Raw genomic sequence first — 115,343 nt, forward strand, 5'->3', positions numbered from 1 at the left:
ACACCCGCCAGTGGCTCGGGCGCAAGTCGTCGCGCCGGCTCCATTCGGCCAGCCGCTGCTGGTACTGCCAGGCACTGCGCCGGGCGACGCGGCCGAAGAGGAAAAAGTACAGCACGATGCCATAGAGCAACGGACTGAGCAGGCGGCGGCCGAGGACTTTGGCGGCGAACGCGGTGAATTTCATCAGCAGGAAACTGCCGCGCTCTTCGCGGTCGGCCCAGTGCTTCTTGTCGACTTCTTCGCTCATGGTTTCCACCGCCGCCAGAGGATCACCGGCCAACGCAGCAACATGCCGAAGAACAGCCGCGTGTGCATGCTGGAAATCAGCGCGTTGTCGTGGAACAGGCGAAAGTGCGATACACCGTCCAGCGGGTAATGCACGCTGGTCTGCAGCCAGCGCATCGGCTGATTGCGCCAGGCCAGACGCACGAGGATGTCCGAATCGAAATCCATGCGTTTGCCGACTTTCGCCGAGTCGATCACCGCCAGAGTCGGCGCCAGCGGATAAACACGGAAGCCGCACATCGAATCGCGAATCTGCAACGACAGGGTGTTGATCCACACCATCACGTGGGTCAGGTAGCGCGCGTACAAACGCCCTTTCGGCACGCTCTCGTCGAACAGCGGATAGCCGCAGATCATCGCCTCGGGATGGGCGCGGGATTCGCCGACGAAGCGCGCGACGTCGTGCAAATCGTGCTGGCCGTCGGCATCGACCTGCAAAGCATGGCTGTAACCCAGACGCGAGGCTTCACGCAGACCGGTCATCACCGCGCCGCCCTTGCCCTGATTGGCTGTGAGACGCACCAGGAAAACCCTGTCGCGCTCGGCCAGGGCGTCGAGCACCCGTGCGCAGGACGGCTCGCTGGCATCGTCCACCAGAATGCACGGCAGACCTTGTGCGAGCAGGGCATCGACCACGGTGGTGATTGCGGTTTCGTGGTTGTACACCGGGATTACGGCGCAGGGGTTATGCATGGGCAGGCCCCAGGAGAATGCGCCCGCTGGAACACGTCGCCGTGTCATTGCGATAAGCAAAATACAACTTGCCGCGCTCGGCATCGAAACGCAGATGCAGCTGGATTTCATCACCCGGGCGCACCAGTTGCTGGAATTTCAGCACTTCCATTCCGGCAAACGCGCCGTCCAGCTTCAACAACTGCCGCCCCAGATTCAGCGCCCACTCCACCTGCACCACACCGGGCAACACCGGTGCCTTGGGAAAGTGTCCGCTGAAGTAGGCCAGATCCGGCGGCACGCTGAGTTGCAGGCTCCATTCGCCGTCGCTTGCGCTCTGCTCCAGCACTTCGGGGGCTTTCGGCCGTGCGGCCAGCAGCAGCGCTTCGACGTCGGCTTGCGCCAGTTTGCCCTGGCTGTTCAACGGCATTTGCCGCAGCAGGCGCCAGCGCCGGGGCAGGGCGAGGGCTTCGCAATGTTGGCTCAGATGTTTGCGCAGGGTTTCGGTCAGGCCACGGCGGCCATGCTCGCGCAGGGCGAACAGGCCCGATTCGCTGAGCACCAGCAGCGCACCGAGCGAGGCGCGGTTTTCCTGAACCACACCGAGGCGCGCCTCGGCGACCCAGTCATGGGCTGCCAAGGCCTGCTCGAGCATCGGCAGCGAGATGCGTTTTTCTTCCAGTTTGACGATGCGGTCCAGTCGCCCCAGCAGTTCAAAACGACCATCGGCGGCGATGCGCGCGGCGTCAGCGCTGTGTTCGACATGGCCGGCAGGCAGATAAGGCGAAGAAATAAGCAGGGCGCCGTCGCTGTCCTGGCTCAGTTCGACGCCAGCAAACGGTTGCCACAACGACTCGCCCTGACGCCAGGCGATACCGCCGGTTTCCGAGCTGCCGAGGATTTCCGTCGGCCATTGCTGTAAGCGCTGGTGCAGGCTTTGCGCCGCTTCCGGCGGCAACGCGCCCCCGGAGGAAAACACCCGGCGCACCGCGCTCATGGCCGGCCAGTCGAGGTTGTCGCCCATGCGCTTGAGCAGCGCCGGGCTCGCAACCCAGGCGAAGGCCGGGTATTCGCGGCTGGCGCGCTGCAAGTCTTCGGAGAACGCCAGTTGCCGGCGCACCAACGGGCGCCCGGCGCACAAGGGCCACAACACGCGAAACAGCAGGCCATAGATGTGTTGCGTGGCGACACTGCCGATGATGCAGGCTTCACCGAGGTCTGCGCCCCATAACAGCTCCAGCGCTTCGACCTCGTTGGCCAATTGGCGCAGGGTCTTGTCGATGCGCTTGGGTTCGCCGCTGGAGCCGGAAGTGCACAGGCTCAGGCGGCATTGATCGAGATCCAGTTCTGCACCGGGCAGGCCGGGCTCAGTGAAGTCGTGCAACTGGGCGTCGCCGGGTTGATCGGTCAGCCATAGATCGACTTCCTGCGACCAGCGCTGACGCGTCTGCGCTTGCAGATCCGCCGGCAGCAACACGCTGACGCCGGCACGCCAGGCACCGAGCAGGGCGATGGCAAGGTCGGCGGCATCTTCCAGATGCACGGCCAGCCTTTTCACGCCTCGGCTTTGCAGACCCGCGGCGACGCTCAGGGCCTGCGCTCGCAGTTGCGTGTGATCGAGTGCCGGCGCCTGGCAGATCGCCCGTGCCGGCAGTGCCTTGAGCAACAGCTGCTCAAGTTTTATCCAATTCATGTACGGCCTCTTACCCGTTGTCGTATCAGCCATTCAATGGCAAACATCAGGCCGATCAATCCATAGGAGATCAGGCCGGTGTACAACATCCACCAATCCAGCGGCGCCCACAGGGTGAGGAGGGCGGCGCACAAACCGTTGCAGAAGAAAAACACGCTCCAGGCCAGCGTGACCTTGCGCGTATAGCGAATGGCAACCTGCGGCAGTTCCGGCTCGCGCAAGCGCGCCAGACGCTCGACCATTGGCGGGCCGTATTTCAGGCTGGCGCCGAACAGCACCAGCATGAATGCGCTGATCAGCACCGGGTACCAGCGCAGCAGCTGCGGGCTGTCGAACACCGCCAGCAGCAGGCAGAACACCATCGCCACGCACGCCATCCACAGGCTGCCGGGCTTGCGTTCGCCGGTCAGGGCGCGCGCCAGCCACAGGCTGCCCAGCAGCAGTGCAAATTGCCACGGGGCGAAATGCTCCATGCCGAAATACACCGCAAAGGGGTACAGCAGACCGGCCAGCAGCAGGCCCAGGCCGATCAGTCGGCTCATGCGGCCGGTTGAACCAGACGGAACACCGCCTCGACCACGTCTCCGACGGTGCGCACCGATTTGAATTCTTCGGCGGCGATTTTCTTGCCGGTCTGGCGTTTGATGTGATCGATCAGGTCAACCGCATCGATGCTGTCGATTTCAAGATCCTGATACAGATTGGCGTCCATGCTTACGCGGGCCGGATCCAGCTCGAACAGCTCGACCAGGGCATCGCGCAGGGTGTTGAAAATATCGTCACGAGTTTGCATGGTCCGGTCTCAAGCTGCCTGTTTTGCCGTGACGAATGCCGCAAGGCTGGCCACGTTGGTGAAATGGTTGCGGGTGTCTTTGGCATCGGCGTCGATCTTGATGCCGTATTTTTTCTGGATCGCCAGGCCCAGTTCCAGCGCGTCCACGGAGTCCAGGCCGAGGCCTTCGCCGAACAATGTCTGCTCGTCGCCGATGTCCTCGGGGCTGATGTCTTCGAGACCCAAGGCGTCGATGATCAGCAGTTTGATGTCACGCACCAGGCTAGCGGTGTTCTGATCGCTCATCTGCGGCGAGCTCCTTAATGAAATAGTCATGCAAATAATCGTTGAGCTTGCGCGAGGCCTGCGGTGCGGGGCCTTGCGCGGCGAAGGTCTGTGGGTCTATATCGGCCCCCACGCGAAAACTGAAGTGCACGCGGCGATGGGGGATGCGATACCACGGCTCGGCTTTGGTCAGGGTGGTCGGGCTGACCTTGATGATCACCGGGGTAACGATTTTCGCACCGCGCAGGGCAATTGCCGCCGCCCCCCGATGAAAGGCCGGCGCCTGCCCCGGCTGGGTGCGCGTACCTTCGGGGAAAATTATCAGGGTCTGGCCGTCCTGCAATGACTGCGCGGCGGCGTCGAGCATGTCCATGCTGCCGTCGTTGCTGATGTACTCGGTGCGGCGCAGCGGGCCACGGGTGAACGGGTTTTCCCAGAGGGTTTTTTTCACCACGCAATTGGCGTGGCGCACCAGACCGATGAGAAACACCACATCGATCAGCGACGGGTGGTTGGCGATGATCATCTGCCCCGGCCGGCCGAGGCGTTCGGCACCCTCGATGTTGTAAGTGAGCACGCCGGTGCGGGCCATGAAACGCACGAAAAACCAGAACAAGCGACTGACCGTACGCCGCGCGCGCAGGCGATGGACCAGCGCGTCACCGGGCAGGCAGCCGAGCAGCGGAAATACCAGCAGGCGCAGACACAGCCCGCCGAGCCCGAACAAGGCGAAGCTCGCAGCAGTGGCCAGCAGGCGCCAGTAGTAGGCGTCGCGGTGTTTGGCGGTCACGGGTTGCGATGCCAGGTCCATACACGATTTTTCCACGCATGTTGGCAGTCAGGTTGCTGGCCGAGCAGGGTTCGCAGCAGGTTGAGCGCGTGCGGCCAGTGCGCCTTGGACCGGGTTTCGGTGCTGCTGTTCAGGGTCAGCCGCCAGTCGGTACCGGGCGTGAGCAATAAACCCAGCGCGTAAGGGAACGGCACGTCATCGACCCACTGCGAGTACGCCTCGGGCGGTTGCTCTTCGGTGATCACCAGCAGCACGGCCGGGGCGCCTTCATCAAGCAGTGCCGCTGCTTCGAGCATGCCGTGTTCAAGGCCGTCGCCAGCAGCGGCGAGGGCGGTCATTTCGCTGGTTTCACCGCGCATGATCGACCACAAACCGATGATCGCGTTATGTACTGAAAGGCTGAATTGGGTCGGCGACAACGGCTGTTCGGTGGCCAGATCGCGGAGGATTTCAAACGTGCGTGGGGTTTCGCCGTGCCGCGAGACGAACACCAGTGGCAGATGGTCCCGGCCTTCGGCCAGCGGCCAGCCAACGCTGAAGGCCATCCGCGCCAGGCGGCTGAGGCGACGGCGTTGCATGGCCGGCAGAAACGACACATCGGGCGCGGCATCACTGCTCTGCAGCACGACCGGTTGTCGGCTCCAGGCCTGCCAGGCGTCCACGCTGTCGAGCCCCGGGGCCCACGCGCGCCATTGGGCGATGTTGAAGTTGATCACGGACATTCATCCCGCCCCTGCGGGCTTTCGTTGACGCGTTGAGTCGCCAGCGCCGCAGCAGGCTTGGCTTGGCGCAGGGCGCCGGGTGGCGCGCATTATCCCGGTGCGACGGGTGTGTAGCAAATGTTGGTTACATTTTGCCCAACAAAATGTACCGAGCGGTTCGCTGCATGGCTATCACTTGGCCATTATCCAGATTTGACGCGGCGTGTCTGTCAGGTGTCTCTGGGATGGCTGGCGGTTTTTTCCATGCCTGGGCGTCGATTTTTACACCGGACGACGTAGTCCATGTCCGTGAAGGTAGCGAAGCGCGGTCACCGCCAACTACACTCGGTCATTCTTTGATACACGGAGGTTTGGTCATGCGGCGCGTGGTGTTCAATCAGAAAGGTGGCGTGGGCAAATCCAGCATCGCCTGCAATCTGGCGGCGGTCAGCGCCAGCGAGGGTTATCGCACGTTGTTGGTCGACCTCGATGCCCAGGCCAATTCCACTCAGTATCTGACCGGGCTCACCGGTGACGATATCCCGATGGGCATCGCCGATTTCTTCAAACAGACGCTGTCGTCCGGGCCGTTCTCGAAAAAGAATCAGGCGGACATCTACGAAACCCCGTTCGATAACCTGCACATCATTACTGCCACCGCCGAGCTGGCCGACCTGCAGCCCAAGCTCGAGGCGAAACACAAGATCAACAAGCTGCGCAAGTTGCTCGACGAATTGTCCGAGGACTACGACCGAATCTATCTCGACACCCCGCCTGCGTTGAATTTCTACGCGGTATCGGCGCTGATTGCTGCGGATCGGGTATTGATCCCCTTTGACTGCGACAGCTTTTCACGTCAGGCGCTGTACGGCCTGATCGCCGAGATCGAAGAGTTGAAGGATGACCACAACGAAGGGTTGGAAGTCGAAGGCATTGTGGTCAATCAGTTTCAGGCGCGGGCCAGCCTGCCACAGCAGATGCTCGATGAGCTGATTGCCGAAGGCTTGCCGGTATTGCCGGTGTACCTGAGCAGTTCGGTGCGTATGCGCGAGTCGCACCAGGCCAGCATGCCGCTGATCCACCTCGATCCACGGCACAAGCTGACCCAGCAGTTTGTGGAACTGCACAATCTGCTGGAAGACCACTGATTCCCCACTCACACGCAAATCCTGTGGGAGCGAGCCTGCTCGCGAAGAGGCCGGCACATTCAACATCGGCGCTGAATGATCGACCGCCTTCGCGAGCAGGCTCGCTCCCACAGGGTGGTCTGTGTTGGGTCAGATGCCTTGGCTACGCAGCCACGCCATCAACTGCGGCAATGGCAACGCACCGCTCTGTCGCGCCACTTCCCTGCCGTTTTTAAACAGAATCAGACTCGGAATCGAGCGAATCCCCAACTGCGCCGACAACTGCTGGTTCGCCTCGCTGTCGAGCTTGGCCAGCCGGCACTTGCCTGCCAGCTGCGCCGCAGCCTGTTCGAACACCGGCGCGAACGACTTGCACGGCCCGCACCAGTCCGCCCAGACATCCACCAGTAACGGCAGATCGCCCTTTATCTGACTGGCGTAATCGCCTTGTTTGAGTTCGAAGGGTTTGCTCAACAGCACCGCAGACTTGCAGCGCCCGCATTTGGGCTGGTCAGCCAGGCGCTCGGCGGGGATGCGGTTGAGGCCGTTGCAGGTGGGGCAGGGGATGAGGAGTGGGGTGGTCATGAGCGGAATCCAAAAGAGAGCTGATGACAGGTAGGTGGAGATGTTTGCTCATATTTTCAATCGTGCACCATTCGAGGTTAGACCTAGGCTGAGATTTACCGGACGCACCGTCGGTCTGTCTGCTTCTATCGCACATTGCGATAATCGCGCCCTTCGATTAATTTCCCATAGCAGAATGCGATAAGGATGTTGCATGCATGTGTTTAGCGAAAAACCCATCAGAGAGGCCAAGGAAAAATGGCCACAATCCGCGAGCGCACTGGCGCAGTGGTTTCGACTGGCAAAGAGAAGCTGTCCCAAGGACTTCTCGGCGATGAAATCGATATTTCCTGCGATCGACAAGGTGGGCCAGTTTCATGTCTTTGACCTGGGCGGCAACAAGCTGCGACTGATAGCTTTCGTCAGTTATCGATCGCAGAGGTTGTACATAAAATATGTTCTGGATCATCGCGAATATGATCGGGGCAAATGGAAGGAAGGGAAGATATGAGCATTTTGATCAAGACAGTGGCCGAGCACTGGGAATATGTCGCTCCGCTGGTTCGAAAGCCGAAGAGCGAAGAGGATTATGACGCCTTGGTGCGGGCGGTCGATGAGATACTCGAACTAACCGGGGAAGATGAGTCGCATCCATTGATGAGCCTTTTGGACATCATCGGTGACTGGATCGAGGAATGGGATCGCACCCATCATCCGATGGCTGAAGCGAGCGGTGAAGAAGTGCTCGGCTATATGATGCGCGAACACGGCCTCACTCAGAGCGACCTTCCTGGCGTGGGTACTCAATCCGTCGTGTCAGAAATTTTGAGCGGGAAACGAAAGCTCAACCTGCGCCAGATCCGCTGGCTCGCTGAACGTTTCAATGTACCGATCGAAGTGTTTATCTGAGTCGACTCACGACGAACAACTGATCTCCAAATGCTTTCCCCACTCCGGCGGTCGCTCGGCGTAACTTTCCATTCCCGGCTGCTCATCGAACGGTCTGCTCAGCACCGCATGCAGTCGGCGTACCTCGGCATAATCCCCTTGTTCCGCCGCATCAATAGCCTGTTGCGCCAGATAATTGCGCAGGATGTACAGCGGATTGACGGCATGCATCCGTGCGCGGCGTTGTGCCTGATCGGCATTGCCGTCGCGGCCGACCCGGGCGACGTAGCGTTCGCCCCATGCATCGAAACCTTTGATATCGACAAAATCGTCGCGCAGGCGGGCGATGGCCTGTTCGGCTGACTCTTCACCGAGGCGGCGGAAGAACAGCGTGTAGTCGACGCCGCTGTTCTGCATCAGTTGCAGCAGGTTTTCCAGCAGTTGCTGATCGTCGTCCTCGGCGGTGGTGAAGCCGAAGCGGCGGCGCATCAGGTCGAGGTAGTGCGCCTGGAACAGCGGCAGGTACAAGCCGAGGGTTTCGCGCAGGGCCTCGACGCTGATGAACGGCGTCAGTGCCTGGGCGAGCGCGCTGAGGTTCCACTGGCCCACCGGCACCTGATTGCTGAACGAGTAGCGGCCCTGATCATCGGAGTGATTGCAGATGAAATTTGCGTCGAAATCGTCGAGGAAGGCGAACGGGCCGAAGTCGAAGGTGATGCCGAGGATCGACATGTTGTCGGTATTCATTACGCCGTGGCAGAAGCCATAAGCCTGCCACTTGGCGATCAGCTCGGCGTTGCGTTCGACGATTTCGCGAAACATCGCCAGATACGGTTCCGGTTGCTCCAGGCATTCGGGGAAGTGCATCGCCAGCACATGCTCGCCAAGCTGTTTCTGCTGCTCGGGGCGCTTGGTGTAGTAGAAGTATTCGAAATGGCCGAAGCGGATATGGCTCGGCGCCAGACGCAGCACCATCGCCGCGCGTTCCTGCTTTTCCCGCCAGACCGGCGTGTCGGAGCCAATCACACAGGCGGCCCGCGAAGACGGGATGTTCAGCGCAAACAGCGCCTCGGAAGCGAGAAACTCGCGAATAGATGAGCGCAGCACCGCGCGGCCATCGCCCATGCGCGAAAAGGGCGTTTGCCCGGCGCCCTTGAGGTGCAGGTCCCAGTGCTCACCAGCATTGTTGTACACCTCGCCCAGCAGCAGGCCGCGCCCGTCACCCAGTTGCGGGGTATAGCCGCCGAACTGATGGCCGGAATACACCATCGCCCGTGGCTCGGCGTCGGCCCACAGCTTGTGGCCGCCGAACAGCTGCGCGAATTCTTCGGTGTCGGCGCTGGCCGTATCGAGATCAAGCAAGGCCAGAGCGGCCGGGCTGGCGACCACCAGACGCGGATTGTCGATCGGCTCGGGCAGCACGTGCGCGGAGAACGCGTCGCCCAGGCGGGCGAAGCGGTTGTCGAAAGTCAGTTCGTCGAGGGCTTTCACGGGCCGGCTCCAGCAGAATGTCCGAGCATTCTGCTGGGACCATGTCGGTTAGTCGAGTTTGCTCGGTGGCGGTTCCGGCAACGGTTTCTGCCCGTCGACGATCGGCACGATGGTTTTGTTCTCGGGTTCCACAGGCACCATCTTGTATTCCTGGCCGTGCAGGTTCTTCAGGTAAACCTCCATCTGCCGGAACGAGATGTTGATGTGCTGCTTCTTGAACTCGCGATTGATGAAGCGGTTGACCTCATCCAGCACCGGGTTGCGGTCACCGAGATCGCGCACATGCATGCGCAGTTCGTGGTCGAGGGTGCTTTCGCCGAAGTTGAGGAAGTACACGTGTGGCTCCGGTTCTTTGAGCACACGCGGGTTCTCCCGGGCCGCTTTGAGCAGCAGTTCCTTGACCAGATCCAGATCCGAGCCGTAGTCGACGCCCAGTTTCAACGTGACGCGGGTGATGGTGTCGGTCAGCGACCAGTTGATCAGTTGCCCGGTGATGAACGTCTTGTTCGGGACAATGATGTCCTTGCGGTCAAAGTCGGTGATGGTGGTGGCGCGGATGCGGATCTTGCTCACCGTGCCCGACAGGTTGCCGATGGTGATGGTGTCACCGATCCGCACCGGGCGTTCGAAGAGGATCATGATGCCGGAGATGAAGTTGGCGAAGATCTCCTGCATACCGAAACCGAGGCCTACCGACAGCGCCGCCACCAGCCACTGCAACTTGTCCCAGCTGACGCCGAGGGTCGACAGGGTGGTGACGAAACCAACGCCGGCAATCACGTAGGACAGCAGCGTGGTTGTCGCATAAGCGCTGCCCTGTGCCAGATTGAGTTTGGACAGCACGAACACTTCGAGCAGGCCGGGCAAGTTGCGCGCCAGCGCGAAGGTGATGCCGATGATGATCAGCGCGCCGAGCATGTCGCCGATGCTGATCGGCACCATGCTCATGTTGGCGCCGGTGCCGCTGGTGTATTCGTAGAGGGTGATGTTGTCCAGATACGAGAACACCGAAATCAGGTCCGACCAGACCCAGTACAGCGCCGCAATGAAGCCGCCGAGCAGGGCCAGGCGGATCAGGCGCAGGGACTGCTCGTTGACCTTTTCAATGTCCAGCGTCGGCTCTTCGATCACCGCTTCGCCGTCGCCGGCCTCTTTTGCCGCCTGCCGTTTGGCCAGTGCGCGCTGATAAGCCAGACGCCGCGCGGCAACGCTCAAGCCACGCACGAAGGTCGCCTCGATCACCAGCCAGAACATCAGCAGGTACAGGGTGTTGATCAAGCGGTCGCTGAGTTTCAGCGCGGTGTAGTAGTAGCCGAAGCACACCGCGACAAACAGGGCGATCGGCAGCAGGGTGAACATCACCCCGACGGCTTTGCGGAACAGCGAAGCGTTCTGGTGCGTCGGGCTGCTGATCAGCAGGCGACTGAGCAGCCACGCCATCAAGGCGTAGCAGGTCAGCACCACCGGCATGCCGAGCACGTCATCGGCCAGCGCCGCCGGTTGCAGCTCGGCGACGGCTACCACGGCGACCAGCGCCATTACTACCAGGCCGAGTCGACGCACCCAGCCCTGAAGGAACTCGACCTGCGGTTTTTCCCAGCGGAAGTGCAATTCCGCCACGCCACCCGGCGCAAGAATCCGGTATGCGGTGTAGAACACCAGCCAGGCCTGGCCCATCTGCAACAGCGCCGCGCCCATGTTGGCGTTCTGCCCGCGCGCGTCGATCTGCAGGGCCAGGCCGCACAGCGCCAGACCCAGCGCCACCGGCATCGCCAGCAGGATGTTGATCAGAATCGCCTGCGGCGTGTGCCACTGGCTGTCGCGCTTGAAGTGGCCGATGTCCTGGTGAACCTTGTTGAGTCGTCCGTACAGGGCCTTGCGGCGCCACAACAGGGCGCCGATCAGCAGCGCCAGTGGCAGGAACAGCAATGGCCGCTGGGTCAGGCCGTCAGCCAGTTCGCTCAGGCTCGACGCCCACGGCAGGGTGTTGAACTGCCGCTCCAGGCGCTCGGGCACACCGCGCATCCATTCCACATCCAGCGGTTTGTTGCTGGGGATCCAGAACATCTGTTCGTCGAGGGTCGCGCGCAGGCTTTGCGCGGTGCTCAGCAATTGTTTCTGGTTAAGCTGCAGGGTGATCGATTCGTTGAGCATCGCGCTCAACTCGCGGTTCAGCCGCTCGAGCAGATCAGCGCGGGTGTTGGCCAGATCGAGCAGGCTCTTGCGCAGTTGCGGGGTGACCTGCTCCGGCGGCTGCGTGGCCAGCAAATTGTCGACGTAGGTCGCCGGATTGCTCAGTAGCTCCCGCTGTTGGCTGACATCGAACTGATACAGGCGAATATCGGCAATCTGGTCGGCGAGGTCGCGGTCGACCTTCAAGTGCGGCAGCGCCTGCTTCTGTTTGTAGAGGATTTTCGACAGCAGCAGGCTGCCCTTGAGCACGTTGATTTGCTCGTCCAGCGCCGAATCGCTCTGGGTCAGGGTGTCGAGTTGCTGTTTGGTCTGCAGGTTCTGCTGCGTGACTTCGTTGAGACGGTCGGTGCTCTTGAGCAAATAGTCGGAAAGCTTGAGGTTGGTCGCGCTCTCGCTCGCCAGCAAGCTGCTGCCGCCGGCCTTCTGCGCTTCGATCGATTGCTGGGTAACGGTTTCCTGCGACTGCGCCAGACGCTTCTGGTTGATCAGGGTTTGCAGTTCCTGGATCTCGCGGTCGAGGCGGTCGGATTTCTCCGAAAGCAAGTCGTGCTGGGCATTGCCGAGATCCTGCAACTGGGTGTTGCCGGCCAGTTCCTGGCGGCGCAGCGGAATCAGCGCATTGAGTGCGGCCAGTTCGGCGTTCAACTGGTCGCGCTGTTCGGCGGTGACCGTTTTGCCGGTGTCCTTGCCGGATTTGAGGATGGTGTTGATCTGCTGGATGCGCGTCTGGCTGGCGGAAATCTCCGCCTGAGCGCGCTCGGGGCGAGTCTGCGCGGTGATGATCAGGCTGTTGGCTTCGGCCAGGGCTTTTTGCAGATCGCTCTGCTGGGTCGAGCGATCGGTAAGGATCTGCTCCAGTTGCTGGATCGACTCCTTCGGAAAACGCTGCGCGACCGGCACCGGTGCGGTGGCCTTTAGGCGGCTGAGTTCGCGGGTGTTTTCAATCGTCTGCTTCGGCGCGTTGGCCAGCTGACGCTTGAGATCGATCAGCTTCTGCTCGTAATCACGCTGGTTGTTCAGTTGATTGAGGGTGTTCTGCAGGATGGTCTGCAGGGTCTTCTTGTCGGCGTCCGGCAGTTTGCTGTCGGCCAGCTTGTCGAGGCTGGCCTGCACGGCATCGCTGGACGGTGGTTCGGCAGCATGCAGCGGGCCGACGACGAGACTGAGGCCCAGCAGGGCCGCGGCGAAAAAGGAGCGCAGGGTAGGCATAGAGACCGGTCAAGCAAGTGAGAGTGGGAGCAGTTTAGAGGAAGAGTCCGGGGCCCGGGCGACTTCCTTCGGGGAATCTGACGCCCACTTTGCCGATCTTGTTCCCGTCCATGACCGCCACCGTCCAGTGGGTGTTGTTCCACTCCACCTGGTCGCCGACGATGGGAGCACCCCCGACTTTTTGCGCAATGAACGCACCCAGGGTCATGTCCGGATCGATGCCTTCGGCCGGCAAGCCATACAGCGCTGCAACCGCTTTAAGCTGGGCGTCTCCTTCGAGCACGAAGTCGCCGAAGAAACGCAGATCGAGGCCGCGTTGCGGTGCCTGGCTGAACAGTTTGCCGAGGGCCGGCAAGTTGTGTTCATGGCCAATAACACACAGCAAATCATCGACTTCCAGCACCGTACTACCCGACGGATGGAGCAGTTGCTGGCCACGAAACAGCGCCGCGATGCGTGTGCCTTCGGGCATTTTCAGCTCACGCAGGGGCGAACCGATGCACCATTTCTCCGCGCCGAGCTTGTAAACGAACAGCTCCCACTCGCTGGTGACGTGCACTTCCAGTGCCGCCCGGGAAATCGGCGCGGGCTCTGGCGGAACGGTCACCTTGAGCAATTTGGCCACCCACGGCAGGCTCGTGCCCTGCACCAGCAGTGACACCAACACGATGAAGAACGCCAGATTGAAGTAGAGCTGCGCTTGCGGCAGCCCGGCCATCAGCGGGAACACTGCGAGAATGATCGGCACCGCGCCGCGCAGGCCGACCCAGGAAATAAAGGCTTTTTCCCGACCGTGGAAGGCCTTGAACGGCAGCAGGCCGACCATCACCGACAGCGGCCGCGCGAACAGAATCATCCACAGCGCCAGACCGAGGGCGGGCAGGGCGATCGGCAGCAGATCGTGGGGCGTGACCAGCAGGCCCAGCACCAGGAACATGCCGATCTGCGCCAGCCAGGCCATGCCGTCGAGCATGTGCAGAATGCCGTGGCGGCTGCGCACCGGGCGGTTGCCGATCACCAGGCCGCACAGGTAGACGGCGAGGAAGCCGCTACCATGCAAGGCGTTGGTCAGCGCGAACACCACCAGACCGCCAGCAATGATGAGGATCGGATAGAGCCCGGCGGCGAGATTGATGCGGTTGACCAGTTGCAGCATCACCCAGCCGCCGCCCAGACCGATCACGCCACCGATGCCGAACTCGCGGATCAGGTGGGTCAGCAGGCTCCAGTGCAGGCCGGTTTCGCCGCTGGCGAGCATGTCGATCAGGGTCACGGTGAGAAACACCGCCATCGGGTCGTTGCTGCCGGATTCGATTTCCAGACTGGCGCTGACCCGTTCGTTGAGGCCTTTACCGCCGAGCAACGAGAACACCGCAGCGGCGTCGGTCGAGCCGACGATGGCGCCGATCAGCAGGCCCTGAATCAGATTGAGGTCGAACAGCCACGCTGCGGCCATGCCGGTCAGCCCAGTGGTGATCAACACCCCGACCGTGGCCAGCGACAGCGCCGGCCATAACGCCACGCGGAAACTCGATACCCGCGTACGCAAGCCGCCGTCGAGCAGGATCACTGCCAGAGCGAGGTTGCCGACCAGATAGGCCGTCGGGTAGTTATCGAAAATGATCCCGCCACCATCGACCCCGGCGGCCATGCCGACCGCGAGAATGATGACCAGAATCGGAATGCCGAGACGTGAAGAAAGAGAACTGACAAGAATGCTTGCGCCTACCAGCAACGCGCCGATCAAGAACAGGCTGTTGATGGTCGTCGCATTCAAAGGCAGTACTCCAGAAGCGTAAAGACGAGGCACAAACTGACCATGCAGTCTGCGTGCCAGCGATTCTAACCTGTTGAAATGTGATGCTGTCAAAAAGCTTTTCTGCAGAATCACCCTGAAAATGCGGCGAGTGATGACTGTGGCGAGGGGATTCATCCCCGTTCGGCGGCGCAGCCGTCGTAAAACCGCTGTACGCGGATCCTTAAAGGGAACCGCATACGCTGTTTTTGGGGCGGCTTCGCCACCCAACGGGGATAAATCCCCTCACCACAGGGGAAGCTCCAGCGAGGTGTTACAGGCTGAACCGCCCAACCATGTTGTTCAAACCCAGCGCCAAGCGCGACAGCTCATTGCTCGCTGCGCTGGTCTGATTCGCGCCGGTCGCCGATTGCACCGACAGATCGCGGATGTTGACCAGATTGCGATCGACTTCCCGCGCCACCTGCGCCTGCTCTTCGGCTGCGCTGGCGATGACCAGGTTGCGCTCGTTGATTTCGACGATGGCGCTGTTGATCGTGTCCAGCGACATCCCGGCGCCACGGGCAATATTCAAGGTCGATTCGGCGCGCTCGGTGCTGTTGCGCATCGAATCCACGGCGTGTTCGGTGCCGCTCTGGATGCTGCCGATCATCCGTTCGATCTCGCTGGTCGACTGCTGGGTGCGATGGGCCAGGGCGCGCACTTCGTCCGCCACCACGGCAAAACCACGACCGGCCTCACCGGCACGGGCCGCTTCGATTGCTGCGTTCAATGCCAGCAGGTTGGTCTGATCGGCGAGGCCACGAATCACGTCGAGCACCTTGCCGATGTCGCGGGATTCATTGGCCAGGTCGCCGATCAGCGACGCGGTGCTCTGCACGTCGGCGCTCATGCGTTCGATGGCGCTGACGGTTTCCTGCACCAGATCACGGCCGTCGCCCGCCGAAGTGGTGGCGTTTTTCGAGGCTTCCGAAGTGCTGACCGCGTTGCGCGCGACTTCTTCGACGGCGCTGGTCATCTCATTGACCGCAGTGGCGGCCTGCTCGATTTCGTTGTTCTGCTGGGTCAGGCCGCGAGCACTTTCATCGGTGACGCTGTTCAGCTCTTCTGCGGCAGACGCAAGCTGTGTGGCCGAACCGGAGATGCGCTGCAGGGTATCGCGCAGCTTCGATTGCATCTTCGCCATCGCCGCCAGCAAGCGCCCGGCTTCATCTTCGCCATCGACATGGATCGGCTGGGTCAGGTTGCCTTCGGCGATGGTTTCCGCCGCCTCCAGTGCCTTGGAAATCGGCTTGGTAATGCTCACGGTCAGCAACCAGGCGAACAGCAGGGTCAGGCCGCTGGCGATCACCAGCAAGGTCACCACCAGGTTGAACGACAGCGAATACTGATCCTTCGCGCCCTGATCAGTCTCGGCAATCTGCTGGGTGTTGATCTCCAGCAAGCGCGCCAGCGCGGTGTTCACCGCTTCCGAATTGTTCAGCAAATCGCTGTTGAGCATTTGCCGCAGTTCGTCGATCTGATTGTTGCGCGAGAAGGTTTTCATGCGCTCTTCGAGCTGACGGTACTGCGCCAGCAGCTGCACGTACTGCTCGTACGCCGCGCGCTCCTCGGGGCTGGAGATCAGCGGCTCATAGGCGCGTTGCGCATCCGCGATCTGGCGGTTGCGCATGTCGAACAGTTCGATGGTTTTCTGCTGCACGTCGGGTTCGCGGTTGATCAGCAGGCGGTAAGAGAGCACGCGCAGGCGCAGGGTCAGTTGGGTGAATTCGTCCAGAGCCTTGATCGACGGCACGCTGGCGGTAGCGATGTCTTCGCCGGCCGCGCGGATCTTGCTCATCTGGTTCAGCGCAAACACGCCGAGGATCAACATCAGGCCGCCGATCAGGGCGAAGCCGGTGAACGCCCGTGGGGCGATATTCATATTGCGAAGGGACATGGGCGGATACCGAAAAGGGCCGCATCCATGCGGGCTGAGACTGCTGTATGGGTGACTTATCGGTCATACGACTAAAGTCTTGAGGTGGTGTGCGTATTTGTCGCAGACAGGCTTGAGCGACGAAGTGCAGGAACCAGATCGACCAATCACAGTCTTTTAAACTCGCGAGAACGCTTGCCCGCCAGGAAAATCAAGGCCTTGCGCCGGTTTAACCCTGGCATCCGTGGTGACTTTTCTTTATCGTACGCGCCCTTTGAAAAACGCTTGGAAGATCAAAATGTTGGAAGCATCCCTCAGCCAATTGGAACAGCTCGTCAGCGACCTGGTGCAACAGAACCAGACCCTGCTGCAGACCAACCAGACCCTGTCCACGGAACTGGCCCAGGCCAAGGATGAAAACGAAAACCTGCAACTGAACCTGATGGAGCAGGAAGAAAAACACGGCGCCACCGCCGCGCGCATTCAGGCGCTGGTTGATCGCGTCAATGCCGGTCCTGTCAGCGCATGAACCACGGCACAGCAGGGGTAAAAGTCATCTCCATTCTCGGCGAGGACTATTCGATCAAGGCACCGGCCGGGGAAGAACAGACCCTGCTGGACGCGGCGATGATGCTCAAGGCAGCGCTGGAAGACACCAAGCGCAAATACCCGACGCTGATCGGCGACCGTTTGCTGGTGCTCGCGGCGATGAATCTGTGCTCGCAGCAGATCGAAATGAAAAAGCAGCACAAAGAAGAACTCGAGCGTTATCAAGAGCAAGTCAGCGCCACGGTCGAGACGATTGCCAAGACCATCAGTCAGGGCTGATGAAGTTGCGCACAACCAAGGAATAGATTGTCGGTTGGGATGTATACAATCGGCACGGCTGTTGCAGTGTTTCGGCCACTTATTCCTTGGGGGTGCTCCATGCAGTGGTGGCGACGCAGTATTCAGTGGCAGTTGATTCTCGGCATGGGCGCGGCCCTGCTGATCAGCATCGTGATTGTGGTTGGCATTTATACCCTGGTGGTCAACCGCCTCGCCCAGAGCTACCTGGTCGAGCAAGCGCTGCCGTCGAGTATCGAAGCGACGCGCAACGATATCGAACGCATCCTCGTACAACCGCTCACCGCCGCCAAGGACATCGCCAGCAACACCATGGTGCGTGACTGGCTGGCGACAGGCGAGGACAGCAGCAAAACTGCGCTCTTCGCGCAGTATCTGGAAGGCATCCGCGCCGAACACAAGGCCTTCACTGCGCTGATCATCGGCACCGAATCCAATCACTACATCACCGAAAAAGGCCTGGACCGCACCCTCAGTCGCGCCAAACCGGCCGACGCCTGGTTCTATTCCTTTCTCGACAGCAATCAGCCGCGTACCCTCAATATCGACAACGACGGCGCGACAGGCGAGCTGGCCCTGTTCATCGATTTGAAGGTCGAGCAGGCCGGCAAAGTCGTCGGTGTCGCCGGGCTTGGGCTGAGCATGAAAGAGCTGTCGGAGCTGATCCACAATTTCAGTTTCGGTGAACGCGGCAAGGTTTATCTGGTGCGTTCCGACGGTTTGATTCAGGTCCATCCTGAGGCGCAGTTCAGCGGTAAACGCACCTTGACCGAGCAGATCGGTGCCAATGCGGCGCAAGCGCTGATGGGGCACAAGGTGGCGGTCAACAGTAGCTTCCAGCGCGAGGGTGAAGACTTCCTCGCCTTCAGCCTGCCGCTGCGCGATCTCGGCTGGACGCTGGTGGCCGAAGTGCCGCAGTCGCAGATCTACGCTGAAGCACGGAAAGCGATGTGGATGAGTGGCGGCATCGGTCTGGTGGTGGCGTTGGTCTGCCTGGCGTTGGTGGTGTGGCTGGCCCAGGGGCTGGTGCGACCGATTCGACAAGTAACACGGGCGCTGGTGGCCATCGGTAGCGGTGGTGGAGATTTGACTCACCGGTTAGATTCCAGCCGTGCCGATGAGCTGGGCGACCTCGCGCGCGGCTTCAACCGTTTCCTCGACAGCCAGCGCGCAATGATCGGTGAAGTGCTGACCACCAGCGAGCGCTTGCGCACGGCCGTAGGGCAAGTGGCGACGGTGGTGGACAACACCGCCGAGCGTTCCGGCCGGCAGCAGGAAATGACCGACATGGTAGCCACCGCCGTCCACGAAATGGGCCTGACCGTGCAGGAAATCGCGCAGAACGCCGGCAACGCCGCGCTTGCCTCGCAAACCGCGCGCGATGAGGCGTTGCAGGCACGGGAAGTGGTCGGTGGCTCGATCCGTCATATCGAAAGCATGTCCAATGAGATCGGCGTGGCGGCAGGGGCGGTGGGTGAGCTGGCGCAGCAAGTGGCGTCGATCGATTCGGTGCTGGCGGTGATTCGTGGCGTTTCCGAACAGACCAATCTGCTCGCGCTCAACGCCGCCATCGAAGCCGCCCGAGCTGGCGACATGGGCCGTGGCTTCGCGGTGGTCGCCGATGAAGTGCGCACCCTCGCGCGCCGAACCCAGGCCTCGACCGACGAGATTCAACTGATGATCGGCAGCCTCAAACAAGGCGCGGAAAACGCCGTGTCTTCGATGCGCACCGGTCAGGCCGCGACCGGCACCGGGGTTGAATCGAGCCAGCGTACCGGCGCGTCGCTGACGGCGATCACCGGCCAGGTCGAGCGCATCAGCGATATGAACCATCAGGTGGCGACGGCAACCGAAGAGCAATCGGCGGTGACTGAGGAGATCAACCACAACGTGCAGGGGATTTCCGATCTGGCGCGCGCGACGGCGGGGGAGGTTCGTGCGTGTCGTGAGGATTGTCAGATGTTGCAGCGGCTGGCGGATGATCTGGCGCGGCAGATGGGTGGGTTCAAGTTGAGTTGAAGCTGTATCGCTTGGGCTGACGCCTTCGCGAGCAGGCTCGCTCCCACATTGGATTCGGCATGTTCACGCATCCTGTGAACACCACGTGTCCTGTGGGAGCGAGCCTGCTCGCGAATGGTTTCAGTCGCAAAACAACTTGCAGATCAGAACCACTCCTCCCGCATCCCCAGACACGTATCATCCCGCGCCTCCAGCAAGTCCAGCTCATGCTGGCAACCCGGCACTTCCCATGTCAGGAAATACCGCGCCGCCTGCAACTTGCCCTTATAGAAGTCGACATCCGCCGAATTGCCTTTGGCCAGGCCTTCCTCGGCGCGGATCGCCTGCTCCAGCCAGCGCCAGCCGATCACTGCGTGACCGAACACTTTCAGGTACAGCGCCGAGTTCGCCAGGCTGCTGTTGACCTTGCCTTGGGCCAGATCGGTGAGCAGGCCGATGGTCACGGTTTGCAAGCGGGCCACGAGTTTTTCCAGCGGTTCGCGCAGGGTGGTCAACGAATCGTATGCAGTGGCACGTTCGGCCGTGTTGGCGATCAATCGAATCAGCTGCTTGAGACCGGCGCCACCGTTCTGCGCCAGTTTGCGCCCGAGCAAATCCAGCGACTGGATGCCGTGGGTGCCTTCGTGGATCGGGTTCAGGCGGTTGTCGCGGTAGTACTGCTCCACCGGATATTCACGGGTGTAGCCGTGGCCGCCAAGAATCTGGATCGCCAGTTCGTTGGCTTTGAGGCAGAACTCCGAAGGCCAGGATTTGACGATCGGCGTCAGCAGGTCCAACAGCTCATGAGCCTGTTTGCGTTCGGCTTCGGTTTCCAGCGTGGTGGTGTCATCGAACAAACGCGCGGCATACAGGCCGAGGTCAAACGCACCTTCGACGTAGGATTTCTGCGTCAGCAGCATGCGTCTGACGTCCGCGTGCTGAATGATCGCCACCGGCGCCGTGGTCGGATCCTTGCTGTCCGGCACCCGGCCCTGCGGCCGCTCACGCGCATATTCCAGCGAATACAGGTAACCGGCATAGCCGAGCATGACCGCGCCCATACCGACGCCGATCCGCGCTTCGTTCATCATCTGGAACATGTAGCTCAAGCCATGGTGTGGCTTGCCTACCAGATATCCGACGCACTCGCCGTTATCGCCGAAGTTCAGCGCCGTTGATGTGGTGCCGCGCCAGCCCATCTTGTGGAACAAGCCGGCGAGCAGCACGTCGTTGCGCTGGCCGAGGCTGCCGTCGTCGTTGACCAGAAACTTCGGCACGATAAACAGCGAAATACCTTTCACCCCCGGCGGGGCGTCGGGCAGTTTGGCGAGCACCATGTGCACGATGTTTTCCGACAGCGGATGATCGCCGCCGGAAATGAAAATCTTGTTGCCCTTCAGGCGATAGGTGCCGTCGGATGCAGGTTCGGCGCGGGTACGAATGTCCGACAGTGACGAACCGGCATGCGGCTCGGTCAGGGCCATGGTGCCGAAGAAACGTCCGTCGATCATAGGTTGCAGGAAGCGCTGTTTCTGCTTTTCGCTGCCAAAGCTCTCGATCAGGTTGGCCGCGCCCATAGTCAGGAACGGGTATGAGGTCGACGCTGCGTTGGCGGACTGAAAGTGCGCGAAGCAGGCTTGCGACAGCAGGGTCGGTAATTGCATGCCGCCCGCTTCAAAACTGCGTGCGGCGTTGAGGAAGCCGGCCTCGAGAAAGGCATCCACCGCCGGTTTCACTTCGGGAATCAGAATGGCCTGGCCATCTTCATAGCGCGGCTCGTTTTCATCGCCCTTGCGGTTGTGCGGGGCGAAATACTTTTCGGCGATGTTGCGCGCGGTGCCGATGGCGGCGTCGAAGGTCTCGCGATTGTGCTCGGCAAAGCGCTCGCGCCGGGTCAGGCCCTCGGCATCGAGGACTTCGTACAGCTCGAAAGCCAGATTGCGGGAACTGAGCAGCGTCTCGGACATGGCGGCCTACCTGGAAATTGGGGTTGGGCCGAGTCTAGGCGTGCTGATAAAGACTGAACAGGATGATTGATAAGCGTGATGTTGGAGCCGCGCGCGGACTTAACAGGCGCCGAAAACAACTGTGGGAGCTGGCTTGCCAGCGATGGCGGCAGTTCAGTCAACATTGATGGTTGACTGAAAAATCGCTATCGCTGGCAAGCCAGCTCCCACAGGGATTGTTGCTATGCCGGACACCTATGCAGGTGCCCGGTTTATCGGGTTTAACCGATCGTCATCAAGCTGGCATTACCCCCCGCCGCAGCGGTGTTGACGCTCAATGCCCGTTCGATCACCAGACGCTCCAGCGCAATGTTGGTCTCGCCCTGGGACAGGCCCTGAACGCCAACGATTGCACCGCCACGCTGGGCGATCTGCTGGCAGACGCCGCGCAACTGGTCGGAGTGGCCGTGATGCAGCACGGCATCGAACACCACTTCGTCCTTGTTCCAGTCGGCAACGCGCTTGATCCGCGCCTGCACTTCCTTCGGCAGGCGGGCGAATAGCGCCTTGGTCAGTTCGGTTTCCGGCCACACCGCCGAACCGCCCACCGCCAGCACCGCCGCCAGTTGCGTCAGCAGATCACCTTCAACTTCCGCCAGGCACAGCACGTGTTCGCGCGGCAGGATCGCGTAGCTGTTTTTCTCGCCGGTCGGGCCAGCCAGCACCCGGGTGATGCCGCTCTGCGATTGCGCAGCGTACTGAACGCACAGGGTGCTCAGGTCAGCGAACTTGTTGTTGTCGGCCCAGGCTTTCAGGGCGTTCAACGATTGGCTCATGGCATCGCGCAAACGCACGTCCGGGGCGCTGATGGCGTCACCGCGAGCGAAGGATTGCTCGATTGCGTCGCTAGGGCGCGTCGACAGCAGGCGGTACAGATACAGCGGGCCGCCGGCTTTCGGGCCAGTACCCGAGAGGCCTTCGCCGCCGAATGGCTGCACGCCGACCACGGCACCGACGATGTTGCGGTTGACGTAGACGTTACCGGCGTTGACGTTGTCGATCACCTTGGCGATGGTCTCGTCGATGCGCGTGTGCACGCCCAGCGTCAGGCCGTAACCGGAGGCGTTGATCTGGCCGATCAGTTGGTCCAGCTCCTTGCGCTTGTAGCGCACCACGTGCAGTACCGGGCCGAAGATTTCGCGTTGCAGTTCGTCGAAGCTTTCCAATTCGATCAGGGTCGGCATGACGAAGGTGCCGCGCTTGACCTCTTCGCTGTCGGCAATCGCCACCTGGTAAACATTGCGACCTTTGTCGCGCATGCCCTGGATGTGCTTGTCGATGCCGGCCTTGGCTTCGGCGTCGATCACCGGGCCGATGTCCACGGACAGACGCTCGGGGTTGCCGAGACGGCTTTCGGCCATGGCACCTTTGAGCATTTCGATGACGCGATCGGCGGAATCTTCCTGCAGGCACAGCACGCGCAGTGCCGAGCAACGCTGACCGGCGCTGTCGAAGGCCGACGACACCACGTCGATTACCACTTGTTCAGTCAAAGCCGAGGAATCGACGATCATCGCGTTCTGGCCACCGGTTTCGGCGATCAGCGGAATCGGACGGCCCTGGCTGTCGAGACGGCCAGCGATATTGCGTTGCAGCAAGCGCGCGACTTCGGTGGAACCGGTGAACATCACGCCTTTGACGCGTTCGTCACCGACCAGACCGGCGCCGACGGTTTCACCTCGGCCCGGCAGCAGTTGCAGCACGCCTTCCGGGATGCCGGCTTCGAGCATCAGGCGCACGGCTTGAGCGGCGACCAGCGGAGTCTGCTCAGCCGGTTTGGCCAGTACCGGGTTACCGGCGGCCAATGCCGCAGCGACCTGGCCGCTGAAGATCGCCAGCGGGAAGTTCCACGGGCTGATGCACACCACCGGACCGAGTGGGCGGTGGGCGTCGTTGCTGAAATCGTTGCGCGCCTGCACTGCGTAATAACGCAGGAAGTCGACCGCTTCGCGGACTTCGGCGATGGCGTTGGCGTAGGTCTTGCCGGCTTCGCGAGCCAACAGGCCCATCAGCGGCTGGATCTCGCCTTCCATCAAGTCAGCGGCACGTTCCAGGATCGCAGCACGTTCGGCCGGCGGGGTGGCCTGCCAGATCGGCGCGGCGTTCAGCGCGCATTGAATGGCGTTGTCGACGTCTTCGACGGCAGCTTCTTGAACGTGACCGACCACATCGCGGTGATCGGACGGGTTCAGAACGGCAACCGGCGTTTCGTTGCTGGAGGCGCAACCGAGCATCGGCGCGGCTTTCCAGTCGTTGTGTGCAGTGGCGAGCAAAGCGCAGGACAGCGAGGCCAGACGATGTTCGTTAGCCATGTCGATGCCGCTGGAGTTGGCGCGCTCGGCACCGTACAGATCACGCGGCAGCGGAATGCGCGGGTGCGGCAGGCCGAAACCGCCTTCCACGGTGGCCATCTGCTCGATTTGCGCCACCGGATCGGCCACCAGTTCCTGAATCGAAATCGACTGGTCGGCGATGCGGTTGACGAACGAAGTGTTCGCGCCGTTTTCCAGCAAGCGACGTACGAGGTAAGCCAGCAGGGTTTCGTGAGTGCCGACCGGTGCGTACACGCGGCACGGACGGTTCAGCTTGCCCTCTGAAACCTTGCCTACAACCTGTTCGTAGAGCGGTTCGCCCATGCCGTGCAGGCACTGGAACTCGTACTGGCCCGGGTAATAGTTCTGACCGGCGATGTGGTAGATCGCCGACAGGGTGTGGGCGTTGTGCGTAGCGAATTGCGGGTAGATGACTTCCGGTACCGACAGCAGTTTGCGTGCGCAAGCAATGTAGGAAACGTCGGTGTACACCTTGCGGGTGTAGACCGGATAGCCTTCCAGACCCTCGACCTGGGCGCGCTTGATTTCGCTGTCCCAGTACGCACCTTTCACCAGGCGGATCATCAGGCGATGACGGCTGCGGCGAGCCAGATCGATCACGTAATCGATCACGTACGGGCAACGCTTCTGGTAAGCCTGGATAACGAAACCGATACCGTTCCAGCCAGTCAGCTGCGGCTCAAAGCACAGGCGCTCAAGCAGGTCCAGCGACAGCTCGAGGCGGTCGGCTTCTTCGGCGTCGATGTTCAGGCCGATGTCGTATTGCTTGGCCAGCAGGGTCAGCGACAGCAGGCGCGGGTACAGCTCGTCCATCACCCGCTCGTACTGCGCACGGCTGTAACGCGGGTGCAGCGCCGAGAGCTTGATGGAAATGCCCGGGCCTTCATAAATCCCACGGCCGTGGGACGCTTTGCCGATCGAATGGATCGCCTGTTCGTACGACGCCAGATATTTCTGCGCGTCGACTTCGGTGAGTGCCGCTTCACCGAGCATGTCGTAGGAATAGCGGAAGCCCTTGGCTTCGAACTTGCTCGCATTGGCCAGTGCTTCGGCGATGGTTTCACCGGTAACGAACTGCTCGCCCATCAGGCGCATGGCCATGTCGACGCCCTTGCGGATCATCGGCTCGCCGCTCTTGCCGATGATGCGGCTCAGCGACGAGGTCAGGCCGGCTTCGTTGTGGGTGGAGACCAGTTTGCCAGTCAGCAGCAGACCCCAGGTCGCAGCGTTGACGAACAGCGAAGGGCTGTTGCCCAGGTGCGGATGCCAGTTGCCGGTGCTGATCTTGTCGCGGATCAGCGCATCGCGGGTGCCTTTGTCCGGGATGCGCAGCAGCGCTTCGGCCAGGCACATCAGCGCCACGCCTTCCTGGGACGACAGGGAGAATTCCTGCAACAGACCCTGAACAATGCCCGCACGACCGCCGGCACTTTTCTGGTTACGCAGTTTTTCGGCGATGGTCGCGGCGAGTTTGTTGGTGGCTTCGGCCATTGGGGCTGGCAGGCGCGCCTGCTCGATCAGCATCGGCACCACTTCCGGCTCAGGGCGGCGGTAGGCAGCGGTGATCGAAGCACGCAGAACCGATTGCGGCAGGATGCTTTCAGCGAATTCGAGGAAGCATTGGTGAGCGTGATCGGTCTGCACTTCGCCTGCGTCATCGGCGTCTTTGGCGGTCAAACCGTTCAACTCGGTCAGGGTTGCACCACCCTCGAGTTTTTCCAGGTAATTGAAAATTGCCTGCTTGATCAGCCAGTGCGGCGTGCGATCAATCGAGGTTGCGGCAGCCTTCAGGCGCTCGCGGGTCGGGTCATCGAGTTTGACCCCAAGGGTGGTGGTAGCCATATTTTTATCCTCATGGTTGCCACAGTTGCGTGGCATCAGCTGGCCGCAAGATTAGCCGTGCGTTGAATGAGGTGCAACCGGGTGCAACCCTTTTTTTGCCGGAATAATACGCAGCTCGTCAGGAAATAATTTCTGGTACGAAAGTGCTGCTCCTGCTTGGTGCTTTTGCTTCTAGCAAAGAGCCATGACTGCGACAAAAGGGAGCAAAAACGGGGTGATCGTCGATTAATCCGACTGGGTGCAACTAATTCTCGCGAAACTGGTTGCACCTTATTTGCTTTGTTGCATAGCATTCGCCGCCAAGGTGCAACCGGGAATAACCCGGTGCACCGGCTGATGGCTTTCCTGGGGAAACATCAGTCTTAAATGCGCGGGATCCCGGATCGTCTGCCAAACGTCGTCGTTTGCGAGCGGTTCACCACCGCCGCTACATAAAAACAAAGCCAGGGCGTAACTCAATGAGCGTAAGCAATCCAACCCTGATCACGTTCGTGATCTACATCGCAGCAATGGTGCTGATCGGCTTGATGGCCTATCGCTCCACCAACAACCTTTCCGACTATATTCTCGGTGGTCGCAGCCTCGGCAGCGTCGTCACCGCGCTGTCTGCCGGTGCCTCCGACATGAGCGGCTGGTTGCTGATGGGCCTGCCGGGCGCCATCTACATGTCCGGTCTGTCCGAAAGCTGGATCGCCATCGGCCTGATCGTCGGTGCCTACCTGAACTGGCTGTTTGTCGCCGGCCGTCTGCGTGTGCAGACCGAGCACAACGGCGATGCCCTGACTCTGCCGGATTATTTTTCCAGCCGTTTCGAAGATAAAAGCGGCTTGCTGCGGATTATCTCGGCGATCGTGATTCTGGTGTTCTTTACCATCTACTGCGCTTCCGGCATCGTCGCTGGTGCCCGTCTGTTCGAAAGCACGTTCGGCATGACCTACGAAACGGCGCTGTGGGCCGGTGCTGCGGCGACGATTGCCTACACCTTCATCGGCGGTTTCCTCGCAGTGAGCTGGACCGACACCGTCCAAGCCACGCTGATGATCTTCGCGCTGATCCTTACGCCGATCATCGTCCTGCTGGCCACAGGCGGCGTTGACACCACGTTCCTCGCCATCGAAGCGCAAGATCCAAGCAACTTCGACATGCTCAAAGGCACAACCTTCATCGGCATCATCTCGCTGATGGGCTGGGGTCTGGGCTACTTCGGCCAGCCGCACATCCTCGCGCGTTTCATGGCGGCGGATTCGGTGAAGTCGATCGCCAAGGCGCGTCGCATTTCCATGGCCTGGATGATCCTGTGCCTGGGCGGCACCGTTGCGGTGGGCTTCTTCGGTATCGCTTACTTCTCGGCGCACCCGGAAGTAGCCGGTCCTGTGATCGAGAATCCGGAGCGCGTGTTCATCGAACTGGCGAAAATCCTCTTCAACCCATGGGTTGCCGGTGTACTGCTGTCGGCCATTCTGGCTGCGGTGATGAGCACCCTGAGCTGCCAGTTGCTGGTGTGCTCGAGCGCCCTGACCGAAGACTTCTATAAAGCCTTCCTGCGCAAATCCGCTTCGCAACTGGAGCTGGTCTGGGTCGGTCGTGCCATGGTGCTGCTGGTAGCCCTGATTGCTATCGCGCTGGCTGCCAACCCGGAAAACCGCGTACTGGGCCTGGTCTCCTACGCCTGGGCCGGTTTCGGTGCTGCATTCGGTCCGGTGGTGCTGATTTCGGTGGTCTGGAAAGACATGACCCGCAACGGCGCACTGGCCGGTATTCTGGTCGGCGCGATCACCGTGGTGGTCTGGAAGCATTTCGAACTGCTGGGTCTGTACGAAATCATTCCGGGCTTCATCTTCGCCAGCCTGGCCATCTACTTTGTCAGCAAGGCGGGTGAACCGACTCGCGGCATGGTTGAGCGTTTCGAGGCAGCGGAAAAAGACTTCCATCTGAACAAGTGATGGACTGAGCTTCGGCTCACATGAAAACGGCCCGTTTCCTAGAGGAAGCGGGCCGTTTTTTTGTGCCTGTGATTTCTCGAATTCTGTGGAAATCCATTGTGGGAGCGAGCCTGCTCGCGAATGCGATTGATCATTCAATGAATGTGTCGACTGACATGCCGCTTTCGCGAGCAGGCTCGCTCCCACAGGGTGGGTGGCAGGTTTGATTGAATTGTCTGTAGTCGAACGGCCGAATTAACAAGGTCCTTTCAGCAAACCACGTAGGGCAAATCTGAATTTCCCGTCACCTGCTCGGCACCCCTTGCCCCTCATGCAGAATCGCCCGCCCTCACACTGCAGAGAGACATCGGATGTTCGCGCCTGCCAATCAACCGCGTTTCACGTTGACCCTCGAAGGCGCCCGGCATGACCTCAAAGTCCTTGAGTTCACGGGCAGGGAAGCCATCAGCCAACCCTTTCGCTTCGAGCTGGAACTGGTCAGCGAGCGGCCGGACCTGGATCTGGAAAGCCTGCTGCATGGTCAGGCGTTTCTGAGTTTCGATGCTCAGGGTTGCGGTATTCATGGTCAGATTTATCAGGTCGGACAGGGTGATTCCGGGAAACGTCTGACACGCTATCACCTCAGCCTTGTCCCGCGTCTGACGTATCTGGGGCATCGCATCAACCAGCGTATTTTTCAGCATCAGAGCGTGCCGCAAATTGTCACGCAGATCCTCAAGGACCATTCGATCCTGCGCGATGCTTTTGAATTTCGCCTGGGCAGCGAATACCCGGAGCGCGAATACTGCGTGCAATACGCCGAAAGCGATCTGGCCTTTATCCAGCGCCTGTGTGCCGAAGTAGGCATTCATTACCACTTTCAACACAGCCCCGAAGGCCATTTGCTGGTGTTCGGCGACGACCAGACCGTATTCCCCAAGCTGCCCGCGCCGACGCTGTATTTGCCGGGCAGCGGCATGTCGGCGGGCGCGCCGGCGATTCAGCGTTTCAATGTGCGCGTGGAAACCCGCACCAGCGTCGTCACCCGGCGCGACTACAACTTCGAAAAACCACGGCTGTCTCTGGAAAGTCGCAGTGACGGCGAGCAGCGTCCGGTGCTGGAGGACTATCATTTTCCCGGCCAATTCAGTGATCGTGAAACCGGCAAACAGCTGACTCGGCGAGCGCTGGAACGGCACGTCGCCGATTACTGTCAGGCCGAGGGCAGCAGCGACGAATCCTCGCTGGTCTGCGGCCATTTCCTGCAACTCACCGAGCATCCGCGCAGCGACTGGAATGATCTGTGGTTGCTCACCTGTGTCGAGCATCGCGGCCGTCAGCCGCAGGTGCTGGAGGAATCGGTGACCAGCGATGGCGAATCCTTTCAGGGCTACCGCAATACTTTCGTCGCCACGCCGTGGGACGTGGTCTTTCGTCCGGCGCTGTGCCCGGAAAAACCGCGCATGTCGGGCTACCAACCTGCCGTGGTCACCGGCCCGAAAGATCTGGAAATCCATTGCGATGAATATGGACGGGTCAAAGTGCAACTGGCCTGGGATCGTGATGGCGAACTCAACGAGCACTCCAGTTGCTGGCTGCGCGTCGCGACCGGTTGGGCTCACGATCACTACGGCAGCGTGTTGATTCCGCGAGTCGGCATGGAAGTGCTGGTCGGCTTCATTGATGGCGATGCCGACAAACCGCTGGTCATGGGTTGTTTGCCGAATGCGGCGACCCCTGTGCCGCTGGATCTGCCGGCAGACAAGACCCGAAGCGTGTTCCGCAGCCAGAGCAGCCCCGGAGGTGGCGGTTATAACGAACTGCGCATCGAGGATAAAAAAGGCGCCGAGGAAATCTACCTGCGTGCCCAGCGCAACTGGACCCAGCATGTGCTCAACGACCAGCAGCTGCAGGTCGATAATCAGCGCAGTGTGGTGGTCACCGGCACCGCCCGGCATGAACTCAAGGCCGACGAACAGCGCATCACCCACGGCCAGCGCCAGACCGAAGTCAGGCAGGATGATCATTTGTCCGTGCTCGGCGACCGGCAGGTGCGGGTGAACAGCCAGGCCACCAGCGCCTCGGCGCAGATCCATATCAGCGCAGGCCAGCAAGTGGTCATTGATGGCGGCGCGAGCGCGACGATTCAGGCCGGCGGACAGTGGATCAACATCGGCCCCGGCGGAATTTTCAGCAGCGTGCCGATTGTTGTGGGTGGCGCGCCAATGGCGGCAACGAGTGCGGCACCGGTGGTGCCGGGCTTGCCAGAGAAACTGGTCGCTGCGCCGGCGGCGATTCTCACCGCCGCACAGATCATGAGTCTCAAAGGTGATGCGCCTTTCTGCGAAGAGTGTGAGCGTTGTAAGGATGGTGTCTGTGCAGCGTGAGGAATTGACACCCGAACAATGGCTGGCGCGGCAACCGCTGCATGCGTCGGAACAACTGTTCGCCATTTTCAGCCGCGCCAGCGATGCCGATGCTTTCAAAGCCTGGCAGGGCAGGGCGAATCCGGTCTGGGCCGAGACGATTTATGCCGAGTGGGACGCGGTGATGCCCTATGTGGGAATTGTCGCTGCGGACAGTGAGTTTTTACGTTGGGTGGCGGAAACAGAATCCCGGGATTGGGGATGGTTGGCGGTGTCTTCGGCGGATCTTGACGTGCTGGTCGAACATTTCCGCAGCCTGACTCAAGTGCTGATGCCGGACGGTAAAGCGGTGTTTTTCCGCTTTTGGGATGGTCGGTTTCTGCTGCCTCTTTTGCAGTCTGACGAGGTCATTCCCGCGCAATGGCTGCCAGTCGTTTCACGAGCCTTGATCAATGGCCAAGCCATTGAAATCGGGGGGCGTGCGCTGGTTTCGGGGCGGGTCTTTCCGTGGTGGAGCGTGCCGCAATCGCTGTTGGCGCAGACTGATGCAAGCGTACGCATCGCCAATGCTTTGCAATGGCTGAGCGAGGAGCAACCGGCCGTGTTCGAGGCGTTTCCCGAGGCTGTTTTGCGCTGCAAGGTCGGGCAGTTTTTAAAATTATCGATGTCGGAAGATTCGTCACGATCGGCGCTTCTGGAGTTTTTGCTGGCAGAGGCAGAGTGAAATTTCGGGGCAAACGCTTCGGACGTTTCCTTCGAATCGCGGCGGCTTTCATGAACTGGTGCGTGGTGAGTTGCAGGGATAGTCTTTTCGTTGTCACTGCGAGAGCGGTGGCAGGGTGAAGGATCCCCGCATTCATGACGTTACAGTTCGTTGGCTTTTTGCGGCACTTGGTTCAAGTCCGTAAGATCGTTCGCGGCGGCTGTGCGTGGGGCACGCTTCGGCGTGGCCGAGGTCCATGATTGCTCGGTTCCTACTCCTGCGCACAGCTGCCACCCTAACCCGTAGGAAGGTGTGATGGCGGCTCACGTTTATCAATCATGGGGCCCGGAAAATGACCAATATGCATACTGATTCACCCTACGAAAAAATCACGCCTCACCCCGACAACCGCTTCATGGCCCTTACCGGCAATTGCAGCGACATGCCCAGCCTGTTCGTCGACACCCATGTGCCTCTCGACATCCTCATGGACGCTGCCAACCACCGCATCCGCGCCGTGGTTCAGGTCCTGGAAAACATGTGCATGCGCGGCTCGATCGAATGCGACTCCGTGATCCTCAGCGACTTCGCCCTGCTGTGCGCCATCCCATTGCGCGATGGCTGTGATGTGCTCGATGTCATCGGCAAGCGCTTGCGCAGCTTGCCCGCCTGAAGATCGAAAGGCCGCAGCCTTCGGCAGAGTGAGCGCCTATCCCATGTGGGAGCCGCCGAAGGCTGCGATCTTTTGATTGATTGAAATCGGGGGGTCAGTCAGAGATGTAGGCATCTTGGGTTTTGATAAAGCGGTTGAACGCTTCGGAGTTGTAGATCTTCAGGCACGCAAGGAACACCACTTTTTCATTTGAGAGTTTGCTGCGTGACGGTGTCTGCTGGTAAGCCGCCGATATGTAGCTCAGTGTTTCTTTATAGGGATCGTGCAGCACTTGCAGCGTGTCTTCATCTTGCAGGATGGAATGTAGGCCGTTGCCCATGAATGAATAGGCATTGGCGGACAGCGCAATGTCTTTTTCCAGCGCTGAGCGTTCGTTGAATGGCTTCAGAATGCAGTGGCCCAGCCCGTAGTTCTTTAGTGTCTGGCGTGCCTGTTCAATGTGGGTTTCGTCGGCAAGGGCGAGGTATGGACTTAGAAGGCTGAGTGAACAGATGATGAGATACCGCATGAGTTTTTGACTTCCTGTCGTTCATGGTTAGCCAGTTTAACGCCATAAAAGCAAAGCCCCTCACCCTAGCCCTCTCCCAGAGGGAGAGGGGACTGACCGAGTTGTCTGGGTGATGTACGCCGACTTGCGACTTCAGTGGTGAACTTCGCTTGGCCAAGCCTGAGATCACGTGGATCATTCAGGTCGACGTAATTCGCAAGATCGCCACCGTCAGTCCCCTCTCCCTCCGGGAGAGGGCTAGGGTGAGGGCAGGCTTTTTGTCCGCTCGGCCGCCAACCCCTGACTTGCCGACCGGTAAAAGGTAAACTTTGCGGCCCTCGCAGGAGCAGCCATGAATTATCGTCACGCCTTCCATGCCGGCAATCACGCCGATGTGTTCAAACACCTGACCTTGACCCGCCTCATAGCCCTGATGTCGCGCAAGGAGCAGCCGTTTGCCTATCTCGACACGCACGCCGGCATTGGTCTGTATGACTTGCAGGGCGATCAGGCCAATCGCACCGGCGAGTACCTGGAAGGCATTGCGCGGTTGTGGGATCAGCCGGACCTGCCGGCGCTGACCGCTGATTACATGAAGGTGCTGCACGAGATGAACCCGGATGGCCAGTTGCGCTATTACCCGGGTTCGCCGGAGCTGGCACGGCGTCTGACGCGGCCGCAGGATCGGGTGATGCTCAACGAGAAGCACCCGGAAGATGGCGTGTTGCTCAAGGACAACATGGCCGGCGATCGTCGAGTGAAAGTGCATCTGGGCGAGGGCTGGCATGTGGCGCGGGCGATGTTGCCGGTGCAGGAAAAGCGCGCGGTGATGCTGATCGATCCGCCGTTCGAGCAACTCGACGAGATGCAGCGTTGCGCGGCGTCGATGAAAGAAGCCATCGGCCGCATGCGCCAGACTGTGGCTGCGATCTGGTATCCGGTGAAGGATCAGCGTGCACTGCGGCGTTTCTATCAGGACCTGGCAGGCACGGGTGCACCGAAGTTGCTGCGTGTGGAGCTGCTGGTGCATCCGCTGGACACGCCGAACAGCCTGAACGGTTCCGGGCTGGCGATCGCCAATCCGCCGTGGGGGCTGGAGGAAGAACTGCGGGAGCTGCTGCCGTGGTTGTCGAAGAAGCTTGGGCAGACCCAGGGTGGCTGGCAGATGGATTGGTTGATTGCCGAGAGTTGATCGCCGAGCGATCGTTCCCACGCTCCGCGTGGGAATGCCTCAATGGACGCTCTGCGTCCGCTGTCAGGACGCGGAGCGTCCCGGGCTGCGTTCCCACGCAGAGCGTGGGAACGATCAGTCGGGCTAGTTGCCCGCAAGGCTCGCAGGCATGCACACGCCGGTGCCGCCAATCCCGCAGTAACCTTCAGGGTTTTTCGCCAGATACTGCTGGTGATAGGCCTCTGCAAAGTACACGGGCGGGGCTTGGTCGATCTCGGTGCTGATTTCACCCAGACCGGCCTTGGCCAGTTCCGCCTGATACACGTCTTTGCTTTTCAGTGCCGCATCCAGTTGCTCTGGGGTGGTCGCATAGATCACCGAGCGGTACTGGGTGCCGATGTCGTTGCCCTGACGCATGCCCTGAGTCGGGTTGTGCAGTTCCCAGAACATCGCCAGCAGTTCTTCGTAACTGACTTGAGCCTTGTCATACACCACCAAGACCACTTCGGCGTGGCCGGTCAGGCCCGAGCAGACTTCTTCATAAGTCGGGTTTGGCGTGAAGCCACCGGCGTAACCGACCACGGTGCTGACCACGCCTTCGCGCTGCCAGAAACGTCGTTCCGCGCCCCAGAAGCAACCCAGACCGAAGATTGCAAAGTCGACGTCCTGAAAGAATGGACCGAGCAGCGGGGTGTCATCGAAGACGAAGTGTTTTTCCGGCAGGGTCATCGGGGTTTCGCGGCCGGGCAGGGCTTGTTCTTTGGTTGGAAGCACGTTTTTGTTCACCAGAATTTCCGAGCGCAGAACCATGAGCGTTCCTCTCAGTCAGGTTGGAGGTAAAAAGTCAGACCGCCAGTGTGCCGAATGATGCCGGAATTCGCACTATCAAAACTGTGGGAGCGAGCCTGCTCGCGAAAGCGGGGTGTCAGGCGACGAAGATGTCGACGGTTTTATCGCCTTCGCGAGCAGGCTCGCTCCCACAAGGGATCTTCATAGAAGCCGGCGTTAGAGACAGAGCGGGCCGCGCGGATAGCGCTTGAGCGCTTTGATCAGTTCATCACCCGGAATCGGTCGGTCGAACAGATAACCCTGACCGACGTCGCAACGATGCCGGCGCAGGAACGCCAGTTGCTCGGCGGTTTCGATGCCTTCGGCGACGACCTTGAGTTTCAGGTTGTGGGCCATGGCGATCACGGCGGAGGTGATTTCCATGTCGTCCTGGTTGTCGGGGATTTCATGGATGAAGCTGCGATCGATCTTGATGATGTCGATCGGGAATTTCTTCAGATAGCTCAGCGACGAGTACCCGGTGCCGAAGTCATCCATGGCCAGGGTCAGGCCCAGGCGCTTGAGCTGGTCGAGCTGCAAATGCGTGTCTTCGGTGGCTTCCAGCAACAAGCCTTCGGTCAGCTCCAGTTCGAGCAGACTGGCCGGCAGCGCTTCTTCCCTGAGGATGTTGGCGATCGAGGCGACCAGATCCGGATCGGAGAACTGTTTCGGTGACAGATTGATTGCCACCTGCAGATTGCCCAGGCCGGCAGCGGTCAGGGATTTGCTCATGCGGCAGGCCTGACGGGCGATCCATTTGCCGATCGGAATGATCAGGCCGGTTTCCTCGGCGACGCTGATGAACTGGTCCGGGCGAATCATGCCGCGTTCCGGATGGTTCCAACGCAACAGCGCTTCCATGCCCAGCAGGCGACCGCTGCGCAGGCACAGCTTGGGCTGGTAGAACACGTCCAGCTCGTTCTGCGTGAGGGCGCGGCGCAGGTTGTTCTCGACGAACAGTTTGTAACTGGCTTCAGCGTTCAGCGCTTCTGTGAACACCTGCAACTGGTGTTTGCCGTTGGCCTTGGCCTTGTGCAGTGCCAGACCGGCGTTGCGCATCAGGGTCTGCGGATCGCGCCCGTGTAGCGGCGCGCAGGCCAGGCCGACGGAGCCGGTGACGCTGATCAATTGGTTATCGACGAACATCGGCTTGTCGAGGGTCATCAGCAACTGACTGGCGATCTGCTGCCCGGCTTCAAGGTCGGTGTCGTCGAGCAACACGGCGAATTCGTTACTGGCAAAACGCGCCAGGCTGCCACTCGGGCTGAGGCTGTTGCGCAGGCGCCGGGCGAGGCTGATCAACAGTTTGTCGCCAGTCTGGTGGCCGAGGCTGTCGTTGATCCGCTTGAAGTTGTCGATGTCCACCAGCAACAGGCTGATCGGCGTATCGCTGTCGCGGGCGAAGCGCTCGTCGAGATTGCGGATGAATGCCGGACGGTTGCCGAGGTTGGTCAGGTTGTCGGTGTAGGCCAGGCGCTCGATACGTTGCTGCGCGAGTTTGGTCTGGGTGATGTCTTCGTAGATGCCGATGTAATGCGTCAGCTCACGGTTATCGCCATAGACCTTGGAAATCGACAGCTGGCCCCAGTACGGTTCGAGGTTCTTGCGGCGGCTTTTGAATTCGCCCTGCCAGCTGTTGCTCTGGGCCAGCGCCGAGGGCGCGTCGAACAGCAGTTCGCTTAGGTTTTCCAGCGCCGGCAATTCCGACAGGCGCTGGCCGTGGACTTCCTCGGTGGTGTACTGGGTGATCGCGGTGAAGCTCGGATTGACGTACTCGACCACGCCGTCGCAGTTGACCAGCAAAAAGGCGTTGGCGCTTTGCTCGACCGCGCGCTGAAACAGGTGCAGGGCGCTGGTGGCAGTGCGGCGGTTGTGATTGTTGATCACTTGTGCGAACTGGTCGGCGAGCTCACCGGCAAAGGCGATTTCGTCGGACTGCCAGGCGCGGGTGACGCCGGTCTGTTCCAGGCACAACACGCCGACTACCTGGCCGTCGACGCGAATGCTGGCATCGAGCATCGCGTTGACGTCACGCGGACGCATCGCCTCGGCCATCTCGCGGGTGCGCGGGTCGTGCATGGCGTTGTGCGCATCGATGGCGCGGCTGCTGTGCAGCGCTTCCATGTAATCGGGGAAGCCGCTGATATCGATCGGCTCCGGCAGAATGTATTCCTGAGTTGCGCGGTGGTAGGCGGAGATCGGCAGCAAGCGCTGGCCTTCGAGGTTCCACAGGCTGGCGCAGTCGATTTCGTAGATATCGCAGGCGCAGCGGGTGATCAGCTCGGCGGCTTCCTGCAGCGAGTTGTGCGTGCTGTAGCGTTGGCGTGCGAGCAGCAGAATCAGATCCTGCTGGGCGCGCACGCGTTCCAGATGCTGCAGTTGTTCCTGCTGGGCACGCTGGTTCAGCTCAAGGGCGATTTGCAGGCGCGAGTTCTGGGTTTCCAGGTCGACCGAAGGCAGCGCCTGGGTTTCGTCGAACACCTCGTCGACGGCCAGCAGGTAGCCGCGCAGCAAATGCCGGTTGTGCTGTTTGTAGGCTTCGCCCAGCTCGAGCATGTTCAACGCGCCGGCGGCGGTGTGCAGGGTGTAGCGCACCACGTAATGCGCGCTTTTGCTCAGTTGCTGCTGGATCGCGTCATGCAGTTGATAGCGCGCTTCGGGCTCCATCAGGCTGGCGTAGGGCGAGCCGACCAGTGCGCAGAGCTCGACGGCCGGCTGGCCAAACTGGCGTTCGCAGTTGGGATCGAGGAACAGCATTGCCCAACTGGCTTCATTCAAGCGCTCGAAACGCAGCATGCCGAGCCGCGAGGGCACCGGCAACTGCGTCACTACCTCGGCCGCCATACGGCTGGCGGCATCGGGCTGGCTCTTCATGAAGGAAACTCGCTTGGAAATATGCTGAATGCGCCGGGCTCTCGCCCTCTTGTCTGTTGGCTGCGGCAAGGTTGCATCATTGCGGCACCGACTGACAAGAGAGATGAAGGCCAAGTGCTATAAGAATATGTCGGCTGCAGTGAACATTTCTCCAGTGCACAACTGAAATGAGCAGAAGATCGCAGCCTTGAACAACTCTTGCAGGCGCCACGTAGCCATATAGGAGCTGCCAAAGGCTGCGATCTTTTGGTGTTTCAACGCAATTTCATACTGATCGACTGCAACTTCTTGCCATCGCGGTCATGGTAATTGACCAATATCTGATCAGCTTCAACGACCACATGCGCAAAATTGTCCTGACTCACCACGGCACTGGTGAGCTCGTGCCGATAATTCCCGGCTGCCGTGCGCACCAGCGGTTGATCGAGGATAAACGTTGAAGCCTTGGCATACGGCAGCAATTTGCTGTTGTGCAGCGGCGAGGACACGATGGTGTGCACCTCGAAATCGGTGTCCTCGCTGTGACTCAAGCGACTGGTCAGCGAGCCATGGACGTCGCCGGAGACGAACACCACGTTCTTGATCCGGTGAGTGCGGATGGTTTCCAGCAGGCGCAGACGCTGCTCGGGAAAAGCTTTCCAGGCATCGTCACCGTTGAACTTGCGATCGGGATAGAACATCACGCTGGTCACCACGAACTTCACCCGTGCCGGGCTATGGATCAGCCATTGCAGCAGGGCCTGTTCTTGCTCGATGTCGAGAATGCGCCGGTCATCCTTCGACAAGTTACGTCGGGTGCGACTGTCGGTGACGAACCAGGCGATATCGCTGTCGCCGAACTGATACCAATAATGCTTCAAGGTATTCCGGTCTATCTGGCCCTCGCTGTTATATGCGTAAACCGGACTGTGGCTGGCTTGATAAAGTTCATAAGCAGCCATGGCGTTGCGATACAAGTCCTTGTCCGCATCTTTTGCATTGGCGGGCCAGTTATCTTCTATTTCATGATCGTCGAGCATCATGTAAGTCGATGTATTGGACATCAATCGTCGAATGTTCGGTTGCGAGAATGCCGTTCGATACTTCTTCAGAATGTCTTTGGCTTCGCGATCCGGAGCAATGATATTCAAATCATCTACATACACTTGATCGCCGGTCATGATCACCGCGCTGACGGGTAGATGACTGCTCTCGACAAGTTGATTGATCGAGCCAAAGATGCGATCGCCCAGTTGCGGCAACGAAGCAATCCCCGCGGTGATCCGCAGATAACGGCAAGATCCGACGATAAAGCCCCGGGGCTGGCTGGCTTGCGCGGTGCGGGTACGAAAGCGGTAGAGCTGTCGCGGCCATTGCAGTGGAAACTCCACCACTGTGTCGATGGTGTGTACCGGATTCATCGGGCTTAGCCAGCCGGCTTGATATTCGTATTCACAATCGGCGTCCAGCCGCTGTAATACCAGTACACCCGACATGTCATTGGCCGGGTTCAAAAGTGCAAATACGCTGTTCGACCATTTTTCCGTTCCGGCCTTGCGGGCGCGAACTCCTGCAAATACGCGTTTTTTGTCCTGTTGTTCGCCGCGCATGAAAATGCGCACTTCGTTAGTTGTGGCGTGGCCCACGATGGGGCCGATAGTCGGTTTGAACATGATCGATTCCGTTCGAGATTTTAATAAGATGAATTAAATAAGCGGAGCGCATTGAAGCAACTTTCCTGAGCAGAGGTTAGTTGGCCGGCGGCAGAAAATATTGGCGTTAAGTGGACCAGACCTGTGGCCGATGTCAGCGCAGGTTGTAGGAAAGAGGCGCGATCCGGTTTATTTCAGGCAAAAAAAAGCCCCGTCAATTGACGGGGTTGAGGTACGAGCGTGTGGCGCTCGAAAGGGTGCAGCAAGCGGCCCTCCGTCGCCGGAGGGCCGTTTGGGTTACAGCAGGATGGTGCGGATGTCGCCCAACAGGCTGCCCAGACGCTGAGTGAAGCGTGCAGCTGCAGCGCCGTTGATCACGCGGTGATCGTAGGACAGCGACAGTGGCAGCATCAGCTTCGGCTGGAAGGCTTTGCCGTCCCAGACTGGCTGGATGGTTGCCTTGGAAACACCGAGGATCGCCACTTCCGGCGCGTTGACGATCGGCGTGAAGCCGGTGCCGCCAATGTGGCCGAGGCTGGAAATGGTGAAGCAGGCGCCCTGCATCTCGTCCGAGGACAGCTTCTTGGTGCGGGCTTTTTCAGCCAGCGAAGCCGCTTCAGCAGCCAGTTGCAGCAGGCTCTTCTGATCGACGTTCTTGATCACCGGCACCAGCAGGCCATCCGGAGTGTCGACGGCGAAGCCGATGTTCACGTATTTCTTGCGGATGATCGCCTTGCCGCTTGGTGCCAGCGAACTGTTGAAGTCCGGCAGTTCCTTGAGCAGGTGCGCGCAGGTCTTGAGCAGCAGCGGCAGGATGGTCAGCTTGACGCCAGCCTTCTCGGCCACGGCTTTTTGCGCAACACGGAAGGCTTCCAGCTCGGTGATGTCCGCCGAGTCGAATTGCGTGACGTGTGGCACGTTCAGCCAGCTGCGGTGCAGGTTGGCAGCGCCGACCTGCATCAGGCGGGTCATCGGCACTTCTTCGATTTCGCCGAAACGGCTGAAATCGACCACCGGGATCGGCGGGATGCCTGCGCCACCGGTAGCGCCGCCAGCAGCGGCCGGGGCTTCCTTGGCCTTCTGCATCATCGCCTTGACGTAAACCTGCACGTCTTCCTTGAGGATGCGACCGTGCGGACCGCTGGCGCCAACGGCGCTCAGCTCGACGCCGAACTCACGAGCCAGTTGACGCACGGCAGGGCCGGCGTGAACTTTGGCGCCCGGTTTCGCTGGTGTAGCAGCCGGTGCGGCGGCTGGAGCGGTGGCAGCAGGTGCAGCGGCAGCCGGAGCAGCAGGTGCCGGAGCGCTCGGTGCAGCCGCCGCAGCCGGGGCAGCAGCCGGGGCCGCGCCTTTGACTTTGAGCTTGAGGATCAGGTCGCCGGTGCCGACTTCGTCATCCAGCTTGATCGAAACGCTTTCGACCACGCCAGCGGCAGGCGATGGAATTTCCATGCTCGCCTTGTCGGATTCCAGGGTGATCAGCGACTGGTCGGCTTCGACGGTATCGCCGGCCTTGACCAGCACTTCGATGATCTTGGCTTTGCCAGCCGAACCGATGTCCGGAACGTGGATGTCCTGAACGCTGTCGGCAACCGGTGCAGCCGGAGCAGCAGCCGGGGCTGGCGCAGCGGCAGCAGGCGCAGCAGCCTGAGCCGGAGCGGCGGCAGCCGGGGCCGCAGCACCCGCCACTTCCAGATCCAGAATCAGATCGCCAGTGCCGACTTCGTCGTTGAGCTTGACGCTGATGGCCTTGACCACGCCAGCGGCAGGCGACGGGATTTCCATGCTCGCCTTGTCGGATTCCAGAGTGATCAACGACTGATCAGCTTCGACGCTGTCGCCGACCTTGACCTGGATTTCGATGATCTGCGCCTTGCCCGACGAACCGATGTCCGGCACGTGCACTTGCTGTACCGAAGCGGCAGCAGGAGCAGCGGCAGGCGCGGCAGCAGCTGGTGCCGCAGCCGGTTTCTCTTCGGCTTTCGCAGCAGGTGCGGCGGCAGGTGCAGGGGCCGCTTCAGCGGCGCCCTCGACTTCCAGCTCGAGCAGTTCGTCGCCTTCTTTCAGACGGTCGCCCAGCTTCACTTTCAGGCTCTTGATGACGCCGGCTTTCGGGGCCGGCACTTCCATGCTGGCCTTGTCCGATTCCAGGGTCAGGATGCTCTGGTCGGCTTCGATGCGGTCGCCGACCTTCACAAACAGTTCAATTACTTCACCTTCACCGCTGCCGATGTCAGGTACGCGAATGAGTTCGCTCACAAAATGTCTCCTCAGCAGTCCAGTGGGTTGCGTTTTTCCGGGTCGATGCCGAACTTGGCGATGGCTTCGGCCACAACCTTAGGTTCGATATCACCACGGTCAGCCAGTGCTTCCAGGGCTGCCAACACCACGAAATGACGGTCGACTTCGAAGAAATGACGCAGTTTCTTGCGGCTGTCGCTGCGGCCGAAACCGTCGGTGCCCAGGACTTTGAATTCCTTGGACGGTACCCACTGACGGATCTGCTCGGCGAACAGCTTCATGTAGTCGGTAGAAGCAATGACCGGACCTTTACGGCCGTTCAGGCACTCTTCGACGTAGCTCAGCTTAGGCTTCTGGCCAGGCTTGAGACGGTTGCTGCGCTCTACGGCGAGGCCGTCGCGACGCAGTTCGTTGAAGCTGGTAACGCTCCACACGTCAGCGCCGATGTTGAACTCTTCACGCAGGATCTTCGCCGCTTCACGCACTTCACGCAGGATGGTGCCGGAGCCCATCAGCTGAACGTGGTGCGCCGCATCGCGAGTGTCTTCCTCGAGCAGGTACATGCCTTTCTTGATGCCTTCTTCGGCACCGGCCGGCATGGCTGGCTGCTGGTACGACTCGTTCATCACGGTGATGTAGTAGAAGATGTCCTGTTGCTCTTCGGTCATCTTCTTCATGCCGTCCTGAATGATCACCGCCAGCTCGTAGCCGTAGGTCGGATCGTAGGTGCGGCAGTTCGGGATGGTCGCGGCCAGCAGGTGGCTGTGACCGTCTTCGTGCTGCAGACCTTCACCGTTCAGGGTGGTACGGCCGGCGGTGCCGCCGATCAGGAAGCCACGGGTACGGCTGTCGCCAGCGGCCCAGGCCAGGTCGCCGATACGCTGGAAACCGAACATCGAGTAGAAGATGTAGAACGGCAGCATCGGCTGGTTGTGGCTGGAGTACGAAGTACCGGCAGCGATGAACGAGCTCATGGCGCCTGCTTCGTTGATGCCTTCTTCAAGGATCTGACCTTTCTGGTCTTCCTTGTAGAACATCACCTGGTCTTTATCGACTGGCTCGTAGAGCTGGCCGACGGAGGAGTAGATACCCAGCTGACGGAACATGCCTTCCATGCCGAAGGTACGGGCTTCGTCCGGGATGATCGGGACGATGCGCGGGCCGATTTCCTTGTCCTTGACCAGTTGCGCGAGGATCCGCACGAAAGCCATGGTGGTGGAAATTTCACGGTCGCCCGAGCCATCGAGGATGGCTTTGAGGGTGTCCAGATCCGGAGTCGGTACGCTGAAGCTCTGCGCGCGGCGCTGCGGCACGAAACCGCCCAGTGCGGCACGGCGCTCGGCCAGATAACGCGCTTCGGCGCTGTTTGGCTCCGGCTTGAAGAACGGCAGGTTCTCCAGCTCTTCGTCCTTGACCGGGATGTCGAAGCGGTCGCGGAACAGCTTCAGGCTGTCGACGTCGACTTTCTTGGTGTTGTGCGCAGTGTTTTTCGCTTCGCCGGCACCGGTGCCATAACCCTTGATGGTCTTGGCGAGGATGACGGTCGGTTGTTCCTTGTGGTTGACCGCTTCGTGGTACGCCGCGTAGACCTTGTACGGGTCGTGGCCGCCACGGTTGAGTTTCCAGATCTCGTCGTCGGACAGATCGGCAACCATTGCCTTGAGTTCAGGCGTGTTGAAGAAATGCTCGCGAACGAACGCGCCGTCTTTGGCTTTGTAGTTCTGGTACTCGCCGTCGATGACTTCGTCCATGCGACGTTGCAGGATACCGTCGACGTCTTTGGCCAGCAGCGGGTCCCAGAAACGGCCCCAGATGACTTTGGTCACGTTCCACTGAGCGCCGCGGAACACGCCTTCGAGTTCCTGGATGATCTTGCCGTTGCCGCGAACCGGGCCGTCGAGGCGCTGCAGGTTGCAGTTGATGACGAAGATCAGGTTGTCCAGCTTCTCGCGGCCGGCCAGAGAGATCGCGCCCAGGGATTCCGGCTCGTCGCACTCGCCGTCGCCCAGGAAGCACCAGACTTTCTGTTTGCCCGGCTGGATGAAACCGCGGTGCTCCAGGTACTTCATGAAGCGCGCCTGGTAGATCGCCTGGATCGGACCCAGACCCATCGATACGGTCGGGAACTGCCAGAAGTCAGGCATCAGCCAAGGGTGCGGATAGGACGACAGGCCTTGACCATCGACTTCCTGACGGAAGTTGTTCATCTGGTCTTCGGTGATGCGGCCTTCCATGAATGCGCGGGCGTAAACGCCTGGCGAGGTGTGGCCCTGGAAGTAGATCAGGTCGCCGCCGTGTTCGTCGGTCGGGGCCTGGAAGAAATAGTTGAAGCCGATGTCATACAGGGTCGCACTGGAAGCGAAGCTGGAGATATGACCACCCAGGTCCGAATCTCGCAGGTTCGTGCGCATTACCATGGCCATCGCGTTCCAGCGTACCAGCGAGCGAATGCGGCGTTCCATGAACAGGTCGCCAGGCATGCGTGCTTCGTGGGTAACGGGGATCGTGTTGCGGTAAGGCGTGGTGATCGCGTAAGGGAGCTGCGAGCCGCTGCGGGTCGCGAGTTCGCCCATACGGGTCATCAGATAGTGAGCACGGTCTTCGCCTTCTTTGTCGAGAACCGATTCCAGGGCGTCCAGCCATTCCTGGGTTTCGACGGGATCGAGGTCTTGCATGGCTTGCTCCAGGGCGGAAAGGCTTCCAGAATCGGTTGCCTGAGTTTGCGACTGGCCTTGTGGGCAGACGATTTAAAATTCTTGGATTGCCGACAGGTTGTTCCGGCGGCGTGTAGTTTTACTACAAATCTTCCGGCATTTCAGCCTTTCGAATGTATAGACGAGTAGTAAAACTACAGATGAAAGGCTTGTGGCCTCCGACTGCGTTGTGAGAATAATCGTTAAGGCGGGTCGATTTCCATCCGAATAAGGTGAAAGTTTGATGCTGGATGCCAAAGAAGAAGAAATTTCAGCTATTTCTAACTTTTGTTCGACAGTCCTTCACGTAGCGGGTTTTCATCATTCACTACAAGCGGCCCTCAATACGCCGATCAAGGATAGACCATGACCCTGCCCGTGCTTGCCGAACTGCCCGCCATTCTCCTGCCGTTGGTCAGCCGATCCGAGCAGTCGTTCCGTACGTCCGTCGCCGCCCTTGAAGACGATCACGGCCTGTCGAACTGGACGCCGGAGCGCTGGGCGCAATTCGCCCGCGTCAGCGCCGCCAGCGAATTTGTCATTGAACAGAGCATTCGTGACCCTTTGATGTTGTTGTCGCTGGTCGCGTCCGGCGAACTTGATCGAGCGTTTGCGCCCGGCGAGCTGTGCGCACAGATTGCCGCCGCTGTGAACAGCGCGCAGAGCGAAGACGAACTCGGCCGCGCCTTGCGCCGCCAACGCGCACGCCATCAGGTGCGGATCATCTGGCGCGACCTGACCCGTCAGGCCGATCTGGTGCAGACCTGCCGCGACCTCTCGGACATGGCCGACGCCACCATCGATCAGGCTTATCAATGGCTGTACAGCCGCCATTGCGAGCAATTCGGCACGCCGACCGGCCGGCGCAGTGGTGAGCCGCAGCAGATGGTCATCCTCGGCATGGGCAAACTCGGCGCGGTCGAGCTGAATCTGTCTTCCGACATCGACCTGATCTTCGCCTACCCCGAAGGCGGCGAAACCGTCGGCGTGAAACGCTCGCTGGACAATCAGGAATTCTTCATCCGCCTCGGCCAGCGTCTGATCAAGGCGCTGGATCCGATGACGGTCGACGGCTTCGTCTTCCGCGTCGACATGCGCCTGCGTCCATACGGATCGTCTGGTGCGTTGGTGCTCAGCTTCAACGCGCTGGAGCAGTATTACCAGGATCAGGGCCGCGACTGGGAACGCTACGCGATGATCAAGGCGCGCGTGGTGGCTGGCGATCAGGTTGCCGGCGCGCAGTTGCTCGACATGCTGCGGCCGTTCGTTTATCGGCGCTATCTGGACTTCTCGGCGATCGAAGCGCTGCGCACCATGAAGCAGTTGATCCAGCAGGAAGTGCGGCGCAAGGGCATGGCCGACAACATCAAGCTCGGCTCCGGCGGCATTCGTGAAGTCGAGTTCATCGCTCAGGCCTTTCAATTGATCCACGGTGGCCGCGACCTGAGCCTGCAACAGCGTCCTCTATTAAAGGTGCTGAGCACGCTGGAAGGGCAGGGCTATCTGCCGCCGGCGGTGGTCAGTGAATTGCGCGAAGGGTACGAGTTTCTGCGTTACACCGAACATGCCATTCAAGCGATTGCCGACCGTCAGACGCAGATGCTGCCGGACAGCGCTCAGGATCAGGCGCGGATCGCCTTCATGCTGGGCTTCGCCGATTGGTCGGCGTTCCATGAACAATTGATGTACTGGCGCGGGCGGGTGGCCTGGCATTTCGCCCAGGTGATCGCCGATCCCGATGAGGAAGAGGGCAGCGAAAGCGAAGTGGTGGTCGGTGGCGAATGGCTGCCGCTATGGGAGGAAGAACAGGACGAGGAGGCCGCGTGCCGGCAGTTGCAGGAGGGCGGTTTCGTCGATGCCGGCAAAGCCCTGAAAGCGCTGGCCGGTTTGCGTGGCAGTCCGCAATTGCGCGCGATGCAGCGGCTGGGACGCGAGCGTCTCGATGCCTTTATTCCACGACTGCTTGCGCAAGCAGTGGAGCATGACAATCCCGATCTGGTACTCGAGCGCGTGCTGCCGCTGGTGGAAGCGGTGGCGCGGCGCTCGGCGTATCTGGTTTTGCTCACGGAAAACCCGGGCGCGCTGCGCCGCCTGCTGACCTTGTGTGCGGCGAGCCCGTGGATTGCCGAGCAGATCACGCGCTTCCCGTTGCTGCTCGACGAGTTGCTCAACGAAGGTCGGCTGTTCAAGCCGCCGCTGGCGCCGGAACTGGCGGCCGAGTTGCGCGAACGCCTGACGCGAATTCCCGAAGACGACCTCGAGCAGCAAATGGAAGCCCTGCGCCATTTCAAACTGGCGCACCGCTTGCGCGTCGCCGCTTCGGAAATTGCAGGCAGCCTGCCGCTGATGAAAGTCAGCGATTACCTGACCTGGCTGGCCGAAGCGATTCTCGAACAGGTGCTGGCCCTGGCCTGGCGGCAGACCGTGGCCAAGTACGGCACGCCGCTGCGCACCGACGGCACGCTGTGCGATCCCGGCTTCATCATTGTCGGTTATGGCAAAGTCGGCGGTATCGAATTGGGGCATGGTTCCGATCTGGATCTGGTGTTCATCCATGACGGCGATCCGCAGGCGGAAACCGACGGGCCGAAATCCATCGACGGCGCGCAGTTCTTCACGCGTTTGGGGCAGCGGATCATTCATTTGCTCACAGCGCAGACCAACTCCGGCCAGCTGTATGAAGTGGATATGCGCCTGCGTCCCTCCGGTGCTTCCGGGTTGCTGGTGAGTTCCCTCGGCGCGTTCGCGCGCTATCAGGAAAACGAAGCATGGACGTGGGAGCATCAAGCCTTGGTGCGCGCGCGGGTGCTGGTGGGCAGTCAGGATGTTGGCCAGGCCTTCGAGAAAGTACGCGCGCAGGTATTGGGCAAACCTAGGGATCTGGCCAAACTGCAACAGGAAGTCAGCGAGATGCGCGCGAAGATGCGCGACAACCTCGGCACCCGCAGCACTGCGGCCGGCACGGCGGCGAATGCGTTCGACGCGGGCGTGCCGTTTGACCTCAAGCAGGACGCCGGAGGTATCGTCGATATTGAATTTATGGTGCAATACGCGGCCCTGGCGTGGTCGCACAGCCATCCACCGCTGCTGCGCTGGACCGATAACATCCGCATTCTGGAAGAGCTGGAACACGAACGGCTGATGCCCGCCGAAGATGCCAGTCTGTTGCGCGAGGCCTACAAGGCCTATCGCTCCGCCGCCCACCGGCAGGCCTTGCAGAAGGACGCCGGGGTGATACCGGGCGACCAGTTTGCCGACGAACGCCGGCAGGTTTTGCGGATATGGAAAGAGATGGGGCTAAGCTGAAAGCGGTTTATGCAGCACCCAATACCCTGTGGGAGCGAGCTTGCTCGCGAAGGCGGAGTGTCAGACGACACCGATGTCGGATGTGATGGCCCCTTCGCGAGCAAGCTCGCTCCCACAGTGATCTGCGCTGAAATGCAGATGTTGAAACAGATGCAAAACCCTGTGGGAGCTGGCTTGCCAGCGATAGCGGAGTATCAGACGACAATAATGTTGAATGTGAAGACCCCATCGCGGGCAAGCCCGCTCCCACAGTAGATCTACAGTGTTTGTAGAATTATCGAGGCGGGGAGGCGTAAATGCCTCCCCGGTTCGTTTTTGGAAACCACATGAATATTCTGATCGTTGGGCCCAGTTGGGTCGGTGACATGGTGATGGCGCAGACACTGTTTCAGTGTCTCAAACAGCGCCACCCGCAATGCGCAATCGACGTGCTGGCGCCTGAATGGAGCCGGCCAATCCTCGAGCGCATGCCCGAAGTGCGCAAGGCCTTGAGCTTCCCGCTCGGCCACGGCGCGCTGGAACTGGCGACGCGCCGGCGCATCGGCAAATCTCTGCGCGGTCAGTACGATCAGGCGATCCTGCTGCCCAACTCGCTGAAATCGGCACTGGTGCCGTTTTTTGCCGGCATTCCGAAACGCACTGGCTGGCGCGGCGAGTTCCGCTATGGCCTGCTCAACGACGTGCGTACCCTCGACAAAGAACGCTACCCGCTGATGATCGAGCGTTTCATGGCGCTGGCCTATGAAGCGAACGACGAGCTGCCGAAGCCGTACCCGCGCCCGAGTCTGCAAATCGACCCGGTGACCCGCGAAGCGGCACTGGCCAAATTCGGCCTGACTCTCGATCGCCCGGTCCTGGCTTTGTGCCCCGGCGCCGAGTTCGGCGAATCCAAGCGCTGGCCGTCCGAGCACTACGCCAAGGTCGCCGAAGCGCGCATCCGCGAAGGCTGGCAGGTCTGGCTGTTCGGCTCGAAAAACGATCACGCGGTCGGCGAAGACATCCGCGCCCGGTTGATCCCGGGCCTGCGCGAAGAATCGGTCAACCTCAGCGGCGGCACTTCTTTGGCCGAGGCCATTGACCTACTGTCCTGCGCCGATTCCGTTGTGTCCAATGACTCCGGCCTGATGCACGTCGCTGCGGCATTGAATCGTCCGCTGGTCGCGGTGTACGGCTCGACCTCGCCGGGCTTCACCCCGCCGCTGGCCGAGCAGGTCGAAATCGTGCGCCTGGGCATCGAATGCAGCCCGTGCTTCGATCGAACTTGCCGGTTCGGCCATTACAACTGCCTGCGCCAGCTGATGCCGGACGCGGTCAACGATGCCTTGCAGAAGTTGCAGGGCTCCGTGGTCGAGGTTCATTAACTTGCGGGTATTGCTGATCAAGACTTCATCGCTGGGCGACGTGATTCACGCGTTGCCAGCGCTGACCGACGCCGCACGGGCGATCCCGGGCATCAAGTTCGACTGGGTGGTGGAAGAGGGCTTCGCCGAGATTCCGAGCTGGCACCCGGCGGTCGATAAAGTGATTCCGGTGGCGATCCGCCGCTGGCGCAAGAATTTGTGGAAAACCATCACCAGCGGCGAGTGGAAACGCTTCAAGCAAAGCGTGCGCGCCAATAAATACGATCTGGTGATCGACGCTCAAGGCCTGCTGAAAAGTGCCTGGCTGACCCGCTACGTCAAAGCCCCGGTGGCCGGCCTCGATAAAACCTCGGCCCGCGAGCCGATGGCTGCGCGCTTCTACGATCGCAAACTCGCCGTCGCCCGTGGTCAGCACGCCGTCGAGCGCGTACGCCAGTTATTCGCCATCGCTCTGGGTTACGACTTGCCCAAAGGCCTCGGCGATTACGGCCTCAACGTCGAGCGACTGGTCGAGTTGCCACGCAAGAACGCTTACGTGGTGTTCCTGCATGGCACCACTTGGGACACCAAGCACTGGCCGGAACTCTACTGGCGCGAGCTGACCGAGCGGGTCGGCTACCTCGGCGTTGGCGTGAAGCTGCCGTGGGGCAGCCCACAGGAAAAGGCCCGCGCCGAACGCATCGCCGCCGGCTTCAAGCACGCTGAGGTGCTGCCGAAACTCAATCTGGCTGGCGTTGGCAAAGTGCTCGCCGGCGCGCAGGCTTGCGTGGCGGTGGATACCGGGCTCGGCCATCTGGCCGCTGCGCTGGATGTGCCGACCATCTCGTTGTTCGGCCCGACCAACCCGGGCCTGACCGGCGCTTACGGCAAGCTGCAGATTCATCTGGCCAGCGACTTCCCGTGCGCGCCCTGCATGCAGAAAAAATGCACCTACCAACCGACCGAGCAGGATGCCCGTCAGTTTGACCTGAAACGCGAGCAGCCTTTGTGCTTCACGCGTGTGAACCCCGAGCGTGTCGCCAGCCGACTGAGCACGTTGTTAATGGCTAAGGAGCTGCGCTGATGCAATTGGCATTTGTCCTGTACAAATATTTCCCGTTCGGTGGCTTGCAGCGCGACTTCATGCGCATCGCCCTCGAATGCCAGAAACGCGGCCATCAGATTCGCGTCTACACGCTGATCTGGGAAGGCGACGTGCCGCCGGGTTTCGAGGTGCTGGTGGCGCCCGTCAAGGCGTTCTTCAATCACCGTCGCAATGAAAAGCTCAGCGCGTGGATGGCCGCGGATCTGGCCAAGCGTCCGGTCGATCGCCTGATCGGCTTCAACAAAATGCCGGGCCTGGACGTCTACTACGCCGCCGACGGCTGCTTTGAAGACAAGGCGCAGAACCTGCGCAACTCGCTGTATCGCCGCTGGGGTCGTTATCGCCACTTCGCTGAGTACGAGCGCGCGGTGTTCGCCAAGGACGCGAAGACCGAAGTGCTGATGATTTCCGAAGTGCAGCAACCGCTGTTCATCAAGTATTACGACACGCCGCTCGAGCGCTTCCACTTGCTGCCGCCGGGCATTGCCCAGGATCGTCGGCGGCCAGCGAATGCCGACGAGATTCGCACCGGTTTCCGCGCTGAATTCAATCTCAAGGACGACGAGTTGCTGCTGGTGCAGATCGGCTCCGGCTTCAAGACCAAGGGCGTCGATCGCAGCCTTAAGGCACTGGCCGCACTGCCCGCCGAATTGCGCAAACGCACCCGGCTGTTTGTAATCGGCCAGGATGACCCCAAATTGTTCCAGATGCAGAGTGCGACGCTGGGCCTGGGCGATAATGTGACCTTCCTCAAAGGGCGCAGCGATATCCCGCGTTTCCTGCTCGGCGCCGACCTGTTGATTCACCCGGCCTACAACGAAAACACTGGCACCGTGCTGCTTGAAGCGCTGGTGGCCGGTTTGCCGGTGTTGGTCAGCGCGGTCTGCGGTTACGCCCATTACATTGCCGAGGCCGATGCCGGGCGCGTGCTCGACGAGCCGTTCGAGCAGGCGCAGCTGACGCAATACCTGACCGAGATGTTGAGCAACGACGCTGCACGGGCGGCCTGGAGCCGTAACGGTCTGGCCTTCGCCGAGACGGCCGACCTCTACAGCATGCCGCAGCACGCGGCGGATGTGATTCTGGCGGAGCACGCTTAATGAAGTTGATGCTGGCTGAACCGTTCAAAAGCCTTTGGGCCGGACGCGACCCGTTCGCCGCAGTCGAAGGCTTGCAGGGCGAGGTATACCGCGAGCTGGAAGCGCGCCGGACATTGCGCACGGAAGTCGACGGCCATGGTTTTTTCGTCAAGATCCACCGTGGCATCGGTTGGGGCGAAATCTTCAAGAATCTGCTGACCGCCAAGCTGCCTGTGCTCGGCGCCGGGCAAGAGTGGAAGGCCATCCAGCGCCTTCAGGAAGTCGGCGTGCCGACCATGACCGCCGTCGCCTACGGCGAGAAGGGTGGCAACCCGGCGGATCAGCATTCGTTCATCGTCACCGAAGAGCTGGCGCCGACCATCAGCCTCGAAGACTTCAGCATTGACTGGGTCAAGCAGCCGCCGGAGCCAACACTCAAGCGCGCATTGATTGCCGAAGTCGCGCGGATGACCGGGATGATGCACCGCGCCGGGGTCAATCACCGCGACTGCTACATCTGCCATTTTCTGCTGCACACCGACAAACCGGTCACACCGCAGGATTTCAAACTCTCGGTGATCGATCTGCACCGTGCCCAAACCCGCGCGAAAATCACTCAGCGCTGGCGCAACAAGGATCTGGCGGCGCTGTACTTCTCGGCGTTGGACATCGGCCTTACCCGCCGCGACAAACTGCGTTTCCTCAAGGGCTACTTCCAGCAACCGCTGCGGCAGATTCTGGCAGAAGAGGCGCCACTGCTGAGCTGGCTGCAAGGCAAGGCCGACAAGCTCTACGCGCGCAAACAGCGTTACGGGGATGCGCTCTGATGGCGGGCTGGACACTGGAGCCGCAGTACGGCGAACTCGCGGAAGATTTCGGCAGCCTCGAAGCGGTGTTTGCGTTACAGGGCGAACGCCTGACCCGCGATCCGCTGTCGGAAGTCGTTCGGGTGCAGCGCGAAGGGGTCAATTACTACGTCAAACGCTACGTCGGCGCCGGTAAGGGCCTGCGCCGTTACCTCGGCAAGCCGCGGGTAAAAATGGAATGGCAGAACCTCAAGCGCTTCGCCAAGTGGGGCATCCCCACTGCCGAGGTGGTGGCCTGGGGCCTGGAGCGGCGCGGCGCGGCCTACGATCGGGGTGCGATGATCACCCGTGAGCTGCCCAATACCGAAGACCTCTCGGCGCTGGCCGAGCGCAAGGATCCCCGGCTCAAGGATCGCGCCTGGGTCGACGGTGTCAGCCAGCAATTGGCCGGTTACACCCGGACCATGCACGACCATCGGTTTACGCATAACGATTTGAAATGGCGCAACCTGCTGATCGACGATCAGGCGCGCATCTTCCTCATCGACTGCCCCAACGGCGAATTCTGGCGCGGCTTCTGGCTCAAGTACCGGATCACCAAGGACCTCGCCTGTCTCGACAAGCTGGCCAAATATCACCTGTCCAACACCCAGCGCCTGCGCTTCTACAAGCAGTATCGCCAGTGTGATCGGCTCGATGTCGCCGACAAGAAACGGATTCGCCACGTGGTGAGATTTTTTGAGGGGCGCGAATGACTGATTTTCTTGCCGAACAGGACCGCGCACTGCTGGAGCGCCACGGTCTCGGCAATTTCGACGCACTGTGGGCAAAACAGCTTGAAGCTGTGGATGAGCCCAACACTGCCGGTGGCGGCTGGAGCAGCGTGTTCCGCCTGGATCTTGAAGGCCAGGGCTATTACCTCAAGCGACAGAGCAATTACCTGACGCGGACCTTGCAGGCGCCGTTTGGCGAACCGAGCTTTGCCCGCGAATTTCGCAACATCAGCCGTTACCGCAAGTTGGGCATACCGGCATTGCAGGCGGCATTTTTCGGTGAGCGCAAGGTCGCTGGGGAAGTGCGCGCCATTCTGCTCACCCGCGCCCTGGATGGCTGGAGCGACCTGGATTCGTTGCTGGCGCGCTGGACGCAGCTCAGTGCCGCGCAGCATTCGGCCGTTCTCACCGCTTGCGGGCTGTTGGCGCGGCGGCTGCACGGTGCGCGTCAGGTGCATGGCTGTTTCTATCCCAAACATATTTTCCTGCGCGCCACCGGCGACGGCTATGAGGCGCAACTGATCGATCTGGAGAAAACCCGGCCGTTGCTGTTCGGCATGCGTGATCGGGTCAAGGATCTGGAGCCGTTGCAACGCCGAGCGCCGCAGTGGAGCGAGGCCGACTTGCGCCAATTGCTTGCGGCTTATCTCGACCAGCCGACTGACAGCTCGTTGCTCGACAGCTGGCTGACCCGACTGACAGCGCGGCGCAGCCACAAGGAGACCCGCTGATGCAATTGTCCGAGCTGGCCCGCTCCGGGCGCGCACCCACACTGCCATTGACCGTTACCCTGGCGGACGCCGCCGGTGCGGCGGATTTACAGTTGCTGAGCTTGCTGCGGGTGTTGCCCGGGCAGCGTTACGTTGGCGCAGGTGTCTGGCGCGGTCGGCCGGTGCTGGCCAAGTTATTGGTCGGCAGCAAAGCTGCGCGGCATTTTCAGCGTGAGCTGCAAGGCGTGCGCTTGCTCGCTGCGCAGGGCATGACCACGCCGCTGTTATTGGCCGATGGGCTGAAGGACGGCGAGGGTGGCTGGCTGCTGTTCGAATTTCTCAAGGGTTCCGAGAGCCTCGGTGATGCCTGGGCCGAGGTCGAGTCTCTGCCGGCGCTGGCCGATGAGCAGACCGCTGTTCTGGCCGAAGCACTGGATGCTATCGGTCGGATGCATGGCAAAGGACTCTGGCAGGAAGATCTGCACCTGGACAATCTGCTGCGTCACGGCGGTCAGTTGTACCTGATCGATGGCGCCGGCGTTCGTGCGGAAGCGGCGGGGCAGCCACTGTCCCGACAAAAAGTGCTGGAAAACCTCGGGGTGTTTTTCGCCCAGCTACCGAAGTCACTCGAGCCGTTCACCGAAGAGTTGCTGGTCTATTACCTGTTGAGCAACAGCGAACATGCGTTGCCGCTGGAGGCGTTGCAAAAACAGATCGACAAGGTGCGCAACTGGCGACTCAGGGATTACCTGATCAAGGTTGGCCGCGACTGCACGTTGTTCGCCGTGCAGCGCGGCGCATTTGCCCTGCGCGCCGTTCGCCGTGAAGAAGAAGCGGCCATGCTGCCGGTGCTTGAGCAGGCTGACGCCTTGCTTGATCAGGGGCACCTGTACAAGACCGGCGGCGCGGCCAGCGTCGGCAAAGTCGAGATAGCCGGGCGGGCTCTGGTTATCAAGCGCTACAACATCAAGAATTTTGCCCATTGGCTCAAACGCTTCTGGCGCCCGAGTCGGGCCTGGCATTCCTGGCGTGAGGGCAATCGCCTGGCGTTCCTTGGCATCGCCACGCCGAAACCGCTGGCGGTACTGGAAAAGCGTTTCCTTTGGCTGCGTCGCAGTGCCTATCTGGTGACCGAATTCCTGCCGGGACCAGACATCATCGAGCGCTTTGCACCCTACGTTGAGAGCGGCCAGGCGCCGGAAGCCGAGTTGCTGGCGCTTGATCAACTGTTTGCCCGATTGATCGCCGAGCGCATCAGTCATGGCGACTTCAAAGGCCACAACCTGTTCTGGCAGACGGATCGCTGGGCGCTGATCGACCTCGACTCGATGTGTCAGCACGCCTCGGTTGGCAGTTTCGCCCCGGCCTACGCCCGCGATCGCGCGCGGTTCATGCGCAACTGGCCTGAAAGCAGCGCGTTGTACCAAGTCATTGATCAGCGGTTGCCGAAAGAAGTCTCAAGCGCAGGGTGATTCCTTCTCACAAGCAGACTCGTTCTTGCAAAGGACCCGGTCCACTGCGAAACGGAGTCTGTGGGCAGTAACGGACAAAATACAGCGATCTGTCCTACAACTTCTCCAGAAGCCATGAACTGTGCCCTGCTCGGGCTCGATGCTAATTTGCCTGACGATCTCGGAGGGCGAATCTTGAGCATGAAAAAAATTCTGATGCTGGGCGTAATTTCTGTGGCGCTCTCAGGCTGTGGCAGTGTCTCGACCGTTTTACAGGGCGACGCCGATGCTGCCCGTGACCTGCGCAAAAAGAAGACCTACTGCCAATCGATTCCGCGCATCTACAGTGGCCTGGCCTTCGATTTTTGCACGCTGAATGCGCCGCCTGATCCTACGGGAATGCTGGCGCCCTTTGTGTTGCTTGATCTTCCTCTATCCGCCGTGTTCGATACCGTTTCCTTGCCCTATACGATTTACCGGCAAATCGAGGATGGCAATCTCAGTATCTATTGGCGTCCCAATCGCGGGTGACGTTGTGCAGTTTTCTCGTTTTGAAAATCGGGGCCAGGTGCGCGAGGTTCTTGAAGGCGTAGAGCCTCAGCACGCCGACGCGAGATACATTTATGTTGATGAAAGCGGTGATCACGGAATGCAGCGGTTGGATCCTTACTATCCGATTTTCGTACTCGCCTTTTGTGTGTTTCATAAGCGCCACTATTGCGAAAAGGTCATCCCAGCCGTTCAGAAGTTCAAGTTCAATCACATGGGACATGATCTGATCGGGCTGCATGAGCTTGAGATTAGAAAAGAAAAAGGTGCTTTCTCTAGTTTGTTTACCTCAAAGGCGCACAAGCATGCGTTTCTTGCCGAATTGACCAGCATCATTGAGGCCAGCAATTTTGTTTTGATCAGCTGTGTTATCGATAAGGCTCCACTCTGCGAGAAGCAGGGTTCTCTAGAGAATCCGTATCATCTGGCGCTCGGCTTCTGTCTTGAAACTTTGTACGATTTTTTATCTGAGAAGGGTCAGCACCGCGCATCAACACATGTGATTTTTGAACGCCGAGGAAAGCGGGAAGATAACGAGTTGGAGCTAGAGTTTCGCAGAATGTGCGGTGGTGCCAATCGAATGGGCGTGCAACTGCCGTTCGAAATAGTCTTCGCCACAAAGCAGGTCAATTCCACCGGCTTACAGCTGGCTGATCTTGTTGCGAGACCCATTGGTATGAGTGTTTTGAGGGCGGGTCAGGAAAATCGCGCTTTCGAAGTGCTCAAACGCAAGTTTTATTGCAGCGGTGGGCGCATGAACGCTGGAGAAGGTTTCGAAAATTGGGGCTTGAAGATTTTCCCGCCTCCAAAAAGCGAAAAGCCCCGGTGATCTCACCGAGGCATTAGCGCCGACCGGGATCCCCCAGTCCATTTGAGTTGGAGTCTATTGCGACGTCCAAACCCTGTCAACGTGGCGACTGCCTGTTCCTGCTAGAGGCTTGCGGGCGCTTTTACGCTATAATCCCGCCCTTTAGCTGCCGCTCGCCCTGTGCGAGGGCACATCAATTTTCAAGGCGCTTCGCGCCTGCATGCAGACTAAAGAGGCTAGACCCCTGTGGCATTGACGATTCTTGGCCTGTCCGGCGCCCTTAGCCATGATCCTTCCGCAGCCTTGTACATCGACGGCAAGCTGGTCGCGGCGGCTGAGGAAGAGCGCTTCGTACGCGATAAACATGCAAAGAACCGCATGCCCTACGAATCGGCGAAATTCTGCCTCGAGCAGGCCGGTATCAAACCTTCCGACGTTGACGTGGTGGCAATTCCATTCGCCCCGATCAGCCTGTTCGGCAAGGCCCGCTGGCACTACGCCAAGCGCTACTGGTACGCCCCGGATCGCGCTCTTGATGCGATCCTGATGGGCAACCGCCGCTACAAGCGCTATCGCAACAAGATCGTCTGGTGCCTCGAGCAACTGGGCTTCGATCCGAAGAAAATCAAGATCGAGCCGGTCGAACATCACTTGGCTCACGCCTCCAGCGCCTATCACTGCTCGGGTTTCAAAGAGAAAACCGCGATCCTCGGCATCGACGGCAAGGGTGAATACGCCACGACCTTCTTCGGCTACGGCGAAAACGGCAAGATCCACAAGATCAAGGAATTCTTCGACCCGGATTCCCTCGGTGGTTTGTACGGTGCGATCACTGAATTCCTCGGTTTCGAGATGCTCGACGGTGAGTTCAAGGTCATGGGCATGGCGCCGTACGGCGATGCCAGCAAATATGATTTCTCACGTCTGGCCTCGTTCGAGAATGGCGAACTGGTGATCAATACCGACTACGCCAACGTCATCGGCCTGCGTCGTTATAAAGAAAAGGGCAAAGGCTTCTACTTCTCGCCGAAGCTGATCGAGTGGCTGGGTCCGAAGCGCGAAGGCGACATCGCCGACGAGCCGTACATCCACTACGCCGCGAGCATGCAAGCGCTGTTCGAGAAGCTGGCGTTGCAGATGATCGACTACTACCTGGGCGACGTGCTCAAGGAAACCGGCAAACTGGCTTTCGCCGGTGGCTGTGCGTTGAACGTCAAGCTGAATCAGAAAATCATCGCCCGTGACGACATCAAGGAGCTGTTCGTACAGCCTGCGTCCGGCGATGCCGGCACCGCGGTCGGCGCTGCCGCTTACGTGTCGCACGCCCGTGGCGTGCCGGTCGAGAAGATGGAACACGTCTACCTTGGTCCGTCGTACAGCAACGAGGACGTGATTGCCGCCTGCGCCCGTCACGAGAACAAGCCGACCTGGCGCAAGCTCGACAACATGCCGCAAGAGATTGCCAAAATCATGGTTGAGGGCAATCCGGTGGCCTGGTTCCAGGGCCGGATGGAATTCGGCCCGCGCGCATTGGGTGGTCGTTCGATCATCGGGTGCCCGAGCATTCCCGGTGTGGCTGATCGAATCAACCACCAGATCAAGTTCCGCGAGCGCTGGAGGCCTTTCTGCCCGTCGATGCTCGACACCGTCGCGCCGCATATGATCAAGATCGATCACCCGGCGCCGTTCATGACTTTCACCTTCGAAGTCGCCGAAGAATGGAAAACCCGCGTGCCGGAAGTTGTCCATGAAGACGGCACCTCCCGCGCCCAGGTGCTCAAGCGTGAATACAATCCGCGCTACTACGACATGATGAAGGCGCTGGAAAACCTCACCGGCAATGGCGTGTCGCTGAACACTTCGCTCAATCGCCGTGGCGAGCCGATGATCTGCTCGCCGACCGACGCGCTGAACATGTTTTTCGGCTCTGACCTGCAATATCTGATCATGGAAGACATTCTGGTGGTCAAAGAGGGCGCGAACGCTTATGACTCGCTCGGCTGAACGCCATGTGCTGCAGTTCTGTCACGGCTATGACGGGCCGTTCCTGGACTGCGCACGGCAGTACGCCAGCCTGTTCGCCGGCACCAGCTATCGGGTGACCACGGTGTTTCTGACCGGGGCCGCCGATAGCGAGGTGGCCGCAGCGTGCGCTTCCGATGAAGTGTTGTTCATGGAGTACAGTTCCAAGGCCATTCGGGGCCTGAAACTGGGGGCTATCGGCGATCTGCGCAAGATCGTCGCCTCACGCAATTTCAGTCTTTGCATCGCCCATCGCTTCAAGCCGATCTATATCGCCTTGCTCGGCACATCGCTGCCAGTGATTGGTGTGCACCACGCATTCGGCGATTACCAGCGTGGCACGCGCAAGCTCTTCGCACATATTTTCCGCAAGCGCCTGAGCCTGCTCGGAGTGTCGGATGCGGTGCGCGACGACATGCGGCGCTGCCTGCCGAAATGGCCGGCAAGCCGAATCCAGACGTTGTACAACCGCATCGATGTGCCTGCACTGCAAGCCCGTCAGGTACCTTCCGAAGAAGCGCGGCAGATCCTCGGGCTGTCGCCGCATGCCTGGATCGTCGGCAACGTCGGCCGCCTGCACCCGGACAAGGATCAGGCCACGTTGCTGCGCGGGTTTGCCCAGGCGCTGCCAGGCCTGCCGGACAACAGTCAGCTGGCCATTCTCGGCAGCGGTCGTCTGGAGCAGGATCTCAAGGCGCTGGCGCGGGAGCTGGGGATTGCCGATCGAGTGCTGTTTCTCGGTCAGGTGCCTGATGCGCGCAACTACTTTCGCGCCTTCGATGTATTTGCCCTGAGCTCCGATCACGAGCCGTTCGGCATGGTGCTGCTGGAGGCCATGGCCGCCGGCTTACCGTTGCTGGCCACCGCGTGCGGCGGGGCGAAGGAAGTGGTGGAGGGGGTGGGCATTCTGTTTCCACTCGGCGATGCGGAACATCTGGCTCAAGGGCTGCAACACCTGGCCGCGATGGATGAGCCGCAGCGTCGTCAATGTGCACAGATGATGCTCGAGCGACTGCATGAGCATTTCTCCGACCGTGCAGTGCGCGAGACCTTCTGGCGCCTGCCGCCAGTTACCGATCTGGCAACGAGGGGCTGATGCTCAACCGATTTCAAGGCTGGCGCGAACGTGGCTGGTCGCCCGTTGACGCCTCGACCTACGCCACTGCCTGGCAACGTTATGGCGGCAGTGTCGCGACACATCCGCTGGTCATCGAGCGCCTGGCCGACCTGGCCGGGATCCCGGTGCGTTATCTGGCCTGGCAGCAGCAAGGCGAGGTCAAAGCCGCCATCGCTACCTGGGGGCGCGACCTGGCTCTGTCCAAGGACGTGCTCAAACGCAACGGCAAGAAAGGCCTGTTCGACCTCGGCAATGCCGAGCTGATTCTGCCGGCCGCCGTCGATGCTCAGGCACCGCTGCGTCATCGGGCGCGCTATTTGTCGGCGCTCAACGAAAGCCGTTTCAGTGGCCTGAAGTTGCAGGCTGAACAACTGGCCATGGCCCGCACACCGGAAGAACTGTCGAAAAAGTTTCGCTACAACCAGCGTCGAGAGCTGCGTTTGCTGGAGGAAGCGGGCGGTGTGGTGCGAGCGGTCAGCGAGTTTTCCAGCGTCGAGCTGGCCGCGATGTACTGCGATCTGTTTCAGCGCCGCTGGGGTTTTCCGGCGACGGGTGCGGCGCGCATGGCCGAGGTCATCGAGTTGCTGCGCGACTTGCTGATCGGCTCGGTCATTTTCCTCAACGATGCGCCGATTGCGATTCAATTGGTCTACCGCGTTGAGGCGGCAGAATGGATCAGTGTCGAATACGTGAATGGCGGCGTGGATCCCGAAACCCGCGAGTTCAGCCCCGGCAGCGTGCTGAGCTTTCTCAATACGCAAAGCGCCTGGGAACACGCACGGGCACTCGGCAAGCCGCTGCGTTTTTCATTCGGGCGCGCTGATCGTGAATACAAGGACCGCTGGTGCAACCCTGTGCCGGTGTTCACCGTATGAGCCAGACCATGAGCCGCAAACAGCAATTGCTCAAGCGCCATCGACGCAACAAGCGCGTGGCTATGTTGGTCGCGCTGGCCGCCATCATCGCGCTAAGCGTGCTGGTCGCCTGGTGGCTGGCGCCGGTGTTGCTGATCGGCGGCTGGATCGCCCATGAAGCGTGGTTTGCCGATCATCTGTTCTACGCCCCGAGCGACGATTATCAGTACAGCTTCCCGCCCTATACGCCGCAGCCGAAGGTTCATCTGCACGGCGAGCAGTTGCGTCTGGATGAAGGTGTGATGCTGGCCGATGACGCTACGCTGATCCTCGCGGTGCGAGTCAAAAGCACCTGGCTGGGGCGCTTTCTCGATCCTTGTATCGCGTTGTCGGGCGGCGCCAATCCTGACGTGCAAACATTTGAGCGCGGTGTCGGCGGCCTGCGCTATCTGAACCTCAGCGGTCAGGCGCAAGCATTGTCCGAAGGAGTATTGCGTCTGCGTGGCCGTTTCTGTCGAGTGTCGGGCGAGCCGGTGCTGTGGGCGCTGGAACACGCTGATTATCGTCGCCAGCGGGTCATGGTCATTGCCCCTCACGCGGATGATGCGGAGCTGGCGGCGTTCGGCTTGTACAGTCAGGCCGATGAAGCCTGGATCGTTACCCTGACTGCTGGTGAAATCGAGGCCGAACACTATCAGCAGATGGGCATGAGCAAGGTCGAAGCCGCGCGGCTGAAGGGACGTTTGCGCGCCTGGGACAGCCTCACCGTGCCGCAATGGGCCGGTGTCCCCCAGGAACGCTGCGTGCAGTTCGGGTATTTCTGCCTGCAACTGGCCGCGATGCGTGACAACCCGAATCAACCGGTGGGCTCGCGCGAAGCGGACTTGAGCGATACCCGCCTGTTCCGTCAATTCAATCCATTTGTGCTCCCGGGGGACGCCGATGGCGCGCCGACCTGGAACAATCTGCTGGCCGATCTGCGCGAAACGATGCTGCGCGCTCGTCCGGACGTCATCGTGCTGCCGCATCCGGCGCTCGACCCGCATCCTGACCACATCTGCGCACAGCAGGCTGTGCTTGAAGTGTTGAAAGGTCTGGACTGGCAGCCGACACTGCTCGGTTATGCCAACCACCTGCACGATAACGACCGGTGGCCGATGGGTAATAGTGGTGATGGCGTGGCTCTGCCGCCAGCCTTTGATGCTGGCGTGCCGGTGCAGCCTGTATGCCTGGCGTTGTCCGCAGAGCAGCAGCGTGACAAAGCCATGGCCCTGGGCATGATGCATGACTTGCAGCCGCCTGCGCCGTTCAAGCGTCGCTTGCGTCGCAGCCTGCAGCGATTGCTGGCTGGGCGCTCCGGTTCGCCTTATGGCGAAAACGAATTTTTCCGCAAGGCGGTTCGGCGACATGAACTGTTCTGGCGTTTGTAACGACACAGGCGCCCGCGCAAGACTTTCTTGCGTGCGGGCATGTTCAGGTTTGCTCGGGTTGCTGTTGCGGCAAGGAAGACAATGAAAGTTCTATTTCTGGTGCAGAAAGATCAACGGGCCATTCTCGATCGGTTGTACGAGGGTGTCGCCGCCCATTGTGAGTGCGATCTGCGCTGGTTGAGCGGTGACGAGCAGCGCAATCTGCGTCGATACTTTCGCCGCGAAGTAGACGTTTCGCGCTATGACCGCATCGTGTTTTTCTTGCGCTTCAAGCAGGAGATCCGTCAGGTCGGATTTATTCGCACCATCCCCAATCTGGTGATTCTGGAGCACGACGCCTATCAGAATTACATTCCCTGCAAGTACACCGGCAAGTTCAGTGCGCACTATCGGCGTTTGCCGTGGGCACGCGTGATCAGTTCCGGTTTCGTGGTGGCCGAGCGCCTGCGCTCGGAGGGCTTCGACGCCGTGTTCGTGCCCAAGGGCTACGATCAGACGCAATTGCAGGACCAGAGGCGCGAGAGGGATATCGAACTTGCCTTCGTCGGCAGTACCAACAGTGTGGCCTACAGCGGTCGCAAGGCACTGCTGGATGAATTGGGCCAGGTCGAGCCGCTGCTGGTGACGCGGACCAAGTCCGGGGCTGAATACCTGGAAACGCTCAACCGTATCCGCTTTTTTGTCAGCGCGGACGTGGGCATGGGCGAGTTCATGATCAAGAACTTCGAAGCCATGGCTTGCGGCTGCGTCCTGCTGGCCTATGATCAAGGCGCCGCCGAAGCTGCGGCGCTGGGTTTGCAGGACATGCACAACGTGGTGTTCTATCAGACGATCGCGCAGTTGCAGGAAAAGCTGGCCACGCTGCGCGAGGATCCGCAACTGGCGCAACGCATCGCTGACAACGGTCGCGAACTGGCGGTGGAGCAGTTCAGCTTCGCGCGGATCGGTCAGCGCATCGTTGAAGAGCTGGAGCCACCGCTGCGTGAGCGGGCGCCGCTGAGTCTGCTGGAAAAAATCCGCCTGAAAGTGGGCATTTGACAAGTGTTATATAGCCAGTGATATTGCTGGCGACTTCTGATTAACGAGATTTCGGTGCAATTTTCCAAAGAAAGCCAGATTACATTGGTGGTTACCAGCTGCGGTCGACTCGATCTGCTCAAGGCCACTCTCGATAGCTTCGACCGGTACAACACGGCACCCATTCGTGAAGTGTTCATCACCGAAGATGCCGGCGACGAAGGCGTTGCCGGGATTCTGCCTGCCCACTGGAAAGAGCATTGCACGATCTTCGTCAATCGTCCGAAGCTGGGCCAGTTGGCATCGATCGACCTGGCCTACGGGCAGGTCAGCACACCCTATATCTTTCATTGCGAAGACGACTGGGAGTTCTACCGTCCAGGGTTCGTGGAAGACTCGATGACCGTTCTGCAGGCCCGGCCGGAAATTCTGCAGATCTGGTTGCGCAGCTATAATCACGATCTGCGGGTTCACAGCCCTTACATCCATTTGGGCGCGCGCGAGATTGTCGATGGCGTTGCGTGTTATCCGCTGATTTCCGACAAGCCGGAGTGGCAGGGGTTCTCGCTGAACCCTGGGTTGCGTCGACTCGAGGACTATCGGTTGTGTGCGCCTTTCGCCGGCCATGGTGGCGAGAAGGCCTTGTCACAGCGCTACTCACAACTGAACAGGGACGCCTTGATACTCGAGGCAGACGCGGTCATGCACACCGGTTTCGGTCTGCATGTGCAAACGGATGTCGAGCGTGAACGCAAAGCGCGCCGCAATCGCCGCGAACAGATCAAATTTGCCTTGTTTCTGTTGCTGGGAGTCTGCATTGGCTGGTTCATCAACTGAGTTCGAGTACCGCGCAGCTTGTCCCCGCAAATCCGTGCAACGGCTTTCTGCCCTATGAATATTCTCAATATCATGTGGGCCGGTGGCGCTCCGTTCGCATCAATCCATAAAGTGCATCAGCAGATACTCTCTCAGGCTGCGCCGTCGGCGGTGGTCAAAACCTGGCTCCTCCAGGGGCAGGGAGCCGAGTGCGGCGTGGATGTCGGTGAGGTCCGGGAGTGGCGGTTATCGTCAGCCCGCCTGAAGGGCCGGCATTTCTGGCGTTTGGCCAAACCCGTGATGCGGGCGAGGTTTCGCCAGGCGCTCGTGGACAGTGACGCTCGATTGCTGCTGCTGGACGGCATGGGTGTCGCACGCACGTTGTTACCGGTCCTCAAGAAACTGCCGCATATCCGCGCGGTAGTGATCTTCCACGGTTCGGCGCGTTTGAATGCCGGCGACCAGGCTCTATTCCAGGCAATCCCTGCGTCCCGACTGACATTGGTTGCCGTCTCCAGCACCCTTGCCGATTCACTGGCCCGCGATCTGCAGATGCCTGTCACCGCGCTGCGAAGTGCGTTCGATCCTGAGGCGTTTCGCGCTGACCTGCTCACCCGCGAGCAAGCCCGGACACGGCTGGGTTTGCCGCAAGGCGATGCGCCAGTATTGGGCGCCGTAGGGCGGCTGGTCTCGGAAAAAGGTTTCGGCTATCTGCTGGATGCCTTTGCCGCAGCACTCGACACCCGCCCGGACTTGCGCCTGGTCATTGTTGGCGAAGGCTCCAAACGCGCGGCGCTGGAGCAGCGCATCGACGCGCTTGGCTTGCACGAGAAGGTCTTGCTGACCGGCCATCTGAACGAAGCAGCGCAGCTTTATCGTGCGTTCGACTGGGTGGCCATCCCTTCGCTGGAGGAGGGCCTGGGTCTGGTCATGCAGGAAGCGGTGATGGCCGGCGTACCGGTGCTGTGCAGCGATCTGGAGGTGTTCAGCGAACAGCTGGGCAGCGCCGGCTGGTATGCGCCGGTCAATGACACGAAAGCCTGGGCCGAGGCCATCGACCGCGCCTTCAGTGCCTCATCTCAAGCGATCAATGCCGAGCAGTACCGGATGCTCGCTCCGGACGAGGCCTGGTCGAGCTTCAGCCAGGCTGCCCGCGCATTGTTTTCATGACGACAAGACCGCGCGCTCAAGTGCCTGCATCGGAAAGCTGTCGTTCAGCTTTTCGCGCGCAATATAGCGGGCGAAATGTTGCAGGTTGCGTTTGATCAAGCGCTTTGGCAACGGTCCGCGGGTAAAGCGCATGTCGGCAACATCGATCAGGCCCATGCGGTTGTCTGGCGTGACCACGATGTTGCCAAGATGCAGGGAGCGGAAATAGATGCCCGAGCGATGCAGGCTGCGTATCAGGGCGGCGAGGTCCGGCAACGCCTGCTTCCACTCGAATCCTTGTTTGCTGGCGATCTGACGCAGCGTCTGCCCTGGCAGAGGCTCATACAACACGGCGGTCATGCCTGGTTTTTCAAGGCGAAAGAACTGGAGGATCTGCAAGGTCGGTACGCCGAGTTTTTGCAGCTCGACGGCATTGTCGATGAACCGCTTCGAATAGGGGCGCAGCAGAGCGGATGAAAAAAACCGCTTGCGACGGAACAGTTTGAGAATTTTTCCATCTTGCAGCAGGTAGACTTTCGGCCCGTAGCTGTCCGCTTCCAGCACTTTGGCAGCGTCGATCATTTGGTCTAGAGCGGCTTGGGAGAGCCGGGAGCATCGCATCGTAGGAAGCCTTGTCGAAAGTGCGGGGTGTAGTAGCGGGCAATGATGCCGAAAAGTTTCGATTTTAACCATGCCGCGTCGCATGGGCGAACCCTTGTCAGGAGCAGATTGATGCAGGAAACACGCTGGGCGCAACTATGGATGGCGACGGGGCTCTTGTGGTTTTTACTGGCCATTGCCTTAGCGCCCACCAACAAGGTTTACCAGCAGGGGCTGGTCGCTCTCGTCTGGTTGCCGGCGCTAGTGCTGGGCTGGTCTGCGCGGCACCGCGTCAGGGAAGTGCTTTACGAGCAACGCTGGATCTACCTGCCGTTGCTCGGATTGCTGGTCTGGTCGCTGATCAGTCTGGCATGGACAAACGCACCGGAAACGGGTCGCGAGGCCAAGCGTCTGTTGTACATCGTGGTATTCCTGCTGTTTTTTCCGGTGTTTGCCAGCGGACGCCCCGAGCGGTTGATTCGCCTGATGCAGTGCGGCGGGCTGGGATTGGCGGTGACGGCGCTGGTGGCGATTGTCAGGTTCTACGTCATTGACGGCAACGTCTGGTCTGCGCGGGTGGAAGGTCTGGGTGAACTGGCGCACCCGATCCTCGGCGGCTATGTCATCGGTCTCGCGGCCGTGTGGCTGGCCCTGTGGGCGCCGCGTGATTTGATGCGGCAAGGGATCTGGGCGCTGGCGTTGACGGTGCTGGTTGTTTTTGTCCTGATGAGTCAGAGCCGCGGTGCGGCGTTGGCGCTGTTTCTGACCATCCTGGCCATGCCGATCTGGTGCCGTGACCGACACAGCCGAATCGTCGCAGCCGTGGCACTGGTGGTGGCGATTGCGGCGCTGTGGCTGTTCGAGCCGTTGGTGCTGGCGCGCGGGGTCTCGTATCGTCCGCAGATTCTGATGGCTTCTCTGGATATGATCGCCAAGCACCCCTGGGGCGGGCTGGGTCTGGGTGGGGACTATCGGGTGCTCTGGTCTGGAATGACCTTCGATCACGCCCACAACCTGTTCACCCATGTCGCGATCGTGCTGGGTCTGCCGGGACTGCTGTTATGGTCTGCCGTCTGGTTCGGCGTGATTTTCCAGGCGTGGAAAGTTCGGGAAACGCTGTATGCCCGGGGGATCATCGGTATCTGGCTGTTCTCGACATTGGCGATGCAGTTCGACGCTGCCAGCCTCACCGGCACTCCGCGCGCCGAGTGGTTCATCAGCTGGCTGCCGTTGGGGCTTGCCAGCGTTTTGGTATGGGCGCGGGCCAATGGCGGCGCTTGTGATAAAATTTCGCGTTCTTCTTAACCAGTGAGCTCTACGATGACTGACGCACCGCCCAAAGCGGAACAGGAATCCAGCCTGAAAATCTACTTTCGGCTGTTGGGGTACGTAAAACCCTATATCGGTCTTTTCCTGCTGAGTATCGTGGGCTTCGTGATCTTTGCTTCCACGCAACCGATGCTGGCCGGGATTCTCAAGTATTTTGTCGATGGCCTGAGCAATCCCGAAGCGGTGCTCTTCCCCAATGTGCCTTATCTGCGAGACGTGCAGCTGTTGATGGCTGTGCCGTTGCTGATCATTTTGATCGCAGCGTGGCAGGGCCTTGGCTCGTTTCTCGGCAACTATTACCTGGCGAGGGTTTCGTTGGGGCTGGTGCATGACCTGCGTATCGAATTGTTCAACAAACTGTTGGTACTGCCCAACCGCTATTTCGATACCCACAACTCGGGTCATCTGATCTCGCGCATCACCTTCAACGTGACCATGGTCACCGGCGCCGCCACCGATGCCATCAAAGTGGTGATCCGCGAAGGCCTGACCGTGGTTTTCCTGTTCGCCTATCTGCTCTGGATGAACTGGAAACTGACTCTGGTGATGCTGGCCATTCTGCCCGTGATCGCGTTCATGGTCGGCAACACCAGCAAGAAATTCCGCAAGCAGAGCAAGAAGATTCAAGTGGCCATGGGCGACGTCACCCATGTGGCTTCCGAAACCATTCAAGGCTATCGCGTCGTGCGCAGTTTTGGTGGCGAAGCTTATGAGCAGCAGCGTTTTGCGGCGGCCAGCCAGAGCAACACCGACAAACAGTTGCGCATGACCAAGACTGGCGCGGTGTATACGCCGATGCTGCAGCTGGTGATCTACACCGCCATGGCGGTGTTGATGTTCCTGGTGTTGTTCCTGCGCGGTGATGCAACGGCCGGTGATCTGGTCGCGTACATCACGGCAGCAGGTTTGCTGCCGAAGCCGATCCGGCAATTGTCCGAAGTCAGCTCGACCATTCAGAAAGGCGTGGCCGGTGCTGAAAGCATTTTCGAGCAACTCGACGTTGAACCGGAAATCGATACCGGCACGATCGAGCGTGATCGGGTCAGTGGCCACCTGGCGGTGAACAACCTCAGCTTCACTTACCCGGGCACCGAACGGGAAGTGCTGAAAAACATCAGCTTCACCGCGTCACCAGGTCAGATGATCGCACTGGTCGGGCGTTCCGGCAGCGGCAAGTCGACGCTGGCCAGTCTCATTCCGCGCTTCTATCACCACGAGACAGGCGAAATTCTGCTCGATGATGTCGAGATCGAAGATTATCGCCTGCGCAATCTGCGCCGCCATGTAGCGCAAGTGACCCAGCACGTGACGCTGTTCAACGACACCATCGCCAACAACATCGCTTATGGCGATCTGGCAGGCGCGCCTCGCGAAGATATCGAGAAGGCCGCCCGGGACGCATTCGCCATGGACTTCATCGCGCAGATGCCTCAAGGCCTGGATACCCAAGTCGGCGAGAACGGTGTGTTGTTGTCTGGCGGACAGCGTCAGCGTCTGGCGATTGCCCGGGCCTTGCTGAAAAACGCCCCGCTGCTGATCCTCGACGAGGCGACTTCGGCCCTTGATACCGAGTCCGAGCGGCACATTCAGGCAGCACTCGACCATGTCATGAAAGGCCGCACCACGCTGGTCATTGCCCACCGTTTGTCGACCATCGAGAAGGCCGATCTGATCCTCGTCATGGATCAGGGCGAGATCGTCGAACGCGGCACTCATGCCCAATTGCTTGCTCACAATGGCTATTACGCGCGGCTGCATGCGATGGGGCTGGATGCTCCGGCCGAAGACATTGCCTGATCTGCGGACCAGGGTGAGCCAGCCTCACCCTCGTGTATTCCCGGTGCGCGCGATCCTGTTAATATCGCGCCCCTGTTCATTTTGTATGTGGGTTGCTCCATGAAATTGTCGATGCCGCGATTCGATCAAGCCCCTGTCTTGGTGGTCGGCGATGTCATGCTCGACCGTTACTGGCATGGCGGAACCTCACGGATTTCCCCTGAGGCACCGGTGCCGGTGGTCAAGGTCGAGCAGATCGAAGATCGCCCGGGCGGTGCCGCCAACGTGGCGCTGAACATTGCCGCGCTGGGTGCACCGGCATCGCTGGTGGGCGTGACCGGCGATGACGAAGCCGCCGACAGCCTGAGCAACAGTCTCAAGGGCGCCGGCGTGCGCGCCTTGTTCCAGCGCATCGCCCATCAACCTACCATCGTCAAGCTGCGGGTCATGAGCCGGCATCAGCAACTGCTGCGTATCGATTTCGAAGAGGTGTTCGCCACCGATGCGCTGGCACTGGCCGCGCAGGTCGACGAACTGCTGGAAGGCATCAAGGTGCTGGTGCTGTCGGATTACGGCAAAGGTGCGCTGAAGAATCATCAGACGCTGATCCAGGTCGCCCGTGCCAAAGGCATTCCGGTGCTGGCCGATCCCAAGGGCAAGGATTTTTCGATCTACCGCGGTGCCAGCCTGATCACGCCGAACCTCAGCGAGTTCGAAACCATCGTCGGTGGTTGCGCCGATGAGCACGAACTGGTGAGCAAGGGTGCCGTCCTGATGCAGGACCTCGACCTTGGCGCACTGCTGGTGACCCGCGGCGAACACGGCATGACCTTGTTGCGCCCGGATCATCCGGCGTTGCACCTGCCGGCCCGCGCCCGCGAAGTGTTCGACGTGACCGGTGCCGGCGATACGGTGATTTCGACATTGGCGGCAGCCATTGCCGCTGGCGAAGAACTGCCGCACGCCGTGGCGCTGGCCAATCTGGCAGCAGGTATCGTCGTCGGCAAGCTCGGTACAGCAGCGATCAGCGCCCCGGAGCTGCGCCGCGCCATTCAGCGCGAAGAAGGTTCGGAGCGAGGTGTGCTGGGTCTTGAGCAACTACTGCTGGCGGTTGACGATGCCCGTGCGCACCACGAGCGGATTGTCTTCACCAATGGCTGCTTCGACATCCTCCATGCCGGCCACGTGACCTATCTGGAGCAGGCCCGCGCTCAAGGCGATCGTCTGATCGTCGCGGTCAACGATGACGCCTCGGTCAGCCGCCTGAAAGGCCCGGGCCGGCCGATCAACAGCGTTGATCGCCGCATGGCGGTACTCGCCGGTCTCGGCGCGGTGGACTGGGTGATCAGCTTTTCTGAAGGCACGCCGGAAAACCTGCTGCGCGAGGTCAAGCCGGATGTGTTGGTCAAGGGTGGCGATTACGGCATCGATCAGGTAGTCGGCGCCGATATCGTCACCGCCTACGGCGGCACGGTGAAAGTGCTGGGGCTGGTGGAGAACAGCTCGACCACAGCAATCGTGGAAAAGATCCGCGGCCAATAAGCTCAAGAGATCGCAGCCTGCGCCAGCGCCTGCACAATTCTGTTCAGGCGCTGGCGCAGGCTGCGATCTTTTTGCTTTTCAGGAATTCACTTTCTTGCGCGGTACGATTTTCTTCAGCAACTGCCTGGCCTTGCCGCGCAGGCGGGCCAGTCCAGTGGCCTTCTCCACTGGCGTCAGGCCCTGTTGGCGCAACCAGTCCTTCCAGCGAATCCGCTCATCGCGCACCAGCCAGCCATCCTGGCGGGCAAAGCTTTCAGCCAGATACAGACCGCGCGTACTCGCCGGATACAGCTGATCCTTTTTCAGGGTATACAACTCAGGCAGCGGCTGACCGTCGTGCAATGGCATCAAATACAGGTCAGGCCGTTTGCGATCGAGCCGCGCCACCAGTTGATCACCTTCCAGACGCTCGTCGACATGAAACAGGCTCAAGGACTTCGCCTCTTTGGGTACGTCCAGGCGCAGGTCATAGATCAATTGCAATGACGCCGTCGGCAAATGCACGTAGGCCCGTGGCCGCTCCAGCAATTGCAGGTTGGCGCAGCGCACCGGCCGTGCTGAACCGGACAGCGGTGTCAGGCGAAACGGCAGCGCCTCACGGTAATGCAGCGCAGCGGAGTAGGGCGCCGGCAACCAAGTCTCGTTGAAGCGCCCGCCGAGCCAGCCTTCCGGGGTTTCCAGCAGACACTCTTCGGCAATCTCCTGAATCGCCGTGTGCAGCGGAATGTTCAGCTCATGAGCAGGCACATAGCCGGAAATCAGCTTCAGTACCACGTCGCCGCGATCCTGGCGACGCTGGCGCACCAGCACCCAGTAATCGCGGTTCTGCCAATGCAGGGTCAGGCGCACGGACACGCCGAGGTTGGCTAGTTCCAGGGCGAAGCGCTCGCTGTCGGCGACGCTGACCGGTTTGCGCCGTTGCAGGGTCTGGGCGAAGTTCAGCGGCATGCCGACGCTCTGATAGCTCAGGCCTTCGGGCGTGGCTTCGACGAACAGCGGCAGCGTCTTGAAGTTGCTCGGGTTCTTGCGGATGAGCGTGCGCGGCATATCGGCTCCTGGCTTAAGGCCGCGGGGCGGCGTCAGTGACTACGCAGGACCTGGGCAACGGTCGCTACGTTATGGGCGAGGTGCAGCGGATTGATTGTGCCGACAATAGCACTGGCGACGCCGGGATGAGTGAACAGCAACTCGAAGCTGGCGCGCACCGGATCGACTCCCGGACTCAGACAGACATGACCGCTGGCCAAGGCTTTTTTCACCAGAATGGCTTTGCCGTGGGCAGCAGCATAGTCAATGACCGCCTTTTCGTTTTGTTCGTTCAGATTGTAGGTGACCATCGCGCAGTCGCCTTGCTCCAGCGCTTTCAAGCCGCCTTCGACGGTTTTGCCGGAAAAGCCGAAGCCGCGAATCTTGCCCTCGGCCTTCAGCGCCGCGAGGGTGGCGTAGACCTCTTCGTGCTCAAGGATGGCCATGTCGTTGCCGTCCGAGTGCACGAGGACCAGATCGATGAAATCCGTTTCCAAACGTTGCAGGCTGCGCTCGACCGACATTCGCGTGTGCGCAGCGCTGAAGTCGTGGCGCGACACGCCATCGGCAAACTCTTCGCCGACCTTGCTGACAATCACCCAATCCTGTCGCTGGCCGCGTAGCAGCGGGCCGAGGCGTTCTTCGCTGCGACCATAGGCCGGTGCGGTGTCGATCAGGTTGATGCCCAGATCCCGCGCCTGGCGCAGCAGCATGCGCGCCTCGTCATCGTCGGGAATCTGAAAGCCGTTGGGGTATTTCACCCCTTGATCGCGGCCGAGTTTGACTGTGCCCAGACCCAGCGGCGACACCGTCAGGCCGGTGCTGCCCAGCGGGCGATGCAGTTCGTGCAGAGTGGCGATGGTCATGGCAGCAGTTGCTCCCACGCGGGTACACCGAGCGGCGGTTTCGGCAGCGGCGGCAGCGGTTCAGTCACCTGCGGCTGGATGCCGTCGCGTTGCAGCGAGGCGATAACGCGGTCGGCGAAGTCTGGCGCCAGTGCCAGTTTGGTCGGCCAACCGACGAGCAAGCGACCTTCTTCGGCGAGGAACGCGTTGTCCGGGCGGGTCAGGCCGGTTTGCAGCGGCTCGGCGCGATCGACGCGCAGGGTCGCCCATTGCGTGGTGCTGAGGTCGATCCACGGCAGCAGCTGGGCGATTTCCTTTCGCGCGGTGGCGATCTGTTCGGCCGGCTCGCGGGCCACGCCTTCGCTTTCGGCAATGTCGCCGCCCATGTACCAGACCCACTGGCCGTCAGCGGCCGGGTGCGTGGTCACGGTGATGCGCGGCTTGGTGCCGCCGCCCAGGCAGTGCGCGTACAACGGTTTCAAGCCGGGACCTTTAGCGAGGATCATGTGCAGTGGTCGGCGCTGCATGGCCGGACGACTGAGGCCCAACGCTTCGAGCAGTTCGGCAGTGCCGGCGCCAGCACTGAGGACGATGCGCTGGGCGCGGATCTCACGCCCATCGACTTTCAGGCCGACCAGCACGCCGGCTTCCAGCAGCGGCTCGATGACCTGCCCGGCGAGCAGACCGTCACCGGCCAGCTCGGCCAGACGCTGGATCAGGCACGGGACATCCACTACCAATTCGGCGAGGCGATAGACCTTGCCCTTGAAACGCTTGTCCTGCAGGGCCAGCGGCAGTTCATCGCCCTTGACCTGATCGACCCGGCCACGCACGGCTTTACTGGCGAAGAAACTGGTCAGATTGCCGGCCAAAGTGCCTGGCGACCACAGGTAATGGGCTTCGGACAGCAGGCGCACGCCGGACAGATCCAGCTCACCATTACCGGCCAGCGCCTCGCGCCAGCGGCGCGGCATGTCGGCGATGGCTTCCGAGGCCCCGGTCAGCGCGCCGTGCAGCGCGTACTTGGCGCCGCCGTGGATGATGCCCTGGGACTTCACGCTCTGCCCGCCACCGAGGCTGGCGCTTTCCACCAGCACGGTCGAAAAACCCTGACCGCGCAGGCGCGCATTCAGCCAGAGGCCGGCGACACCAGCGCCGACAATCAGAACGTCGGTGGAAATAACGGATGGCATGCAGCGACCTCAGTGTTCAAGACGAGGGCGCAGTATACAGACTCAGACATCGGCCTCCGATGTCAAAAAAGATCGCAGCCTTCGGCAGCTCCTACCTTGGAATGCGTTACCTGTAGGAGCTGCCGAAGGCTGCGATCTTTTTCTTCAGTGCCCCGCAGTTTTCGAAAACAGCTGAATCACCACGACCCCCAGCACGATCAACGCCATCCCCAGCATCGCCGGTACGTCGAGCTTCTGCCCGTAAATGAACAGAGCGGCGACGCTGACCATGACAATGCCCATCCCCGCCCAGACCGCGTAGGCAACGCCCACCGGTACGGTGCGCACCACCAGCGTTAGCATCCAGAATGCGATCCCGTAGCCGACAATCACCAGAATCAGCGGCAGCGGCGTGCTGAAGCCCTTGACCGCTTTCATCGAAACGGTGGCGATCACTTCGGCGCAGATGGCGATGGCCAGATAGACGTAGGCGTTCATGGTTTGATCCTCAAATAAATCATTGCTTGCTGCAGTGACATTCTAGGGATTGCTCAGATGGGGTAAAGTCATTACCTATCTGTTCTGTAGATGGGTTGGTAGCAAGCATGCAATGGAATCTCGATCAGCTGCGGGTATTTGTCGATGTCGCTGAACAGCGGTCTTTCTCCGCCGTGGCACGGCGACAACGCAAGGCGCAGTCGGCGATCAGCAGCGCCGTTGCGATGCTCGAAGAGGATTTGGGCGTGAGCCTGTTCGAACGCAGCAGCGGTCGGCAGCCGATACTCACCGAGGCGGGCGCGGCGTTACTGGAGGAAGCGCGGGAAGTGTTGCGCCAGTGCGAGCGCCTCAACGGCAGGGCCATGGCGATGCTGCGCGGTCAGGAGGCGCAGTTGCGAGTGGCTCAGGACGAGGCGATGCCGTATCAGGCGCTGGTGGAAAGTTTCGGTGAACTGGCCGAGCAGTTTCCCAGCCTGGAAGTGCAACTGACCAGCGCCGCCCAGGGTGAAGTTGCGCGCAAACTGGTCGAACGTCGCGCCGACCTCGGCCTTCTGTTCTATCACGATGAAATCCCCGAAGCCCTTGAGCGGCGCGTACTGGGTCGAGTGGAAATGGTCACGGTCTGCGGTGTCAATCATCCGCTGGCGCAGCAGGCCTACGTGACCTGCCAGCAACTGGCGCAGCACCGTCAATTGCTGATGTCGACGCAGACCAGCGTCTATCCCGGCAACGAGCCGGCCAGCCCACAGGTGTGGCGCGCCGACAGCTTTTACGTGATGTCCGAATGGCTGGTGCGCGATCTCGGTTGGGCGTGGTTGCCGCGCCACGTTGTGCAGTACTCGGCGTATCAGGGCCAAATGGTTGAACTCGATAGCGAATGGACGCCGCCGGCATTGGTGGTGGAACTGGTCTGGCGCCGCGACGAACCGCTCGGCCCGGCCGCGCGCTGGCTGGCGGAACGTTTTGCCGTGCACTTGCGGGCGATCGGCGACAAAAGCCGATAAACTCCGCCGCCATGAATAGAACTCTCTACACCGCGCTGTTTTACCTGGGGCTGCCATTGGTGGCGATTCGGCTGTGGCTGCGCGCACGCAAGGCGCCGGCGTATGCCAAGCGCATTGGCGAGCGCTTTACTCTTGGCATGCCGACCTTGCAGCCCGGCGGCATCTGGGTGCACGCGGTGTCGGTGGGCGAAAGCATTGCCGCCGCGCCGATGATCCGCGCGCTGCTGGAACGCTATCCGGCGCTGCCGATTACCGTGACCTGCATGACCCCGACCGGTTCGGAGCGGATTCAGGCACTGTTTTCCAACGAGCCGCGCATTCAACACTGCTATCTGCCGTATGACTTGCCTTGTGCGGCGGCGCGTTTTCTTGATCGCGTGCAGCCCAGGCTTGCGGTGATCATGGAAACCGAGCTGTGGCCCAACCACATTCATCAGTGTGCCAAGCGCGGAATTCCGGTGGCGCTGGCCAATGGACGGTTGTCGCAGCGTTCCGCCAAAGGCTATGGCCGCTTCAGCAAACTCACCGCGCCTATGCTTGCCGAGATGAGCCTGTTGGCGGTGCAGACCGAAGCCGAGGCCCAGCGCTTCCGCGATCTCGGCGCGCGTTCGGAAGCCGTTGACGTCACCGGTTCGATCAAGTTCGACCTGACCATCGACCCGCAATTGCTGCAGCGTGCTACCGAATTGCGTAGCCAGTGGCAGGCACAGGATCGACCCGTGTGGATCGCCGCGAGCACTCACGAAGGCGAAGACGAAGTGGTGCTCGACGCTCATCGTCGCCTGTTGGCCAATCATCCGGATGCATTATTGATTCTGGTGCCGCGTCATCCGGAGCGCTTCAATTCGGTGTTCGAGCTGTGCCAGCGCGAAGGTTTCGCCACGGTACGTCGCTCGACCGGGGCCAATGTCGATGCGCAGACGCGCGTGCTGCTTGGCGACACCATGGGCGAGTTGCTGTTTCTCTATGCCTTGGCTGACAGCGCTTTTGTCGGCGGCAGTCTGGTGCCGAATGGCGGGCACAACCTGCTCGAACCCGCCGCGCTGGCGAAACCGGTACTCAGCGGCCCACACCTGTTCAACTTCCTCGACATCGCCGCGCAACTGCGCGAAGCCGGGGCGTTGGCCGAAGTGGATGATGCCGAAGGCCTCGCAGTCGAGGTGCAGCGCTTGTTCGAACTGCCGCGTGATGCGCAGCGCATGGCCGAGGCCGGGCTGGCGGTGATGCGGCGCAATCAGGGCGCATTGCAGCGGCTGCTGGATGGCTTGGCGCGGCTGATCCAATAGTCGCCTGGAATATTACTGTGGTGAGGGGATTCATCCCCGCTGGGTTGCGAAGCAGCCCCAAAACCATTCAACACGGTGATTCAGTTAGGTCTGGCAAGTCGGATTTACGACTGCTGCGCAGCCGGACGGGGATAAATCCCCTCACCACAGGGATTCATTCAGATAGTTTATGGTCGGGCCTTACTGTGGTGAGGGGATTCATCCCCGCTGGGTTGCGAAGCAGCCCCAAAACCATTCGACGCGGTGATTCAGTTAGATCTGGCCAGCAGGATTTACGACTGCTGCGCAGCCGGACGGGGATAAATCCCCTCACCACAGGGGATTCATTCCAGATTTTTTATGGCCGCGCCTTTGGCTGGATGGTCTGGCGCGGCTGATCCAATAGTCGCTTGGAATATTACTGTGTTGAGGGGATTCATCCCCGCTGGGTTGCGAAGCAGCCCCGAAACCATTCGACGCGGTGATTCAGGCAGATCTGGCCAGCAGGATTTACGACTGCTGCGCAGCCGGACGGGGATAAATCCCCTCACCACAGGGGATTCATTCCAGATTGCTTATGGCCGGGCCTTACTGTGGCGAGGGGATTTATCCCCGCTGGGTTGCGAAGCAGCCCCAAACTATTCAACACGGTCATTCAGAAAAACCGTGTCCACCGCTATTGCGACTGCTGCGCAGCCGATCGGGAATAAATCCCCTCACCACAGGGGATTCATTCCAGACTGTTTATGGCCGGGCCTTGAGCTGCGCTTCAGCCGCCGACGCCAGATCCGGTGGCAGGAAATCCTTGTCCGGGTTGTAGTCGGCTTTCAGATAACGCCGCAGGTCTTCCAGGTCACCCGGGTTCAGCGTCCCCGCCGCCTGCTTCAGGCGCAGGTTGTCGAGGATGTAGTCGTAGCGGGTGTTGTTGTAGTTGCGCACCGAGGTGTACAGCTGACGCTGCGCGTCGAGCACGTCGACGATGTTGCGTGTGCCGACCTGATAACCGATTTCCGTGGCTTCCACCGCGCTCTGGTTGGAGATGATCGACTGGCGGCGCGCCTGCACCTGCTCGACGTCGGTGTTCACCGCGCGGTGCAGATTGCGGGTGTTTTCCACCACTTGCCGGCGCAGCGATTCGCGCTGCTGTTCGCTCTGATCCAGTTGCGCATAGGACTGACGCACTTGCGAACTGGTCAGCCCGCCGCTGTAGATCGGGATGTTCAGTTGCAGGCCCAGGGTGCTCTGCTCGACGTTGCCGCCATAAGGCGCGCCGAACGAGTTGGGGTTGGCAAAGCCGAGGGCGTCGTTGTCGCCTTTCTCGTATTTCGCCACGGCGTCGAGGGTCGGCAAGTGGCCGGCCTTGCGCTGCTTGAGCGTCTGCTCGGCGGAGCTGACCGCGTAGTTGCTGGCGAGCAGATTTAGGTTCTGCCGCGCCGCCGTGTCGACCCAGGATTTCGCATCGTTGGGCGCCGGTGGCAGGATCGGCAGCGTGTGGACGATGCCCTGAATCGAGTTGTACTGGCGGTTGGTCAGGGTGATCAACGCCTGGAACGCATCATCGACCTGACGCTGGGCGACGATGCGGTTGGCTCGCGCGGTGTCGTAACTGGCTTGCGATTGCAGCACGTCGGTCTTGTCCGAGAGGCCGACATCGAAGCGCTCGTTGGACTGATCGAGCTGACGTTTGAACGCGGCTTCTTCAGCCTTGGTCGAGGCCAGGTTGTCCTGGCTGCGCAGCACGTTGAAGTAGCTTTCAGCGCTCTGCAGGATCAGGTTCTGTTCGGTCGCCGACAGTTGCAGCGCGGCCTGCTCGTTGACGTCCTTCGCCGCTTGATACTGGAACCAGCGATCGGCGCGGAACAGCGGCTGCGCGAGGGTCGCCTGATAGGAATGCGCGCTGCGGTTGGCGATGGCCGAGGGTTGGTCGATCGAGGTGCGCACGTCAGCAACTTCGGCGCCACCGGACAGGTTCGGCAGCAGACCGGCGCGGGCCTGGGGCACCACTTCTTTCTGCGCGCCATACTGGGCGCGGGCCGCGGCGAGGTCGGCGTTGTTGTCGACCGCTTCCTGATAGACGCTGACCAGATCGGTTTTGGTCGACAAGGGTGCTTCCGCTGCCCAGGCCATTGTGTTGGACGCACAGGACACGGCAACAGCCAGTGAAAGTTTGCGCAGCATGAGGCGATCCCTAGCATGAATATTATGGAAGTAATCCGGGCGCCAAAGGTAAGGCGCAGCCCGCACAGCGTCAAGGCTGAGCAGGCCCAGCGAGTGTAGTTGCGCATTGCTCCGGCAACAATCGGCCAGCCTGGGTATTTACGCCATTCATCATGGCGTTCGCTGCGGTGTTGGCGTTCCTTGATGGTTGTGTCTAGACTGGCCGGGTTCTTGTCGGGGTGCCTTGCTATGAGGCTGAGATCGAATAATTTCGGATCCCGTTGAACCTGATCAGGTTAGCGCCTGCGTAGGGAACAAGATTTCTCGTCACCCGGCGAGTCCTCTTGTGCTTCGTCCGGGATATTGTTCGACAATCGAACGCCATGACGAATGCACAGCACCGGTCCTGGTGCGTCCGTGCCTTTCAGGTTCTGCTCCGACAATCCACTGCTGGATGCTGTCTGGAGAGCCTGTGATGACAACAAAAGAAAAAAACGCGATCAACCTGAGTGACTCGGCCAAGGTCGACGAGCAGTCGGTCAAGCCGTTCACCCGTTCGCAAAAAGTCTACGTTCAGGGCTCGCGCCCGGACATTCGCGTACCGATGCGCGAAATCAGCCTCGATGTAACCCCGACCGATTTCGGCGGCGAGATCAATGCGCCGGTCACGGTCTACGACACCTCCGGCCCGTACACCGATCCGAACGTGGTCATCGATGTGCGCAAAGGTCTGGCCGATGTGCGTTCAGCGTGGATCGATGACCGTGGCGATACCGAGCGCCTGCCGGGCCTGAGTTCGAACTTCGGTCAGCAGCGTCTGGCCGATGCCGAACTGACCAAACTGCGCTTTGCCCACGTCAACAACCCGCGCCGCGCCAAGGCCGGGGCCAACGTCAGCCAGATGCACTACGCGCGCAAAGGCATCATCACTGCCGAGATGGAATACGTCGCCATCCGCGAAAACATGAAGCTGCAAGAAGCGCGCGCGGCCGGCCTGCTCAAGCAGCAACATGCCGGCCACAGCTTCGGCGCAAGCATTCCGCAAGAAATCACCCCTGAATTCGTCCGCGAAGAAATCGCCCGTGGCCGCGCGATCATTCCCGCCAACATCAACCACGTCGAACTGGAACCGATGATCATCGGCCGTAACTTCCTGGTGAAGATCAACGGCAACATCGGCAACAGCGCCCTGGGTTCTTCGATCGAAGAAGAAGTGGCGAAACTGACCTGGGGCATTCGCTGGGGCTCGGACACGGTGATGGACCTGTCCACCGGTAAACACATTCACGAAACCCGCGAGTGGATCATCCGCAACTCGCCGGTGCCGATCGGTACCGTGCCGATCTATCAGGCGCTGGAGAAGGTCAACGGCGTCGCTGAAGACCTGACCTGGGAGCTGTTCCGCGACACCCTAATCGAACAGGCCGAGCAGGGCGTCGACTACTTCACCATTCACGCCGGCGTGCTCCTGCGTTACGTGCCGCTGACCGCCAAACGCGTCACCGGCATCGTCTCCCGTGGCGGTTCGATCATGGCCAAGTGGTGCCTGGCGCACCACAAAGAGAACTTCCTCTACACCCACTTCGACGAAATCTGCGAAATCATGAAGGCCTACGACGTCAGCTTCTCGCTGGGTGATGGCCTGCGTCCGGGCTCGATTGCCGACGCCAATGACGAAGCGCAATTCGGCGAACTGGAAACCCTCGGCGAGCTGACCAAGATTGCCTGGAAGCACGACGTGCAATGCATGATCGAAGGCCCGGGCCACGTGCCGATGCAGTTGATCAAAGAGAACATGGACAAGCAGCTCGAATGCTGCGACGAGGCGCCGTTCTACACCCTCGGTCCGCTGACTACCGACATTGCGCCGGGCTATGACCACATCACTTCCGGTATCGGCGCGGCGATGATCGGCTGGTTCGGTTGCGCGATGCTCTGCTACGTGACGCCGAAGGAGCACTTGGGCCTGCCGAACAAGGATGACGTGAAGACCGGGATCATCACTTACAAGATCGCCGCGCACGCAGCGGACCTGGCCAAGGGACACCCGGGCGCGCAGATCCGCGACAACGCACTGAGCAAGGCGCGTTTCGAATTCCGCTGGGAAGACCAGTTCAACCTCGGCCTGGACCCGGACACCGCGCGTTCCTATCACGACGAAACCCTGCCGAAGGACTCGGCCAAGGTCGCGCATTTCTGCTCGATGTGCGGGCCGAAATTCTGCTCGATGAAGATCACCCAGGAAGTCCGCGAGTATGCGGCCAACCAGCGCATCGACGCGGTCGATGTGGACGTCGCCAAGGGGCTAGCTGAGCAGGCCGAGCGGTTCAAACAGGAAGGCAGTCAGCTGTACAAGAAAGTTTGACCCCGTACTGATCGTTCCCACGCTCCGCGTGGGAATGCAGCCCGTGACGCTCCGCGTCACTGGACGCGGAGCGTCCCTAGAGGCATTCCCACGCAGAGCGTGGGAACGATCACAACAAGCTGCAAGCGGCAAGCGGCAAGCTGCAAGATTAGAAGCTGTCCGCGTACCGCTTTTAACTTGCGGCTTGCCGCTTGCAGCTTTTTCCTGCTCCTCTTTGAGATAACACCCTTGAGCATTCAACCCGGCACTTATTCCCCCGACCTTGCCGTGCCCGCTGAAAAGCGTGTCTTCGGCGGTCGCGATCTGTTTTCCCTGTGGTTCTCCCTCGGCATCGGCCTGATGGTTTTGCAGACCGGCGCATTACTCGCGCCGGGCCTGGGCCTGTCCGGTTCTTTGCTGGCGATCTTCCTCGGCACGCTCGTCGGCGTGCTATTGCTGGCCGCCGTCGGCGTGATCGGCAGCGACACCGGCCTGTCATCGATGGCGGCGCTGAAACTCAGCCTCGGCAGCAAAGGCGCGAGCCTGCCGGCGCTGCTCAATCTGCTGCAACTGATCGGCTGGGGCTCGTTCGAAATCATCGTCATGCGCGATGCCGCCAGCCTGCTCGGCACCCGCGCCTTCAGCGAAGGTTCGCTGTGGGCCAATCCGATTCTGTGGACGCTGTTCTTCAGTGCGCTGGCGACCTTGCTCGCGGTGAGCGGGCCGTTGACGTTCGTGCGGCAGATTCTGCGCAAGTGGGGCATCTGGCTGCTGCTCGCCGCGTGCCTGTGGCTGACCTGGAACCTGTTCGCCAAAGCCGACCTCGTGGCGCTGTGGGCGCGCGCCGGTGACGGTTCGATGCCGTTCGCCGTAGGCTTCGACATTGCTATCGCCATGCCACTGTCGTGGCTGCCGCTGATTGCCGACTACTCGCGTTTCGGCAAGCGCGCGAAGAATGTTTTCGGTGGCACGGCTGTGGGTTTCTTCATCGGCAACTTCTGGCTGATGAGCCTTGGCGTGGCCTACACCCTGGCGTTTGCGCCGAGCGGTGAAGTCAATGCGCTGCTGCTGGCCTTGGCTGGCGCCGGTCTGGGCATTCCGCTGTTGCTGATTCTGCTTGACGAGTCGGAAAACGCTTTTGCCGATATACATTCGGCAGCGGTCTCGAGCGGGATTCTGTTGCGTCTGAAAGTCGAACACCTGGCCTTGGCCATCGGCGTGATCTGCACGCTGATCGCACTGCTGGCGCCGTTGGCGCAGTACCAGAATTTCCTGCTGTTGATCGGCTCGGTGTTCGCGCCGCTGTTCGGCGTGGTGCTGGTGGATCACTTCATCTTGCGCAAACGCAGTGCTCAGGTCGCCTCAGCCGCATTGCGCTGGCCGGCGTTGCTGGCGTGGCTGGGTGGCGTGAGCACTTACCACTTGCTGGCGAATCTGTATCCGGATGTCGGCGCAACCCTGCCGGCGCTGGTGCTGGCAGGGCTGTTGCAACTGGTGCTGGGCCGGGCCTTCAGTTACGGCCGGGAAACAGCTCAGGCTTGAGAATGCCGTTCAGGCGCGGGTAGGGAATCTTCAGTTCGACGTGGCCCAGCGCATAGGGCGCGATGGTGGTCACGTCGTACTTGAGGATCACGCCACCGTAGGTCAGCGCCACGTGCGGGGTTTTCACGAACGGCCAGTTCGCGACGAATTCCGCCTCCTGATCGAGCTTGGTGCTGATCAGCCAACTGTTGTGCGCCACTTGCGCGGCTTTCCAGAACGCCTCTTCCTGACCCGGCAGCAACATGTCGGAGAGATTCAGCACCTTGTGCTGCTGGCGCGAATAGTTGATGAAACCGCGACCCGGCGTGCCGTGGGCGCCGCCGGTGTCGAGGTAGCTCGACAGCTCGATGATCACCAGTCCGTCATGCTGCTCGCGTACTTTCGCTTGCAGATAGCTGCTGTTGCGCGGGCCGGCGCTGGCCAGGAACTGCTCGCGGTAGGCGGCCAGGGTTGGCGCTACGGGTGCGTTCTTCTCGGTGCGGGTCATTTGCAGCAGACGTTTTTCGATGATGCCGTCCAGTGCCGGCTCGTCCGGGAAGCGCAGGGTGTCGATGTTCACCAGCGGGCAATCGGGATTGGAACAGCCGGGTTTGAGTTGTTCCGAGGCGTCGCGGGTGGTTTCCAGCGGCGTGCGATAGTTGGGCTGGAACAGACTGGCACAGGCGCCCAGAGTAAGGGCAATAGCGGCCACAGAGGCAATTTTGAAAAGCGACATGGGCGTCCTTTCGAAAGCAGGGGAAGGCAAAAAAGTTACCGCTTCGACTCTCAACGAAGCAGTCAGTTCGCCACTAAGCTGATTAGAGTGTGTTTCAGCTTCACCGTCCATCCCGCTGACGGTAAAGGGGCTGCATCAAACGGTGCGGGCGCGTTAGGATGGCGCGAAGTCGAGGTTGCCGGTTGTACATGGAAATCTCGTAAAGGATATGCAGTAAAGAGGATGATCATGACTGACTTTGCCAACGCCATTCCGACCGCCGTCGATATCGTGCGGCGCGAAAAATGCTACGAGGGCTTCTACAAGCTCGACCGTGTGCACTTGCGCCATGAGTTGTTCGCCGGTGGCATGAGCCGCGAGATCAACCGGGAAATCTTCGTGCGCCACGATGCCGTGTGCGTCCTGCCTTACGATCCGCAGCGCGATGAAGTGGTGCTGATCGAGCAGTTTCGTGTCGGCGCCATGGGCAAGGCCGACAACCCGTGGCTGGTCGAACTGGTCGCCGGTCTGATCGACAAGGATGAGCAACCGGAAGAAGTTGCTCACCGCGAGGCGCAGGAGGAAGCTGGGCTGGACATCAAGGCGTTGTGGCCGATGACCAAGTACTTCCCATCGCCGGGTGGCAGCAACGAATTCGTGCATTTGTATCTGGGGCGTTGCAGCACCGACGGTGTCGGCGGTCTGCACGGGCTGGAAGAAGAGGCCGAAGACATTCGCGTAACGGTCTGGGCCTTTGAAGATGCCTTGCAGGCCGTGCGTGACGGACGGATTGCCAACGCGGCGAGCATCATCGCCTTGCAGTGGCTGGCGCTGAACCGCGCCGAAGTGAGGGGGCTATGGTCGTAAACAAGCTGCGCGATCGTTATCGGGTTGACCTCGTGGGGCTGCAAGCCGCCTGCGAGGCCAACTACGCGCGCCTGATGCGACTGCTGCCGGACATGCGCAACGAACCCGAGGCGCGGCGTATCGCCGTGACCCAGGGCGAACAGATGCTCGGCGTGCTCGCCCTCGAAGTGCTGCAGACCTGCCCGTACACCACGACCTTGCAGGTACGCCAGGAGCACAGCCTGCCATGGTTGCCGGTGCCGCAACTGGAAGTGCAGGTCTACCACGACGCGCGCATGGCCGAAGTGATCAGCGCCGAGCATGCACGACGCTTTCGCGGCATCTATCCTTATCCGAACGCCGCCATGCACCAGCCCGATGAAAAGGCCCAGCTCAATGTCTTTCTGGGCGAATGGCTGAGTCATTGCCTGGCGTTGGGGCACGAGTACGAAGTCGTTCGCTAGTTGTGAACTGCGTCCGCTTCGGCGGTTTCCCCTTTGTGTCATCCCCCAGCATAATTGCCGCACCCATCCATTGCGTGCCTAGCCCCGGGAGAGCGCCTTGCCCAGCGTATCGACAATTACCAGCGCCGACCCGGCGCTGCTGGTGCAGTTGTCCGACAGCCACCTGTTCGCTGAAGCGCACAGCAAGCTGCTGGGCATGAAGACCCGCGAGAGCCTGCAACAGGTCATCGACCTGGTGTTGGCGCAACAGGCGCAGATCGATCTGCTGCTGGCGACCGGAGATATTTCCCAGGACGGTACGCTGGAGTCGTATCAGGCCTTCCGCCAACTGAGCGCGCAGATCAATGCCCCGGCGCGCTGGATTCCCGGCAATCACGACGAGCCGATGGTCATGGCCGAGGCGGCGGTGCAGAGCACCTTGCTCGAATCGGTAGTCGATATCGGCAATTGGCGGGTGACGATGCTGGATTCGGCGGTGCCGGGTTCGGTGCCGGGCTATCTGCAGGATGATCAATTGCAACTGCTCGCCCGCGCGCTGAGCGAGGCGCCGGAGCGTCATCATCTGGTGTGCCTGCATCATCATCCGGTGTCGATCGGCTGCGCGTGGATGGAGCCGATCGGCCTGCGCAACCCGGAAGCGTTCTTTGAAGTGCTGGATCGTTTCCCACAGGTTCGCGCGGTGTTATGGGGGCATGTGCATCAGCAAATCGATCGCGAACGCAATGGCGTGCGCTTGATGGCTTCGCCTTCGACGTGCATCCAGTTCGAGCCGGGCAGTGCGGATTTCAAAGTGGGCGAGCAGGCGCCGGGGTATCGCTGGCTGCGGTTGTTGCCGGACGGGAAATTGGAAACGGGCGTCGAAAGAGTCACCGACTTCGAGTTCACAGTCGATTACGGCTCCAACGGTTACTGAACTGACAATCAAAGACCCTCACCCCAGCCCTCTCCCAGATGGAGAGGGGGCCGACCTCGGTGTCTTTGGCTGTGCATCGGCCTGAAACAGCGATATCGATTATGGATTCGCAGCATAACGTTCAGGTCGGTGTAACTCTCGAATATCCCCCAGTCGGTTCCCTCTCCCTCCGGGAGAGGGTTAGGGTGAGGGCAGCTTGTGCTGTCACACCAATTTATTGAACCCACCCCCAATCCCGGTCCTTCTCCCTGTAAACTCCGCTATCTTTCGCCGACAGCCAGGGAGCTCAAATGTCCGGTTCGATCCTCTATATCCACGGTTTCAACAGCGCGCCGGCCTCGAAGAAGGCTTGTCAGCTGGTCGCGGTCATGGAGCGGCTGGGTTTGAGCGAGCAATTGCGCGTGCCGGCGCTGCATCACCATCCGCGCGAAGCCATCGGTCAGCTCGAGCAGGCAATCGCCGAGCTGGGCCGGCCGTTGCTGGTGGGAAGTTCGCTCGGCGGCTACTATGCGACTCACCTGGCCGAGCGCCATGGCCTGAAAGCCCTGCTGGTCAACCCGGCGGTCAGCCCGCACCGAATGTTCGATGGTTATCTGGGCACGCAGCAGAACCTCTACACCGATGAAACCTGGGAACTGACCCACGACCACGTCGCGGCGCTGGCCGAACTGGAAGTGCCACCACCGCAGGATCCTCAGCGTTATCAGGTCTGGTTGCAAACCGGCGACGAAACGCTGGATTATCGCCTCGCCCAACAGTATTACCGCGCCTGTGCCTTGCGCATCCAGGCTGGCGGCGACCACAGTTTCCAGGGCTTTGCCGGGCAATTGCCGGCGTTGCTGAGTTTTGCCGGCATGGCTGCCGATATGTATCAGGCAATCGATTTCACCACGCTGTGAAGTCTTGCCCCTCTTTCATGAATGACTGACGACGAGACCTTATGGCCACTCCCAGCGCTAGTTCTTATAACGCCGACGCCATCGAAGTCCTCTCGGGCCTCGACCCGGTGCGCAAACGCCCCGGCATGTACACCGACACCAGTCGGCCGAACCACCTCGCCCAGGAAGTCATCGACAACAGCGTCGACGAAGCCCTGGCCGGCCACGCCAAATCGGTGCAGGTCATCCTGCACGCCGACCATTCGCTGGAAGTCAGCGACGACGGCCGTGGCATGCCGGTCGACATTCACCCGGAAGAGGGTGTGTCCGGCGTCGAACTGATCCTTACCAAGCTGCATGCGGGCGGCAAGTTCTCCAACAAGAACTACCAGTTCTCCGGCGGTCTGCACGGGGTGGGTATTTCCGTGGTCAACGCGCTGTCGACCGAAGTGCGCGTACGGGTCAAGCGTGACGGCAACGAATACCAGATGACCTTCAAGGACGGCTTCAAGGCGTCCGAGCTGGAAATCGTCGGCACCGTCGGCAAGCGCAACACCGGCACCAGCGTGTACTTCGCGCCGGACCCGAAATACTTCGACTCACCGAAATTCTCCATCAGCCGCCTCAAGCACGTGCTCAAGGCCAAGGCTGTGTTGTGCCCGGGGCTGCTGGTCAGCTTCGAAGACAAAGGCACCGGCGAGAAAGTCGAGTGGCATTACGAAGACGGCCTGCGCTCCTACCTGGTCGATGCGGTCAGCGAATTCGAACGTCTGCCGAACGAGCCGTTCTGCGGCGCTTTCGCCGGTAATAAGGAAGCGGTCGACTGGGCGCTGCTGTGGCTGCCGGAAGGTGGCGACGCGGTGCAGGAAAGCTACGTCAACCTGATCCCGACCGCTCAGGGCGGTACGCACGTCAACGGCCTGCGTCAGGGCCTGCTCGATGCGATGCGCGAGTTCTGCGAATTCCGCAGCCTGCTGCCGCGCGGCGTGAAACTCGCGCCGGAAGACGTCTGGGAGCGCATCGCTTTCGTCTTGTCGATGAAAATGCAGGAGCCGCAATTCTCCGGCCAGACCAAAGAGCGTCTGTCTTCCCGTGAAGCGGCGGCGTTCGTCTCCGGTGTGGTGAAAGACGCTTTCAGCCTGTGGCTCAACGCCAACCCGGAGACCGGTCTGGCCCTGGCCGAACTGGCGATCAACAACGCCGGCCGCCGTCTCAAGGCGAGCAAGAAAGTCGAGCGCAAACGCGTCACCCAAGGTCCGGCATTGCCGGGCAAACTGGCTGACTGCGCCGGGCAGGACCCGATGCGTTCCGAGCTGTTCCTGGTCGAGGGTGACTCCGCCGGCGGTTCGGCCAAACAGGCGCGGGACAAGGAGTTCCAGGCGATCCTGCCGTTGCGCGGCAAGATCCTCAACACCTGGGAAGTCGACGGCAGCGAAGTGCTCGCCAGCCAGGAAGTGCACAACATCGCCGTGGCCATCGGCGTCGATCCGGGCGCGGCGGACATGAGCCAGCTGCGCTACGGCAAGATCTGCATCCTCGCCGACGCTGACTCCGACGGTCTGCACATTGCGACCTTGCTGTGCGCGCTGTTCGTTCAGCACTTCCGCCCGTTGGTGGATGCCGGTCACGTCTACGTGGCGATGCCGCCGCTGTACCGTATCGATCTCGGCAAAGAGATCTACTACGCCCTCGACGAAGCCGAGCGCGACGGCATTCTCGATCGCCTGGTCGCCGAGAAGAAACGCGGCAAGCCGCAGGTCACCCGATTCAAGGGTCTGGGCGAAATGAACCCGCCGCAACTGCGTGAAACTACCATGGACCCGAACACCCGGCGTCTGGTGCAGTTGACGCTGGGCGAAGACTTCGCCGAAACCTCGGAAATGATGGACATGCTGCTGGCGAAGAAACGCGCCGGTGACCGCAAATCCTGGCTGGAATCCAAAGGCAACCTCGCCGAGGTGCTGGCCTGATGCAGTTTGGCTGGGCCTTGGCGGGTGCGTTGCTGCTGAGTGCGCTGAGCGTGTCGGCCGAGCCGCTGCAACAATTGCGGCTGCTTTCCGAACACCCGGTCGAAGGCATGCGCGGCGGTAACCTGTCGGGTCTGGCCATGTGCGGCAATGAGCTGTGGACGGTTTCCGATCGCGATGACGAGCAGATCTATCGGCTCGATACCCGCGATCCGGTCTGGCAGGCGCAAACCGTGCACATCGACGTGCCGCCCGTGCCCGAGAGCGGCTTGCCGTGGGGTTTGAGTTCGCGCACCTGGGCGGCGTCGTTCATTCGCGGTGGCGATCTGGATTTCGAGGGCATCAGTTGCGACAGCGTAGGCAATCGCTACATCGTCAGTGAGGCCCATGCGGCGGTGTTGCAGGTGCCGGTCAGTGGCCCGGCGAACTGGCTGAAAATCTCGCCGCTGCTGGTTCGCGAAGCGCGGGCGAGCGGCCTGCTGCTGAAGTTCAACTCGATCTTCGAAGGCCTGGCGATCAACCCGGCCGGTGATCAGATGTGGCTGGCCGCCGAACGGCAAAAACGTGGTTTGCTGCTGATCAAACGCCAGCAGACGGTGTGGGATTGTGACGGTCGCTGCGTGCTGCTCAGTGAGGGCGGCAAGGAGATGCAGCCGCCACAGTTTCCGAAAGCGAAAGCGGTTCATCGCGACTTTTCCGACATTTCCTTGTTCAACGGCAAGCTGTTTACCCTTGAACGCAACGCGTTCGAGATTTGTCGTCGCGATGCGCAGACGGCCAAGGTCGAGCAGTGCTGGTCGTATGCCGGCGAACTGTTGCAGGAAAAACGTCGCTACTCGCAGAACTACGGACTGGAGGAAGCGCTGATCATTGATGCCGAAGGTGCGTGGATCGGCGTCGACAACAATTTTGGCCCGCGTGCTGATGGCGAAGTCCGCCCGGTGGTCTGGCGCTTTGCCGCGCCGGACGGTGGCTGGAGTGCCAGGCCATGAGCCAGCAACCGCCGGGCAAGCGTGCCGGTCGGGTGTTGATGATCCTCGCCTGGTGCGCGGCGCTGTTTCTCGCGACGCGGTTTTTCGGTCAGTGGGAACAGCGCCAGCAGAATCCGAACATCGTGGTTACGTCAGAGCAGGGCGAAGGTTTTATCGAAGTGAAACTGGCGAGCAATGCCCAAGGGCATTTTGTCGCCAGCGGCCAGATCAACGGTGAGCCGGTCGAGTTCATGCTCGATACCGGCGCCACTGATGTGGCGATCCCGGCGGATCTGGCCAAGCGTTTGAAGCTGCAAGAAGGTTTCGGCGTGACCCTGAGTACGGCCAACGGCCTGAGCCAGGGCTATCGAACGAAGATTGCCCGCCTGCAATTGGGCGACATCGTCCTGCGGGATGTCCGCGCACTGGTGGCGCCGGGGCTGCATGGCGATCAGGTGCTGCTCGGCATGAGCGCCCTGAACAGACTTGAATTTACCCAGCGCGGTGGCACCATGCTGCTGCGCCAGACAACGAACCGATGAGGCCCGCATGAGCGACTCCCTTGATCTCAGCCTGGACGGTGTAGAACGCCGATCGCTGGCTGACTTCACCGAAAATGCCTACCTCAACTACTCCATGTACGTGATCATGGACCGCGCCTTGCCGCATATCGGCGACGGCCTGAAGCCGGTACAGCGGCGTATCGTCTACGCCATGAGCGAACTGGGGCTGGACGCTGATTCCAAGCACAAGAAATCGGCGCGTACCGTCGGTGACGTGCTCGGTAAATTCCACCCCCACGGCGACTCGGCATGCTACGAAGCGATGGTGCTGATGGCGCAGCCGTTCAGCTATCGCTACACGCTGGTCGACGGCCAGGGCAACTGGGGGGCGCCGGACGATCCGAAGTCCTTCGCCGCCATGCGTTACACCGAAGCGCGGCTGTCGCGCTATTCCGAAGTGCTGCTCAGCGAGCTGGGCCAGGGCACCGCTGACTGGGGGCCGAACTTCGACGGCACCCTGCAGGAACCGCTGGTGTTGCCAGCGCGCCTGCCGAACATTCTGCTCAACGGCACCACCGGTATCGCCGTGGGCATGGCCACCGATGTGCCGCCGCACAACCTGCGCGAAGTCGCCACCGCCTGCGTACGCTTGCTGGATGAGCCGAAAGCCACGGTCGAACAGCTCTGCGAGCATATTCAAGGCCCGGATTATCCGACCGAAGCGGAAATCATCACGCCGCGCGCCGACCTGCTGAAGATGTACGAAACCGGCAAGGGCTCGGTGCGTATGCGCGCCGTGTACCACGTCGAGGACGGCGACATCATCGTTACCGCGCTGCCGCATCAGGTCTCCGGCGCCAAAGTGCTGGAGCAGATCGCCGCGCTGATGCAGGCCAAACCGTCGAAAGCGCCGCAGATCGCCGATCTGCGTGACGAATCCGACCACGAAAACCCGTGCCGCATCGTGATCATCCCGGTCAACAGCCGCGTCGATCACGACGCGCTGATGCAGCACCTGTTCGCCAGCACCGAGCTGGAGTCGACCTACCGGGTCAACGTCAACATCATCGGTCTGGACGGCAAGCCACAGCTGAAAAACCTCCGTGCGCTGCTGGTCGAATGGCTGGAATTCCGCGTGCTGACCGTGCGTCGCCGTCTGCAATTCCGCCTCGACAAGGTCGAGCGTCGCCTGCACCTGTTGGACGGTTTGCTGATCGCCTACCTCAACCTGGATGAAGTGATTCACATCATCCGTACCGAGGAGCATCCGAAAGCCAAGCTGATCGAGCGTTTCGCCCTCAGCGAGATTCAGGCCGACTACATCCTCGACACCCGCTTGCGTCAGTTGGCGCGACTGGAAGAGATGAAGCTACGCGACGAGCAGGACGAACTGCTCAAGGAACAAGCCAAGCTGCAAGCCCTGCTGGGCAGCGAAGCGAAGCTGAAGAAACTGGTGCGCACCGAGCTGCTCAAAGACGCCGAAACCTACGGCGACGACCGCCGCTCGCCAATCGTCGAGCGCGCCGAAGCCAAGGCGTTGAGCGAACACGATCTGCTGCCGAACGAGAAAGTCACTGTCGTGCTGTCGGAAAAAGGCTGGGTGCGTTCGGCCAAGGGCCATGACATCGACGCCACCGGTCTGTCGTACAAGGCCGGCGATGGCTTCAAGACCTCGGCGGCGGGGCGCTCCAACCAGTTTGCCGTGTTCATCGACTCCACCGGTCGCAGCTACTCGGTTGCCGCGCATACCTTGCCGTCGGCCCGTGGTCAGGGCGAACCGTTGACCGGCCGCCTGACGCCGCCACCGGGCGCCTCGTTCGAATGCGTGCTGATGCCCGAAGACGATGCGCTGTACGTGATTGCCTCCGACGCCGGTTACGGCTTCGTGGTCAAAGGCGAAGACCTGCAAGCGAAGAACAAGGCTGGCAAGGCGCTGTTGAGCTTGCCGAACAACGCCAAGGTCATCGCGCCGCGCCCTGTGGCCGATCGTGAGCAGAACTGGCTGGCCTCGGTCACGACCGAAGGTCGCCTGCTGATCTTCAAAATCAGCGATCTGCCACAATTGGGTAAGGGCAAAGGCAACAAGATCATCGGTATTTCCGGTGAGCGCGTGGCCAGTCGCGAAGAATATGTCACGGACATCGCCGTCCTGCCGGAAGGCGCCACCCTGGTATTGCAGGCTGGCAAACGGACCCTGTCGCTGAAAGCCGACGACCTCGAGCACTATAAAGGCGAGCGTGGACGGCGCGGAAACAAACTTCCGCGGGGCTTCCAACGGGTCGATGCGCTGCTCGTCGAAAACCTCAATTAGGCGAGAACGCCTTCCTAGAGCGTTCGATCTGCGATTAAACGCGTAGATCGACGCTTTGGCGCTGGAGTCGGAACGCATATTCACGGATGATATGGCCTTTCAAGCGCCGGCGTGGCCGAGCGTTCTTCATATTTATTGAGTATTTTCACTGTGGTCAGCCTTGTGGCGGCCACCTGGACGGGATGATGACTGCTCTACGCCCCCTTATTTTGTTGCTCGCCGGCGTTCTTGGCCTGGCGGGTTGCAGCGTTCACCAGCCGGTGTCGCTGTACCAACTGGACAGCGGAAGTCCGGTTCAGCCTGCGCAAAGCGCGGGCATGGCGGTTTTGCTGGGGCCGGTGGTTGTAGCCGATTACCTGCAACGCGAAACCCTGCTGCAACGTCAACCGGACGGCAGCCTGCAAGCGGCGACCGACGGTCGTTGGGCTGGCAGCCTTTCGTCGGATATCGATCAGCTGCTGATGCGTCAGGTCGCCGGTCACCTGGACAGCCAGCGTGTGGTGCTGGCGCCTGCTACCGCCGGGTTCACGCCGGATGTGCAGGTTTTGCTGACCATCACCCGCCTGGATTCCGGAGCGAAACAACCGGCGATTCTCGATGCGCAGTGGCGTTTGATCGATCGTCGCGGCAAGGTGCGTGATAACCGCATCATTCACCTGCAGGAGACGCACGCTGGCAGCACCGCGTCCCAGGTGCAGGCACAAGGGGTTCTGTTGCAGCGTCTGGCCGAGCAGTTGTCGGTGGCGCTCAAGCCACTGGCCAACCAGCCGCCCGTGGCCGAGGCACCGCGTAAAGCCGCGCCGAAACCCGCAGCGCCAGCGGCGGATGCCGAGAAACAGCCGAAGATTCCAATGGCCTCGCCGATTCGTACCGATATGGAAGTGTTTCGCTTCTGAGGCTGGAACGAGTCAGAACAGAGCCCGCCTTGTGCGGGCTTTGTTGTGTCTGGAGGTGGGGTGGAAGATCAAAAGCCCCTCACCCTAACCCTCTCCCGGAGGGAGAGGGGACCGACTGAGGTGTCGGGCGTCTTACGTCGACCTGAGAGATCTTGGCGATTATGGATTCACAGCCAAACGTGCATGTCGATGTAACTCTCGAATATCCCCCAATCTGTTCCCTCTCCCTCTGGGAGAGGGCTAGGGTGAGGGGCTTTTCAGGGATGCACACATTCCAGTAACGCCGCGCACAAAAAAGCCCGCAGACAATCACTCGTCTGCGGGCTTTTGCGGATCGGGCTTAAGCCTTACGCCCGGCGCTCATGCATCCGCGCCAGTTGCCGCTCCAGCATCGACGGATAAGGTTCCATCAGCCGTTCTACACAGCAAGCGCCCTCAGGGCTGGCGATCGGCCGGATCCGCGCACGCTGGCGGATCAACGCGTCATCGCTGATCTTGCGTTCAACCAGTAGCAGATTGCGGCTGTGTTGCGACAAGGCCAGTGCATCCTGGGCCGAATCGGTCAGCAGCAGATCAATCTGGCTCAGGCCGAACAACTCATCGCCCAAGGTCAGGCCCAGCTGCAATTGCAGGGTGATGCCGCTGTCTGCGACCTCGATCTGCAATTGGTGGCCGAGTGCACGCAGCAATTCGCCGCAGCAGATGGCATTGGTCAGGTAGTCGTCGCCGCAATCTTCGGTATGGAAGAGCAGCAGCGTGCTGCCATCGTTGAGGGTTTCGATTTCGCCCTGATACAGCGACGCTGCCTGCTCGAGGCAGTCGCGATAGCGATCCTGCAGTTCTTCCAGGCGTGCGCGAGGCAAGCGACGCAGTTGTTCCTGCGATCCCAATTGCACGGCCAGTACGGCGGTATGCTGCGGAACGTCAGGGCTCGGTTTGCGCGTGAGCGGTTGGGCGGCGCCGTTGAGCGATTCGTCGCGCAGGTCGGCGAAGGCGTCATCGTCATCATCGTCTTCGACGGTGCTGACCAGGTGACGCGGCGCCGGTTTCTTCGCGGCCAGCGGGCGGCTTTCGTCGAAACTTGGATCGCGCAGGTTACGCACCTCGAATTCCGGCTCGTCTTCTTCCTCGGCTAATTCCGGCTCGGGTTCAGGTTCAGGCTCAGGTTCCGGGGCGTAGCTGGCGTGCAGCTGGCGCGCCAGATCGCCGATTTCATCCTGGCGATCGATGCCCGGTGTATGCGCGTCGATGCGGCGCAGCCACACACGCAATTGCAGCAGTGGCGTCGACAGATAACGGCCCATGCGCAGGCTCAGAGCCAGCGACAGTGCCAGCAGAATCGCGCTCAGAATGCCCATGCTTTGCAGGCTGATGGTCATTGGCTGCTGGAACTGATCCATGTCCAGGCTGATGCGCAGTTGCCCGGCAGTCACGTCCTGGAAAGTGATCTTGCTCTCATACATGCCCTCGGCTTCGCCCAGCAGGCTGTGCTTGGGACGCTGACCGGACTCGGCGAGGATGCGGTTGTCCACACTGTAGATCGCCGCGTGGGCGACCAGTTTGTTCTTGGTCAGGTTGTTGAGCAGCACGTTGAGGCTGAGGATGTCGTTGGACACCAGCAGCTCGGTGGCGGAAGTGGCGGTCTGCGTCGTCAGGCTTTCGCCCAGCGCATCGGCCTGCTCGTGCATGGCCTGCTTGAATTGCAGCCCCATCACCCCGGCATAGATCACCAGGGCCAGAGCGACCAGGATCACGTTGTGGCTGACAATGCGCAATGCAATCGGTACACGGCGATGGCGCAGTGCACGGAAGATCAGCAGGAAGAAGTTATCGGTTTTGACTGGCGTGGGCCGGTTCACTTGAGCTCGGCTCTTTGTCCGTGAAGTTGACGCGCAGTATAGCGACAGGCCCCAGACCGGCAAAGCGCTCGCGGTGCCCGATGGTCACTGAAAGTGGGTAGAATGCGATTTTTTTCCAGTTGCGGGGGTGCGCGTTGCGCGAAATCGTCCTGATTAACATCACGGGAGTCGACCGTCCGGGTCTGACGGCGGCCATCACCGGTGTTCTGGCACAAGGTGGTGTGAACATTCTCGACATCGGTCAGGCGGTGATCCACGACACCCTGTCGTTCGGCATCCTGGTTGAAATTCCCGATTCCGAACAAGGCAAGTCGGTGCTCAAGGACATCCTGTTCAAGGGCTACGAACTGGATCAGCAAGTGCGTTTCACCCCGGTGTCCGAAGAGGATTACCAGCAATGGGTGGGCAATCAGGGCAAGAAGCGCCATATCGTTACCCTGCTGACGCGCAAGGTCACCGCTGGCCAGTTGCAGGCGGTCAGCGCCATCACCGCCAAATATGGCCTGAACATCGACCATATCGACCGTCTGTCGGGGCGCATGCCGCTGGACACACCGGCCGACAAGGGCAAGGGCTGCATCGAGTTTTCCGTGCGCGGTGAAGCGGCCGATCCGCAGGCCTTGCGCGCCGAATTCCTCAGCGTTGCCCAGGAATTGAACGTCGATATCGCCTTCCAGGAAGATTCGCTGTTCCGTCGCAACAGGCGTCTGGCCGTGTTCGACATGGACTCGACGCTGATCGAAGCGGAAGTCATCGATGAGCTGGCCAAGGCGGCCGGCGTGGGTGACCGGGTTTCGGAAATCACCGAGCGCGCCATGGCCGGCGAACTGGATTTCCGCGCCAGCTTCAAGGAGCGTCTGGCGCTGCTCAAGGGCCTCGACGTCAGCGTGCTCGACTCGATCGGCGCTTCGCTGCGCCTGACCGAAGGCGCCGAAACCCTGTTCGCCGAACTCAAGCGTCTTGGCTACAAAACCGCCATCCTGTCCGGCGGCTTCACTTATTTCGCCAAGCAGTTGCAAGCCAAGCTTGGCATCGATTACGTGTTTGCCAACGAGCTGGAAGTGGTCGACGGCAAGTGCACCGGCGTGGCGATCGAGCCGATTGTCGATGCGCAGCGCAAGGCTGACTTGCTCAAGGAACTGGCGCACAAGGAAGGTCTGCGTCTGGAGCAGACCATTGCCGTCGGCGACGGCGCCAACGACTTGCCGATGCTGGCGATTGCCGGGCTGGGCGTGGCGTTCCGCGCCAAACCGCTGGTCAAGCAGTCGGCGAAGCAGGCGATCTCAACGCTGGGGCTGGATGGTGTGTTGTATCTGCTGGGTTTCCGCGATCGTGACGGGCAGTTGTAACTGACAAAGCACAAAGATCGCAGCCTTCGGCAGCTCCTACATTTGGAATGCATTTCCCTGTAGGAGCTGCCGAAGGCTGCGATCTTTTGCTTTAAAGCGAATTCCACAACGAATCAAAATCCTCCTCACCCCCGCCATTCTGCGCAGGATCCAGCGAGCGATAGGCGAACTGGTTGAAGCTGTGCGTACTCGCCACCCGCCGATCCAGCCCGGCGCGGTGTTCTTCGCCCTGTGTATTGATCAACACCTTGTTGCCTTCCTGAAAGGGCAGGCGCGGCGCAAGCACGGTGGCCGGCACATCGATCGCACTGATTTCCGGCAACAGCAAACCGCGCAAATACTGGCTGTGATCATCTTTCGTTCGCACCAGTTGCAAGCCGCACGGCTGCGCGTGTGGCGCTACCAGTTCAATGCCCATCTGCGTGCCGCTGCCGCGCACCTGGCGGATCCAGCGAATCACCGCAATGCTCCAGCCTTTGCCCTCGCTGTCCTGAATCCCGAGCATTTCCCCGGCCTGCAACTCCGCCGGTACTTCGCTGGGCCAGGCCAGGCAATAACCGCCAGGACTATGGTTGATCACCGGCAAGGCGTAAGTCGGATAGTTCGGCGCGTTGCCGGGGCCTTCCTCTTCGCTCAACTGGTCGTACTGGATTTCCTCGTACGGCAACAGCTCATCGTTACTTTGCGGGGCAGCGTCGAACGCCTGACTCCAGCTGTCCTTTTCGCCGTTGGCCACGACGCTGCTGAAGTTTGCCGCGCGGGCACCGGGATGTTTGAGCAATTCGCTGAAGGTGCGCTCGCCGCCGAGGTAGAAGTGCAGGGCGCTCATGCCAACGCACACAGTCAATGTGCCTTGGCCGGCGATCCGCTGAAAGCTCCGTTCCGCCGCTTGGCCCCAAGTGGCATGGAGATGTTGCAGGGTATCGATGCTGAGCCCGGCCGAGACAGGCAAAGGTGTCGAAGTCGGCTGTTGCAGCAAGTGTGTTTCGAGCTGTTTGACCAGCGGTTGCGGATCGAAGCCCAGCAGCCCTCTCTGTTGTTCGCTGCGGAACATCTTGCGGTAGCGCGGGCCGACATCGAGTTCCGGGCTGATGGCGAACAAACCGTCGTCGGCGCTGCCGGGATGCAGCTTGAGCAGGGCGCTCCACGGCTCGATCACCTCGGCCAGCCGGGCAATCTGGCTTTGACGCAATTGGTTGCAACGGGCACTGCCCAATAGCAGGGCGGCGATGTAGGTCTGTTCGACGCTCAGTTCGCTGGTCAAAAAGGCCAGATCATCGCGCAGCCGCCGTTGTTGCAGCTGCATTTGCGCCGCGCTGCGATACAGCTGATGCAATTCGAACCACACATGTTCCGGCGGAGAACTGTACAACTGCGTGGCGCGCACCAGTTGCGCCTTGAGGGCATGCGCCGCGCGTTGCAAGGCGGTGCTGACCAATGTCGCGCGGTCCTTGCTGTATTTGGGCAGAATGCGCAGAACGATCTGTTTATAGCCGATGGCCAACTGACCTTGCAGCGCCTGACACAGGTTGCTGACCTTGCGCGAGCGCTCGTCGAGCATGATCGCCTGATGGAGAAAGTGCCGTTCCAGATGCTGGCAGACGAAATACACCTCGGGCCGCAGCAGTTCCAGGAGTTGCAGGCGATTGTCGCTGGGAGTGAGCAACAGGTTCAGTTCGCCGAGGCCTTGATAGAGCAGGCGGGCGGTTTCGCCGATGTTGGCCTTGGGCAGGCCGGCGATCCAGCGCTTGAGGTCACGCGGGCTGGCGTCGCAGAACGACAGGCGCGTTTGCGTGGCAGTCGGAGCGCGCAGCTTGGGAGAAAAGTTGGTCTGGCTCATGAGCAAAACCATAGCAGCAAATGCCGCAGTTTGCGGAAGCAGCCTCGGCTGCTTCCGCGAACAGGGTCACGCTTTTGGCAGCGCCAGACCTTGGCCCATCTGCACTGGCGAGCCGGCCACCAGCTCTTCGGCCCACTTCACCTGATCCGGGCCAAACAGCACGATCGCCGTTGAACCGAGCTTGAAGCGCCCCAGTTCCGCGCCTTTTTCCAGATGAATCGGTGCGCGTGCGGCTTCGTCGTAGCGGAAGGTTTTCAGCTCGCGCTTCGGTGGCGTGACCAGACCGGCCCACACGGTTTCGATCGAAGCGACAATCATCGCACCGACCAGCACCACGGCCATCGGCCCGCGTTCGGTGTCGAAAATGCACGCCACGCGCTCGTTGCGGGCGAACAGCTCCGGGACGTTTTCGGCAGTGGTCTGGTTCACCGAGAAAATGCGCCCCGGGATGTAGACCATTTCGCGCAGGGTGCCGGCCAGTGGCATGTGCACGCGGTGGTAGTCCTTCGGCGACAGGTAAATGGTGGCGAAATCGCCGCCCATGAATGGCGCTGCGTTGGCCGCATCACCGCCGAGCAATTCGAGCACGCTGAAACTGTGGCCCTTGGCCTGGAACACGCGACCGTGCTCGATCGGGCCGAGCTGACTCACCGCACCGTCGGCCGGGCTGAGGATCGCGCCCGGGGTCTCGTCCAGTGGACGCGCGCCGTCTTTCAGGGCGCGCGTGAAGAAGGCGTTGAAGTGCTCGTAAGCGGTCAGGTCTTCGACCAGTGCTTGCGACATGTCCACTTGATAACGCTTGGCAAACCATTGGGTGAAGGCATTCTTGAACCAGCGCACACGGCATTCGGCGATGCAGCCGGCCAGGCGCGACAGCAGGTGATGCGGCAGCAGGTACTGGCTGAGGATAAACAGACGCTCTTTCATTAGTTGTCCTTAAAACCTTGAATCTCGACTGGCGTATCAGGGTGGTTGCCCCATTCGCCCCAGGAACCGGCGTAGCCCTTGACCCGCGGATAACCGAGGGCTTTGGCCACCAGATAAGTGAAGCCCGACCGGTGATGGGTCTGGCAGTGGGTAATGATTTCCTTGTCCTTGGTGATCCCGAGGTTTTCGAGGATCTGCGGCATGTCGCTGCGGATACGCAGCTGACGCGTCTGGTCCATGCCGGCGGTCCATTCGAAATTGACCGCGCCGGGGATGTGTCCGCCCTTGGCGGCGAGGACTTTCTCGCCGGAATATTCCAGCGGCCCACGCGCGTCCCAGATCGCCAGATCGGCGGCGCCGAGACGGCTTTGCAGGTATTCGCGGGTGGCGGTCGGTTCATCGTGCAGGGTCAGCGAGACCGGGCCACCGACGGCGGCCGGCACCTGAATCGACATCGGCATGCCGTCCGCCAGCCAGGCCGGCAGACCACCGTCTATATAGTGGTACTTGTCGTGGCCAATGACATCGAGCAGCCAGATGAAACGCCCGGCCCAGCCACCGCCCTCATCGTCATACACGACATAGACCGCATCTTTGCGATGACCGAGTTCACCAAACAACGCTTCCAGATCGGCCTTCGCCGGCATCAGCCCGGGCGCCGGTGGCTGGCCGAGCTGGGTGCGTTTCGGGTCGACAAAACGTGCGCCGGGCAAGTGACCTTCGGCATACCGGGCAGGGCTGGTCAGGTCCACCAGAATCAGTTCCGGGGACTCCAGACGCGGCAGCAGGTCGCTCGGCTCGATGACAAGCGGCAAGCCAGAGAAGTCAGACATGTGAGGTCTCCAGAGCACAAAGGGGAGGATTGTAGCGCAGGCTCATTGGCCGCGGCTGCTAAAGCTGTGCAGGGCTTTTTCGATGCACTGCGCGGTTTTGCCGAAGGCTTGTACGGTGATGTCGGCGAACGGCCCGCCGCCCTGATCGGCAACGACGATCATGATCACCCGGCCGTTGTTGACCAGCGAACGCAGGAACAGATGCTCACCGCGAAACAACGTGCGCAGGCTCGCTGGCAATAAGGCAGAGAATTGCGCGTTGTTCTCCGGCGTGATCCGCACCTGCGCCTGCTGAGCGAGCAGGCGTTGCAGGACTTTGCTCTGGCTGACTACAAAACTCAGCGCCGCCGCATCCTTCGGCAAACCGGCGGTCTGGTGCACACGCAGGGTCGAGTGCGTGCGGTCGGCCATCAGAATCATCACCCGACGCATGCCACTGGCCACCAGTGCCTCGCGGGCGGCGACGGTCAGGCTCATGGCATTGGTGAAGCGGCTGGGCTCGGCGAGGAGTTCGGCGCATTGCCGACGCCACTGGCCCAGATCATCCGCATTCGGCGCTGCTGCCGGGAGCATGCCGGCCGGCAAGCGACGAGTGCCCCACGGCCAGATCAGCGAAACCGCCGGGTGCCACAAATCAGGCATCGCATGCTGACGCGCGCTGTTCGCCGCTTGCTGGTGCAGCTGTTGCTGCACTTCGTCCATGGAAATCTGCAGATACAGGCTGGTCAGGTACTGCCAGCGCTTGCTGTGCGGACTGTCCCAGGCCTGTTGCGCCGACAGCGCCAGGCCGTTGGCGAGCAGCACGGTATTGGCGGGTTGATTGAGCCAGCGGCGTAGCGTCGGATCCTCGTCGAGGCGATTCTGCTGGCGCAGTGGGTGCTCGCTGTCACGAGCGATGCGCAGCACTTTGACCAGTTCGCGTTGTTCGCTGAGCAGCAACTTGTAGCCTTGCTCGACCCAGATCGGCAGATGCCAGGCCTGGACCAGTGCCTCGGCAATTTTCAACAGGCGCACGCCGAACAATTGCTTTTCGACCACACGCGCCGACTCGCCCTTGTGGATCACCCGCAGTTCCCACTCTTCGAGCAACTGCGGATAGGTCAGCGCCAACGGCCACAGCGGCGACAAAAACAGCAGACTGCCCCAGTGGATGTCCTGCCACAGCCGCGCCAGGCGACTGGCAAAAAAACCGTTGGCCTGCTGTGTCGCGTGTTGGCTGATCAGTTGCAACTGACGCAAGGCCTTGGGGATCTGCCGGTGCGGTTCGGCGGGCAGGCGCGCGAGCAATTCTTCGGTGCGCGTAAGGCCCAGGCGATTGATTGCCACCTCGAGATTTTCCGCTGGCGCGGCCATGGTGCCGTGGGTGTGACGATTCGCCTCACGGATGATGCTCAAGGCCAGCGCCGGGCTGTCCTGCATCAACTCGGCGATGTCGCGCAGCGAGCTGCGATTGTCGCGGATCGCCCGGCAGACTTTGTCGTGAGCCTCTTGTGGTACGGGCAGGCGAACGCTGTCGAGCAGCTTGACCCAAGCCTGGAGGGTGGTCGGTTGCGCGTGTGGAATGTTCGTTTCATTAGCCATGTCTGGACGAGATCTTCACTGACTGTAGACGCGCCCGGCATGGGCTAAATTGGCTTTTCGCCTGAACTGGCTATAGTCTGGCGCAGTTTTGCCGATAAGTAGAAGAAGAGATTTTTTAACTTCCGAATATGACCTTGAACCCGACTTAAACAAGTACCTTCTACCTATGGCTAAAATTATCGGCATCATCGTCGTATTCGCGAGCGTGCTCGGCGGATACGTGCTCTCCCACGGCAAGATTGCCGCCCTGATCCAGCCCTTCGAGGTGTTGATCATCGGTGGTGCGGCCCTTGGCGCGTTCCTCCAGGCCAACCCCGGTTACATGACGATGCACGTGCTCAAGAAATCCCTGAGCATGTTCGGTTCGCGTTTCACCCACACCTTCTATCTGGAAGTGCTCGGGCTGATCTACGAGATCCTCAACAAGAGCCGCCGCGAAGGCATGATGGCCATCGAAGGCGACATCGAAGATGCCGCCGCGAGCCCGATCTTCGCCAAGTACCCGGCGGTGCTCAAGGATGAACGCATGACCGCGTTCGTCTGCGATTACCTGCGCATCATGTCCTCGGGCAACATGGCTCCGCACGAACTGGAAGGCCTGTTCGACATGGAGCTTTACAGCCTCAAGGAAGACCTCGAGCACCCATCCCACGCAGTCAACGGCATCGCCGACGGCATGCCCGGTTTCGGTATCGTTGCGGCGGTACTCGGTATCGTGGTGACCATGGCTTCGTTGGGCGAGGGCGACCAGGCGTCGATCGGTCTGCACGTGGGTGCGGCACTGGTCGGTACCTTCTTCGGTATTCTCGCGGCGTACGGTTTCTTCGGTCCGCTGGCGCATTCCCTGGCCCACGATGCCAAGGAAGAACTGAACGTCTACGAAGCCATCAAGGCCTCGCTGGTGGCTTCGGCGTCCGGCATGCCGCCGTCGCTGGCGGTCGAGTTCGGGCGCAAGGTTCTGTACCCGGCGCACCGTCCAAGCTTCGCCGAGTTGGAACAAGCGGTTCGCGGTCGTTAAGAAATGGAAAATAATCAGCCGATCATCGTCAAGCGCGTCAAGCGCATTGCCGCCGGGCACCACGGCGGGGCATGGAAAATCGCCTTCGCCGACTTCGCCACGGCGATGATGGCGTTCTTCCTGGTGCTGTGGCTGCTGTCCACCGCTACGCCGGAACAGAAGATCGCCATCGCCGGTTATTTCAAGGACCCGGTCGGCTTCTCCGAAAGCGGCACGCCGTACATCATCGACCTCGGCGGTACGCCGACCCTGGCGCCGGAAAACACCCTCAACCCGGAAGTGAAGTCGCAGCCGCAACCGGACAAGGTCACGGTCGACACCGATCAGGTTGAAGGCATGGCCGAGCAGGTCGAGAAGGAGCGTCTCGAACTGCTCCTGCAAGAACTGCAGAACAAGGTCGACGAGAACCCGCAACTGCAGAAGTTCAAGGATCAGATCCTTTTCGAAATCACGCCGAACGGCTTGCGCATCCAGATCATGGACGCCGAGAACCGGCCGATGTTCGACTCCGGATCCGCACGCCTGAAGCCGTACTTCGAAGACATCCTGCTGGCCATGGCCGACACCATCAAAGCGGTGCCGAACAAGATCAGCATCAGCGGCCACACAGACGCCAAGCCGTACATTGGCACTGGCGATTACGGCAACTGGGAACTCTCGGCCAACCGCGCCAACGCCGCGCGTCGCGCATTGGTCGCGGGCAGCTATCCGGATGCACAGGTGGCGCGGGTGGTCGGTTATGCCTCGTCGGCGTTGTTTGATCGGGAAAATCCGTTCAACCCGGTCAACCGCCGCATCGATATTGTCGTGCTGACGAAGAAAGCCCAGGCCGCCATCGAAGGTGCGCAGGGGCCTGAGGCGGCGAAACCGGCGGATCAAGGTCAGAACGGTGCTGCTCCGGCAGCCCCGGTTGATCCGAATGCGCTGCCGGCGGACAAACAGCCAGTGCCGGCTCACGAGTTGCGCGAGCGGTTGAATCTGTTTGACGATGCGGCGCCGAAACCGGCCGAGCCGGGTGGGGCGGCGCCAGCGCTGAAGCAGTGATCGATAAAAACCGACAGTAATGTCGGTTTTTTGTTCGCGGCGCGACGTTTATTGCGTTGTCAGCAATCCCCTCACCCCAGCCCTCTCCCCGGGGAGAGGGAGCCGATTTGGTGATGGCTGATAAATGTATCGAGGTGAAATTGTCTTACCGAATCCATAATCGCTGCGATCTTTCAGGTCGACGAACAGCGCAGGACACCTCGGTCAGTCCCCTCTCCCTCTGGGAGAGGGTTAGGGTGAGGGGCTTTTCGAAAGTGACAAAATTCTAAAACCCGCGACGAATCCGGTTCTTCAACTGTTCATGAAACATCTCCGCATCGCGCTTGTAAGCCCCCTTGACCGATTCGCTGATCGAATCCAGCGCCATCGACCGCTTGTTCGACACCTCATCACGATACGCATCGATGAAGAAATCCAGTTCGCTGGCCGTGCTCAGCTTCGGCCATTTGTCCAGATAGATCGGCAGTTGCGCAGGTCCGGTCTTGAACGTACAGATCCGCCGGTTGCTGATCGTCGCCTCGCCAATCTCGAACGGCACCCACCACGACAGTGCAGTCTTCTCCGATACCACCGCCAGCAGATGCGTGCACTCGGTGATGTTGCGGGTAATGACCCCGGTGATGTCGTCGGTGGTCTGCGATTCCGGATCCAGCACGTCGAGGTAAGTCCTGATCTTCGCCTGGGTCAGGCGGGTGTTGATGGCGATCGCATGGGCGCGATCCATGTGGCGATAGCTGATAAAGACTGGCATCAGAAATGTCCTTTGAGGGCGAGTTCGCGGTAATAGGCGCCGAGTGCCGTCAGGCGGCAGCCGGTCGAGTGAATGGCGGCGTAGTACATGTGCTCGGCGTCGACCGGTTCGATCAGGCTGTGGCGGTTGCACTTCTGCAACTGGGCGAAGACCTCGCCGTGCTCAGGCACGAACGCCTTCTCGGTGGGTTCGTAGCTGGGGTCGAGCGGCAAGACCGATTCGGCTTCGGCAAACCAGTCGGGCAATTTGCGCAGGATCTCCTTGGGAATCAGCGGCGAGACTTCGCGCAGGGAAATGAACTGCGACACATTGGTCTTGAACACCGGACGCTGTTCCCAGGCACCGAGGGCGTTGTCGACGAAGGAATACAGACTGCCGGGGGTGATTTTGCCGAGGATATTCGCCGCGCCGCCATGCAGCGCTTGCAGGAGCAGGCCGGTAAACACGCCGTGCTGCGCGCCCTCCAGCGCCGGCTCGGCTTTTTTGCAGGCGGTGAGGATCGTCATACCTTCGCTGACCATGCTGTTCTCGCTGCGCAGGGCGCGCACTTCGCCGGCCGAACCGCTTTCGCAGCAGTCGAGGATGATCAGTTTGTTTTTGATCCGCGTGGCTTTTTCCGCCCAGTTGAGAATGTCGCTGATGCGGATGCCGTCCTTGGCGTTGCGGTAGTCCTGCGGGATCAACATGCCTTCGTCTGTGTCGGCATCGAAACCGCCATGACCGGCGAAATACAGCAGGGCGACGTTGCAGTCACCGGAAAACAACTCGCGGATCTGGTCTTCGAGTTTTTCCCGGCTCAGGTAATCCTCGGCAGACGTCAGTACGACATTTTTGAAGTTGGGGTCGCCGTTGGCGTTGCTTTTCAATACCGAAGCCATGGCCATGGCGTCGTTGCAACAGCCGCTGAGCCCGCCGATATGCGTGTAATCGTTGATACCGATGAACAATCCCTTGCGCATGGTCACACCGCCTTGTGCAGGCGGATCGCGCCGGGGATTCTGTGGGTATTGCACGGGCGGGCGTCGCGAGACGAATGGATGATGAACAAAACACAGGTTGGCATGGCTTTCCTCGATGGTCGCTGTGAGCGAAGGAGGAAAGAAATGTAGGCCGCTGGCTCAGGCCTACAAGGTCTGCGCGGCAAAACAGAAAGGTCCTGCAAGCAGTCGTGCAAGTGCCTACAGAAGAAGCTGACGTTTAAGAGAAGAGGGTGAGTCAGATGCAGTCCGACCACCGGCAGCCCATCGCGCAGGGCTGCCGGCGTGGCTGTTTAATAGCCGTTTTCAGGCAGGCTGGCGATGATCGAGCGATAGCTGTTCATCCGTTGCTGCTGGATGCGGCCATCTTCCAGCGCCTTGAGCAGTGCACAACCCGGTTCGCGATCGTGCTTGCAGTCGCGGAAGCGGCAAGTGCCAAGCAGGTCATCGAACTCGATGAAACCGGCTTCGACGTCGGCGCGGCTGACGTGGCCCAGACCGAATTCGCGGATGCCCGGGGAGTCGATCAGTTCACCGCCACCGGGGAAGTGGAACAGGCGCGCGGTGGTGGTGGTGTGCGTGCCCTGACCGGACAATTCCGACAACGGCCCGACGCGGGTTTCGACTTCCGGCAGCAGGCTGTTGACCAGCGACGACTTGCCGACGCCGGACTGGCCGACGAACACGCTGATGCGTCCGTCGAGCTGCTTTTGCAGCTGCTCCATGCCATCGCCGTGGTGCGCCGAGACTTCCAGCACCGGATAACCCAGCGTGCGATACACCGCCAGCAACGCGTTCAGCGCCGGGGCGTTCTGCTCGTCAATCAGGTCGAATTTGTTCAGCAGCAGAAGCGGGCGGATGCCGGCATGTTCGGCGGCGACCAGATAGCGGTCGATCAGGTTGGCGTGAGGCTCGGGCAGCGGCGCGAACACGATGACGATCATGTCGACGTTGGCAGCAACCGGTTTGAGCTGGCCACGGCTGTCGGGGCGGCACAGTTCGGTGCTGCGCGGCAGTTGCGCGACGATCACGCCAATGCCTTGGTTGCCGGCGCGCCAGACCACTTTGTCGCCGGTGACCAGCGCTGGCAGGTTGGCGCGCAAGTGGCAGCGGAACACTTGACCGGCGAGTTCGCCGTCAACCGCTTCGACTTCGACCTGCACGCCGAAGTGGGCGATCACCAGGCCGTGCTGCTCAGGGCCAAGGTCGCCGCCCTCGAGGGCCTCGACCGCCGAGGACTCGCGTTTGGCGGCGCGTGCGGCGCGCTCGCCCTGAATCTTTTCGATGCGCCAGTTTTGACGACGATTGAGTTGGCGTTTGGCCATGGGTGTTCCGTCTGAAGAATGCAGCGATTAGGTAAAACGGCCGCGAGTTTAGCACGCCCGGCCACCGGCCTAGGCTAAACTGCGCAGCATTGCCTAGGAGCCCGAATATGCAAAACCCGCAGAACCTGATCTGGATCGACCTGGAAATGACCGGTCTGGACCCGGACAACGATGTCATCATCGAAATGGCCACCATCGTCACCGACAGTGAGCTGAATACATTGGCCGAAGGCCCGGTGATCGCCATCCATCACAGCGACGAAGTGCTCGCGCGCATGGACGAATGGAACACCCGCACCCACGGCAATTCCGGCCTGACCCAGCGTGTACGCGACAGCCGCATCAGCATGGCTGAGGCAGAAGCTGAGACCATTGCCTTCCTGGAAAAGTGGGTGCCGAAGGGCAAATCGCCGATCTGCGGCAACAGCATCTGCCAGGACCGTCGCTTTCTTTATACCCACATGAAGGCGCTGGAAAGCTACTTCCACTACCGCAACCTCGACGTCTCGACGCTCAAGGAACTGGCCGCACGCTGGGCTCCGGACGTGCGCGACAGCTTCAAGAAGGGCAGCACGCATCTGGCGCTGGACGACATTCGCGAATCGATCGCCGAGTTGCAGCATTACCGCAAGCACTTCATCAAGTTCTGAGGCAGCGGCTTTCCGCCTTCGTGAGCCTGCTTGCGAAAGGCGCGCCCTCTTCTGGTGCGGCGCTGAAATGGCTAGACTGCGCGCCTTCCTGCCTGGACTGCCATCATGTTGCTGATGCTCTATCTGATCGCCATTACCGCCGAAGCCATGACTGGCGCGCTGTCCGCCGGACGACGTGGCATGGACTGGTTCGGCGTGGTGCTGATCGCCTGCATCACCGCGCTCGGTGGCGGTTCGGTGCGCGACGTGTTGCTCGGGCACTACCCGCTGACCTGGGTCAAACATCCGGAATATCTGGTGCTGACCTCGGTGGCAGCGATGTTCACCGTATTCGCTGCGCGCTGGATGCGCCACCTGCGTTCGCTGTTTCTGGTGCTCGATGCAGTTGGACTGGTGGCATTTACTTTGATCGGTTGCATGACGGCGCTGGAAATGGGTCACGGCATGTTGGTGGCTTCCGTCAGCGGAGTCATCACCGGCGTTTTTGGCGGTATTCTTCGCGATATCTTCTGCAACGATATTCCCTTGATCTTTCGCCGCGAACTTTACGCCAGCGTCTCATTTGCTGCGGCGTGGTGCTACATGTTGTGTCTTTATCTCAATGTGCCAGGTGAACAAGCCATTCTGATCACTTTGTTTGGCGGATTCCTGTTGCGTCTGCTGGCCATTCGTTTCCATTGGGAAATGCCGAAGTTCGTTTATAACGACGAACACTGATAGATCGTGCGTTGTTGTCATTGAAGTTGATTAATGGCAAATATGTTGTTTGTGACTGGCGCGCGCATATTTCTTACACTTTTCACTTTGATCTTTGCTTGATGGGTATGTAGTTTTTTCGCTGACATATTTTCGATGTCAGTATCAAATTATATTCTTACAAAGGAGCTGCATTGTGAGTGAAAGCATCGATGTTACAGATAATCAAAATGACAATCCGCCCACTCTGGCGGGGCTGTCCAGTTTAAAAGTCAAGTTTGATGCCGGTAATAATACTCAAAGCAGGGCACTTGTCGCTAATGGCCGAATGCAGGTCAAAGTTCAAGTACTCGTTGCCGGAGTGGACGCCGACGGCAACGCAATGCATGTACCCGCAGATGTAATGGAAAGCATCCAGCTTATTCATTACGCGACCGGCAAGACCTTGCGCGATGGTTGGGTCGCGAGCGCAGTCCAAGGGCGGTTTACGCGTGAGGCACGTCCTGCACCTGACGCCGAAGACAGGCACGACGATGATCTTGAGAATGACAGCGTTCACCCACAGGTTCGTACGTTCTGGGTTTCCTCATCGAGCGCCGGAACGACTGAGATCGGTGCGCGCCTGTCCGTGAATGGCGAGACGATCCTCAGTAACGGAACCACGCCTGCCAGTGTTCATTACAGCAGCGTGACTGTAGAAGCGGAAACGCCTTCGACATATGGTGTAGACGGAGTATTTCGGTTGTACCAGACCAGGATTGGCAATGAGTCGCCCGGTAACCGTATCTGGAAGTACCATTTGGGACTGTACCCGGGTGGGAAGCAGATCCGGCTGGTCGACTGGATTGCAGAGGGGGCAGAAGAGGGCAAGAATTACGATTTTGCGGGTGGTAACCGGCTTAACGAAATAAAAACAAATTACATGGAATGCATTTTCGTGCGTCCCGAAACATCCAGTGTCGTCGTCTCTTTGCCTGACAGGGGTGATCCATTTGCATACACTTTTACCAGTGATGCGCAAACATGGAACTCGAAGCATTATCACGTAAATACTCAAAGCGACGGGGAGTTGACCATCGTCCAGGCTCTATCTGAATACTCGAAAAGCACCGGGCCACAAAAATATGGCGGCGTCCTCCATTTCATCGCGATCGATGAATATGGTACTGAGCATAAACTGGCAATCCGCGTGAATTTTCACGAGCGTAATTTATATCTTCAACGAGGCTGAGTTCGTTCACTGATGCAATGTCGGTGAATGTAGTAGATGTATATGCGTTTGGCATTTCGACTGCAGATAAGCTGCCATGTCGATGATCAGCATATGCACGAAAGTGCTTTTCTGATGACTCGCGTTGGCCCTGCACTCTGTGTGGCCAGCGCACCCCCTCTCAAGGATGAGCGATCATGACTGGCAAACCGCCGAAGATCAAACCTGTATCTGTCCCAACCAAACCCTCCGATTCCAGCATCGATGTCTCCCACCGACCGTTGTCCTCGTCTTCGACAGTGGCACATTTGACTGTTGCACATCATCAGGAACCGATGCGTTCGCCATCTTCATCAGATCCGCTTTCGATAACGTCTGGCATCAATGTGAGCACGACCACGACGTATTCCACATTCGACGAATTCCCAAGGTTTTCCGCACAAGATCCCCTGGAAAGCTACTGGATACCCTCACAAGAGGGTCTCGATGAGTCCGTTGCACTGGGTATCAAAACCTTGAAGCATCGCCAGTATGTTGCCGTGGCTGATAACCACATCGTGCAAGTGGTCCGAGACGCTGAGAGCGGTCTGCTTCGCGCCACGCATGCCAGAGAACTGCATCCTTCCGGTCCGCTGTTAAGGCCTGACAGCGAGGGCCGGTTCTGGGTTGCAGTGGAGAGTGACGGTTTTACTATCTCCGATTTAATTGCAGCGCAGGCCGCAGAACTTTTTCGCCGATCGGGACGCTCCGTTGCGCAGCTTTCCGACACCGCGGTTGTACGCATGCTGGCAGTGAGCGGGGTCAACGAAGCAGTGCTGCGCGATGTGATTGCGCATGATCGCCCTGTGCCTTTTTTGTTGGAGGACACCCTCAGGCGATTCGAACTTGATCAGCAAATACAGGCGGAGGGCCGGGTAGCCCCTGAGAGTTTCACGCGCTTCAAAGACGTTGAGGATGCGTTCGAGTCCGATTGTAATGAAGATACTTTGCGGATGCGCCGGGTATTTCCTGATCTACCGAAAACCGCTGCACGAGCGATATGGCGTAATACCAGTGCTGCCGAGCGTTTGCATATGCATAACCAACCGGGCATCCCACAGAGAGTGGCGCTAGAGGCTCTATTGGCTCTGCGAGAAGTTCGCTTGGCAAGGGCCGTGGAAGGCATTTATTTGGAGGCGGTAGTCAATCCCGACAGTGATCGGTTAGTGCTGCATATGATCGGAGATCTCGTGGATTGGCCCCACCAGATTCGTATCGAGATTCGCCAGGGCGCGATTGACGGAGACGTCTTTGCGGCGATCGGCGATGCCCGGTCATCGGATCGTCACCTGCTGATTCGTCATGATGATGGTTACATCGTTGCAAGCGGCGGCCCGCCGTCCGTTCTGGGTGCGCAAAATCTGTATACGACACTCTGGACCCTGTTGTTGCCAGTACATCGCCAATCGCTCGGCATCTCGGACGACGCTGCCCAGGCGCTGCAAAAATTAATCCGTAGTCAGCCTTCACCATCGCGGCGAGTGGTGAGTGAAGTGCTGCGCCTGGCACCGCTACCAGCCACCGTCAACGCTGCCAGAACGCAAGGCCGGCAAGAAGGGCTATTGCGCGGCGGAGCCGACGTCAGGCCTGAATCGCCAAAGTCTTTCGAACGTCGCGTGCGTGATCTTCATCCAGAAATTTCGGATGAAGACGTGGCTGCTTTTATCGACAAGCGTTTACAGCACGACCCCTCTGGAGTTTTAAGTCGTCTGGAAAATGAGTTCGCCACGCTGCGTCATGAATTGGAAGTGTGGCGCGCTGAGGTGCCTCCACATCCATCAAAGGGAGTGGAATGGAGCGCCGAGGCGTTTGCTGAACAATCGCGGTTGCGTCAGAGGTTTAGCGAAAAACTGCAATCCACTTGGCAGCAAAAGCTGCTTTCAGTTGACGGCGTAGCAGATGAAAGCTTCGATTCATTTATCGATTTCACCGACGAGTTGCCGCAAATGAGCGCCAGATTCGAGCATGTGGCCGGGCTGGGGCTGGAGGCGCGCAATCCAAGTGTGAAATTGGGTAGGTTTCTCGACAGCTTCCCCAACCTGGCTTATCTGGTCCTTGAAAACGTGCGCATGGATCGATTCGCTCCGGGCATTTTTCAGATGCGTGGCTTGCAACACCTGATCTTGAAAGATTGCTCACTGAGACTGTCCGAAAATGATGCGGAGGGGCTTTCGAGAATCGAAACGCTGACACTGTTAAGGCTTGATGGAAACCCGTTGGGTGTCGCTCCTCATCTGGGATTCATGCGTCAGATGAAAGAGTTGTATCTGGCTAACTCGGGGCTGACCGGTATTCCTGGCGGTGTAGAGCAATTGAGTAGACTGAAAATTCTTGATTTACGGGATAACAATATTGTTGATGTCGGGGATGATTTTTTTGAGATCCCGGATACCCAAGACACATATGTCGATCTGAGGGGTAATCCGTTAAGCCAAGTAGCACTATTGCGTATCAATGACTATCTCCAGAACACCAGTATGGATAGCGAAATCGATATCAGGACTCAGGAACAGGTGTTTGATGAGATTTTCGAGCTTTCCGAATTTTCGGACAGCGGTGTAGGGTCTGATAGTGACGAGGGTTGAAGTTTTTCTGACGTGATAATCACCTTCCAGTAACAATTGACAATATTAACAAAGTCCACTTCCAGTCGCGTTTTGCAAACGGTTTCGTGTGAGTGGGCTTTTTTTGTGTGTGAAAGTTTTCGGTATTGCATTGTGTTGCCTGTTTGGTTGGTTTCGGTGTTGAGATTATTTTCTGGCTCTGACTAAGTTTTTTCGGTTTGTGTTATTCGGGGCGTTTTTAATCATTACAAGTGGAAATAAAGCGCTTGTTTTATTTGTGTTTAGTGCGTGTATTAATACCGGCTCAAGCAACGCTGTCGTGCTGCGTAAATAAATTGGTTAGAGGGTTTTATATGTTTGAGCAGGATTTGAGTATTCAGCGGTTTCAAGTAACGCTCGACACTTCAACAATTCGGCATAAGGCGCTTTACGCCAACGGTCGTATGCAAGTCAGGGTATTGGTGCTGGTTTCGGGAGAAAATTCGAATGCTGAGGAGGTGTCGCTCTATGGGCATCCGGCCCTTGAGACTCTCAAGCTGATCGGCTATGACACCTCCGCACCATTGGGGGGTAGCTGGAGTGTCGGGACTCAGGAGAACCGTTACGCGCACGATATGTCAGGTGGCGCATCCCGCGTTTTTCCGCTAGTGCCAGCGCCTGATAACCGGATATCGGGTCCATCGGAACGTGTGCAGATTTTTGAATTTTGGGTCACCAGCAATCGACCGGGTTCGATTCAGATTGCCGCTGAAATCACATTGCAAGGCGTAACATATCGAAGCGATGGCCGGAACGGCTATGACAGTAGCGTTACCCTGGAGGCGATCGCCCCCAAGCAGTATCCAATCGCGAATTTCATGATAAAAAAAACCAGAGTTCTTGATCTGCCCAGCCTTTTTGAACGAACCGAATTACACAGTCTCTCTTTACATGCGGAAGGACGGCAGATCAATTTGCTGGATTGGACGAGTTTCGACACCAGATACGACGAAGAGTTTGCAACCGAATTTTTCTCATCGGGTAATGCCCTCAATGTATCTCATGGGATGAGAAGTTATGTTGGTTTTATTGGGCCGATCTATGGTGTGCAAGTCACCGCCCGCACTTCAAAAGGATTTCGCTCTTTGGCTCAGGATCCTGGGGTCATATCGATACTTAGCCATTTGACACAAGACTATCCGAACAAACCTGGTCGTACGGCTCAATTGAGTCTGCAGGTTTTTGATGAATACGGTACCGAGCACAGAGTCCGTGTCAATCCTGATATTGCTACTCGCTCTTACACATTGAGTTGACAAGTTTTGCGATTCCCCCGTGTTCGTTGTTCTGTGCAAAGTACGCGGGGCGCTAGCTGGTGTGCTTTTTTCGAAAATGACAGGGAGTTATCCATGAACAGTCAAGCTACTGATTCAGTGCGTTCCAATGCATTCAATTTCGGCGGATTTGTCGCTGGTGGCGTAGATCCCCGCACGGGGATATATACCTTGGCTCTGACACTAGGTGCCATTCGCTCTACCGACCTTAACGGACCATCATTCAATCTTTCGCTGGGCTTCAACCCTATTGACACGCGTAACGCAGGTTATGGCTCAGGGTGGTCGCTGGCGACCAGTCGTTATGACTTGCGCAGTAAGGTCATGACGCTGGCCAACGGTGAGACCTATAAAGCCTCTGAAACTTCTAAGGCTTTATTTTTCAAGGAAATGAAGCTGGAGAGCGCCAAGGTTCTGAAAACGGGTGTCGGGCATTATGCCGTCCACTACAAGGATGGTCGGCGAGAAGAGCTTGAGGTTTTTGGTGCCACCCAGATTGCGGTGCCCAAGAAAATTATCGCTGCGAACGGCGCAAGCATCGCTTTGAAGTATGTCTTGTTCAATGAGCAACCAAGACTCGTTGAGATAAGGGATGCAAAAAGAGTACTGCTCAAGGTCAGCGGTACTGCTGGCAAGCTTACTTTGACGCAGAATCCCGGCATGCTGGAAAGCGCAGAGTTCTCGCTGACATTCAGTAATGATCGTGTCACCACCATTGCCTTACCGGTCGGCGGGCGCTGGGATCTCCAGTACGAAATCATTGACGGTATCAATTATGTCAGTCGTGTGGAGTCGCCTCTCGGGACCGTTGAAATCATTCGCTACAAGCGCGATGGCCACTTGCTTCCTGGTGGAATGCAACGCGTGCCGTACGTGATAGCGCATGATATTTTTGCCAAGCAAGGACAGCGAAAAATAATCAAGACCTATACCTACTCGGAACCAAACTACCTAGGCTATGGTGTAGAAGCGGATAGCAAGGATGACATTGACCTGCTTTACCGTGCACAGGCTAAATATCAGTACAGCTCCACTGAACAGTTGATTGTGGGGAGTAAGCTCCATACTCACACCAAACGCACTTACAACAAATTTCATCTGTTGGTCTCTGAAGTGACGCAGTGTGGTAATGCGGTGACGGCGGCTGCTACCGAATATCACTGTAACGTCACCAAGCCGTTTACTGAGCAGGACCCGCAATTCAGGATGCCCAAGTCCCTTACACTCAGTTATGAAAACCGCACGACCAAAAAAAAGCGCACCGAGGTATCCACCACTGAATTCGACTCTGTCGGCAACCTTGTCAAGCAAGTGAGTGCCAACGGGCTGACCACGCAGTTTGAATACTACCCAAACTCCGAATCAAAAGACTGCCCGAAAGATCCCCTAGGGTTTGTCCGCTTTCTGAAGCAGAAGACCGTAGTGCCTGCGGTTGGCGGCGGTGCCTCTACCGTTACCCGCTATCGATACGCTTTGCATCCCGCACTCGAAGGTGCGACGCACGCTAATGTGGTGCCCATCCAGGAGGAGTTTTTCGAACTGGTGGATGGAAGTGAGATTCTTCGCTCCCAAGTAGACCTGACTTATCTCAATACACCCAAGGACCCTGCCAGGCACGGATTATTGCTACAGCAAAGCGTGGTCCGCAATGCCACGACAACTCGCATCGAGTACTCGTATGTATTAGACGGTAGCAGGCTGGTGCTGAAAAAAACCGTGCACGGTTTTGACAACACCACCAGTTCGAGTGAGCAAACGCTCTCGACCCTGAATGGACTGATAGTGTCGGAGCGAGATGCTGACGACCGCGTTATCGAGTACGAATACGACAAGCTTGGCCGCCGTCTGCGCAAGACACTCGCAGCCGGTACGGCGTATGCCTCCTCTACTCATTGGAACTATGAGGCTGCCAAAGATAACAGGCCTGCGAGGATGACCACGACAGACTCGTCAGGTGGTATGCAAATCGCCAAATACGATGGTCTGGGCCGCATCATGGCGATTCAGGAAAAGGATTGCGACAACCCCGACACGCATGGCAACTGCCCGATGCGCACGGTCTACAGCGCGTTTCATGACCAGTCGGGACGGCCCGTGGAGGTCATTCACAGCGATTGGTGGGAAGGCCTTCTGCGTGAGGTCAAGACGGAGTTTTCTTACGACAATTGGGGGCAGGTCACGGAGACCCGCCATGGCGATGGGCGCATCGAGCATAGTGTGTTCGACCCGATCAGCCGCCAGCAGCAAAACTGGCAGCAGGGCATGGGCAAGACAGTTGTCGCCGTCAATGCTTTCGGTAAGCCGGACAGCGTCGAGATGTTCGATCTCAAGGATCAAAGCCTGGGTAAAACCGTTTATAAATATGACGGTTTGGGCCGAACCTTGAGTCAGACCGATCCCGCCGGCAACATCACTCGCTACGAATATGATGCGTTCGACCGGATGGTTCGCAGTGTTCTGCCGGACGGCCATGCCGTGGAAACCACATTTGCCGCCCATAGCACTGGTGAGCTGCCGGTTGAAATCAAAGTGGCGGGTTTGCCACTGGGACAACAGAGGTTCGATGGTTTGAACCGTGTGACCGAGATTACTGTGGGGGGGCGTAAGTCGGTCGCCAGTTACGAGGCCGGGCGCAGCCTACCCAAGTCCTCCACAGATGCAGCGGGTCAGAAGATCGAGTTAGTCCATGCCCCTGAGCTGGGCGGGGTGTTGACTGAGCGCAAAGCAGTGACCGAGGGGGAAGATAACGGGTTGACCACCCGATTCACCTACGATGTCCAGAACGGAAAAACCAAGAGCTGCATCGAACAAGGTCGCGAGCGTCATTTCGAGTATTTCCCCTCTGGACGCCTGAAGTCGGAAACCAGCCAATTCGGCGAACAGCGCAAGACGGTTTCCCATACCTATTCTTTCGCCGGTTTGCCCCTTACCTACATGGATGTGCTCGGTACAAAGCATCAGACGCAGTACGACAACTGGGGGCGAAGAACCTCATTCAAGCAAGGTGCGGTGCAGGCTGATTATTTCTATGACAAACGCGGCCTGCTGGAGAGGATCGAAACACGCGATACTTCGACCAAGCGCCTGTTGACGACGCGTCTGACCTACGACGATATAGGGCGTGAAATAACCCGAAGTTTTGAAGTCAGCGGTTTGCCCACTCAGACGCTGAGCTCCAGCTACACCGTGGCAGGTAAACTGGCGCAGAAGGTTTTGAGGCGCGGCGCTTTCGTGCTGCGTGACGAGCGTTTCACTTACGACGTTCGCGGGCGCCTCAAACAGTACGACTGTGATGGCAGCCAGCGGCCACGGGATCCGTACGGAAAGGAGATCGCTCAGCAAATATTTACCTTCGACGCGCAGGACAACATCCTGACGCTGCAAACCACCTTTCCCCAAGGCGTCAACGTAACGACCTTCAGTTTCAGCGAAATCGATCCGGCGCAGCTTATTGGGGTAATGCACTCCCATGCTGATTATCCCGCGCCGGTCACCCTGGAGTACGACGCCAACGGTCGAATAATCAAGGACGATCAGACGCGCACTCTGGCTTATGACGCCTTCGGTCGGCTGACCCAAGTGAGCAATGCACGCGGGGATGTGGTGCGTGGTTTCCATTACGACGGCTTTGACCGAGTCGTTGAACTGTCGCAACCGCGCATGCCGGATATGCAGCGCTACTATCACCACTCGGCAGTCAGTAGCGAAATTCGTGGCGAGGATTCGCGCAGTGTCGTGCGCGATCGTGGCCTGATACTGGGGCAACAGCAATTCGGGGCTAACGTCGGCAGCCGGATCTTCGGGGCGGATCAACAGCAAACGGTGCTGACCCAGTTACACGGGGAGCAATGGGAAGACAATGCCTACAGCCCTTATGGACATCGTCCTGCCGAAGGTGCGTTGTTCAGCCTTGCGGGTTTCAATGGCGAGCAACTGGATGCAGTCACAGGTCTGTACCTGCTCGGCAACGGTTACCGGGCCTACAGCCCAACCCTGATGCGGTTCACCAGTCCCGACAGCATGAGTCCGTTTGGTGCGGGCGGTTTGAATGCCTATGCATACTGCCTGGGTGATCCGGTCAACCGCATTGACCCTACTGGACATATTTCCTGGCAGTCGATTGCGGGGCTTGCGCTGGGGGTTATCGGGATTGTCGCGAGTATCGTGACCCTCGGTGCTGCTACGCCATTAGCCCTGTTGGCAATGGGGTTGGGCGTCGCTTCAGGGGTGACTGCCGTTGGCAGCGAGATTGCCTATGCGTATGACCCGCAGTCGCGGGTAGGCGAAATACTCGGCTGGGTAAGTATGGGGCTGGGTATTGCGTCGGCTGCTGCGGGTGCACTGGCGGTTCGACACGCAGTCGCGCAAACACTGAAGCCGCGCCCGTATCTTGTGAAACTGGCTGACGAGCCGCCAGTCAGGATCGTTGAAAAGGAATACGCGACGTTCGGCATGCCTTACAAAAAAGAGTTTTCCAAATCAAGCAAAGCCGGAGCGGCTGCTGCTGAGGCGGAGCCGCCAGCAAACTGGACGG

At 60.1% G+C, this 115,343-nt stretch carries 90 protein-coding genes, 2 pseudogenes and 1 riboswitch (2 of these 93 running past the window's edge); of the genes and pseudogenes, 55 read left to right on the forward strand and 37 right to left on the reverse strand.

Annotated features, from left to right (window positions below; all coding sequences use genetic code 11):
* The 8 genes in view from OK411_RS03225 to OK411_RS03260 are tightly spaced (at most 9 nt apart) and all read right to left on the reverse strand, a layout consistent with a single transcriptional unit that may run on beyond the window.
* Positions 1–247, reverse strand: the 5' portion of a protein-coding gene (locus OK411_RS03225) for a glycosyl transferase (RefSeq protein WP_264364406.1). 701 nt of this gene lie to the left of the window's left edge; the window shows 247 of its 948 coding nt (coding positions 1–247); the start codon lies at positions 245–247; its stop codon lies beyond the left edge, outside the window.
* Positions 244–978 (reverse strand): glycosyltransferase family 2 protein, encoded by a 735-nt coding sequence (locus OK411_RS03230; RefSeq protein WP_076565267.1) that lies wholly within the window; start codon positions 976–978, stop codon positions 244–246. The genes OK411_RS03225 and OK411_RS03230 overlap by 4 nt, the downstream gene beginning before the upstream one ends.
* Positions 971–2,650, reverse strand: a complete 1,680-nt coding sequence (locus OK411_RS03235; protein ID WP_264364407.1) for an acyl-CoA synthetase family protein — start codon at positions 2,648–2,650, stop codon at positions 971–973. The genes OK411_RS03230 and OK411_RS03235 overlap by 8 nt, the downstream gene beginning before the upstream one ends.
* Positions 2,647–3,192 carry a hypothetical protein gene (locus OK411_RS03240; RefSeq protein WP_076565270.1) on the reverse strand — a complete coding sequence of 182 codons (546 nt, stop codon included), beginning with the start codon at positions 3,190–3,192 and terminating at the stop codon, positions 2,647–2,649. The genes OK411_RS03235 and OK411_RS03240 overlap by 4 nt, the downstream gene beginning before the upstream one ends.
* Positions 3,189–3,443: an acyl carrier protein gene (locus OK411_RS03245; RefSeq protein WP_016772026.1), complete on the reverse strand. Its 255-nt coding sequence runs from the start codon at positions 3,441–3,443 to the stop codon at positions 3,189–3,191. Before OK411_RS03245 ends, OK411_RS03240 begins: the two co-directional genes overlap by 4 nt.
* A 9-nt stretch (positions 3,444–3,452) precedes the next feature.
* Positions 3,453–3,728 carry a phosphopantetheine-binding protein gene (locus OK411_RS03250; RefSeq protein WP_016772025.1) on the reverse strand — a complete coding sequence of 92 codons (276 nt, stop codon included), beginning with the start codon at positions 3,726–3,728 and terminating at the stop codon, positions 3,453–3,455.
* Positions 3,706–4,518, reverse strand: coding sequence for a lysophospholipid acyltransferase family protein (locus OK411_RS03255; protein WP_110602643.1), 813 nt, complete (start codon positions 4,516–4,518; stop codon positions 3,706–3,708). The genes OK411_RS03250 and OK411_RS03255 overlap by 23 nt, the downstream gene beginning before the upstream one ends.
* On the reverse strand, positions 4,494–5,219 hold the full coding sequence (locus OK411_RS03260; RefSeq protein WP_016772023.1) for a beta-ketoacyl synthase chain length factor: 726 nt from the start codon (positions 5,217–5,219) through the stop codon (positions 4,494–4,496). Before OK411_RS03260 ends, OK411_RS03255 begins: the two co-directional genes overlap by 25 nt.
* Before the next feature lie 356 nt (positions 5,220–5,575).
* On the opposite strand from OK411_RS03260, the gene OK411_RS03265 reads away from it, so the two are divergent.
* Positions 5,576–6,346, forward strand: coding sequence for a ParA family protein (locus OK411_RS03265; protein ID WP_024011296.1), 771 nt, complete (start codon positions 5,576–5,578; stop codon positions 6,344–6,346).
* 129 nt (positions 6,347–6,475) lie between these two features.
* Here the strand turns inward: OK411_RS03265 and trxC are convergent, their stop codons facing one another.
* Positions 6,476–6,910, reverse strand: coding sequence for a thioredoxin TrxC (gene trxC / locus OK411_RS03270; RefSeq protein ID WP_024011297.1), 435 nt, complete (start codon positions 6,908–6,910; stop codon positions 6,476–6,478).
* Positions 6,911–7,103: 193 nt separating this feature from the next.
* Between trxC and OK411_RS03275 the strand changes: the two genes are divergently transcribed.
* Positions 7,104–7,400 carry a type II toxin-antitoxin system HigB family toxin gene (locus tag OK411_RS03275; protein WP_024011298.1) on the forward strand — a complete coding sequence of 99 codons (297 nt, stop codon included), beginning with the start codon at positions 7,104–7,106 and terminating at the stop codon, positions 7,398–7,400.
* Positions 7,397–7,798 carry a helix-turn-helix domain-containing protein gene (locus OK411_RS03280; RefSeq protein WP_024011299.1) on the forward strand — a complete coding sequence of 134 codons (402 nt, stop codon included), beginning with the start codon at positions 7,397–7,399 and terminating at the stop codon, positions 7,796–7,798. Before OK411_RS03275 ends, OK411_RS03280 begins: the two co-directional genes overlap by 4 nt.
* A 6-nt stretch (positions 7,799–7,804) precedes the next feature.
* Here the strand turns inward: OK411_RS03280 and selO are convergent, their stop codons facing one another.
* From selO to OK411_RS27085, 5 genes and pseudogenes are all read right to left on the reverse strand, one after another.
* Complete coding sequence (gene selO / locus OK411_RS03285; protein WP_264364408.1) at positions 7,805–9,268, reverse strand: protein adenylyltransferase SelO; 1,464 nt, start codon at positions 9,266–9,268, stop codon at positions 7,805–7,807.
* A 48-nt stretch (positions 9,269–9,316) separates the two neighbouring features.
* Positions 9,317–12,670 (reverse strand): mechanosensitive channel MscK, encoded by a 3,354-nt coding sequence (gene mscK / locus OK411_RS03290; protein ID WP_264364409.1) that lies wholly within the window; start codon positions 12,668–12,670, stop codon positions 9,317–9,319.
* A gap of 34 nt (positions 12,671–12,704) precedes the next feature.
* Entirely contained in the window at positions 12,705–14,447 is a 1,743-nt protein-coding gene (locus OK411_RS03295; RefSeq protein ID WP_024011302.1) for a potassium/proton antiporter, read from the reverse strand.
* Positions 14,448–14,739: 292 nt separating this feature from the next.
* Entirely contained in the window at positions 14,740–15,612 is an 873-nt protein-coding gene (locus tag OK411_RS27080) for a methyl-accepting chemotaxis protein (RefSeq protein WP_413694494.1), read from the reverse strand.
* A 30-nt stretch (positions 15,613–15,642) separates the two neighbouring features.
* Positions 15,643–16,365 (reverse strand): annotated as a pseudogene (locus tag OK411_RS27085) (MCP four helix bundle domain-containing protein); the annotation flags it as partial.
* A 277-nt stretch (positions 16,366–16,642) separates the two neighbouring features.
* On the opposite strand from OK411_RS27085, the gene OK411_RS03305 reads away from it, so the two are divergent.
* The 4 genes and pseudogenes from OK411_RS03305 to OK411_RS27095 all read left to right on the forward strand — a co-directional run bounded on the left by OK411_RS03305 (position 16,643) and on the right by OK411_RS27095 (position 19,209).
* Entirely contained in the window at positions 16,643–16,873 is a 231-nt protein-coding gene (locus tag OK411_RS03305; protein WP_016772015.1) for a hypothetical protein, read from the forward strand.
* Positions 16,870–17,172, forward strand: coding sequence for a cell division protein ZapA (locus tag OK411_RS03310; RefSeq protein WP_039756738.1), 303 nt, complete (start codon positions 16,870–16,872; stop codon positions 17,170–17,172). Before OK411_RS03305 ends, OK411_RS03310 begins: the two co-directional genes overlap by 4 nt.
* Before the next feature lie 144 nt (positions 17,173–17,316).
* Positions 17,317–18,342 (forward strand): annotated as a pseudogene (locus OK411_RS27090) (cache domain-containing protein); the annotation flags it as partial.
* A gap of 135 nt (positions 18,343–18,477) precedes the next feature.
* Positions 18,478–19,209, forward strand: coding sequence for a methyl-accepting chemotaxis protein (locus tag OK411_RS27095; RefSeq protein ID WP_413694496.1), 732 nt, complete (start codon positions 18,478–18,480; stop codon positions 19,207–19,209).
* 143 nt (positions 19,210–19,352) lie between these two features.
* Here the strand turns inward: OK411_RS27095 and OK411_RS03320 are convergent, their stop codons facing one another.
* Positions 19,353–21,155 (reverse strand): acyl-CoA dehydrogenase, encoded by a 1,803-nt coding sequence (locus OK411_RS03320; protein ID WP_264364412.1) that lies wholly within the window; start codon positions 21,153–21,155, stop codon positions 19,353–19,355.
* Positions 21,156–21,415: 260 nt separating this feature from the next.
* Positions 21,416–25,369, reverse strand: coding sequence for a trifunctional transcriptional regulator/proline dehydrogenase/L-glutamate gamma-semialdehyde dehydrogenase (putA, locus tag OK411_RS03325; RefSeq protein ID WP_264364413.1), 3,954 nt, complete (start codon positions 25,367–25,369; stop codon positions 21,416–21,418).
* Positions 25,370–25,827: 458 nt separating this feature from the next.
* Here putA and putP point away from each other — a divergent pair, with 458 nt between their 5' ends.
* From putP to OK411_RS03345, 4 genes are all read left to right on the forward strand, one after another.
* On the forward strand, positions 25,828–27,312 hold the full coding sequence (gene putP / locus OK411_RS03330; protein ID WP_217864557.1) for a sodium/proline symporter PutP: 1,485 nt from the start codon (positions 25,828–25,830) through the stop codon (positions 27,310–27,312).
* A 350-nt stretch (positions 27,313–27,662) separates the two neighbouring features.
* Entirely contained in the window at positions 27,663–29,678 is a 2,016-nt protein-coding gene (tssI, locus tag OK411_RS03335) for a type VI secretion system tip protein TssI/VgrG (RefSeq protein WP_264364414.1), read from the forward strand.
* Positions 29,668–30,381 (forward strand): DUF4123 domain-containing protein, encoded by a 714-nt coding sequence (locus tag OK411_RS03340; RefSeq protein ID WP_264364415.1) that lies wholly within the window; start codon positions 29,668–29,670, stop codon positions 30,379–30,381. Before tssI ends, OK411_RS03340 begins: the two co-directional genes overlap by 11 nt.
* A gap of 331 nt (positions 30,382–30,712) precedes the next feature.
* Positions 30,713–31,033, forward strand: coding sequence for a hypothetical protein (locus OK411_RS03345; RefSeq protein WP_122751665.1), 321 nt, complete (start codon positions 30,713–30,715; stop codon positions 31,031–31,033).
* Between the two features lie 94 nt (positions 31,034–31,127).
* Here OK411_RS03345 and OK411_RS03350 read toward each other — a convergent pair whose 3' ends face one another.
* Complete coding sequence (locus OK411_RS03350) at positions 31,128–31,541, reverse strand: hypothetical protein (protein WP_264364416.1); 414 nt, start codon at positions 31,539–31,541, stop codon at positions 31,128–31,130.
* Positions 31,542–31,872: 331 nt separating this feature from the next.
* Between OK411_RS03350 and OK411_RS03355 the strand changes: the two genes are divergently transcribed.
* On the forward strand, positions 31,873–32,712 hold the full coding sequence (locus OK411_RS03355) for a 23S rRNA (adenine(2030)-N(6))-methyltransferase RlmJ (protein ID WP_016772007.1): 840 nt from the start codon (positions 31,873–31,875) through the stop codon (positions 32,710–32,712).
* Positions 32,713–32,835: 123 nt separating this feature from the next.
* Here the strand turns inward: OK411_RS03355 and msrA are convergent, their stop codons facing one another.
* The 5 genes from msrA to aceE all read right to left on the reverse strand — a co-directional run bounded on the left by msrA (position 32,836) and on the right by aceE (position 42,940).
* Complete coding sequence (gene msrA, locus OK411_RS03360) at positions 32,836–33,501, reverse strand: peptide-methionine (S)-S-oxide reductase MsrA (protein WP_264364417.1); 666 nt, start codon at positions 33,499–33,501, stop codon at positions 32,836–32,838.
* A gap of 195 nt (positions 33,502–33,696) precedes the next feature.
* Positions 33,697–36,393 carry a putative bifunctional diguanylate cyclase/phosphodiesterase gene (locus OK411_RS03365; RefSeq protein ID WP_122699824.1) on the reverse strand — a complete coding sequence of 899 codons (2,697 nt, stop codon included), beginning with the start codon at positions 36,391–36,393 and terminating at the stop codon, positions 33,697–33,699.
* 254 nt (positions 36,394–36,647) lie between these two features.
* Positions 36,648–38,045, reverse strand: coding sequence for an alkaline phosphatase D family protein (locus OK411_RS03370; protein WP_217879198.1), 1,398 nt, complete (start codon positions 38,043–38,045; stop codon positions 36,648–36,650).
* 276 nt (positions 38,046–38,321) lie between these two features.
* Positions 38,322–40,283, reverse strand: a complete 1,962-nt coding sequence (aceF, locus tag OK411_RS03375) for a dihydrolipoyllysine-residue acetyltransferase (RefSeq protein ID WP_130899570.1) — start codon at positions 40,281–40,283, stop codon at positions 38,322–38,324.
* Between the two features lie 11 nt (positions 40,284–40,294).
* The gene (aceE, locus tag OK411_RS03380) at positions 40,295–42,940 is read right to left on the reverse strand and encodes a pyruvate dehydrogenase (acetyl-transferring), homodimeric type (RefSeq protein ID WP_024011316.1); all 2,646 of its coding nucleotides are present in this window, start codon (positions 42,938–42,940) and stop codon (positions 40,295–40,297) included.
* 262 nt (positions 42,941–43,202) lie between these two features.
* Here aceE and OK411_RS03385 point away from each other — a divergent pair, with 262 nt between their 5' ends.
* The 18 genes from OK411_RS03385 (at position 43,203) to OK411_RS03470 (ending at position 63,311) form a co-directional block, all read left to right on the forward strand.
* The gene (locus OK411_RS03385) at positions 43,203–43,328 is read left to right on the forward strand and encodes a hypothetical protein (protein ID WP_256205860.1); all 126 of its coding nucleotides are present in this window, start codon (positions 43,203–43,205) and stop codon (positions 43,326–43,328) included.
* Positions 43,325–46,264 (forward strand): bifunctional [glutamate--ammonia ligase]-adenylyl-L-tyrosine phosphorylase/[glutamate--ammonia-ligase] adenylyltransferase, encoded by a 2,940-nt coding sequence (gene glnE / locus OK411_RS03390; protein WP_264364418.1) that lies wholly within the window; start codon positions 43,325–43,327, stop codon positions 46,262–46,264. The genes OK411_RS03385 and glnE overlap by 4 nt, the downstream gene beginning before the upstream one ends.
* Before the next feature lie 326 nt (positions 46,265–46,590).
* A complete protein-coding gene (gene waaF, locus OK411_RS03395; protein ID WP_136492368.1) occupies positions 46,591–47,625 on the forward strand; it encodes a lipopolysaccharide heptosyltransferase II in 1,035 nt (344 codons plus the stop codon).
* Between the two features lies 1 nt (position 47,626).
* The gene (rfaC, locus tag OK411_RS03400) at positions 47,627–48,688 is read left to right on the forward strand and encodes a lipopolysaccharide heptosyltransferase RfaC (protein ID WP_217879201.1); all 1,062 of its coding nucleotides are present in this window, start codon (positions 47,627–47,629) and stop codon (positions 48,686–48,688) included.
* Positions 48,688–49,809, forward strand: a complete 1,122-nt coding sequence (locus tag OK411_RS03405) for a glycosyltransferase family 4 protein (RefSeq protein ID WP_125917475.1) — start codon at positions 48,688–48,690, stop codon at positions 49,807–49,809. The genes rfaC and OK411_RS03405 overlap by 1 nt, the downstream gene beginning before the upstream one ends.
* Positions 49,809–50,615: a lipopolysaccharide core heptose(I) kinase RfaP gene (gene rfaP, locus OK411_RS03410; protein ID WP_110644872.1), complete on the forward strand. Its 807-nt coding sequence runs from the start codon at positions 49,809–49,811 to the stop codon at positions 50,613–50,615. Before OK411_RS03405 ends, rfaP begins: the two co-directional genes overlap by 1 nt.
* Positions 50,615–51,349, forward strand: a complete 735-nt coding sequence (locus tag OK411_RS03415; protein WP_130927050.1) for a lipopolysaccharide kinase InaA family protein — start codon at positions 50,615–50,617, stop codon at positions 51,347–51,349. Before rfaP ends, OK411_RS03415 begins: the two co-directional genes overlap by 1 nt.
* Positions 51,346–52,098, forward strand: a complete 753-nt coding sequence (locus OK411_RS03420) for a lipopolysaccharide kinase InaA family protein (protein WP_073471646.1) — start codon at positions 51,346–51,348, stop codon at positions 52,096–52,098. Before OK411_RS03415 ends, OK411_RS03420 begins: the two co-directional genes overlap by 4 nt.
* Positions 52,098–53,549 (forward strand): lipopolysaccharide kinase InaA family protein, encoded by a 1,452-nt coding sequence (locus OK411_RS03425; RefSeq protein WP_264364419.1) that lies wholly within the window; start codon positions 52,098–52,100, stop codon positions 53,547–53,549. Before OK411_RS03420 ends, OK411_RS03425 begins: the two co-directional genes overlap by 1 nt.
* A 180-nt stretch (positions 53,550–53,729) precedes the next feature.
* Complete coding sequence (locus tag OK411_RS03430) at positions 53,730–54,059, forward strand: YceK/YidQ family lipoprotein (protein ID WP_371699345.1); 330 nt, start codon at positions 53,730–53,732, stop codon at positions 54,057–54,059.
* 37 nt (positions 54,060–54,096) lie between these two features.
* Positions 54,097–54,906, forward strand: coding sequence for a DUF3800 domain-containing protein (locus OK411_RS03435; protein WP_413694497.1), 810 nt, complete (start codon positions 54,097–54,099; stop codon positions 54,904–54,906).
* A 225-nt stretch (positions 54,907–55,131) separates the two neighbouring features.
* Positions 55,132–56,889, forward strand: a complete 1,758-nt coding sequence (locus tag OK411_RS03440) for a carbamoyltransferase (protein WP_264364421.1) — start codon at positions 55,132–55,134, stop codon at positions 56,887–56,889.
* Positions 56,873–58,003 carry a glycosyltransferase gene (locus tag OK411_RS03445; RefSeq protein WP_264364422.1) on the forward strand — a complete coding sequence of 377 codons (1,131 nt, stop codon included), beginning with the start codon at positions 56,873–56,875 and terminating at the stop codon, positions 58,001–58,003. Before OK411_RS03440 ends, OK411_RS03445 begins: the two co-directional genes overlap by 17 nt.
* Positions 58,003–58,899 carry an antimicrobial resistance protein Mig-14 gene (locus tag OK411_RS03450; RefSeq protein WP_125917479.1) on the forward strand — a complete coding sequence of 299 codons (897 nt, stop codon included), beginning with the start codon at positions 58,003–58,005 and terminating at the stop codon, positions 58,897–58,899. The genes OK411_RS03445 and OK411_RS03450 overlap by 1 nt, the downstream gene beginning before the upstream one ends.
* Positions 58,900–58,907: 8 nt before the next feature.
* The gene (locus OK411_RS03455; RefSeq protein ID WP_264364454.1) at positions 58,908–60,308 is read left to right on the forward strand and encodes a PIG-L family deacetylase; all 1,401 of its coding nucleotides are present in this window, start codon (positions 58,908–58,910) and stop codon (positions 60,306–60,308) included.
* A gap of 81 nt (positions 60,309–60,389) precedes the next feature.
* A complete protein-coding gene (locus tag OK411_RS03460) occupies positions 60,390–61,346 on the forward strand; it encodes a glycosyltransferase (protein ID WP_110644878.1) in 957 nt (318 codons plus the stop codon).
* A 54-nt stretch (positions 61,347–61,400) separates the two neighbouring features.
* On the forward strand, positions 61,401–62,162 hold the full coding sequence (locus OK411_RS03465) for a hypothetical protein (RefSeq protein ID WP_024011332.1): 762 nt from the start codon (positions 61,401–61,403) through the stop codon (positions 62,160–62,162).
* Between the two features lie 54 nt (positions 62,163–62,216).
* Entirely contained in the window at positions 62,217–63,311 is a 1,095-nt protein-coding gene (locus OK411_RS03470) for a glycosyltransferase family 4 protein (protein WP_264364423.1), read from the forward strand.
* Here the strand turns inward: OK411_RS03470 and OK411_RS03475 are convergent.
* Positions 63,306–63,872, reverse strand: coding sequence for a lipopolysaccharide kinase InaA family protein (locus OK411_RS03475; RefSeq protein ID WP_016771986.1), 567 nt, complete (start codon positions 63,870–63,872; stop codon positions 63,306–63,308). The two genes, OK411_RS03470 and OK411_RS03475, sit on opposite strands and share 6 nt — an antisense overlap.
* A gap of 150 nt (positions 63,873–64,022) precedes the next feature.
* On the opposite strand from OK411_RS03475, the gene OK411_RS03480 reads away from it, so the two are divergent.
* The 3 genes from OK411_RS03480 to hldE all read left to right on the forward strand — a co-directional run bounded on the left by OK411_RS03480 (position 64,023) and on the right by hldE (position 68,537).
* Entirely contained in the window at positions 64,023–65,195 is a 1,173-nt protein-coding gene (locus OK411_RS03480; RefSeq protein ID WP_264364424.1) for an O-antigen ligase family protein, read from the forward strand.
* A 15-nt stretch (positions 65,196–65,210) separates the two neighbouring features.
* Positions 65,211–67,016: a lipid A export permease/ATP-binding protein MsbA gene (gene msbA, locus OK411_RS03485; RefSeq protein WP_016771984.1), complete on the forward strand. Its 1,806-nt coding sequence runs from the start codon at positions 65,211–65,213 to the stop codon at positions 67,014–67,016.
* Positions 67,017–67,115: 99 nt separating this feature from the next.
* Positions 67,116–68,537 carry a bifunctional D-glycero-beta-D-manno-heptose-7-phosphate kinase/D-glycero-beta-D-manno-heptose 1-phosphate adenylyltransferase HldE gene (gene hldE, locus OK411_RS03490; protein WP_264364425.1) on the forward strand — a complete coding sequence of 474 codons (1,422 nt, stop codon included), beginning with the start codon at positions 67,116–67,118 and terminating at the stop codon, positions 68,535–68,537.
* Between the two features lie 78 nt (positions 68,538–68,615).
* On the opposite strand, the gene OK411_RS03495 is transcribed toward hldE, so the two are convergent.
* The 4 genes from OK411_RS03495 to OK411_RS03510 form a co-directional block, all read right to left on the reverse strand.
* Positions 68,616–69,584, reverse strand: coding sequence for a metal ABC transporter ATPase (locus OK411_RS03495; RefSeq protein WP_264364426.1), 969 nt, complete (start codon positions 69,582–69,584; stop codon positions 68,616–68,618).
* A 32-nt stretch (positions 69,585–69,616) separates the two neighbouring features.
* Positions 69,617–70,429 (reverse strand): aldo/keto reductase, encoded by an 813-nt coding sequence (locus OK411_RS03500; protein ID WP_264364427.1) that lies wholly within the window; start codon positions 70,427–70,429, stop codon positions 69,617–69,619.
* A complete protein-coding gene (locus OK411_RS03505) occupies positions 70,426–71,601 on the reverse strand; it encodes an NAD(P)/FAD-dependent oxidoreductase (protein ID WP_264364428.1) in 1,176 nt (391 codons plus the stop codon). Before OK411_RS03505 ends, OK411_RS03500 begins: the two co-directional genes overlap by 4 nt.
* A 144-nt stretch (positions 71,602–71,745) precedes the next feature.
* A complete protein-coding gene (locus OK411_RS03510; RefSeq protein WP_016771980.1) occupies positions 71,746–72,078 on the reverse strand; it encodes a DMT family transporter in 333 nt (110 codons plus the stop codon).
* Positions 72,079–72,185: 107 nt separating this feature from the next.
* Here OK411_RS03510 and OK411_RS03515 point away from each other — a divergent pair, with 107 nt between their 5' ends.
* Positions 72,186–73,082, forward strand: a complete 897-nt coding sequence (locus OK411_RS03515; RefSeq protein WP_110602705.1) for a LysR family transcriptional regulator — start codon at positions 72,186–72,188, stop codon at positions 73,080–73,082.
* Between the two features lie 11 nt (positions 73,083–73,093).
* Complete coding sequence (gene waaA, locus OK411_RS03520) at positions 73,094–74,368, forward strand: lipid IV(A) 3-deoxy-D-manno-octulosonic acid transferase (RefSeq protein WP_024011340.1); 1,275 nt, start codon at positions 73,094–73,096, stop codon at positions 74,366–74,368.
* Positions 74,369–75,091: 723 nt separating this feature from the next.
* Here the strand turns inward: waaA and OK411_RS03525 are convergent.
* The gene (locus OK411_RS03525) at positions 75,092–76,525 is read right to left on the reverse strand and encodes a TolC family outer membrane protein (RefSeq protein ID WP_016771977.1); all 1,434 of its coding nucleotides are present in this window, start codon (positions 76,523–76,525) and stop codon (positions 75,092–75,094) included.
* 204 nt (positions 76,526–76,729) lie between these two features.
* A riboswitch (TPP riboswitch) is annotated at positions 76,730–76,835 on the forward strand.
* Positions 76,836–76,979: 144 nt separating this feature from the next.
* Here OK411_RS03525 and thiC point away from each other — a divergent pair.
* Entirely contained in the window at positions 76,980–78,869 is a 1,890-nt protein-coding gene (thiC, locus tag OK411_RS03530) for a phosphomethylpyrimidine synthase ThiC (protein WP_122610342.1), read from the forward strand.
* Between the two features lie 228 nt (positions 78,870–79,097).
* Positions 79,098–80,390: a putative hydroxymethylpyrimidine transporter CytX gene (gene cytX / locus OK411_RS03535; protein ID WP_264364429.1), complete on the forward strand. Its 1,293-nt coding sequence runs from the start codon at positions 79,098–79,100 to the stop codon at positions 80,388–80,390.
* On the opposite strand, the gene OK411_RS03540 is transcribed toward cytX, so the two are convergent.
* A complete protein-coding gene (locus OK411_RS03540; RefSeq protein ID WP_016771974.1) occupies positions 80,359–81,105 on the reverse strand; it encodes an RsiV family protein in 747 nt (248 codons plus the stop codon). The genes cytX and OK411_RS03540 overlap by 32 nt on opposite strands.
* A 228-nt stretch (positions 81,106–81,333) precedes the next feature.
* On the opposite strand from OK411_RS03540, the gene OK411_RS03545 reads away from it, so the two are divergent.
* The 9 genes from OK411_RS03545 (at position 81,334) to OK411_RS03585 (ending at position 90,833) form a co-directional block, all read left to right on the forward strand.
* Positions 81,334–81,951, forward strand: a complete 618-nt coding sequence (locus OK411_RS03545; protein ID WP_024011344.1) for an NUDIX domain-containing protein — start codon at positions 81,334–81,336, stop codon at positions 81,949–81,951.
* Positions 81,942–82,394: a DUF1249 domain-containing protein gene (locus OK411_RS03550; RefSeq protein WP_039756811.1), complete on the forward strand. Its 453-nt coding sequence runs from the start codon at positions 81,942–81,944 to the stop codon at positions 82,392–82,394. The genes OK411_RS03545 and OK411_RS03550 overlap by 10 nt, the downstream gene beginning before the upstream one ends.
* 97 nt (positions 82,395–82,491) lie before the next feature.
* On the forward strand, positions 82,492–83,307 hold the full coding sequence (gene cpdA, locus OK411_RS03555) for a 3',5'-cyclic-AMP phosphodiesterase (RefSeq protein ID WP_217879211.1): 816 nt from the start codon (positions 82,492–82,494) through the stop codon (positions 83,305–83,307).
* 290 nt (positions 83,308–83,597) lie between these two features.
* Positions 83,598–84,206, forward strand: coding sequence for a YqiA/YcfP family alpha/beta fold hydrolase (locus tag OK411_RS03560; protein WP_217879212.1), 609 nt, complete (start codon positions 83,598–83,600; stop codon positions 84,204–84,206).
* Positions 84,207–84,247: 41 nt separating this feature from the next.
* Positions 84,248–86,155: a DNA topoisomerase IV subunit B gene (parE, locus tag OK411_RS03565; RefSeq protein WP_024011346.1), complete on the forward strand. Its 1,908-nt coding sequence runs from the start codon at positions 84,248–84,250 to the stop codon at positions 86,153–86,155.
* Positions 86,155–87,144, forward strand: coding sequence for an esterase-like activity of phytase family protein (locus tag OK411_RS03570; RefSeq protein WP_136492349.1), 990 nt, complete (start codon positions 86,155–86,157; stop codon positions 87,142–87,144). Before parE ends, OK411_RS03570 begins: the two co-directional genes overlap by 1 nt.
* Positions 87,141–87,665: a TIGR02281 family clan AA aspartic protease gene (locus OK411_RS03575; RefSeq protein WP_024011348.1), complete on the forward strand. Its 525-nt coding sequence runs from the start codon at positions 87,141–87,143 to the stop codon at positions 87,663–87,665. Before OK411_RS03570 ends, OK411_RS03575 begins: the two co-directional genes overlap by 4 nt.
* A gap of 7 nt (positions 87,666–87,672) precedes the next feature.
* Entirely contained in the window at positions 87,673–89,937 is a 2,265-nt protein-coding gene (gene parC, locus OK411_RS03580; RefSeq protein ID WP_197891739.1) for a DNA topoisomerase IV subunit A, read from the forward strand.
* Positions 89,938–90,122: 185 nt separating this feature from the next.
* Positions 90,123–90,833, forward strand: a complete 711-nt coding sequence (locus OK411_RS03585) for a membrane integrity-associated transporter subunit PqiC (protein WP_024011350.1) — start codon at positions 90,123–90,125, stop codon at positions 90,831–90,833.
* A gap of 347 nt (positions 90,834–91,180) precedes the next feature.
* Here the strand turns inward: OK411_RS03585 and OK411_RS03590 are convergent, their stop codons facing one another.
* Entirely contained in the window at positions 91,181–92,692 is a 1,512-nt protein-coding gene (locus OK411_RS03590; protein WP_264364430.1) for an AhpA/YtjB family protein, read from the reverse strand.
* A 134-nt stretch (positions 92,693–92,826) separates the two neighbouring features.
* On the opposite strand from OK411_RS03590, the gene serB reads away from it, so the two are divergent.
* Entirely contained in the window at positions 92,827–94,041 is a 1,215-nt protein-coding gene (gene serB, locus OK411_RS03595; RefSeq protein ID WP_016771966.1) for a phosphoserine phosphatase SerB, read from the forward strand.
* Positions 94,042–94,132: 91 nt separating this feature from the next.
* On the opposite strand, the gene OK411_RS03600 is transcribed toward serB, so the two are convergent.
* The 4 genes from OK411_RS03600 to OK411_RS03615 form a co-directional block, all read right to left on the reverse strand.
* The gene (locus tag OK411_RS03600; protein ID WP_264364431.1) at positions 94,133–95,881 is read right to left on the reverse strand and encodes a molecular chaperone; all 1,749 of its coding nucleotides are present in this window, start codon (positions 95,879–95,881) and stop codon (positions 94,133–94,135) included.
* A 66-nt stretch (positions 95,882–95,947) separates the two neighbouring features.
* Positions 95,948–96,808: an archaetidylserine decarboxylase gene (gene asd, locus OK411_RS03605; RefSeq protein WP_024011354.1), complete on the reverse strand. Its 861-nt coding sequence runs from the start codon at positions 96,806–96,808 to the stop codon at positions 95,948–95,950.
* The gene (gene rhdA / locus OK411_RS03610) at positions 96,808–97,641 is read right to left on the reverse strand and encodes a thiosulfate sulfurtransferase (protein WP_136492346.1); all 834 of its coding nucleotides are present in this window, start codon (positions 97,639–97,641) and stop codon (positions 96,808–96,810) included. The genes asd and rhdA overlap by 1 nt, the downstream gene beginning before the upstream one ends.
* Positions 97,642–97,683: 42 nt before the next feature.
* Complete coding sequence (locus OK411_RS03615; protein WP_264364432.1) at positions 97,684–99,222, reverse strand: HDOD domain-containing protein; 1,539 nt, start codon at positions 99,220–99,222, stop codon at positions 97,684–97,686.
* Between the two features lie 166 nt (positions 99,223–99,388).
* Here OK411_RS03615 and motA point away from each other — a divergent pair, with 166 nt between their 5' ends.
* Both motA and motB read left to right on the forward strand, forming a co-directional pair.
* Complete coding sequence (gene motA / locus OK411_RS03620) at positions 99,389–100,240, forward strand: flagellar motor stator protein MotA (RefSeq protein ID WP_016771962.1); 852 nt, start codon at positions 99,389–99,391, stop codon at positions 100,238–100,240.
* Positions 100,241–100,243: 3 nt separating this feature from the next.
* A complete protein-coding gene (gene motB / locus OK411_RS03625; RefSeq protein WP_264364433.1) occupies positions 100,244–101,284 on the forward strand; it encodes a flagellar motor protein MotB in 1,041 nt (346 codons plus the stop codon).
* 265 nt (positions 101,285–101,549) lie between these two features.
* Here the strand turns inward: motB and OK411_RS03630 are convergent, their stop codons facing one another.
* The 3 genes from OK411_RS03630 to rsgA all read right to left on the reverse strand — a co-directional run bounded on the left by OK411_RS03630 (position 101,550) and on the right by rsgA (position 104,337).
* Complete coding sequence (locus OK411_RS03630) at positions 101,550–102,035, reverse strand: toll/interleukin-1 receptor domain-containing protein (protein WP_264364434.1); 486 nt, start codon at positions 102,033–102,035, stop codon at positions 101,550–101,552.
* Positions 102,035–102,994 (reverse strand): caspase family protein, encoded by a 960-nt coding sequence (locus OK411_RS03635; protein ID WP_264364435.1) that lies wholly within the window; start codon positions 102,992–102,994, stop codon positions 102,035–102,037. The genes OK411_RS03630 and OK411_RS03635 overlap by 1 nt, the downstream gene beginning before the upstream one ends.
* 311 nt (positions 102,995–103,305) lie before the next feature.
* A complete protein-coding gene (gene rsgA / locus OK411_RS03640; RefSeq protein WP_024011360.1) occupies positions 103,306–104,337 on the reverse strand; it encodes a small ribosomal subunit biogenesis GTPase RsgA in 1,032 nt (343 codons plus the stop codon).
* A gap of 107 nt (positions 104,338–104,444) precedes the next feature.
* Between rsgA and orn the strand changes: the two genes are divergently transcribed.
* From orn to OK411_RS03670, 6 genes are all read left to right on the forward strand, one after another.
* Positions 104,445–104,987 (forward strand): oligoribonuclease, encoded by a 543-nt coding sequence (gene orn, locus OK411_RS03645; protein ID WP_016771957.1) that lies wholly within the window; start codon positions 104,445–104,447, stop codon positions 104,985–104,987.
* Between the two features lie 102 nt (positions 104,988–105,089).
* The gene (locus tag OK411_RS03650; protein WP_174823854.1) at positions 105,090–105,704 is read left to right on the forward strand and encodes a trimeric intracellular cation channel family protein; all 615 of its coding nucleotides are present in this window, start codon (positions 105,090–105,092) and stop codon (positions 105,702–105,704) included.
* A gap of 175 nt (positions 105,705–105,879) precedes the next feature.
* Positions 105,880–106,914 carry a hypothetical protein gene (locus OK411_RS03655; protein ID WP_264364436.1) on the forward strand — a complete coding sequence of 345 codons (1,035 nt, stop codon included), beginning with the start codon at positions 105,880–105,882 and terminating at the stop codon, positions 106,912–106,914.
* 176 nt (positions 106,915–107,090) lie between these two features.
* Positions 107,091–109,517: a leucine-rich repeat domain-containing protein gene (locus OK411_RS03660; protein ID WP_264364437.1), complete on the forward strand. Its 2,427-nt coding sequence runs from the start codon at positions 107,091–107,093 to the stop codon at positions 109,515–109,517.
* Positions 109,518–109,849: 332 nt separating this feature from the next.
* Positions 109,850–110,791 carry a hypothetical protein gene (locus OK411_RS03665; protein ID WP_217879219.1) on the forward strand — a complete coding sequence of 314 codons (942 nt, stop codon included), beginning with the start codon at positions 109,850–109,852 and terminating at the stop codon, positions 110,789–110,791.
* Positions 110,792–110,884: 93 nt separating this feature from the next.
* Positions 110,885–115,343 carry the 5' portion of an RHS repeat domain-containing protein gene (locus tag OK411_RS03670; RefSeq protein WP_264364438.1) on the forward strand. 314 nt of this gene lie beyond the right edge of the window, so the window shows 4,459 of its 4,773 coding nt (coding positions 1–4,459); the start codon lies at positions 110,885–110,887; the stop codon falls past the right edge of the window.

It is taken from the genome of Pseudomonas sp. RG1, assembly GCF_025910115.1.
Taxonomy (GTDB): Bacteria; Pseudomonadota; Gammaproteobacteria; order Pseudomonadales; family Pseudomonadaceae; genus Aquipseudomonas; species Aquipseudomonas atacamensis.

Coding starts and splice junctions, on each gene's coding strand:
- OK411_RS27095 (WP_413694496.1), top strand. CDS start 18,478: ATGGTAGCCACCGCCGTCCACGAAATGGGCCTGACCGTGCAGGAAATC.
- OK411_RS03525 (WP_016771977.1), bottom strand. CDS start 76,525: ATGCTGCGCAAACTTTCACTGGCTGTTGCCGTGTCCTGTGCGTCCAAC.
- OK411_RS03575 (WP_024011348.1), top strand. CDS start 87,141: ATGAGCCAGCAACCGCCGGGCAAGCGTGCCGGTCGGGTGTTGATGATC.
- OK411_RS03505 (WP_264364428.1), bottom strand. CDS start 71,601: ATGCCATCCGTTATTTCCACCGACGTTCTGATTGTCGGCGCTGGTGTC.
- waaF (WP_136492368.1), top strand. CDS start 46,591: ATGAATATTCTGATCGTTGGGCCCAGTTGGGTCGGTGACATGGTGATG.
- OK411_RS03660 (WP_264364437.1), top strand. CDS start 107,091: ATGACTGGCAAACCGCCGAAGATCAAACCTGTATCTGTCCCAACCAAA.
- OK411_RS03585 (WP_024011350.1), top strand. CDS start 90,123: ATGACTGCTCTACGCCCCCTTATTTTGTTGCTCGCCGGCGTTCTTGGC.
- putA (WP_264364413.1), bottom strand. CDS start 25,369: ATGGCTACCACCACCCTTGGGGTCAAACTCGATGACCCGACCCGCGAG.
- msbA (WP_016771984.1), top strand. CDS start 65,211: ATGACTGACGCACCGCCCAAAGCGGAACAGGAATCCAGCCTGAAAATC.
- OK411_RS03600 (WP_264364431.1), bottom strand. CDS start 95,881: ATGAGCCAGACCAACTTTTCTCCCAAGCTGCGCGCTCCGACTGCCACG.
- hldE (WP_264364425.1), top strand. CDS start 67,116: ATGAAATTGTCGATGCCGCGATTCGATCAAGCCCCTGTCTTGGTGGTC.
- OK411_RS27080 (WP_413694494.1), bottom strand. CDS start 15,612: ATGGCGAAGATGCAATCGAAGCTGCGCGATACCCTGCAGCGCATCTCC.
- OK411_RS03480 (WP_264364424.1), top strand. CDS start 64,023: ATGCAGGAAACACGCTGGGCGCAACTATGGATGGCGACGGGGCTCTTG.
- aceE (WP_024011316.1), bottom strand. CDS start 42,940: ATGCAAGACCTCGATCCCGTCGAAACCCAGGAATGGCTGGACGCCCTG.
- asd (WP_024011354.1), bottom strand. CDS start 96,808: ATGAAAGAGCGTCTGTTTATCCTCAGCCAGTACCTGCTGCCGCATCAC.
- motB (WP_264364433.1), top strand. CDS start 100,244: ATGGAAAATAATCAGCCGATCATCGTCAAGCGCGTCAAGCGCATTGCC.
- OK411_RS03370 (WP_217879198.1), bottom strand. CDS start 38,045: ATGTTCAAACCGACTATCGGCCCCATCGTGGGCCACGCCACAACTAAC.
- parE (WP_024011346.1), top strand. CDS start 84,248: ATGGCCACTCCCAGCGCTAGTTCTTATAACGCCGACGCCATCGAAGTC.
- OK411_RS03500 (WP_264364427.1), bottom strand. CDS start 70,429: ATGACCATCGCCACTCTGCACGAACTGCATCGCCCGCTGGGCAGCACC.
- OK411_RS03550 (WP_039756811.1), top strand. CDS start 81,942: ATGGTCGTAAACAAGCTGCGCGATCGTTATCGGGTTGACCTCGTGGGG.
- mscK (WP_264364409.1), bottom strand. CDS start 12,670: ATGCCTACCCTGCGCTCCTTTTTCGCCGCGGCCCTGCTGGGCCTCAGT.
- OK411_RS03560 (WP_217879212.1), top strand. CDS start 83,598: ATGTCCGGTTCGATCCTCTATATCCACGGTTTCAACAGCGCGCCGGCC.
- OK411_RS03615 (WP_264364432.1), bottom strand. CDS start 99,222: ATGGCTAATGAAACGAACATTCCACACGCGCAACCGACCACCCTCCAG.
- OK411_RS03355 (WP_016772007.1), top strand. CDS start 31,873: ATGAATTATCGTCACGCCTTCCATGCCGGCAATCACGCCGATGTGTTC.
- glnE (WP_264364418.1), top strand. CDS start 43,325: ATGACCCTGCCCGTGCTTGCCGAACTGCCCGCCATTCTCCTGCCGTTG.
- OK411_RS03630 (WP_264364434.1), bottom strand. CDS start 102,035: ATGCCAGTCTTTATCAGCTATCGCCACATGGATCGCGCCCATGCGATC.
- OK411_RS03255 (WP_110602643.1), bottom strand. CDS start 4,518: ATGGACCTGGCATCGCAACCCGTGACCGCCAAACACCGCGACGCCTAC.
- OK411_RS03455 (WP_264364454.1), top strand. CDS start 58,908: ATGAGCCGCAAACAGCAATTGCTCAAGCGCCATCGACGCAACAAGCGC.
- OK411_RS03305 (WP_016772015.1), top strand. CDS start 16,643: ATGTTGGAAGCATCCCTCAGCCAATTGGAACAGCTCGTCAGCGACCTG.
- OK411_RS03445 (WP_264364422.1), top strand. CDS start 56,873: ATGACTCGCTCGGCTGAACGCCATGTGCTGCAGTTCTGTCACGGCTAT.
- OK411_RS03430 (WP_371699345.1), top strand. CDS start 53,730: ATGAAAAAAATTCTGATGCTGGGCGTAATTTCTGTGGCGCTCTCAGGC.
- OK411_RS03320 (WP_264364412.1), bottom strand. CDS start 21,155: ATGTCCGAGACGCTGCTCAGTTCCCGCAATCTGGCTTTCGAGCTGTAC.
- OK411_RS03420 (WP_073471646.1), top strand. CDS start 51,346: ATGACTGATTTTCTTGCCGAACAGGACCGCGCACTGCTGGAGCGCCAC.
- OK411_RS03540 (WP_016771974.1), bottom strand. CDS start 81,105: ATGTCGCTTTTCAAAATTGCCTCTGTGGCCGCTATTGCCCTTACTCTG.
- OK411_RS03515 (WP_110602705.1), top strand. CDS start 72,186: ATGCAATGGAATCTCGATCAGCTGCGGGTATTTGTCGATGTCGCTGAA.
- waaA (WP_024011340.1), top strand. CDS start 73,094: ATGAATAGAACTCTCTACACCGCGCTGTTTTACCTGGGGCTGCCATTG.
- OK411_RS03545 (WP_024011344.1), top strand. CDS start 81,334: ATGACTGACTTTGCCAACGCCATTCCGACCGCCGTCGATATCGTGCGG.
- OK411_RS03510 (WP_016771980.1), bottom strand. CDS start 72,078: ATGAACGCCTACGTCTATCTGGCCATCGCCATCTGCGCCGAAGTGATC.
- OK411_RS03275 (WP_024011298.1), top strand. CDS start 7,104: ATGCATGTGTTTAGCGAAAAACCCATCAGAGAGGCCAAGGAAAAATGG.
- OK411_RS03385 (WP_256205860.1), top strand. CDS start 43,203: ATGCTGGATGCCAAAGAAGAAGAAATTTCAGCTATTTCTAACTTTTGT.
- OK411_RS03345 (WP_122751665.1), top strand. CDS start 30,713: ATGACCAATATGCATACTGATTCACCCTACGAAAAAATCACGCCTCAC.
- parC (WP_197891739.1), top strand. CDS start 87,673: ATGAGCGACTCCCTTGATCTCAGCCTGGACGGTGTAGAACGCCGATCG.
- msrA (WP_264364417.1), bottom strand. CDS start 33,501: ATGGTTCTGCGCTCGGAAATTCTGGTGAACAAAAACGTGCTTCCAACC.
- OK411_RS03475 (WP_016771986.1), bottom strand. CDS start 63,872: ATGATCGACGCTGCCAAAGTGCTGGAAGCGGACAGCTACGGGCCGAAA.
- OK411_RS03495 (WP_264364426.1), bottom strand. CDS start 69,584: ATGCCGCGCACGCTCATCCGCAAGAACCCGAGCAACTTCAAGACGCTG.
- tssI (WP_264364414.1), top strand. CDS start 27,663: ATGTTCGCGCCTGCCAATCAACCGCGTTTCACGTTGACCCTCGAAGGC.
- OK411_RS03230 (WP_076565267.1), bottom strand. CDS start 978: ATGCATAACCCCTGCGCCGTAATCCCGGTGTACAACCACGAAACCGCA.
- OK411_RS03635 (WP_264364435.1), bottom strand. CDS start 102,994: ATGCGCAAGGGATTGTTCATCGGTATCAACGATTACACGCATATCGGC.
- thiC (WP_122610342.1), top strand. CDS start 76,980: ATGACAACAAAAGAAAAAAACGCGATCAACCTGAGTGACTCGGCCAAG.
- rsgA (WP_024011360.1), bottom strand. CDS start 104,337: ATGGCCAAACGCCAACTCAATCGTCGTCAAAACTGGCGCATCGAAAAG.
- OK411_RS03250 (WP_016772025.1), bottom strand. CDS start 3,728: ATGAGCGATCAGAACACCGCTAGCCTGGTGCGTGACATCAAACTGCTG.
- OK411_RS03265 (WP_024011296.1), top strand. CDS start 5,576: ATGCGGCGCGTGGTGTTCAATCAGAAAGGTGGCGTGGGCAAATCCAGC.
- rhdA (WP_136492346.1), bottom strand. CDS start 97,641: ATGTCTGACTTCTCTGGCTTGCCGCTTGTCATCGAGCCGAGCGACCTG.
- OK411_RS03240 (WP_076565270.1), bottom strand. CDS start 3,192: ATGAGCCGACTGATCGGCCTGGGCCTGCTGCTGGCCGGTCTGCTGTAC.
- OK411_RS03310 (WP_039756738.1), top strand. CDS start 16,870: ATGAACCACGGCACAGCAGGGGTAAAAGTCATCTCCATTCTCGGCGAG.
- OK411_RS03405 (WP_125917475.1), top strand. CDS start 48,688: ATGCAATTGGCATTTGTCCTGTACAAATATTTCCCGTTCGGTGGCTTG.
- OK411_RS03460 (WP_110644878.1), top strand. CDS start 60,390: ATGAAAGTTCTATTTCTGGTGCAGAAAGATCAACGGGCCATTCTCGAT.
- OK411_RS03470 (WP_264364423.1), top strand. CDS start 62,217: ATGAATATTCTCAATATCATGTGGGCCGGTGGCGCTCCGTTCGCATCA.
- OK411_RS03350 (WP_264364416.1), bottom strand. CDS start 31,541: ATGCGGTATCTCATCATCTGTTCACTCAGCCTTCTAAGTCCATACCTC.
- OK411_RS03425 (WP_264364419.1), top strand. CDS start 52,098: ATGCAATTGTCCGAGCTGGCCCGCTCCGGGCGCGCACCCACACTGCCA.
- putP (WP_217864557.1), top strand. CDS start 25,828: ATGAGCGTAAGCAATCCAACCCTGATCACGTTCGTGATCTACATCGCA.
- OK411_RS03665 (WP_217879219.1), top strand. CDS start 109,850: ATGTTTGAGCAGGATTTGAGTATTCAGCGGTTTCAAGTAACGCTCGAC.
- OK411_RS03365 (WP_122699824.1), bottom strand. CDS start 36,393: ATGAAGAGCCAGCCCGATGCCGCCAGCCGTATGGCGGCCGAGGTAGTG.
- motA (WP_016771962.1), top strand. CDS start 99,389: ATGGCTAAAATTATCGGCATCATCGTCGTATTCGCGAGCGTGCTCGGC.
- OK411_RS03245 (WP_016772026.1), bottom strand. CDS start 3,443: ATGCAAACTCGTGACGATATTTTCAACACCCTGCGCGATGCCCTGGTC.
- OK411_RS03280 (WP_024011299.1), top strand. CDS start 7,397: ATGAGCATTTTGATCAAGACAGTGGCCGAGCACTGGGAATATGTCGCT.
- OK411_RS03235 (WP_264364407.1), bottom strand. CDS start 2,650: ATGAATTGGATAAAACTTGAGCAGCTGTTGCTCAAGGCACTGCCGGCA.
- OK411_RS03450 (WP_125917479.1), top strand. CDS start 58,003: ATGCTCAACCGATTTCAAGGCTGGCGCGAACGTGGCTGGTCGCCCGTT.
- trxC (WP_024011297.1), bottom strand. CDS start 6,910: ATGACCACCCCACTCCTCATCCCCTGCCCCACCTGCAACGGCCTCAAC.
- OK411_RS03415 (WP_130927050.1), top strand. CDS start 50,615: ATGGCGGGCTGGACACTGGAGCCGCAGTACGGCGAACTCGCGGAAGAT.
- rfaP (WP_110644872.1), top strand. CDS start 49,809: ATGAAGTTGATGCTGGCTGAACCGTTCAAAAGCCTTTGGGCCGGACGC.
- OK411_RS03570 (WP_136492349.1), top strand. CDS start 86,155: ATGCAGTTTGGCTGGGCCTTGGCGGGTGCGTTGCTGCTGAGTGCGCTG.
- orn (WP_016771957.1), top strand. CDS start 104,445: ATGCAAAACCCGCAGAACCTGATCTGGATCGACCTGGAAATGACCGGT.
- OK411_RS03260 (WP_016772023.1), bottom strand. CDS start 5,219: ATGTCCGTGATCAACTTCAACATCGCCCAATGGCGCGCGTGGGCCCCG.